Source organism: Gilliamella sp. B14384G10 (genome assembly GCF_016101685.1).
GTDB lineage: Bacteria > Pseudomonadota > Gammaproteobacteria > Enterobacterales > Orbaceae > Gilliamella > Gilliamella apis_A.
In genome coordinates this window covers 57,672-173,014 of record NZ_JACFQA010000001.1, presented here as the reverse complement: position 1 = coordinate 173,014, position 115,343 = coordinate 57,672, and the positions used below count along the sequence as shown (strand labels likewise).

Sequence of the window (115,343 nt, the reverse complement as noted above, 5' to 3'; positions counted from 1 at the left end):
AAGTCGATTTTGTTCGATAGCAAAATATTGAGTGAATTGATTTAATTGTGATAGTTCAATAATGTTATGTTTATCAGCATTAACTAATGAGATAGCAATTCTCTCTTTATTAATATTACCTGATTTATAGAAGCAGACTTTTTCCCAAATTAGTTTCTTCTTAATGTTATTTAAATAATCTTTTTGATAATTTGGTTGTGGTGTTTTTTCTAAAATATCTGAATATTTAATAATATTGTCAAAGTAGTTTTTTGGCGTGTTTTTTTTATAAATAAAGCCAACAAAAGAGAGTATAAAAATAAGAAATAAATTAAACCAATTATCTTGTAATAGTTGCGTAAGATCCATTCAGATTAACCAATGTTGATAACAATTGGGCAATTGTAACTGATATTGTATAAAACAGGTATTAATTCTATACAATATTTTCTAATAACCGCATTATTAGTGCTGTTTTTAGGCAGTTATAAGTCTATTTTTACATATTATGTTGACTTCTTAAATTTAAAAGCGTATAAAGTGCTCGCCTTTGAGCTTTTCTTACTTTTTTAACTATAAGGTGGTTAAAAATGATGGTTAAGAAAAGTTGAAATACAAAGTGATGAGTTCAATTTACAGGAGAAATATGGACACTCAATCGGGTCACCCCAAAATGTGGGGAGATAAATTCAAACACATCATTATCGGTTAATGAACCTGTCTAAATAGTAATTTTTTCAGTTCACGAGCCGAAATTGATAAAAACGGTAACGGTGAACGATATGCAATTTTCTACACGCTATCACACAAACTCAAAACATCATTGTGCTCATAAAGTACTTTTACGAGTATTGTATCTTACTGATAAACATTTAGAGCCACCTAGTTGTATCTAATTCTTAATTAAATTTATTTTTCAATAATTTTATTTCGTGCCAAGCATTAGCTTTATTGGCTACTTATTGCTTTGCATTTAAATTTTGGTCAATTAAAACTTATTAATGCCTTGTTATGTTTAACTAAGGAATAGGTTTCTTTTGTCTAAAAAATATAGATAGGTACCAACTATGATTAAAAACAAATTTAAAGTAAAGACAGAAAATACTTTAACTATAAAAGCACTTGAGGAAGCTCAAAACAGTCTAGATAACATTTTATCTAAATTTCAATCAAGTCTTTCTGGTTTAACCCAAGAAAATGCAAAATCAAGATTGGAACAATATGGTAAAAATGAAGTAGCTCGGGAAAAAGTTCCTTCGGCTTTTGTTCAGTTGTTACTAGCATTCAAAAATCCATTTATTTTTGTCTTGTTGACATTAGCTATAGTTAGTTTTGTGACTGACTATTGGTTACCACTACAAAGTGGTGAAGAGACTGATCTAACAGGAATTATTATCATTTTAACCATGGTAACATTAAGTGGCTTACTCCGTTTTTGGCAGGAGTTTCGCTCAAATAGAGCTGCCGAGGCACTCAAATCGATGATTCGAACCACAGCTACAGTTCTACGTCGGCCAAATAAAAATATGCCAGCTGAACATATCGAAGTGCCTCTAAGTGATATTGTCCCGGGTGATATTGTATTGTTATCTGCCGGCGATATGATTCCAGCGGATATTCGTTTAATCGAATCAAGAGATCTATTTGTCAGCCAAGCAGTATTAACCGGTGAATCAATTCCAGTTGAAAAATACGATACCTTAGGTGCGGTATCACAAAAAACTTCAGAAGAGGTGAATCCATCTGAAATTAATAAAGATAATGTTCTTGATGTCAATAATATCTGTTTTATGGGTACCAATGTAGTCAGTGGCACTGCAAAAGCGATTGTTGTGGCAACTGGTGCAGATACGCATTTTGGTTCGTTAGCAAAATCCATTGTGGGCTCCAGAGCTGAAACTTCCTTCGATCGGGGCGTAAATAGCGTGAGTTGGTTATTGATTCGCTTCATGTTAGTAATGGTTCCGATTGTATTATTGATAAATGGTTTTACTAAAGGTGATTGGGGAGAAGCTGTATTATTTGCCTTAGCAGTGGCGGTTGGTTTAACGCCTGAAATGTTACCGATGATTGTTAGCGCCAACCTAGCCAAAGGTGCGGTAGGAATGGCAAAACGCAAAGTGGTGGTTAAACGGTTAAACGCAATACAAAATTTTGGTGCGATGGATATTTTATGTACTGATAAAACCGGTACCTTAACCCAAGATAAAATCATTTTAGAACATCACTTAGACATTAACGGTCAAGTTGATCCATCTGTGTTACAACTTGCATGGCTCAATAGTTACTATCAAAGCGGAATGAAAAACTTGATGGATAAAGCAATCATCCGTTTTGCAGAAGAAAAAACCAGTGTTAAAAAAGTCGGCGTTGGTCTTTATCGTAAGATAGATGAATTACCGTTTGATTTTGTTCGTCGTCGTTTATCTGTAGTTGTGCAAGGCAATGATGATAATCACTTAATGATCTGTAAAGGTGCAGTTGAAGAAATGTTATCTATTTCGGATTTCGTTTATGAAAATGGTGAATATTTACCACTAGATGAAAAACGAAAACAAGCATTAATTGAATTGGCTCATAATTATAATAAAGACGGTTTTAGAGTATTAGCTGTTGGCGTCAAAGAGATTTCAGCAGAACAAACTAAAACGCAATACAATGTCCAAGATGAGAAAGCATTGGCTATTCGTGGTTTCTTAACCTTCTTAGATCCACCAAAAGAGAGTGCTTATGAGGCTATTTCAGCATTAAATGAACATGGTGTTGCGGTTAAAGTTTTAACTGGTGACAATGAAATTATCACTATTAAAGTGTGTCGTGAAGTTGGCTTAGAGCCCGGTATTCCTTTATTAGGTACTGAAATTGAAACAATGGATGATGCAGAGCTAAAAGTAGAAATTGAACAACGTACTATTTTTGCTAAGTTAACTCCGTTACAAAAATCTCGCATAATTCGATTATTACAAGATAACGGTCATACAGTTGGTTTTTTAGGCGATGGTATTAATGATGCTCCAGCGTTACGCGATGCCGATGTTGGTATTTCGGTGGATACTGCAACGGATATTGCTAAAGAATCAGCCGATATTATTTTGCTGGAAAAAAGCTTAATGGTATTAGAAGAGGGGGTAATATGTGGTCGTGAAACCTTCGGTAATATCATGAAATACCTTAATATGACGGCAAGTTCTAATTTTGGTAATATTTTCTCGGTATTAGTTGCGAGTGCATTTTTACCATTCTTACCAATGTTGGCGATTCATTTACTTATCCAGAACCTGTTATATGATATTTCACAATTATCATTACCATGGGATAAGATGGATGAAGAGTTTTTACAAAAACCACGTAAATGGGATGCACCAAATATTGGACGCTTTATGATCTGGATCGGCCCAACATCTTCCATTTTTGATATTACAACTTATGCATTAATGTGGTTTGTCTTTGGTGCTAATAGTGTAGCAGCTGAATCGCTGTTCCATTCAGGTTGGTTTATCGAAGGATTGTTATCCCAAACCTTAGTAGTACATATGCTAAGAACACAAAAAATTCCATTTATTCAAAGCACAGCAGCATTCCCAGTGATTGTTATGACTATGCTAATTATGGCGGTGGGTATTTATATTCCATTTTCACCAATTGGCAGCTTAATTGGTCTTCAACCATTACCATGGTCCTATTTCCCATGGTTGGTTGCAACATTATTGAGTTACTGTGTTGTTGCCCAAATAATGAAAAAGATTTACATCAAACGCTTTGGACAATGGTTCTAAAATAATATCCTTGATGTAAGTTATGCTTACATCATTAACTAAAAAATGTATAAATATCGAACTATTATGTTATAGTAATGACATCATTGAAAAAGCGATTAAACATTATTATTAATAAACTAATATTTATACATTTAATCAGCATCTTTAAAATATTTTAAGGAGCATTTATTTAACAATAACAACAAGAGGAGTAAAAAAATGAAAACCCCACACAAAAATTTAATTACACTAATTAAAAACCGTAAATTGAAAAAAGCACAAGAACAAGTCAATAAACAATAAACGGTAGATTAGTGGCAAAAGATAAATTGAGATAAACCCCATAATTTGGGGTTTTTTTATAACGTTAAGTAGAATTAATCAAGCTTATTGTTTTGAAATATTAAGCAGCGGCTTTTTTCAAAACTTCATAGATTTGGTCTTTTAATTTTAATTTCTGTTTTTTCAAACTTTCAATCGTTTCAGAAGTATCAACGGTAATACCCGTTTCAATATTCTTAATTTTTTGGTCGAGTTGATTGTGTTCTTCAAATAGTTTTTGAAAATGTAAATCAGTGTTTTTTAACTTAGAGATTAAATCACGATATTCTGGAAACATACTGCCCCCTTACAAGATGAGTTAAAATAATAACAATAGCAGTTATTACTATTTCAGCTTACAATATTCTTGATTGTTTTAATAGCAATTTTTGAACGGGAGATGTTTATGAGTGAAAAGATCGTTATTGCAAAAAGTGAAGGTAATGATTTATACATCCTTGCATCGTTGGCAAATCGCCATGGTTTAATAACTGGTGCGACAGGTACCGGTAAAACTGTAACCCTACAAAAGATAGCAGAAAATTTTTCGCAAATTGGTGTACCGGTTTTTCTTGCTGATGTTAAAGGTGACTTGACTGGCTTAGGAGAAAAAGGGGTACTATCTGACAAATTACAATCACGATTGGCAAATATAGGCGTAACTGATTGGCGCCCTGATTCATCACCTTTAGCGTTATGGGATGTATTTGCTGAAAAAGGGATCCCAGTTCGTAGTACGGTTTCCGATATTGGTCCTATTTTATTGGCTAGATTATTAAATTTGAATGATGTTCAATCAGGCGTTTTACAACTTGTATTTAAAATAGCGGATGATAATGGTCTGTTATTGCTTGATTTTAAAGATTTACGCACCTTAATACAGTTTATTGGTGATAATGCCAAAAAATTTACCACGCAATATGGCAATATTAGTGCTTCATCAATCGGTGCAATACAACGAGGATTATTATCTCTTGAACAGCAAGGTGCCGAATTCTTCTTAGGCGAACCTATGTTAGATATTAATGATTTACTACAAGTTAATGAACAAGGTCGTGGCATTATCAATATTTTATCAGCAGATAAACTCTATAATTCGCCCAAACTATATTCAGTATTTTTATTATGGTTGTTATCTGAATTGTTTGAGCATTTACCAGAAGTTGGCGATCTTGATAAGCCGAAACTGGTATTCTTTTTTGATGAAGCTCATTTATTATTTAATGATATTTCTCAAGCTTTATTAGAAAAAATCGAACAAGTTGTTCGTCTTATTCGCTCTAAAGGTGTTGGTATTTATTTTGCTACACAAAGTCCAACCGATATTCCAGAAACTATTCTTGGCCAACTAGGTAATCGCGTTCAACATGCATTACGAGCTTTTACACCTAAAGATCAAAAAGCGGTTAAAGTAGCAGCGCAAACCATGCGATCCAATCCAAACTTTGATACAGAAAAAGCGATAATGGAACTTGGAGTTGGTGAGGCATTAATATCATTTTTAGATGAAAAAGGGCGTCCTAATGTAGTACAAAGGGGAATGGTAATTGCTCCAGAATCGAAAATGGGAACCATGACTTTAGAAGATCAATTAGCAATAATCCATCAATCCCACTTTTATTCTAAATATTCAAACACTATAGATCGTGAATCAGCTTATGAAAAACTTAAACAAGGTTTCACGATCAATAGCGAAAATAATCAACATCCTGCAGAGATAAATTCAGAGCAGAATCAATTAAATAACGACCAACATGGTGGAGTAATGGATTTTCTAGGATCACTTATTTTTGGTTGGAAAGGCGCTAAGGGCGGGCAACATGATGGTGTCGTGCAAAGCGTAGCTAAAAGTGCCACTAGGCAAGTCGCTAATCAAATAGGCAGGCAAATTACTCGAGGGATATTGGGTGGTTTTAAAAAGTAAGTTTAATTAACAACAAATAGACTAATAAAACAACAAGAAGGAGTTATAGATGTTAAAATTGTTTATTGAATGGTATAAAAAACGCTTTAGCGATCCTCATGTGGTATCGTTACTGATTGTTATCATTGTGTTATTTTTTATCATCTATTTCTTCAACAAAATTTTACTACCTATCTTAATTGCGATTGTTTTATCTTATCTACTCGATAGGCCGGTTAATTATTTGCAACGCAAAAAGGTTCCTCATACATTAGCCGTCGTGATCGTGCTGCTACTATTTATGTTTGTCGGATTAACCGGCATTATGATTTTGTTACCGCTAATTTGGCAACAAAGTGTTAGCTTAATCACTAATATTCCCAATATGTTGAATTTTGCAAATAAATTTATTACATCTTTACCAGAACACTATCCTGAATTAATTGATGTTGGTCTATTCGATTCAATAATTCAGAGTATAACCAGTAGAGTTGTGCAAACAGGCAATTCACTATTACAGTTTTCAATTAGTTCTTTATTTAGCTTAGTTTCAGTGGCCATTAATGCAGTTTTAGTACCAATTATTATGTTTTTCTTATTGAAAGATAAAGCGAAAATATGGGGTTACTGTTCTAAGGCATTGCCTAAGAATCGTACCATATTAAATAAAGTCGCCTCTGAAATGGATATGCAAATTTCCAACTATATAGTCGGCAATGTTTTACACATTGTTATATTAACTATCTGTGTTTATATCCCATTTTGGTATTTTGGTTTAGATTATGGCTTATTATTAGCTGTTTTAGTTGGCCTTTCCGTACTGATCCCTTATATTGGTATTATTATCTCTAGTATTCCGGTGGTATTAATCGCACTCTTTCAATGGGGCTTCACGGCACAATTTGGTTATTTAATTTTCTTCTATATTCTAATTCAAGCTCTTGATGGTAATTTATTGGTTCCCTATCTGTTTTCTGAAAAACTCAATCTTCATCCATTGGTTATTATTGTTGCTGTTATTATATTTGGCGGCTTATGGGGATTTTGGGGTGTATTTTTTGCCATACCGCTTGCGACATTAGTTAAAGCCATTATTAATGCATGGCCAAATCTTGAAGAGATAAATAATATAAAAAGCGAAAAAAAAGCCGATTAATTAAATAATCGGCTTTAGTTGAAAAATTAATAATGGTTTGGTTGGCTTTGATTTAGACTAATTAGAGGATCTCTTTTTATTGCCTCTTATATATTGAAATTATTTAATAAGAATACTGTTTTTTACTTTCTAGATTATTCAAAAAGCTGTATTGTTAGTTTTTGAATATTTTACAGATGTATAAACTCTTTGAAAATAAAAGGTTTTGCGAAAGTTAGTTTTTTTAAAAAAAATAATTTTTAAAATGTTATTGCTAAATATTACTATAAGAAAACTTTAATTCTTTTACATAGGTTGCCAGTTAGTCGAAATTAATTCCAATAATCCAGGAAACTCTTTTTCAATTTCCTCGCGTCTTAAAGTTGCTAGAGAACAATTTCCCCTGTCTACCTGTGATATCAGTCCTGCCTCTCTTAAGATTTTGAAATGATGTGAGCGAGTCGCCCTTGTTAATTGCAATCCAAATGATGTGCAATGTCGCTCAGCTCCAGGTTCATCTTCTATTAGACTTTTAATGATCAATAAGCGATTAGGATCGCTTAATGCTTTAAATATTTGAATTAAATTCATTTTATTCTTATAACTTCATTTTCTTATTTAATTAAAATTATACTTTCGTCAAAAAATAATCATTAATATCAAAAAAATTGACATGAGCAAAAAGCAGATTAATAATATTAACGTTCGATAGTTATCGAACCTATCATATTAATGGAACGTTATCTGCCGATAGTATTATAAGGTCATTAAAACAGAATTAAAATTTTAAGTATATTGCTTGAAATAGTAAAGGAATAAAGACTATGTTGAATAAAACTAGGTAAAAGTTTTAAATTGCAAAGTGTAATAATCAAGGAAATAGTCATTTTTAACGAATACAAAACCTAAAGTCCTAATTATTATCTATTGCTATGTTATTTTGGCAAGTCTACATTCCTAATGCATATGCTTTTTTGTATTAAAGAATCGTTTTTTGATGCTCTCTAATAGATTACCCATTCAGATTTAATTTTTAACCAGTTATAAAATATTTCTAGAGAATTGACATATGAACTCAAGGATTGAAAACTTTAAAACAACCATTGTTTTAACCTCCATATTACTAGCTGTATTTGTAGTGCCAACCTCCATTTCAGGAACGGCAATTGCTTTGCCTTTTATTGGTGCAAATCTTTCTGCTAACTCAACCTCACTACAATGGATTGTTAATAGTTTTAATTTAACTTTCGCTTGTTTTACTTTATTGTGGGGAGCATTTGCTGATAATTTTGGTCATAAAAGAGTCTTTATAATTGGCGCCATGGTTTACACAATTGCTTCTTTATTATCCTCTATCTCTATCAACCCTCTAATGCTGGATATAGCTAGAGGCTTCGCAGGTGTTGGTGGTGCAGCTATATTTTCATGTGGAAGTGCTATACTCATCAAAACATTTAGTGGTGAGAAGAGAACTAAAGCTTTTGCATTTTTTGGCACCACGGCAGGTTTAGGGATTACATTTGGACCAACAATTTCTGGGTTTTTATTGGATATATTTAGCTGGCGTGCTATTTTTATATTACATACTGTTGTCTTGACAATAGTTATATCTATGACGCCAGCTATTACTAAAGATAGTTTAAATAAATATAAAACTCCATTTGATAAAATTGGTTCAATAATTTTCACTATAGCTTTGTTTTTGTTGATGCTTCTTATTAGCAACAGCACTGAACAAGGTGGGGTAAATTTAAAAACCTTACTAATAATAGCTATGACGATTCTTTTGGTCTTTACCTTTGTAATTTATGAAAAATCTATTACCAATCCAGTCTTGAATCTCAATTTATTAAAAAATAAAAAATACATGGGGTTGATTCTTGTGCCTGTTGTTGCAAGTTTTAGCTTTGTTACTTTGCTTACCTATTACCCAAGCTATTTAACGGGGGTGATGCAATTTAGTCCCACTTATGCTGGTATAATTATGATCACATTGACGGTCCCTGTGTTATTTTGTCCTTTGCTTGCTGGAAAAATTGTTTCATGTGGTATATCTGCAATATCTATTATTATTGTTAGTTTAGCTTTAATGATTTTGGGCGCAATTTTATTATTTTTTTGTGGTGGTGTTGATGGGTTAATATATCTGATCTGTTTGGCCTTATTTATGATTGGAACAGGTATGGGGCTAACTGCAGGACTTGTTGATGGTCTAGCGTTAAGCTGTGTTAATCCTGACCAGACCGGTATGGCTGCTGGCTTATTAAACACCTTCCGATTAGGTAGTGAAGCTATCGCTGTTGCACTTTATGGCTCATTATTATCTGTTAGGCTTAATGATGTATTACCAAATCTATTAATAAAATATAGTTCATCAGTCGATGAAATCAATGACTGGATAACTTCTGTGGCTAGTGGGAATCTTGCCTTACCACTATCTAATATTCCGACAGATATGCAGTCAATTATGCTTAGTGATATTATTGGTAGTTATCATAAAGCCTTTAATGGTACTTTAATTATATTAAACATTATCAGTGTAATAATTAGTTTATTTTGTTTACTGCTTTTGAAAATAAAAGAGAATTTAGATTAAATAATGTATAATTTTTAGAATAAATATTGATAATGACAATGGCGATTTGTCGTTATGAGCTGATTATTGATGGTTGATCAAATTTTGCAAAGATAAATAATATGAAAAGCGAAAGAAAGCCGATTAATTAAATAATCGGCTTTAGTTGAAAAATTAACAATGGTTTTTAAGATAATCTAAAACCACGGTATGATGATTGGCGGTTTTGAAGTCATCGAAAACTTTTTCGATCTTACCATCTTTACCAATCAAGAAACTTATGCGATGAATACCATCATAAGTTTTTCCCATAAATTCTTTTTCACCCCAAACGCCAAAAGCGTCACAAGTTTTATGATCTTCATCTGAAAGTAGGGTAAAATTTAATAATTCTTTATCAACAAAACGTGATAATTTTTCTGGTTTATCTGTACTAATACCAATAACAACTACATTATATTTTTTAAAATCGTCAGCACTATCACGTAAATTACACGCTTGTACTGTACAACCTGGTGTCATCGCTTTTGGGTAAAAATAGAGCAAAATTCGCTGACCTTCAAAATCATTGGAACTTACTAGTTCACCATCTTGGTCAGGTAGAGAAAATTGAGGTGCTTCTTCACCTTCTTTTATCGGATTAACCATAAATTTATTACCTATGTTTTAGTTTAAAATTTTAATCGCTATGGGTATAAATTACTTTATTTTATCAATTTAACTTAAATTTTTAAAAAAATGACTAGCTACATCAATCGTATGATTGATTTCTTTATCTGTGTGCCTAAGTGACATGAAACCTGCTTCGAAAGCTGATGGTGCAAAATAAACACCTTCAGCGAGCATATGATGATAGAATTTTTTGAATAATTCAATATCACAATTCATAACATCTTTATAACTGCTCACTTCTACAGCATTTGTAAAGAAAAAACCAAACATAGCTCCGGCATGATTAACAATAAAAGGAACATTGAAACGTTTTGCAGCAGATAACAGGCCATTAACTAAGTAAGAAGTTTTCTCTTCTAATTCCTGATAAATACCAACATCCATCAATTTTTTCAAAGTAGTATAACCGGCCGCCATTGCAACTGGATTACCGGAAAGCGTTCCCGCTTGATAAATTGGGCCAGTTGGTGCTAATTTTTGCATTATTTCCGAACGACCACCAAAAGCACCGACCGGCATTCCGCCACCAATGATTTTACCTAAACAAGTTAAATCAGGAACAACGCCATAGTATTCTTGAGCACCACCTAAAGCAACTCTGAAACCTGTCATTACTTCATCAATAATAAGTAATGCACCATAATTGTCGCATAAGCTTCTTAATCCTTGTAAAAACGCTTTTTTAGCTGGTACACAATTCATATTACCAGCAACTGGTTCAATAATTATTGCAGCTATTTCGTTGGGATACCGCTCAAATTGTTTTTTGACGGATTCTAAATCGTTATAATCGCAAACTAAAGTGTTTTTAACAAAATCTTCAGGAACACCGGGTGAAGTAGGGTGACCAAAAGTTAGTGCTCCGGAGCCAGCCTTAACTAATAAATAATCCGCATGACCATGATAACACCCCTCAAATTTAATAATTTTGTCACGACCGGTATAACCCCGAGCAAGGCGAATAGCACTCATAGTCGCTTCAGTACCTGAATTTACCATACGCAGCATCTCAATAGATGGCATCAGCTCAGTGACTAGATTAGCCATTTTAGTTTCAATCTCAGTTGGCGCACCATAGCTTAATCCATTGCGTACCGCATTAATAACAGCATCGGCAACATCAGGATCATTATGTCCTAAAATCATCGGCCCCCACGATAAAACATAATCAACATAAGCTTTTTGATCAACATCATAAATATAAGCACCATCAGCCCTTTCGATAAATAATGGCGTACCACCAACGCCATTAAAGGCTCGTACAGGTGAGTTAACGCCACCAGGCATAAAAGCTAATGCTTCACGGTAAAGTTTTTCAGATTTAAATGTATGCATAATCGTGATTATCTCTATAGTTAAGGTTGTGGTATTTATTCACAAAATTAAGCTAAATTCAAGCTAGCTAACGCAAATTTATCTAATCGACGTTTTCGTTTTGTATTTTCTTTTTTCAAGGGTATATAATATAACAGTAATAAAAGTAGGAGAATAAAATGAGCGATGCGTTACCAATTAACTTTACTGATGCGGCAGCAAATAAAGTTAAATCTCTAGTAACAGAAGAAGAAAATCCGAATCTAAAATTGAGAGTCTATATAACTGGTGGTGGTTGTAGTGGCTTTCAGTATGGTTTCACATTTGACGAAAAAGTAAATGAAGACGATCTCGCTATCGAAAAAAATGGTGTGTCTTTGGTTATCGATCCGATGAGTCTGCAATATTTAGTTGGTGGCACCATAGATTATGTTGAAGGTTTACAAGGTTCACGATTTGTCGTCGATAACCCGAATGCAACTACTACTTGTGGTTGTGGTTCTTCATTTAGCGTTTAATTTAAGTCAGATTATTAATCAAATTTTTGATTCTTAATCCTAGGAAAACTGAATTTTAAGGGAATTGATTAAAAATTCCCTTAAATGTGACAAACATTGAGCAATTAGACAATTATTTTAAATTTTCTATTGACGTAAAAATTAAGATCGGTAAAATGCACAGCATCCAAAACGCAGTTACCTTTCGGAACTAAGTTTTGAGCCCGGGTGGTGAAATCGGTAGACACAAGGGATTTAAAATCCCTCGGCCTTTTTGGCCGTGCGAGTTCAAGTCTCGCCCCGGGCACCATTTAAAACACTTCTAATGCGGGAATAGCTCAGTTGGTAGAGCGCAACCTTGCCAAGGTTGAGGTCGCGAGTTCGAACCTCGTTTCCCGCTCCAATTTCAAATATCAAAAGATTCAATAATAAAGAAATGCTTCAGTTATTTTATCTAATATTTTCCTCTAAAAGATTATCGAAATATTGTTAATTCTATAATATTGGAATGAATAGCTTCGATTCTACAATTATATAGGACTAGTAATTCTCAATTTTTGCTTATATTTGAACATAAAAAGTTCTCTAACAAGGCGATTCTATTATTTTAATATTGTCTATGAACGTCAGTTATTCTGTCATTATTCTGCAATTAATCTTCTCTTAGTTGTAGATGATCGATCAATATCAAGCACAATCCAGACAAATTTAAATGACTTTATGTTTTGTCTGTAACAATAAAATTCTTAATCAGAATCTCCGGTTATCTGTTTTTTATTTTTAAGAGTCACATTTTGTTTTTTATTTGTTTTTTCTCAACAAAAAGTAATCCCAATAATCATTGTCTAATATCAAGGCCTTCGTATAATCAAATTGAAATGGATTTTGCAAAAGGAGAAAACCTTTGTTAACTAAACTTATCAAAGCTTCTTATATTCAACTTGATATTGAAGCTAGTAGCTTTGAGGAAGCAATAGAATTATCAATGTCACCATTAGTTATTGATGAAGCTGTTACGACAAATTATGTCGATAAAGTTATCGCTATATTAAGAGAAATTGGTCCTTATATTGTCATTACCAAAAATATTGCCATTCCTCATGCGCCATCGGATTCTGGCGCTAAAAAACTTGCTATAGGATTTACAAGACTGAAGAACGCTATCGTTTCAGGAAATTCAGCCAATGATCCAGTCAAGTTTTTGTTCTGCTTAAGTTCACCGACCGGAGACGATCATTTATCTGCATTGTCAGAATTAGCATCTTTATTTAGTGATGAGAAATTTTTAGCTTTTATACAAGATGTGAAAAAACCGCACGATTTTATAGATTTTTTAGAAAACTTTGAAAGGAGTATAGAAAATGATTAAAGCATTAGTTGCCTGCCGTGCAGGAGTTGGGTCAAGTTTAATGTTAAAAATTAAATTGAATGAAGTCATCAAAGAAAATGCCTTTCCAATTGCCCTTGAGCACTCTTCATTAGATGGTGTTTCTGGATTTAATGGTAAATATATCATTACGTTACCTGATGTTGCCGAAGATTTAGAAAAGAAAAATCTTCCACAACGTATTATCGGAATCAAAAATATTATGGATAAAAATGAAATAAAAGAAAAATTAGAGCTTGCTCTTAAAGAAGATGGATTAATTTAATTGATAAGAGGTCTAAAATGGATTTTATAATTAGTTTTCTTAGCACTCCAGCTGTTTTACTCGGCGTAGTTGCCTTTGTTGGCTTGTTAGCCCAAAAGAAACAGTTGGTAGAAGTTTTTACTGGCACATTTAAAACAACCATTGGTTTTTTAATTTTTAGTGCTGGTGGAGCTCTTATGACAGGTGCTCTACAAAATTTTAATAAATTATTTCAAGAAGGTTTTCATATTGTTGGTATCGTTGCATCACCAGAAGCAGCTGCTGGTATGGCGCAAACAGAATATGCTTTAGTGACTTCTGTGACGCTAATATTAGGTTTTGCAATGAATTTAGTTTTTGCCAGAATCACACCATTTAAAAATATCTTCTTTACCACTGGCCATAGTCTATTCTTTGCTTGTGTATTATCACTAATCCTAAAATCTTATGGTTTATCTAATACCGCAGCCATTTTAATCGGTGGAACGATTTTAGGTTTCGCGTCAAGTGCATTGCCACAATTATGTCAACCATTTATGCGAAGAATTACTGGTAGTGATGTTCAAGCAATCGGTCATTTTAATATGTTTGGATATGCACTTTCTGGTTTATTAGGTAAGATATTTAGCAAATATAGCGACAAAACAACTGAAGATATTCATTTCCCTAAATGGTTATCTTTTTTCCGCGATTTTTTAATGGGCGTTGCAGTTGTTATGCTCGTCTTGTTCTATATTTCGGCTTTTAAAGCTGGTGAGACCTTTACTCAAGGATTAGCTGGTAAAGTGCATTGGTTAGTATTTCCTTTCATTCAAGCATTTACTTTTACTGCAGGAATGTCAATTTTAATGACTGGTGTAAGAATGTTCTTAGCAGAAATCACCTCTGCATTCGTCTCTATTTCTGAAAAATTCATTCCAAATTCACGTCCTGCGTTGGATGTTCCAACTGTATTTCCTTTTGCGCCAACGGCTGTAATTATCGGTTTCCTTTGTTCTTATGCTGCTGGTTTAGTTGGTGTAACCATAATGGTTGCATTGGATTTTCCTGTTGTCATTATTCCTGCTGCTCATATCTGTTTCTTCTCTGGTGGTACCGCAGGTGTATTTGGTAATTCAACAGGTGGCTGGCGTGGCGCTATGTTAGGTTCTTTTGTGGTTGGACTCTTGTTAGCCTTTTTACCTACCGTTTTATATCCGATATTTGGCAATATGGGAATAGAAGGCTCAACCTTCCCAAATATTGACTACAACGTTGTTGGTATTTTGTTGGAAAAAATACTTCATTTCACCATGTAATGTATGAGGGTTTGATTAAAGATGATTTGAAAAGTAATCATCTTTTTCAAATCATTGAGTAAGTAGAGGAATTGTATGTTAGAAAAATATATTGATTGTATCAAATCGGAATTGTCAGAATATATTAAATATATTGGTGAAGAAAATTTAAATAAAGCAAAGGATTTAATTATCAGCAAAAAAAATGAAGGTAGTCGGGTACATGTCACAGGAATCGGTAAACCTTCTTATGTTGCTCATTATATTGCTTCGTTATTCTCATCAATAGGAATACCTGCTTATTTTTTAGATGGAACTGAAACTATTCATGGTTCGGCAGGGCAAGTTTTACCTGGTGATATCGTGATTGCGATTTCTAATAGTGGTGAAACTGAAGAGTTAAAAAAAGCAATTTGTACTTTGCAAAAACTAGGTACAAAAATTATTGGTGTTGCGGGAAATAACAATTCTTGGTTAGCTCAACACTGTGACATATTTTTATTTGCTGGAGTAAAACAAGAAGGGGACAACTTAAATAAACCTCCGCGAATATCAATACTTGCTGAAGTCATTATTTTACAGTGTTTATCAATAAAACTTCAAGAATCCGTAGGTTTAACCGAAAATATGTATTATCAGTGGCATCCAGGTGGCAGTTTAGGTGCTTCTATAAGAGGAGAGAAAGTATGTTAAATGGAATTATAACTGCAATGGTTACACCATTCGAATCCTCTGGAAATATTGATATTAAAACAACAGAAATTTTAATTGAAAAATTAATTGCAAATGGTGTTCAAGGTATTTTTGTATTAGGAACCAATGGCGAATTTCATGTTATAGAAAATGATATGAAAATTAAATTTGCTAAAATAGTTGTAGAAATAGTGGCTAAAAGAGTTCCGGTTTATGCTGGCGCTGGTGGTAACTCCACTGACGAAGTCATTAAACTGGGTAAGCATATGATAGCTGTCGGGGTGGATGCGTTATCGGTAATTACGCCGTACTTTGTTTTATTGAAAGAAAATGAATTATATAATCATTATAAAATGATTGCCGAAAACCTTGCTATTCCAATAGTACTTTATAATATACCTAAAAATACCGGAATTAATTTATCCTTTGAGCTAGTTTCTAAACTGTCTAAAATCAGTAATATCATTGGTATAAAAGATAGTAGTGGTGATATTAATAATATTGCTGGCTATATAGATAACACATCTCGAGATGAGTTTTCAGTTCTTTCTGGTTCTGACTCCCTCATCCTAAAAGCATTGAAAATAGGTGCTACTGGTGCTATTTCAGCTACATCTAATTTACTAACCACCAACAATGTTGAAATATATAAGCAATTTATTGCCGGTAATTTAGATAAAGCTGAACAATGGCAACAATCTCTTGAAGAATTTCGCCGGATTTTAAAATATGCTTCCATTCCTTCTGTTCTTAAACAAAGTTTATCTTTATCTGGTATTGAAGTTGGCGTACCTCGATTACCTGTCTTACCTGTCACGAATCCAAATGATAACCAAGACATAGTCAATACGATAAAAAACTATTATCACTTATAAATAGAGTGGGGAATTATCATGTTTAAAACCAATATACTTACTCGGTTAGAACAAAGTAAATTTTTAGTGATAGCTAGAGTTGAAACATTCAAAAGAGCTCAAGAAATCATTGAGGGTATTTTAGCCGGTGGTATTGATTGTGTAGAAATTAGTTACACAAACAATAACGCTGGGCAAATAATTCAGCAACTTAACCAAGAATATGGTGACAAAATTTTAGTCGGTGCAGGGACAGTACTGGATAGTGAAACCGCCCGATTAGCAATTCTTGCTGGCGCCAAATTTATCATAGCACCTAATTATAGTGAAGCAGTATGCAAAATATGCAATCGTTATCAAATACCCTATATGCCTGGTTGTACCACCATGACAGAAATTGTCACGGCTTTAGAGAATGGTGCTGCTATGATCAAAGCTTTTCCTATTTCAAATTATTATGGCAAATCTTTAGTTAATATCATTAAAACACCGATGCCTTATGTGCCTATTATGTCTTCGGGTGGCGTTACGTTAGAAAATGTTGATGATTGGCTAAATACGGATATTGAATGTATTGGTATTGGTTCCTTATTAACTAAAGGATCGGTTGAGGAAATAAGTAAAAATGCAATTAGCCTTGCAAATGCATTAAAAAAATATAAGGAAAAACATCCGTGATATTACTAATAAATTATGTAATTCATTGATATTTTTAGTAAGGAAGAAGGTATGATTGACTTAAATTCAAAGAAAATTATCCTAACTTTGATTGAAAAATCTTGTGATCAGGAGTATTTATTGAATTTATTGAATATAACTAAACGACAATTACATTATTCAATTTTAAAAATTAATGCATACCTCTCTTCAAATGAACAAAGTGTGGTTGTTCAAAATGCCCTGTATTACTCTTTGCCTGATAAAAGTAAAGCGTTTCTAATTAAGAATTTAATTAACGGAAAAATTGGCAAAAATTATATTTTTTCAACAGAGGAAAGACAAAAATATATTTTTTTAATGTTGCTCTATCACGTAAATACTTATCTTTCTTCATTACATTTTTTATCAGCATTAAATATTAGTAAAACAACTTTAAACAATGATATCAAACAGCTAGAACTTTTATTAAGTTCCGAAGATATTTTAATCACTTATACTAGAGAAAAAGGTTATTCGTTAGTTGGAGATGAATTATCGATCCGTAATTTTTTTCTAAAAAATTTACTCAAAGATTTATCCAATAATTTAGATGATACATTCCTATATGATCTTTTCTTAAACCAAGAGAAGGTTGACTACCTTGATATCAAAAACGATATCAATGAAATTATGCTAAAAAATGAAATTTTATTAGGTGAAAAGAGGAAAAAAGAATTTATCTATACAGTGATATTCTTATTGCCAAGAATGACTAAAAAACTGGAATATATTCCTGTTATCTCAATGCCAAATAAAATCATAATAAAGTTGAAAGAGTATCATATATCATCAGAATTGCTGAAATTATATAAAATAGATGATAACACTTATGAAGTGCAATACTTAACTTCTTTGCTACTGGGCAATTCGGTTGGGAATCGTGATATAAAGACAGTTGATCAGGAGTTAATTTTAAATATTGTGCAAATTATTCTATCGAGATTTGAGCAGCTTTTAGGCATAAAGTTTGATAACAATGATGATATTTCGAAAAAACTCTATAGCCATTTTAGACCCGCGTATTACCGAATACTTTTCCGTTTGCCAATCATTAATCCAATTTTAGATAAAGTAAAAGAAGAGTTTAATAAACTCTTTTTGATTGTAAAAGAAACCTTAAAAGTTATCTATCCGATCATTAATAATGATATTCCAGACGATGAAATATCCTTTTTAACCATTTATTTTGCGGCGATTCTAGATGAAAATAAAATATCAACCAATCAGCAAATTGTTGCCGTAATTATTTGTCAAAATGGTATTGGCAGTTCTTCAATTGTCTATAATAGATTGAAGTTTCTTTTCCCTGATTTTCTATTTTTAGGGCCAATGGAAACTGCAGAAGCTTTAGAGTTAACCAATTTTTTCGATATAATCTTTAGTACTGTAAATAATTTGGTTTTTTATAACCAAAATAAACCGTTTTTTATCGTATCGCCAATCATGTCCGATGAAGAAGAGTATTTATTGCTGGAGCGCGTTTATTCGCAAATTAACTCTTATTTGACCTATCCGAAGATAACTGACTTGATCGATATTTTTAAAAAATACGGTACAATTTCCAATGAAAATGGTATTAAAAAAGAGCTTTATCAGTATTTTTATAAAACAGATAAAAATACAACGATAGAAAATCAAAGTTTAGGCATTCGCCATTTGATCCAAGAAGATTTGATTCAAATAAATGTCTCTGCTAACGATTGGCAAAGTGCCTTATTTACAGCTGCATTGCCATTATTACAAAAGAACTATATCAACCGAAGTTACATAGAGAAAATTATTGAAAATGTTAATTCAAATAGAACCAGTTTTTTGATAACCAAAAATGTCTCTCTTGCTCATGCTAAACCAGAAGATGGTGTTAACTCTCTGTCGTTAAGTATAACGGTATTGAAAAAACCAATTATTTTTAAGAATGATAAAATTCCCACGCAATATATTTTTACTTTAGCAGCAGTTAATAAAACCAGCCATATTAACGCAATGTCAGAGCTGGTTGCTTTGCTTGAGATGCCCGATTTTTATGAAATATTAAACACTGCAACTCAAGCAAACGATATTCTGACATTTATAAGATCTCGATTTCCTTAAGTAATTCGATAAAAGTATACTCCTCAACATTTTTTATAACTATTTAAGGGCGCTTTACTCTACAATAACTAAAAATATGCCCTAAATCATTTTTATATAGTGGGTAATATTGGATCAATGAACGATCGATATTTGTATTTAAAAGTTTAAAGTTAAGTTATTAAAGGATTCCGTTGCTATTCAAATTCTGTATTTTTTCTACGCCTCTCTCTGTTATGTAATTATCAAAATTCTATTAGCAATTATATGATTAATTTAGAGTATGCTATAAAAGTAGTTAAATAAGGACACATCAAGATGATATTGGATAATTAGGATTTATTTATGAGAATATTAGGTTATAGTTTTTCTCTTTTAGCAACAGTAATATTATTATCTGGTTGTATTTATGGTGATATAGATAAGAGCATTCGATATTTTGTAACTACTGGGGCGACGAGATATTGTGAAGCTAATCATTATCCATATTGTGAAATTTATGCACAATGTTATAGAGATTTTTTAGAGCAAATGCCAGCAATGACAGATTCTTTATCAGCGTTTTGGGGTATGTCTAAAGATTATCTTGATGATAAAGAAGATCCCCCAAAAGCAATGGATAATATTTACGCTCAAATAAAAGATAATGAAAAAAAGGTAGAGAAGATTTAAGTTTAGATTATAGTTATCTATTATTTCCGCATAATAGATGTTCATCGATTATTAATGCTAAACAGTATGATATTAGCAATTATCAAGAAGGGATCGATAAATGGATAAAAAGCTATAAACTCTATAATGAATAAAATGTTTTAGGATTCTCTCAATACTGCTTTGAAAATAATAGATATAAATTAAATTGTAAAATTTTGCATATTTGTTGGCTAATAAAAATTAGGGAAATAACTGTTTTCATCCTTTGAATAAGATTCGTTTTCTTTAATCAATAATTATTCGATATTATTTAGCTCAATTATTGATAATATTTTCAGTAGATTCTAATTTATTATTCACATTCATCATTACTTGAATAGCTATAAAATTGAGTATGTTTACCTATTAGTTACAAAGAAGATTGGTAATTAAAGCAAAACTATCATTAATCATCGCATCATAAAGTGTTTTATCATCTTTGTAGACAATACTAATATTAAGTAATCCTTCTAGTATTACCATTCGATAACTAGAGTCCTGTGGATGTAATTAAATTTAAGGTCTGATTAGTGAGCACGGCCAAAATATTGGACATTGCTCACCTCTATAATATTATTATTTAATTAATACAGTTTTTATTCTTCTGCATCAGATAAATTGTTTAATTTGGCCGGTTTTGAAAAAAGAATGATGATCAACTGAATTAAAAAACCGATTAAAACTGCAGAAATACAAGCATTAACACCTAAATTTGCACTTATGTACACACCTAAAGCAGCTCCCAAAGGCCGAGCTCCAAATGTAACTGTCATGATCACCGATGATACTTTAGCTATCATATTACTAGGTGTGACTAGTTGTCTTAGTGATACTGTTGATATAGTCCATATAATAGGCCCAAACCCGAAAAGGAAAAAAGCAATAAAAACTAGTGATTTGGAATGATATATAATGGTTAAGAACATCAAAATGGAGGCAATAAAAGCAGATATAGGTCCTAAAGTCAGTTGAAAACCAAAATTTATTTTTTTCGATATAATTTTGTATAAAAATGAGCCTATTAACATTCCTAAACCGATTAGACTTAATGAAGCTCCAACTTCAAAAGAAGTAAAGGATAGATTATTGATAACATAATAAGCAAAAATTGATAATAACAAGTATTGCGATAAATTAAATACAAAAGCCGTGATAGTTATTGGCATAAGATATTTATTTTTAACTAAAAAAATCAAACCATCACAAAGTTCTTGAAGTATATTTCTTCCAGATTTTTTTAAAAGTGGTTCCTTAGGTAAACATATCAGAAAAATAGCACTTACTATAGAGAGTAAAAAAGCTAAGATGAATGCTAACCCGCCAGATAAATAACTAGCAAGAATACCACCTAAAGCTGGCCCGGCAGTAAAAGCCACGCTTTTGGCAATTTCTATTGATCTATTGGCATTAATCAGTTGTTCTTTTATGATGAAAGATGCCACTAAAGCCGGACTTGCCACACTGTAAATAACTGTACCCATGGCTATAAAAAAACCGAATAATGCAATTTTATTGATTGATAGACTTCCAGAGAACGTCAAATAAAATAATAGAAATATAGCCGTTGCTCGAACTATTTCTATTAGGATCATTAGTTTTTTTCTTGATACTCTATCTGCAATTACTCCCATAGGAATAGAGAGTAATAGAAAAGGCAAAGTATTTATCATTTGTATAAAAGCTGTTTCAGCTGCTGAAGCATTCATAGATAACACAGCTATAATCGGCAGTACTGCTATTATTATTTGTTCGGAGAACTGCGCACATAAATTTGAATAAGAAATCTTATGAATTAGTAATTTATTCATCTTCTCTTCCCATTATTTTTTTATTTTTAACATTTTCCATTTGTCCTATTCCTTATTTGTACTCTATTGTTTATTTTTAGGTTATTGTAAAATTTGTTCAGCCTAAAAAATTTTATTTTCAGTTTTCATGTGCATTTCTGAATTGCAGTTTAGCTTTTCGTAGATATTTTATTTTTAATAACAATCAAACTTTATTGGTTCTGTCTTAATTCTTTTTGTTACTTTTGTATGAAGCTCACTTTGATTTTTACTTAGCTTATAGATGTTGAACCATCTGTTTTAGCTCCTTCCCAACCAATCATTGCGGCTTTGCGATCACATCCCCAATGATATTGTCCTAGTAATCCTGTTGATTTTATAACTCTATGGCAGGGAATTAAGAATGCTACCGGATTATCACCAATAGCCGAGCCAACCGCACGGCTAGCCTTTGGATTATTTATTTTGTCTGCTATGTTGCTATAGGTTGAGAGTTTTCCCATAGGGATAGTCAATAAAGCTTGCCATACCTTCAGTTGAAAATCGGTACCTTTGATATGTAACTTAATTTTATCTAGTCTTGACCAATCTTGTGTAAATACAAGGATTGCATTTTGTTGAATCTGATCTCTATGTTTTTGGAATTGAGCATTGGGATATTGGTCTTTTAATAATTTAAGTGATGACACTTCATCATTAACAAAAGCAATATAACAAATCCCCTTTGTTGTTGATGCAACGATGGTTTTTCCAAAAGGGCTTTCAACAAAACTATAGTTAATTGCTAAGTTTTCACCGCCATTTTTATACTCTCCTGGAGTCATACCTTCAATATCAATAAACAAATCATGTAACCGGCTTGTACTCGACAATCCCAACTCATAGGTGGTATCCAATAATGAGGCTTTTTCTTCTATTAGAAGTTTTTTAGCGTGAGTTATACTGATGTATCTTAGGAATTGTTTAGGACTAACACCTGCCCAGCTAGAAAACATGCGTTGAAAATGATAAGGACTTAAATGTACATGCTCTGCGGCTTGTTCAAGTGTTGGTTGAGATTTATAGTTTTCATTCAAATATCCGATAGCTTTTCTTATTCGAGCAAAATCGATTTGTTCTTGTTTTTGCATCATGAATACTCCATTTCACCGAACTAAGGTTGCTACATAGAAAGTTATTATTTATTTGAATATTGACCAACTTGTTCTTACTCACGGAATAACAAACTTTATTCACAAAAAAACATGTGCGTCAATAGCTCAATTCGTAGTAGCTCCAAATTTTCTTATTAAGTTTTTTCAATGTAAGTTACTTGAATTTCTTTATTAACATTTGACTTTTAACACTACTATCAACCAGTCTTAAATAAACACTTTTAGATAACTTTTTCATGCTTTCTTTATTTTAATTAATGATACATCTCATAATATTTAAAGTTTCAAAAATTAAAAATCCGAATCTTGCTATTAAAATAATTCATTTTGTAAAGAAAATAACGATCGCATTGGCTTATCTTTGATTATGTCTGTTTCAAGTAGATCCCCCACTAATTTCGGTGAACATTGATTATATAGACGCTTATTAGCTTGTACTTTTCTCTTTGAAGTGGTTGCATAACAATATAAACATCCAAAAGAACAGGTATCATATGTTCCAATATCAATACTTTCTAAACATTGGCAGTTGTTTCGCTGATTTTTATCTTTCTTAGCCAATAATAAGCGGCCGGTTATCTTTTCAATACGTGTTTTATCGATACAAGCACCATGAGAAATATTGCAATTTAACAACTCAATTTCCTCAGCACATGTTTGTAAAGTTAGTTGATTATCACTAGCAATTTCAGATAATGAACTGCAAAGATTTAATATGTCAACTACCTGTAATCGATTGATATCTTCTTTGATTAGTGATTGTTGTATGTGCGGATAATCATCAATAAAACTAATGATACAACTATCCGTGTAGCCGCGAAGAGAAGAAGCAATTTGATTAAAAAAATCGATGTGATAATCAATGGTATAATGTTTATTAATTAATATAGGATCATATCGCCAAATAACACGATCTTGTCCAACTTGCTCAGCTAATTGCTTGAATATAGCTATTCGTTTTTGCAAAGCAGGAAGATGTTTTTCAATGTCTGCTTCATAAGCTGTTAATGTAAACTGAAAATAAAAAGGATACTCAGAAAGCTTTACCAGTTTATGTAACATAGAAGATGGGTTTTTAGTCCAAAATACAATACAATCAACTATATCGGGTGATAGAAAAATGCGACTTAACTGCTTTGAATTCCTCGGATTAGGAACCAGTACAAAACCATCTTTTAGACGGTTAAAAAACCACGAAGAGTAAAAAGCAGGAATATCTGTTCGGCGGCTAGCACTAATAATCATAATTTATTTTTCTTTCTTTTCATGGTTCGAATGATGATTTTTGTATTAAAATCCACTTTCAAAGATTCAGTTATTTTTTGTAATGCTTTATTATAAGTCCAATCATCTAGTTGATTTTTCTGTAAGTATGCCATCGTTAACTTAGGTAACTCTCGGAAGTAGATAGAAATAGCCCATGCAACAGCCATCTTAACATAGTAATCATCGTTTTTGATTTGGTTGAACAAAGTAAATACTTTCTGCAAATATTCATCATTCACAAAATGAAAAAGCAACATGACGACAGCAAAGCGAATATCATATGGGGCATCTGATGCAAAATAGGGTTGTAGAAACTGCCATACAATCTCTTTTTCTGAGGCTTCAAACTTCAATCCACAACAAAAACTATCACAGATTGACCAATTATTAATTTTAGAAATAAATTGTTTCACATAACGAGAACGTTCATTCCATGGTAATTTTATTTCACCTATAATCATACCTTGTAACATCACTTCCTCGAAGTATAAGGGATCATCCATCGCAAGGTAGTATTCATAGTCGAGCTGTGCTATTTTTTTTGCTATTTTACGGAGTCTAGGTAATCTCACACCTAATAAATTATCAACATTGGGAATCAGCTTTGTAGCAAAGATTCGATAATTTTCTTCTGCTATTTTTTCAAGCTCTATGCGTATTTTTTCTCTCATAATAGGATTTTATAAATTCTATTATGTATTACAATCTGAATCTTGCTATTTGATAATTATATTCTTTATATTGTAAAAAATGTCTGCGTTTCGCTCAAAACTGACTAGCCGTGGGGATTGCAATTGTCGCAATGCAATATTTTCGTTCTGTGCATCCGCCTGCAGGTGCTAATCCATTAGTTATTTTACTAACTGCAGATAAAATAGATTATGATTTTACTTTTCTTTTATTTCCGGTGTTGTCTGGTGCAGTAATATTAGTTGCTATTGCTTATATAATTAATAATCTTTTCAATAAAAAACATTGGCCTATTTACTGGTTGGCACTATTTAATAATAACAAGGAATCATAGTTTATTGATATAACTGCTATTAGCAAAAAAACAGCATACTATTCAATTTTAAACAATTTGGTTTGTTGATCTAAATAGGTAAGTAAATCTGGCATGCGATGTTTGCCTGCCATAGATTTAATATGATCTGCAGTTTTAGTTAACTCTATTCCTAATGTCGTGATGTATAAAGGTTTATTACTTTTGCTGCGTGTCACTTCTATCACATATTGGCTATTATCAGCAAAGAACTTTTTAGCAACACCAATAATAGGTATCTTTTATCAAGAGTTTGATATAGATGACCACCTAAGCCAAGTTCACCTTCATTTAAATGGGCATAACCATCCACAATAATCGTCTCAATCGCAATGAAATCGACTTGATAAAATAGCGCTAATAACATGGTAAATCAAGTTGATAAAATTGGCCTGATTGATATGGGGCAACATTTGATTGGTAATCAGTGATAACGGATTTTATCTCTTTAATACTATCAGTAAATTGCTCAAACAAAATACCGACCGTTTTCGCTTTATCATCTAAATAGTAAACATCTATTGCAAGTATCATTTTTTTAAATTCCTTTTTAGAGTAGAATAGCACTGCTCTCATATATATCTCTCTATTAAAAAACAATTTGTCGTTTGTTTCAAATAAATAAAAATTTAGTTCCTGATACATCTTGTTAACTGTTATTGATCCAATTACGCCAAAAACATTGGTCGTTTAAATTAGATCGACACTAGGAGGTTAGTAATGTATTTACTCGAAATGGCACCAAAATTCTTAGTTGCACTTATTATTTTACTGATCTACGTTAAATTATCAGGTAAAAGCCAAATAGCGCCGATGTCGCAATTAGATCAAGTTGGTAGCATGGTTATTGGTGCGTTGGTAGGGGGAACGTTACTCAATGCTAATGTTTCAGCGTGGGAATCAGCTGGAGCAGTAGCGATTTGGGCGGGACTGCTTATTTTAGTTAGATTCATCAAATCTAAAAACTCAAAATTACGCGATGCCATCGACGGTGAACCGATACAATTAGTTAAAAATGGTCATCTGCTATCTGACAATTTTATTAAAGCAAATTTACCAGTTAGAGATTTCGAAACGTTAATTAATATTCAAGGTATTTGCGCATTTAGTGAATTAAAACAAGTTTGGTACGAATTAAATGGCTCTTTAACTATTATCAAAAAAGGCGATAAAGATATAGCGGTATTGGTGATTGAAAATGGGGCGATTAGTCAGGATAATCTTGAACAATTACATAAAAATGAAACTTGGCTTAAGCATGAAATTAAAAAACAAGGATATAAAGATATCAAAGATATTTTTTGTGCTGAATGGTTTGATGATAAATTATTAGTTTATCCCTATGATGAAGTGCGTAAAGCTGAACATGATAATAAAAAATAATTAATAACAGTAAACAATAATAAAGGGAGGGACCATTCTCTCCCTCCCATCAACAGATAGATTATCGAAGTTGACTATCTTTACTTCCACGACGGTTATATAAGATTGCCGACTTAGCCAATTGCTTATCCATTTCTTGTTGGCAATTAACACAGTATTGTACGCCAGGCAAAGCAAGTTGTCTTGCTTTAGCAATTGCATCACCACATTCAACACAAAAATCAGCACTTGGTTTATCGTGTTTTAGTTGGCGTCTGGCAAGTTCAATAGCATCAATAATTGTGCTTTCAATTTGTTGGTTAACAGCATCATCAGATGCCCAGCCACTAGCCATTATTTCACCTCCTAAACAATTACATTAGATTAATAATATGGTGATTATTTGACCAGTTTCAAGTAATATAACCGCAAAGCTATCAAGCAAAAGTAAGTGTTGTGTTTTAAAATAAAGATCATTTCTATTAATATCATTTAATTGGAGGTTTTTATGCAACAATATGAACAAGCAACATTTGCCGGTGGTTGTTTTTGGTGTATGGTAAAACCTTTCGACAAATATGAAGGTGTGATTAGTGTGATTTCTGGGTATACGGGAGGCCACACAGTAAATCCAACTTATCAACAAGTTTGCCAAGGTAATACTGGTCATACTGAAGCTGTACAGATAACGTTTGACCCAACTGTGATCAGCTATAAAAAATTACTGGAAATTTTTTGGCAACAAATTGATCCAACTGATTCACAAGGACAATTTGCTGATCGGGGAGATTCTTATCGACCGGTGATTTTTTATCATAATAAATTTCAACAGCAGCAAGCAATCGCATCTAAACAAACATTAGAAGAAAGTAAACGATTTAATCATCCCATTAATGTTGCTATAGAGCCAGCAACAACATTTTATCCGGCAGAAGATTATCATCAAGATTACTATAAAAAACAACCAGAACATTATAACCGTTATTATCGCTTATCTGGACGAGCCAATTTTATTGCTGACAATTGGCAAGATAAGCCATCCACAAAGAGTGAGTAATTTATGCAAGACTTCCCGAAATACAGCAGTAAACAAAGATGGATTCATTGGTCATCGATGATATTGGTGATAACAGTAATTATGCTACTGGTATTAAAAGTGACAATGGCGTATGTGATTGGGGGGATGACAATGGTGTATTTATTGCATAAATCTTTAGGTATCATGGTTTTTATATTTACGATTTGGCGAATTATAGTGATCTATCGTCAAGTCGCACCAGATGTTTTATCTAAAGATGAAAAACTAGCACGAATTTTGGCAAAATCTACTCAAGGATTTATCTATATTTTACTACTCGTTGCACCGCTATCTGGTTATTTGATGAGTGGCCGAGATCTAAATGTCTTTGGTCTAATATCTGTTCCGGCCATTGCTATGCCAAATTCGACACATCAAATGTTTCATTCAATGCATCTAATCAGTGCTTACATTTTAGCTATATTGGTTATTATTCATATATTAGGTGCGTTGTATCATTATTTTTGGCTTAAAGATAAAGTATTGCAATCGATGTTGAGCTGTAACGACTAATATCAACTTAAAATTGGTAATATTAATAGCATCTATAACGTAACGTGAGGCAGATAAATCATGAATAAATCAGTGAAAGATAAGGCTATAGCAGCATTAACACCTATGCAATATCATGTTACTCAACAAAATGGCACTGAGCCCCCATTTGACAACCAATACAATGCCAACTATCGGGAAGGTATCTATGTCGATATCGTCTCAGGGGAACCACTATTTACGTCATTAGATAAATTTGATTCTGGCTGTGGTTGGCCCAGTTTCTCCAAACCGATTAATCAGCAACAAATTATAGAAAAAGAAGATAACAGCCACGGTATGAACCGGATAGAAGTGCGTTCATCAGAGGCTGACTCCCATCTTGGTCATGTATTCACTGATGGCCCTGCAGCGTTAGGTGGATTACGTTATTGTATTAATTCTGCTGCGTTGAAATTTATTCCAAAAGAAGAACTTGAAACGCAAGGTTATGGTGAATATTTAAGGCTATTTAAATAAATTAATTTAATGGATCTTTTATCAAATTAATAGATGCTGAAAAATAAAATTACCTGAATGAATTTCTACTCCTAATAAACAAATATATAAGTAAATCTGCTTATATTTGCTGTGAACATTTTGCTTGTTTGATATGAAAGATAATATTGGCATATATCAGAGCATTGTATATGCCAATACCATTTTTAATGAGTAATGATAATTCTCATAAATATGCTAATTTTTGCGCTTAAATAAAATATAACTAATTAATAAAAACACTAAGCTGGTTAGCATTGAACCTACAATAGGATAAATTCCCATTACAATACTGACTTGAGCAAAAAGATTATCGGCAATATAGAAAATAAATCCAAAACTAATACCAATAATCACTCTAACCCCCATCGAAACACTACGTAACGGGCCAAAAATGAAAGATAAAGCCAATAGTAACATCACCGCTACTGACACAGGTTTAATCAGTTTTTTCCAAAACAATAGATCATAATATTTGGTATCTTGCCCAGAATCCTTCAAATATTGTGAATATTGATATAAACCAGATGCGGATAAAGATTCTGGCTCAAAGGCGACAATACTTAATTTATCAGGAGTAATATTGGTTTTCCATTGCATCGTCAACATATTGATACTAGTTACTTGGTTGGAATTGCTTAAATCGTTTTTTTCAATTTCTGACAAAGTCCAAACACCATTCTCAAATGCACCTCTGTTAGCATGGGTGATCGAAAGAAGTTTATTTTTATCTACGCTATAAATATCAATATTCGATATTGCACTGTCATTATCAACATGGCCAATATAGACATAGTCATTACCATCTTTAGCCCACAAACTCCCTTGCTGCGCTAATAAGGAATCACCATAAAGTTTTTCTGAACGCATATTGCGAGCGGTTTGCTCACTAATTGGCGCAACCCATTCGCCAATAGCCATAGTTAAAATTACTAAAGGTAAGGCTGTTTTCATTACAGCTAAAGCAATTTTAAATCGGCTAAATCCTGATGTTTCCATGACAATGAGTTCACTACGTGAGGCTAATATACCTAAACCGATTAAGCCGCCCAACAGAGCTGCCATAGGAAAAAATACTTCTAAATCTTTTGGTACCATGAGTAATGAATAAAAACCAACAGAAACCGCATCATAATCCACTTTTATTCTTCTAAGTTGATCAATAAAACGAATAATTCCTGATAGACTAATTAATAAAAATAAACAAATCCCAATGGTATTTAAAATAGTTTTACCTATATAACGATCTAAAATCGAAAACATCGTTCACCCCTTATAATGCACTATATTTTAAACGAAGTTTACGCATAAATAAGTTATCCCAACAATTTAGAATTAAAGCTAAAATAAAATAACCTATATTAATGAGATAAAACCATAAAGCAGGATCTAATCGGCCTTTGCCGGCATTAGCTTTAACTGAGCTGGAAATTAAAAAATAGACTAGATAAAGTAATAGTGCCGGTAAAATCTGTGCCAATCTACCTTGCCGTGGGTTTGAAACACTTAATGGTATGACTAAAAAAGCCATCAAAGGAACTGAAATAATTAGCGTTAAGCGCCAATACAATTCAGCTTGGGCTTTTGCGGTAGAATTCTGGTGTAGTTCAAGTAACCCTAATTGTTGCACATCAGCTTTATCATCATCAACATTTGTATCTAACTCTTTAGGTTTTATGATTCCCAAATAGTTATGAAAATTCGATATACGAAAATCTTTTAGCTGGGCAGTGCCTTCATAACGATTCGCATCTTCAAGGGTGATGATTTGATTACCATCGGCGTCTTCTTCAGTTTTTCCTTTATTGGCAATAATGATAGACGGGCGCTGATTATTTCTAGGATTGATCTGGGCAATAAATACGTTGTCTAACTTATTGTTATCGACATTGCCAATATAAATAACTGAATTGCCATCCGGTGTTTGTTGAAATTGTCCTGCAAGTAGGCCTGCTAAACTTGGATTAATTTTTGCGTTCTCAACTAATTGATCCTGTTTTACGCTAGACCAAGGACCAAACCAAAGACTATTAAGAGCTGTCAGTGTACATGTCATTACACAAAGTAAAAATACGACTTGATAGTTAAGTCTCTTTTTTACACCACAAGCATGCATCGCGACCATTTCACTATCAGAATAAAGTCGACCAAAGGTAACAAGCACACCTAAAAAAAGGCTTAACGGCAAGATAAGATCAGCCATATTTGAAACACCTAACACCAATAATGGCATAATCAAATCTCGAGGAATGCTGCCATCGATTGCGCTGGATAAAATTCTGATTAATTTTTGAGAAAAGAAAATCAGCAATAATATAAATAATATTGCCCCTTGAGTTTTCATTGTCTCTTTAATTAAATATCGGCGAATTATCACATTATTACCTATCTATTCGTCTTATAAAATCTAACTATTATAATCCGATTTGTACTATTTCGTTATCTTTTTGTTGCTATCGTTTAATGAACCGATAAAATGTTATTATTCATATTCGATACTTTTTAAGAGAAACCTATGCAATACGCAATCAAAAACAACCTTGCTATAACTAAACAAAAAGAAGAATGTTTAGTTATTACTGTCCAATTAGGTAAATCACAATCTAATTTAATCAAAGAGATAGATGAAGAAAATAATGGTTTGATTAGTCAATTGATAAAATCAGGTGATATTAATTGTCAGTTAGGTAAAACTACATTTTTATATACATTGGCAAATTCAACCAAACAAAAAATATTAGTAGTGGGGTGTGGTGACGTAAAAAGTTTTGATTTAAATGCCGCCAAAAAAGTGATTCAAGCTACAATTAAAGAGCTTGCTAGCAAAAAAATTAACCACATATGTTGGGATATTTTGACCTTAAACTCAGCAATAAGTGGTGAAATTGCTAAGCAACTACCGCAAATTGTTAGCGAATTAACTTATTGTTTTGATGAGTTCAAATCAACAAAATCAGAACAACCGTGCTTACAAAAATTGACACTGCTTTATGGCGACAAAAAGACTGTCAACCAAGTTGAAGGCCAATTATCGCAAGGGCAAATTATTGCAAAAGCTATTAGTAGCACGAAAAATATAGCTAACATGCCATCGAATGTCTGTAATGCTAAATACTTAGCTGAACAAGGTAAAAGTTTAGGTCAACAACATACTAATTTAAAAGTCACCTGTTTTGGCGAAAAAGAATTAGCAAAACTCAACATGAATGCTTATTTAGCTGTAGGACGAGGATCTGCTAATGAATCAATTATGACGGTGATTGAATACCATGGCGCTAAAGACAAAAAAGCCCAACCTTATGTATTAGTCGGTAAAGGATTAACTTTCGATTCAGGCGGTATATCTATTAAACCTTCTGCTGGTATGGACGAAATGAAGTATGATATGTGTGGTGCGGCAACCGTGTTTGGCGTAATGCAAGCAGTAGCCGAGCTGAAATTACCAATCAATGTCGTCGGTGTAATGGCTGGCTGCGAAAATATGCCTGATGGAAACGCTTATCGCCCGGGTGATATTTTAACGACCATGTCAGGTATTACTGTTGAAGTAATTAATACCGATGCTGAAGGCCGTTTAGTCTTATGTGATACCTTGACCTATGTAGAACGCTTTAACCCCAAAACAGTCATTGATATTGCGACATTAACCGGTGCTTGTATTGTGGCTCTCGGTCACCATTACACTGGTGTAATGGGTAACAATCCACAATTGGTGGAACAACTTGTTACCTCATCAAATAAAGCTGGTGATAAGGCATGGTCTTTACCGATTGATAGTGATTTCCAAGATCAAATCAAATCGACTTGCGCTGATATTGTCAACGCTGGTGGCCGAGATGGCGGTACAATTACTGCTGCTTGTTTCTTATCGCGCTTTACTGAAAAATATCAATGGGCACATCTTGATATCGCTGGCACAGCTTGGAGATCAGGTGCCAACAAAGGTGCAACTGGCCGACCAGTTGCTATGTTAATTCAATACTTACTTGATCAAAATAAGTAGATAAACATCATGAAAAAAGTGATTTTCTATTTACTAGAAAACCCAACCCCAGCTAATGATGCTGGGGTATTCTTTCAAGAAAAATTAGCCTGCGAAAAAATTGTCGAAGCATGGCATAGTAAACAACGAGTGCTCGTTGCTTGCCAAGATCAAGCGCAAGCTGAGCGAATTGATGAATATTTATGGCAACTTAATACCGATGATTTTGTTCCTCATAACTTAGCTGGTGAAGGCTTAAAAGGCGGATCGCCAGTTGAAATCTGCTGGCCACAAAAGCGCAGTAGTGGTGCACGACATTTATTAATAAACCTACAACAACAATTTCCAGAATTTGCCGGTGTTTATCGTGATATTATCGATTTTGTTCCTATTGATGACCAACAAAAATCATTAGCTAGAGAAAGATATAAAGCTTATAAAGAAGCAGGTTTTAATCTCAAAACTATTCCAATTACATGTCGATGATCAAAAGTATTAAAAATTGACTTTAACCAAACTAGTTTACAGAAATATGATAAATAAAATATAAAAAAACCAATGAAATACTTTTTATTTACTCCGATATAATCACCATATAGAACTAATCATCAAACAAAAAAAAACGTCCGAAAAGCAAAGAACCAAAAAATTCGAGGAACGGGTTTTTTAACGATATTAATTGATGCTTTAAAAGTTTAACGTATTAATAATATTTACAAAATTTAACAATTTAGCCTCAAAAAGTGGTTGCGAGGTTTTTTTTATGTCTTTATAATTTTAAACAATTTTAAGTAGGCTTATCGATCTTTATTTAGTTAATCAAACTAACAATGGAAGATAAAATATCAAATTAAACATAAAGTTAATTGACAGGATGTCGAATATGCATTATAATTTTAAACACCAAACACCAAACACCAAACCTGCTCAACCTATAATTTAATTTCAGCTAATTACCTCAATTCAAGTTTACTTTTTCACGATAGTTTATCTTTTCACAGAAAATCCAAGTTAATATCTAGTCTTAGTCCATATCAATTTAGCCAAAGAACAAAAAAAACAAAACGCCGTTTAGTTCAGCTTTCCCCTTGTAGAGATTTCATAGCAAATACAATGCGTTGTATTTTTGCTTTAACAAATTTTTCATTATTATCCGTTTGTTTATCTCTGGTTAAACCGTTTATTTATATTTTATTTATTTTATGCTTTTTAGGTTTCAGTCAAAAAAGCCTAGCACTTACAGCACATAGTATAAATGTCATTATTGGTAATAAACCGAAAGTTGTCGATATTGAAGGTGCATCGAAAAAACATGGTTTTACTGTTAATGGTGTTTTATATAGTTCAAATACCAATAACCTAAGTGACACACAAATCAATCAGTTTGATGGTAATTTAACAATTAAAGACTTTATTATTAAAGATTATGCAATGAATGATTTAGATGTGATGGCTAATTATGATGATACCGATGGTGATGGCATTCGCAATAATACTCCGTTCACCGTAGAAGAAACAAATTATAGCTGGTTTGATAATAAAGGGATAAAAATCGAAAATAATGAAAAAATAATTGGTTGTGGTAGTGGTATTTCCATGCCGTTAACTTTAACTATTACAACTAAAGTAAAAACCTATTCCGAATATGGTATTCCTAATGAAAGCGAGTATGTTGATATCACTCAAAAATACAAAATTATGGCTAAACCTGAAATCTGTTATGCTAAACCTTATGGAATGATACTGTATCCACAATATGTTTGGGGAAGTGTTAGACCAGTACCATATCAAGGAAGTCTTGATTGTCTTTTATCTGGTTATGCTGAGCATGAATTTGAATCATCGCTTTTTGATGACAGTAAACACTGGGTTAATGGTTGGAATTATGATAATAGCCGAGAAAGGGATAGCTATTGCGGTGGTGGTTATAATGCGAATGTTTTTGATCCAGTTAATGGTTTTAAAGTGTCAGCTTCTCCTCATTTCCCTACCACTGGCTTTCCAGGAGCAAAATTTCAATTAATTATGACTGGTCATCAAGATGATTTTGAATATACGTTTTCGGCAACGCCAAATGATGGTATTACGGTTGATAAACAAGGTTATGTTATGTTGATTAAAAAGCCGATAGGTCCTGTTACAATAACTGCAAAATTTAAACATGATCGACAAGTTCCTGAACAAAACTATACTTTCAATTTAACCGGTATATGGGCGGTACCATATGGAAATGACTATTATACCTATCAGCAAACCGTTAATTTGTGTGGTGGAGAGTCGAATATTCCCTCAAGGACTGAAATGTCAAATTCTCCAAATGCACCAATGTCATGGACAGAATGGCCACTTGAATGGGATGCCTTTACTCGTACTATAGGACAAGGACTTTTGAGCGAATGGGGTATGACAATTAAGAATACTTACCCTGATTCAAATTGGTTTAGTGGATTTTTGTGGTTTTATTCTCGAGATCAATATATTGATCCTGTGAGTGATTCAGACTATTTTATGGATAGATTTGCTATTGATGCTTGGATTGGGCAGATTAAAGTTTACAAAAAATCAAACGATTTACATGCAGTTTGTAAACAATAAAAAGTTTATTGAAAAATATTATTAATTAAATGAAAACATGCAAGTACTCTACCATTTACTCTTCTTTATTTTTGAATTTGAGAATAAAGAAGAGGATTATTAAGTTGCTAAATGCACAACAAAAATGTTTTACGCAAGCGTAAGCTTTATTCAGAAAAAGCTAACATCTAAATAAACCCCAAATACAACAAACGCTTTTTATAAAAAACTGAAAAATTTTGTGTAAAGGGTATATTTTTCTTAAAAAAAATGGCATTATTTAAACCGACATAGCTTGATTTATCAATCAAGTTTTAGAACTACCAAGCTACTCGTATTATTTATGTGAAAATAAGTAATAAACCGATCCACAAATATTAATGCAATTCTTAATTTCAAAGTACTATAAGAGCGTTTAATTCGTCATAAAGATATCAATAGTTGTATTGTCAAACATAAAATAAGTTTTTGGTTATTCTGTATTTGTCTGCTTAATTAATATTTATTATTGGTATTGTTATATCTTGATTACTGAATTTTTTAACAATTTAAAATTTCTGTTCGTGCTTTATTTTTTATAAAAACATAAGGTGGAGCCTTACAAATGTTAAAATACAGTCGGTTAATGACATATCTATACGCTACTAGAAAATTAGCGACTAATTTCGGGATTAAATCTGCAAGATATACCACAAGATTTCATATTCGATATTACTCATTATTTCATTTACTTAATCAATATTCCAAAAGGCTACTATTAACGCAAAGATTATATGATTTTAGTCGTTTAATCTTTATTGTTAATATTATTCTGGCGACTAATGCTTATGGTTTAAATGTAATTAATATAACGACATCCAACGCCATTCAGGGCCATGAACCCCATTTTACTATTGATAATGGTGTCAGCAAACTAGATAAGTTTGATGATTTTTTTTGGATCAATTTATCAGACGGTACCACTATCCAAGCTTCACAAGATACTTCTAGCTTCAATAACCCAATAGAATTACCATTAGACATGGAAACCTTTGCTAGTATCAAAACTTTTGTTCCTTTACCTAGCGCCGGTAATGCGAATTACCCAAAATTAGATATGATGGAGTTATTAAAACCACCTTATAGTTATTTTGGCGATGATGATGGTGACGGTTACGATACTACTGGACAATTTACCGCCACAGCAACAGGTAATCTCAGTTTAAAGTGGGAATCACCGTATCCTGGACAATCGACTTTTTATGACATTACGCCAATAGTTCAACAAAATATTAATGCATTAATGAATAACTGTAATGGCCCGTATAAACTAACCATTACTGCCACTGATACCACACTAATCACACCTTATGGTGATCCCCAACAAAACACTATTCCCTCTAGCAGCCATTCTTATTACATTAAACCGAATAAATTATTAGCAACGACTTGTTATGCTCAACCTAGTTTGGTTTATCATAATCAAATTCTTCCATCAGGAGGTTATGACGTATCAGGTGCATTATGGGATGAAGGTTATTTATCAAATGATGGAGGAGTAACACGCATACCAGGCCGAGGATATAAAGTTATAAATGCCTCGAATAGTGGTGATTATGATGGGGTAAATCAGGTGATGAAGAACAACTTTCCCAGCACTGGCTCTCATGGGTTTTATTTTTACTTAATATTTGGTGGAGTTGAACCACAAACTGTCTTAAATGCTAATGGTCCAACAGTAAATGCCGAAGAAGGGGGAAATGTGACCTTATCCCTTAGTGCTGGCTCGACTGAAAAATGGGAATATTTCGGTGGTTCCTTTGGAATAATCGAACCTGCTTTAAAAGTAACGCTAAACGGTCCTCGTTACAATTCAAATGATAAACTATTTAGACCATCCACTTTTAAGATATATCTTGATAGGGCTAAAACTAAATTACTGTATGAATTTAGATTAATGCGATGGTACATTCCTCAACCAGTTGTCAATTATGCCAAGAGTACATCGTCTTTGTCTGAAGTTATTGCTGCTCAAAATAAGGCTAAAGAATATTGTAGTAATTTTGGTTTTGGTTATCGTTTGGCTGAAGTCAACGATTATGTTAATACATTGAGTCCAAAAAATGGATGGAATATTGGTATCCCCAATCGAAATGGTACATGGTATTCTCGTCAGTTAAGTTATCGAGATAATGGACAATGGATAGGTGGAATTAATAGCGAATGGGGGTGCATGGTTAATGATTGGTATGCGACAACGCAATATTCACTTCAATGCTCAGGCTATCCGGGCAGTGATTGGGATTCCTATTATTACTTAACCGCTAGTCAAGCAAGCAATGCAACCGTATCAATCAATAATGGCAAACCAATCATTAATCATTTGAATTTTGGTATACCGCTTTTGTATGACTTTAATCAATATGGAGATATATACCGTATTGCTTGTGTTACACCTTAGTCTTAAATTTAAAAAAATTAAGCATATTCTATTTGTTAGTTTGCTATTTTTTTAATTGTAAATAGAACATTCATAGCCGTGGAAAAATTGACAATTATTAAATTTATTTTTAAATGAATTTCAATTTCAATGACATTATAAATATGGAAGTTATACAAAGTGTTATGAAATGTAATAATTATTTAGTCTATCAAAGTTGTTTAGTAATGCTTAATTAGTCTATATACCGGACATTGAAATGGTTTTTTGATTTTGTTACTTTGTTGCGCTTTTAAACATGAATAGGAAATAACATATGAAGAAAGCATTAGTAACACTCTCAATAGTTACGTTGTTAACTGGCTGTAAAGTCGAGCTAGCCCCAATTGTAAATCTAAGTGACATTAACAGTGAATCGGCTAAAACAATACAATCAAAATTAATTGTTGAAGTTATGTCATGTAAAAGTTATGAAGATTCAAGACAAGAGTCTTCAGATGTAAAGGATGCTAAAGAAGCCATTGCTAAAGTGTTTAATAATGCTAAATATATTGAATGTTATACTGAAAAAATGGATTCAAAAGCGTTATTTGAAATTCCGATTACGGTGGGTGGTAAAAATTCAGTTGATGGTATTCAAATTACCAATACGGATATTGGCGGTGGAATGGTAATTAAAATGTCAGATAATTTAAAACATAATTTTGAACGTCAAAAAAAAGCATCATTTATTGATATAAATCCACTAATAAAAATAACCATAAATAATGACATCAATAAAGATCAAGATATTGTTGTTCATGGTATTTTGGCAAATAATAAAACTTACCTTCCTTATTCATGGTATAATATAAAAGCAAATGAAAATCAAATATTTAATCTATCTGATGTTTCGGTATCTTCGTTGATTCAAAATGGGGAAACGCTGGTATATGAAGATTTTGATAAACGTGTTGAGATAACAAAACCAGAATAATAAATAGTCAAAAACCCTCATCAGAGGGTTTTATATTATCTTAACTGAATCAGTTTTGACGATCTTTTAGCTCAATTATTAAAATAACCATATGAAAAATATTTAATTATAATTATTTTTGCATGGTAATTAAAATAATTACTGTAACAAGTGAATATTAATAATAGAAAATTTTTTTATTTTTTAGCAAAAGCTTTTGATAAAACTTAAATAATCATAGGTAGTTAACTATTTTTCATAAAATCATGAGCGCCAGCCGGAAATAATAACCACAGTTCCCAATAAAATAATACCCGCGCCAATTAAGTCAAAACTAGACAATTTAACATTATCAACCAATCTAAGCCAAATCATTGATACGATAATATAGATACCGCCATAGGTAGCATAAATACGGCCACTTGCTTCTGGATGTAATGATAGTAACCAAGCAAATAACATTAAACTTAGTATAGCTAATCCCAAAAAACAATGAGATGCTGTTTTTTTGAACCAAATATAGACACAATAGCAGCCAAAGATTTCAGCTAAAGCAGTTAAAAAGAAAAGACTAATAATTTTCAGCATAATGTAATCCTAAAAGAATCAATATAACTATTTTATCATAATGTATTGTATTACTGGTTGGCGATTTACAGGCATGCATTTAGCATTGAAAAGCAATATGCTAAAGATTATTTATTATCGATTGGGGCAATACCGACCCATGAGAAGAAAAAATTCCTATGTATATTAATGTTACAAGAATGGGATAAGAAAACTAAACAATACCAAAAAGTTTTATTTATTCTTTATGCAGGTAAATAATTATTTAAAATTAATTACCTAGTGATAAATAAACTGACAACAAATTAAACTCTTCTTTTTAAAAAATCCTTAAAGCAAATTACACCCCAAAAATTGAGAAGAGGGGGTTTTTAATCACATCTAATCCAATATTGCTTGATCTTTCTGGTTAAAAATTGAATCTATATCAAATTAGGCTATAATGCCGCATCGTTTAATTTTTGTTATTAAAGATGAATATTGGTTTTATTGGCGCAGGTAAAGTGGGTTGTACTTTGGCTAAATATTTTAGTCTTTGTGGTCTGAAAATTACTGGTTTTTATAGTCGTGATTATCAACAAACACAAGCGGCAAGTGAATTTATTGGTAGTGAAGCATATTTAACTTTATCTACCTTAATAGCAAATTGTGATTGTCTATTTTTGACTGTGCCGGATAGTCAAATTAGTTCTGTATGGCAAGAGGTTAGTCGATTACCGATTGAGAATAAATTGGTTGGTCATTGCAGTGGTTTGCTGACATCGCAGCTATTTACTATCGATCAGATTGTTCATCCTTTAGCTTTTTCGTTACACCCTTTATCGGCAATTTATGATCGTTTTATCTGCTACAAGGACATGGCTAAGGTATCTTTCACTTTAGAAACCAATAATCCCTTAGCATTAGCTAAATTACAACAGATGTTGTCACCTTTGGTTAATGCGATAGCAATATTATCGGCAGAACATAAAGCGCTTTATCATGCTGCTTGCGTTATGCTAAGTAATCATGTCATTGCCTTAGCTCAAGTTGGCAGTGATATGTTGGCATGGTGTGGTTTAGATCCCCACTTTTGCCAACAAGCATGGCATGATCTATTTTTAGCGAATGCCAAAAATATTTGTAATGTTGGTACTATAAATGCATTAACAGGTCCGGTTGAACGCAATGATGCAAATACTATAAAACAACATTTACTCAACTTACCTGCTGATATAAAACCTTTATACCAACAATTATCGACAGTATTACTTAATCTTAGTCGGCAAAAACATCCTAATAGGGACTATCATCAATTAGAACTGGAGCTGTTACCTTGAAAAATACAATTCTAACTTTACAACAACGTAAACAAAATCAACAAAAGATCACCATGTTAACTGCTTATGACTACACAACAGCAAAACTGATGGACGATAGCGGTGTAGATTGTTTATTAGTTGGTGATTCATTAGGAATGGTGATGCTAGGCTATGAAAGTACGGTTTCTGTCACCATGGAAGATATGATTCATCACTCTAAAGCAGTGGTAAAAGGAGCTAAAAACGCATTGGTTGTGACGGATTTACCGTTTATGTCTTACCATGCTTCTGTCTATGATGCTGTATATAATGCTGGTCGCTTGATTCAAGAGGGCAATGCACATGCTGTAAAACTAGAAGGGGGGCGAGCATTTTGTGAACATATTAAGATGATTGCTCAAGCATCGATTCCCGTTATTGCCCATATTGGTTTGATGCCACAATCAGTATTAGCATTAGGCGGTTACAAAGTACAAGGTAGAGATTACCAAGCGGCTAAAGATATAATTTTGGATGCATTAGCAGTTGAACAAGCCGGTGCTACAGCTATTTTACTCGAATGTGTACCTGCCGATTTGGCTAAATTTATTACTGAACTTGTTAGCATACCAACGATCGGTATTGGTGCTGGTCATGGTTGTGATGGTCAAGTGTTAGTTTATCAAGATATGTTGTCAATGTATGACGGTGTATCATCTAAATTTGTTAAATCTTTTGCGCCAATTGGTGATCAAATGAAGAAAGCATTTGCCGATTATTGCCAAGAGGTAAAACAGCAACAATACCCAGCATCAATACATGAGTTTGCCATTGACGGTGATATTATGACTCAACTCAAATCTGAATTTTCTAAATAGCCAGAAAGGATAATAATTGTGAAAGTTGTAACAACTATTGATGAAGTTCGTCAGCAAGTTAAATCATGGCGTAAAAACGGTGAAACCATTGGTTTAGTGCCAACCATGGGGTATCTGCATGAAGGTCATCAGAGCTTAATGGCTGCGGCTAAACAAGATAATCAAAAAGTGATTGTCACCATTTTTGTCAATCCAATGCAGTTTGGCCCGAAAGAAGACTTAGCCAGTTATCCTCGTGACTTAGAACGTGACAAAAACGCCTGTCAACAAATGGGGGTTGATTTGATTTTTTGTCCATCAGCCAGTGAAATGTATGATGCCAATTTTAATAGCTATGTGAATGTTAATGGCCTAACTGATGCTCTTTGCGGCAAAAAGCGACCAGGCCATTTTAAAGGTGTTTGTACTGTGGTTACTAAGTTATTTAATATCACGCAACCTGATCGAGCCTATTTTGGTCAAAAAGATGCTCAACAACTAGCGGTTATTCAGCGTATGGTAAGTGATCTTAATATTGACATCGAAATTATCGGTTGCCCAATTGTGCGTGAAAGTGATGGACTAGCTAAAAGTTCTCGCAATAGCTATTTATCGCAACATGAACGTTTAGCCGCTATCTGTTTGTATCAATCAATCGAGTGTGCCCAGCAAATGATTCAAACCGGTGAAAAATCAGTACAAACCATCTTAACCGCGATGAAGAATATTATAAATGCACAGCCGTTAGCTAAAATTGATTATATTGAATTTGTTGATTATGCAACATTAACCGCGGTTGATCGTTTAAATCAAGATAGTTTATGTGCTTTGGCAGTTTATATTGGTAAAACCAGATTGATTGATAACTTTATCTATCATCATTAGTATTTACCATTCTAATCGTTCATAACGTTAAGACCACTTGCCAACAAGTGGTTTTTTTATACTAATTTCATTGTTATCTGATTTAAATTTGATTTAATCAAACACTTTATTCGTCTAGTAATTTATTGTTAAATCATTTTACGGTAGAATGATTACATTTTTATGCCTTGAATTAGGATTGATAGCTTTATTATGAAAAACACGACTTATAATCCACAAGAAATCGAACAACCTATTTATCAACATTGGGAAGAAAGTGGTTACTTTAAGCCTAATGGTGACAAATCTCAACCAAGTTATTGTATTGCTATTCCACCACCAAATGTAACTGGTAGTTTGCATATGGGACATGCTTTCCAACAAACCATTATGGATGCGCTAATACGCTATCATCGTATGCAAGGCAATAATACATTATGGCAATCAGGCAGTGATCATGCCGGCATTGCAACGCAAATGGTGGTAGAACGTAAAATTGCTGCTGAAGAAAACAAAACTCGTCATGACTATGGTCGTGAAGCGTTTATCGAAAAAATTTGGCAATGGAAAGCTGAATCAGGTGGTAGCATCACTAAACAGATGCGACGTTTAGGCGATTCGGTTGATTGGGATCGTGAACGCTTTACTATGGATGAAGGGCTTTCAAATGCGGTTAAAGAAGTTTTTGTAAGACTCTACCAAGAAGATCTGATTTATCGTGGTAAACGCTTAGTTAACTGGGATCCAAAATTACGTACCGCAATTTCTGATCTTGAAGTTGAAAATCGTGAAGTAAAAGGTTCAATGTGGCATTTACGCTATCCATTAGCAGATGGTGTTAAAACTGCAGAAGGCAAAGATTATCTAGTTGTCGCTACAACTCGCCCTGAAACATTATTTGGTGATACTGGTGTTGCCGTTAATCCAGAAGATCCTCGTTATAAAGATTTGATTGGTAAATTTGTCATATTACCATTTGTTAATCGCCGAATTCCGATTGTTGGCGATGAACATGCGGATATGACAAAAGGTACTGGCTGTGTAAAGATTACTCCTGCGCATGACTTTAATGACTATGAAGTTGGGCGTCGTCATCAATTACCAATGATTAACATCTTAACTTTTGATGGTGACATTCGTGCTCAAGCTGAAGTGTTTGATACTAATGGTGAGCCAAGTACTGCACACGCAACCGATATTCCGGCACAGTTTCAAAATTTAGAACGCTTTGCTGCGCGTAAATTAGTTGTTGCGCAGTGTGAAGCTCTAGGTATTTTAGAAAAAATTGAACCGCATGACTTAACTATCCCTTATGGCGATCGTGGTGGTGTGGTAATCGAACCTATGTTAACCGACCAATGGTATGTGAGAGCAAAAGTATTAGCGGAACCAGCTATTGCGGCGGTAAAAAATGGTGATATCCAATTCGTGCCTAAACAATATGAAAATATGTATTTTTCATGGATGAATGATATTCAAGATTGGTGTATTTCACGACAATTATGGTGGGGACACCGAATTCCAGCTTGGTATGATAATCAAGGCAACGTCTATGTTGGTCGTGATGAGGCTGAAGTTCGCCGTGAAAATAATCTTGCAGCAGATATCGAATTATTTCAAGATGACGATGTTCTTGATACATGGTTTTCTTCAGCATTATGGACATTTTCAACTTTAGGTTGGCCAGAAAAGACAGATGATTTAGCTACTTTCCATCCAACTAATGTGCTAGTGACAGGTTTTGATATTATTTTCTTCTGGGTTGCTAGAATGATTATGATGACCATGCATTTCATTAAAGATGAACATGGTAAACCACAAGTACCGTTTAAAACGGTATATGTGACAGGACTAATTCGAGATGAAGAAGGGCAAAAAATGTCTAAATCTAAAGGTAATGTTATCGATCCTTTAGATATGATTGATGGTATTTCACTTGCTGATTTATTAGAAAAACGTACTGGTAATATGATGCAGCCACAATTAGCGGAAAAAATTGCTAAACGTACAGAAAAACAGTTCCCGAATGGTATTGAAGCGCATGGTACTGATGCCTTACGTTTTACCTTAGCCGCGCTTGCATCTACTGGTCGTGATATTAATTGGGATTTAAAACGTTTAGAGGGTTATCGTAACTTCTGTAATAAACTATGGAATGCCAGCCGTTATGTACTGATGAATACCCAAGACCATGATTGTGGTTTTAACGGTGGAGAGTTAGATTATTCATTAGCGGATAAATGGATCTTGGCGGAATTTAACCAAACCGTGAAAACCTATCGAGAAGCATTCGATACTTACCGTTTTGATTTAGCTGCTAATATCCTATATGAATTCACTTGGAATCAGTTCTGTGACTGGTATTTAGAGTTAACTAAATCAGTATTGGCAAATGGTGAAAAGAATCAGCAACGAGCTGCTCGTCATACCTTAGTAACGGTACTTGAAGCCTTATTACGTTTGGCGCATCCAATCATTCCATTTATTACTGAAGCTATTTGGCAAAGTGTCAAACCATTAATAGCAATCAAAGCTGATACCATTATGTTACAACCAATGCCAGCATTTGATAGCAAATTAGTTGATGATAAAGCGGTTGCCGATATCAATTGGATTAAAGACGCTGTCATTGCGGTTCGTAATATTCGTGCTGAAATGAATATAGCACCAAGCAAACCATTACAGCTATTGATTAGAAAAGCATCACCAGCTGTACATCGCATAATTAGTGACAACGTCACGTTTATCGAGTCATTAGCAAGATTATCAGAAATTGTCTTGTTAGATGAAGGTGAAGTAGGGCCATTATCAGTCACTAAATTGGTTGATGGTGCCGAACTCCTCATTCCAATGGCTGGGCTTATTAATAAAGAAGATGAGCTAGCTCGTCTTGAAAAAGAGATCGCTCGTATTGATGGTGAAATTGCGCGTATTGATAATAAATTATCTAATGCTAGCTTTGTAGATAAAGCGCCCGCCGCAGTCGTTGCGAAAGAGAAAGAAAAACAACAAGGCTATATTGCTGATAAAGCCAAATTGCAAGAGCAGCATGCAGCCATAAAAAGTCTTTAACAACTTGAATAAAAAACCTCTCATATGAGAGGTTTTTTTATCTAATTAAACCGTTAACTAATCTTGAAGTAATCAAAATGGCAATGGCCAATAGTATTATCTGCTTCTGTTGCGGCAAAAATTCCTACTTTAGCTCCCACCCATTTACCTTTTCCTGCAGCGAAGCTAGGTTCAATTGAAATCCAGTTTGTCTCATGATCTTTATAGTAAAATTGACAGATACCATTCAATCCCACTTCTACTTTAAGTTGACAATTCTCAGAAGATAATTGAGTGATAATTTGTTGATATTCGTCAACTTGACCTGAATCTTTCATCCAGCCATATCGATAATAAAGCTTATACTGTCCATTATCATAACCGATCATAATTGCTGCATAACGTTCACCATAAACGATTAAACCACCCAAATCACCTGTTTGCTTAGCATTCATTCTAAGTTGAGTTTGCGCCGTAAATTGCCATGCTGAAAATTTTTGCAGTAATAAGTTTGCTGCAAAATAGAGTGTTTGCTGTTGATGACGAGTAGGTAATGGATAACAACTTAAGGTTAATCCTTGATCACTTGCTATTAGCCAATCTGAGTTAGGATTAGCCTGCCATTGCCACTGTAAACCAAATTTACCATGCTGGAAATCGTCACTGGTTTGGATTTTATACTCTTCTGAATGATGGAGCACAGTTGGTTTTTTATATGATAATACCGGTTGTCCTGTAAAGTCATTATAGATACTCTCACCAATGCGAGGCCAATCATCATCACCCCAATACATTGGCTGTAAATGAACAATACGACCATATAAATGGGCATCTTGGAAATGTACAAACCAGCACTCATTGTTGGCCAATTCGATCCATCCACCTTGATGAGGGCCATTGATTGTCGTATTGCCTTGAAATAGCACATTGCGTGCAGTCCAAGGACCCGTTAAATTACGACTACGTAACACCGATTGCCAACCATTTTCAACACCGCCAGCAGGTGCAAAAATGTAATACCAACCATTGCGCTTATAAAGTTTTGGTCCTTCAAGTGTCGGTAAATCGGCAGTGCCATCGTAAATAATTTGACCTTCGCCGATTAATTTTGACCCATCGTTGGCCATTTCAAACAGCTGCAACTTATGTTTTACACCACAACGACTTTGTGCAAAGGCATGCACTAACCATGCTCGACCATCATCATCCCAAAATGGACAAGGATCAATCCAACCTAGTGCTGGTTGTAAGCAGTGTGGTTTGCTCCATTCGCCCCATGGATCAGTGGTATAAGACATAAAAATACCTTCATCAGGGGTACTAAAAAACACCCAAAGTTTTTCATCATGATAGCGAATCGATGGCGCCCAAACTCCTTTACCTGGTTGGACTGCATCATAACCGGGTAAGTCAAGTGCATCAAAAACATGATTGATAATTTGCCAATTTACCAAGTCTTTTGAGTGTAGGATCGGTAATGCTGGCATATGGTTAAAGCTAGATGAAACCATAAAGAAATCATCATTTACTTTGACAATATCGGGATCTGAATAATCACCGCAGATAATAGGATTTTGGTAATAATCTAAACTCATATAATTAACCTTTAATTGTAACTATTACTTATCGACATTCTATCTTAGTCATCACTATCTTTATTTTGTTGTCTAGCAAGTAAATCACTTTGAATTTTTTCCATCATTTTGTCATCTAATTTATAAAAACGCATTAACCACCAAAGTAATAAATATGAAAATGCTGGTCCAATAGTTAAAAGACCAATAATGCCCATTGTGGCTAATGGTGTTTGTTCATTTACACCAGCTTGATAACCTAATAAACCTAAACTAATTCCGACTAAAGCCCCCGCGATTGCCATGCCAAGTTTTAAGGCAAATAAATTACCTGAGAAAGATAGACCAGTTGCTCGGCGTCCAAATTTCCATTCACCGTAATCAGCAGCATTGGCCATCATATTCCATTTGAATGGTTGATACATGGAATGGAAAAAGCCAATTAAAAAATAGAGTGGGAAAATAACCGCTAACCACACAGGTGGAACAAAAAACATCACCACACCAATAACAAACAACGTTAAATTAATATTTTTAAATAATTGAATAGCAGTAAAACGTTTAGCAAAATAACCAGCAGCCATCGCGCCTAATATAGTACCAACCACGGATGTTGACACAAAGGCTGATTTCATCGCAGTACCCGCTGCTGAGCTAACGCCACCCATCATCAAGTAAGTTGCATAGTAAAGCGTTGCTGAACTACGCATAACGCCAGCCATACTTGAAAAGAAGGTAATAAGAGCCACAATACACCACTGATCATTGCCTAATAAGCATTTTAAATCTTTTTTAACACTGACATTTTTATCTTCAATTGGTACCACTCTTTCTTTAGTGGTTGCAAAACAGAATACTAACATACCAATTGCAATAACGCCCATTATCGCCATGGTTAACTGAAATCCGAGTTGCTTATTTTCTTTTCCTAACCAATCGACTAAGAATAATGTACCGATTGATACCATAAGCCCTGATGCCGATGAAATAGTAAACCGATAGGATTGAGCAGATAAACGATCTTTCTCATCACGAGCAATAACACCACCTAGAGCACAATAAGGGATATTAATAAATGTATAACAAAGCATTAATAATGCATAGGTAATGTATGCATATAAAAGTTTACCTGAATAACCAAAATCTGGTGTTGTATAAGTCATAACAGCTAGTACAGCATAAGGAATAGCAAACCAAATTAACCATGGTCTAAATCGTCCCCATCTTGTTTTAGTACGATCAGCGACCATACCTGTAATCGGATCGATAATAGCATCGAAAATTCGTGTAGCGAGGAACATTATGCCAACCGCAGCAGCAGAAAGGCCATAAATATCAGTATAAAAATAGGTCAAAAACATCGTCACCGAGGAATAGACAATACCACAGGCTGCATCCCCCATCCCAAAGCCGATTTTTTCCATGACTGATAATTTTTTATTATTATCCATCATAAACTCCTTTTAGTTATCAAAATATGATTTGCATAAAACTGTCATTATTTAATTATCGGTTGCGTTAACAACTTATTGAAAAAATAACAATAAATAGAGTTTATAAAATTCATTTTCAAAACAGTATTATGATTTTGCATACCTTAATTACGTTATATGGTTAATGTGATAGATATCACAAATTTATAACGCCATTTTGGACACAAATAATGTAGGAGGTATCGATATTTGACGAGCTTTAATGGCAAGAAGAACTGAATTCTCGAGGCTTATTTTGATAGTATAGATTAATTGAGTTAAGGCATTAAATAATGTATTAAAAAAACCTCTCATGGAGAGGTTTTTTATTAATTACATTAAAATTTATAACCAACACCAAGCATCATCACCCAAGGATCAAGTTTATACTTTGCAGTTACTTTAGTATTACCCAGATGAGTAGTGGCTTTAGTTTCAATATCAATATAACGGACTTGAGCATTGACTAGCCAATTATCGTTAAAAGTATAATCGGCACCGACTTGAGCGGCCCAACCCCAAGAGCTATCCAAATCTAGGCCATGAAAACCTGCTTTTTTGGCTTCGCCACTAAGTTTTTCATCAAAAAAGAAAGTGTAATTGACACCAAGTCCTACATAAGGTTGGAGTTCATAATTACTATCAAGTGGATACCAAACTGCGCTTAATGTCGGTGGTAAATGTTTAATTTTACCTAATTTTGCACCAGCCAATCCGGTAGAATTACCTCCACCCAGTTTAACTTGATGACTAAATGGTGTAGCGCCTAATAATTCGATACCGAAATTATCAGTAACCATATATTGAAAGTTTAGCCCAAGTTGCGTGTCATTATTAGCTTTGGCTTTAAGATCGCTTTTTGCTCCACCAACTTTAACATGATCACTTTTATCTTGTGGATGAACATAGACTGGACCGCCACGAATAATGATTTGATCAGCACTATGAGCGAAAGCAGCTGAACTGGCTAATCCAAATGTGACTAGCATAGCTATTGACGTTACCTTCATTTATTATCTCCTTATGTTACTTATATCTACTGACAATTTAACCAGAAATACGAGTTTAATTATCAGACCTTGCTGAAGTAAAAATCTTAATCAATTGAAGAAATATAGCTAAAAGTAATTAGTGATATGTTATCACTATAATTAGTGTATTGATATGCTGTTGAAATAATTTTCATCTAAATAATTGTTTATTAATTGCATAATTGATTCAGAGTCAATTGGTCGATATTGAATTTGTTTAAAATCATTTTTTGTAAACGAATTTAGGGCTTTCTAGGATGGATTTTAGCCTTTTAAAACCCCGTTCCTCAAATTTTTTGCTTGGTTGAGTTTTGGACGTTTTGTTATTTGATGGCTATTTATATATGTTGTTTCCGTTTGAATAAAGAGTGTTTAAGTGAATGCTCTTTACCAACTTCCACGGCGACCACGCAAGTGGTCACGATGTGACAGCCTACCGCCTGCGTTCGCTTTTAATGCGTCTATGTTTGTCATGCTAACTTCACTCAGTTGTCAGCACATTGTTGATATCGTTAAATTAAATACTCCAAACTTATTTGTAAGAAATAGATTTTCAGTATTGGTACTAGCTGATTTTTTGATGACGCCATAGCCATTTACCACTAATAAGTCGATAATAAAAGAAAATACTTCTAATAATCCAATCTAAAAACATACCGAACCAAACACCAATAACTCCAAATCCAAAATAGACGCCAAAAATATAACCCACAACAATCCGACACATCCACATACTAGCAATAGCGACCCACATGGTATAACTTGCATCTTTCGCACCTTTAAAACCATATGGTAAAACAAAGGATGAAGCCCAAAAAGGGGTAAATAAGGCATTAAACCAAAGTAAATGTTTGGAGATTTCTATAACTTCTTTATCATTAGTGTAAAGCGAGCTTAATAATCCTGCGAATGGGATCGATAAAAAGGCTAAAAAACAGAGTAATAAACTGGTTAGATGAAAAATAAATTTAAGTTGCCGTGTTGGTTGATAAATTTGTCCCATACCAATACGTTTACCTACAATAATTGTTGATGTTGCACCAAGTGTTCCACCTGGTAAATTAAGCAATCCGGCAATTGAAAACGCAATAAAATTAGCAGCTATAGTTGAGGTGCCCATACCTGCGACAAAGGTTTGCGTAAGCAATTTTCCGATATTAAACATTACCGATTCCACACTAGCAGGAATTCCAATACTTAAAATATCAATTAAAATTTTGCCATTAAATGAATGAAAATAACTACGGAGGGGAATAAATAACGCCCGACTTGGTTTTATGGTTAAGACTAATAAAATAAAGAACATGCCACAATAGCGTGAAATTGTTAAGCCGATACCTGCGCCAATAAAGCCTAATCCTTGCCAACCAAAAGCGCCGTAGATTAGCATATAACTGATCGTTAAGTTTAAAATGTTCATGATAATGTTTAAGTACATTGGTAATTTGGTATTGCCAGCACCACGTAATGCACCACAACCAACTAAAATAAAGGCAAGAGCGGGGTAGCCTAAAACGGTTAATCTTAGAAAAGTAAGCGTTAATTCCTTCACTTCAGGATCGGCTTTACCTGCAATAATTTCGACAATCCAATAACCAGAGAACTCGACAAACAAAAACAGTAAAATCGAAATTATTACTAATAACGTAATGGATTGCCTTGCTGCGACCACGGCTTTTTTACGATTGTGTCGGCCTAAGCTAAACGCCACCACCACAGAAGTACCGAGTGCAACTGCCATAAAGAAGGACATGATAATCATATTAAAGCTTTCTGCAAGTCCGACGGCAGCCATCTCGGCCTTACCAATCCAACTCACTAAAAATGTACTAAAAATCCCCATCAAAATGACTGACAAATTCTCAATCAAAATTGGCATAGCTAAAGGATAAATTTCGCGCCAGAAAAGCACATTATTTGAACGTCGTTTTTTATAAAGTTGAAGATTCTTTAATCGACTAACAAGTTGAAAATCCAATTTCAGGCCTAAAATTTTATTTAGAAAATTGAGTATATTATAACGCCTTTATTTGCTAAAAATGAAATTAAGTTTTATAAAAAACTCAAAATTAATAATTATCATTATCAATAGAGGATATCTCTATTTCAAGGCTTATAATTTATAAATAAATTGAGGAATGGAGTTTTTAAAGTCTAAAAATCTTACAAATCTTTTGTTTTCCGAAAGATCTATTATCAACAACCAGATCTTCTTATCGCCTCTAATACATTTGTTAACAAATCATGATTATTTTCATTTGGTTATTTATATATCTTAACAAAATCAGCAAAAACAAAAATTGCTAAAATGAATGAGTTTATTTATTACTTGTGCAGTAATAAAACGTATTTTTATTGAAATAAAACAATCAGAAATAGTAACAATGGATTGAAAATTCTAAAACACAATTGCCTAGAGGCCAGTCTCCAGCAAGCCATAATTTAGGATTATTTAACTGACGAAAGTTAGGTTATTTATTTTAGAATCAAACGTTATTTCTCTTATTTATAGATTATTTATATTTTTTTAATTTTATTCAACGAATTCAAATTTAGTTGATGCAACGCGAGATAATTACGCTGTAGATCAATTGATAATTCGTTGCATCGCTTATTTCTATATATGAAAACAAATTACATTACGGCTTTTCTGGGAAAATTACATTTATATCTGATGCGTCAATGCGATTTAGCAGAATTCTATATTTTTTCCATAATTTTAATTTTTCATCATCTCCTTTTTCTGACATGCCGAGATCGATTGCGTCTTGAAGCATTGATATATTTTGATTCGCATCATTTAGTAACGAATTTTTAAATATTTTGTTCTGTTTTATTTTAAATGCGGTTTTCTCATTTTCATCTAAAACCCATTTGTCTTCGTCCCATTTGCTAAATTGAAATGGTTTTAACAAGGTAAACCCTGTTCTAATTGGGCCTAAATAATCAACCTTAACGGATTCTTTAGTTTTTATATTGTAAACTATTTTATCGCGATAATCCTCAACCAAATACCATCCACCATCTTTTTCGCATGGATGGAAACTTTCTTTAAATTCAGGGGAAATCCGCAATGCATTATCTGGAGCTAACGTGCCATCATTAGCTTCCAGCTTGTGCGTGTAAGGTCTCATTTCATGTGTATTGTCAAAATAATAATTAATCATATTAAACTCCGAGATAAATTGTGGGTGTCATGCCAATATTTAAAGGTCTATTTTCATGGGCTGTAAGAACAACATTTGATGCATTGAATGTGATCGGGCGTTCGGGAAAATCTGAATCAGATGATTTTACAGTTGCATTGTTATATCGATTATTTAAACCAGAACCCTCGTTGCTTGGTTCTTCAACATTAAATACTCCCACTCCCGATGTCCCTCTCCATTGCATGACATTATACAATTGCCCGAAAATGTTACGAATAGCATCGTTTTCAACATTACCAGTCTGACGAGTAGTTCCATCTACGGGGCGTTCAAAAAAACCACGCCCGTCAGAGGAAAATGCTGTCGGTACATTAATATATTGCTTACCATCAATTACTTTTATTGTGATTTTAAAGTCTTCTTTATAATTTGCAGACAAGCTGTCTAACGCTCGCCCTTGTGGCGAATCTAGTAAATAATTATCACCGTTCCTAAAATACCATCCGGGTGGTAATTCAGATGCACGAAATGGCATTAATTTTTGTTCACCAATCACGTAGGTTTTTTCCGCTCCGGCGACCATTAGATCCCACGCATCACGATCAGCTGTGCTAATGCCTTTATTTATTTTTTTTGCTATGTAGCTTGAACCATTACAACCCACAACATCATCGGGGTAATATGTTGTAGCATCACTATATTCACCGCACCAATTAAATCTTATATTCCCAAGATTTATAATTGCCATTTTTATCTCCTTTATTTATATAATCATTAATAGATCTTTATCTTTAATTTTAAATTCACATCCGCCTGGTGCAATTATCCACTCAAGAAATTCAGAAATATGTAATGTTTTGTTATCTATATTTCCTGCTGTTTCTAAAATCAATTTTGCACCATCTCTTTTAAAACCATAGAATTGTGTAGCTACGCTTTGTGCTATTTGTTTTATACTCTCAATTTTTGGTATAAATTCGTTCGAGTTTTCAATGACCAACCATGGTTGTCCATTTGCTATTTCATCAACAACATTTGTATGTTGTAAAACAACATGTGGAAGATTTCCTGCCCACGCATAATACTTTTTTGTAACTTCATCATAGACAATTTCATTACGGGTATTTAAAGTGCATCCAGCCTTAAAGTTGCCTACATTTTCGTAACCGATCTGTGCTTCTTTCAGTTCATTTACTTGTTTTTGTATTTTTTCATTATTTAAATCAACATAATCTTTAGTGGCTGAATCATTTTTGTTAACTGGATGATTTAGATTTTCAATACGATTATTTTGTGCATTAAAATTGGGATTATTATTAGATGCGGATAATGTTAGTGTTAATGCCTCAGTATTTTCATCTACAGCTTTTTTTAGATATTGTGTTCGATTTGCCAGTGCCATGTGTGGCTTATTTGCAATGCCTCTAACGCCACCGCCTACACGATCTTTACGTTGAATTAAATAAACCGCATCATCCCAGCTCGCCACTTCATTTAAATTCTCCATTACATTTACCTCTAATTTAATTTGAAAAGTTGTATTGTTCATCATATGCAATTTCATCGTCGTATAAGATATCGATAAAATCTGTAAATTTGATCATTCGGCCGAACATCCCAAAATCTGATCTTGGATTTTTTGTTAGATCTGGTAATAGTTGTAATGTTGTTTCAATATTTGAAAATTCTGATTTGTCATCAATTAAATTAATGAATTCGACTGGATCTAGTGATAATCTAAAAAGTTCAATATTTACCGATTTATTATCAATAATGTTGTGTCCAACATAACGAAGGGCAAGCTCTATCGGTTCATTATTTAAAATACTGATACCGTCAAGTCCAGAATGGTCATATTCAATTAGTACTGGCGAGTGCGGTTTTGTGATAAATAAAATAGAACCTTGGTTATAATCGATAATATAATCGGTATTTTCTTTTAGATTTTCTATGAATACATCCCGTACATTTTGATGCTGTAGATAAATTGTCATGCCAGCTTTTATATTATTAAATTCATCTTCAGCCCCACTTTGTTGATGTGATATAGACTTTCCGCGCAATAATAATTCTAGATTTTCAACAGAACGATCAAACCATGTAGCAGTGACATTTCCCCCAATAAACGTGATATAACGTTTACTATTAACTAATTTGCCTCCAATGCTGCGTTTGCTATATTGTTCTTCAAATTCAAAATTAATTTTTAGTGATGAAACATCGCCGATCCAACGCCATTGCCCATTATCACTATTTAGTTGAGATAGAAATACTTTACCTTGACCGTAATAGTATTCATTTTGATTAGACATATTCACCTCCAACTAAATGGCCTTCCGGTAATTCAGCTGTAAATTTGTATAACGATTCGTAACCGTCCCGCATGCTATACAATGTGAGTATGTGGCGATCATCATAGATATGATCTTGATTTGAGACATATGGCAATGCAATTAACGTGTCAGTTGCATTAAAACTCCATAATATTTCTTTTGTATAATAATCAGCAATTTCAACTATATATTCAGTACCGGGCTCTGGACCTATATTATCTGATAAACAATCAATCAAACGGTCAGCTTGTAATAAACGGTCACGATAAGTAAAACTCACAATATATGAGTCCGCTGGCTCAATTATATCTGGATATAGTGAGTTATTAACTTTAATGTTGCACGGTAAATAAGGGCGGATTTGACGATTAGATATAACAATTTTTTCGACGGGAGCAATATCTTCATCTAGTCTGCCAGCATTAGTTTGCGTAAGTAGTTTAACTCCGACTGTTTCACCACTAATATATTCAATATGATCTGTTTCCAGAACACTCATATAGAAACGTATTGTCGAGCCAGCATGATGAAATGTTGGTAGCGTATCAATGCAACCGCGACCAACAGTTAACGTATTTGTTTCAACGTCAAATTCATCAATACGCATGAATTCGTCATCAATTATAATGCCGTCACCAATTGACAGTTGATAATCAGAATCAATGCTAATTTCGAATTTTGTTTCTAACTTTTCAATATCATTAATTAATGTTGCACTAGCAGTCCAATCACATTGACTTTCATTGATTGATTCAGCACCCGCTGCTTGCGATTGTAATACATAATTAATTGACATTGATGTTGGCGCTGATGCCATAACACCTATGTATCCTGACGATGGTTTTACATAATCTAGATCCGCTGCGCTCAGTGTTGATACAAGAACCGCATAAGGTAATTCAATAAGTTGTACATCATTAACCGCTCGAATTGAATTATCTGGTGACGTCCATTCGTTGGTTTGTTGTCCGCTGCTAAATGATGTTGATGACAAACTAAAAACATCTTGGACTCCAGTAATCAATAACGAACCATCATTTTGTTCTTCTATTTTTCCTACACGAAGAATCATATTTTCGATATCACGGTCGGGTAGTGATACTCTAAAACAAGATGCTGGCTCTAATATGCCTCCACGCCTGTCAAATTTAATGATTAAACGTGTAATGCCCGCAGCATTCATTTCAAGATCACGTTCTGCAAGACGGGCTGCCAACTCTTGTGTAGGTACAGCTTTATATTCAACAGAATTACTAATCAATCCGACTTGTTGTATTGATGCCAAGTTCTGCGCACGTACAACTCCATCTTCATGTGTTACGGGGTTGTGATATGTAACAACTATTTCATTATATGATGCATCACTACTTGCACTATCGTCGTCTTGCACTGATAAAATACCATTATCATATGTAAACAGTGGTAACATATCTGGATTATAATCATTGCGAATTAACTTTAATTTTAATTTTCCGGTTGAGAGATCAGCATATTGCGCAGCCCCGATATGATCCAAAATTTGTTGTATAAACGTTTGTAGCTGATCCTGTCGATTGTATCGAAAACAAAGACCAAATTTTTCAGCAAATAGTATATCCGCAGCTTTTTTAAAGCTATCAACATCAATATCGTTCCATGACAACCCACGGCCCCAGTCACGGTTGGTGGCGCATTCAAACAGAATATGCGCTGGATTCATTGCATGTATGTTGCGAATGTTATAGTTAAGTTTTTTGCGTAACGCTGCAATTTTTCGTTGCCGTTTTTCTTCTTTTAGTTTTTCTTGTTCGCGTTTTTTTCTTTCTTCTTCCAATTGTTCTGGAGTTTTATTTTTGTCATTGTTTTTAATTTTATCTATAAACTTATTTTTATTTTTTACGGGCGTGATTTTTCCGTATCGACTTTCAATTTCAATTTCAATTTCAATTCCAGTTATTTCAGACAAATCATCACGCAATAAGATCAAACATTTTTCTGGATACCAAACATTATTTTTATCCCACCCCTTAGTTGTTCGACGAACTCGATATGACCACGGTTTTGGTGATGCACTGTAACAGCTGATTAGACCTGAATAAAATGTTGTGACCAAACCACGAAATCCCGGAATCAATCCTTTTAAAATGTTTTTTAAACTATTTGATGGAATTTGGTTTGGTTCACCCATCATTATTTCCAAGTTTCCCTGTATACCGCCTTCGCCACCGGTGTCTTCTCCGCCAAATAAATTGGGTTTGTTAATACTTATAGAACATGATGATGTGGCTTCATTTTCAGTGCAAAGTAGCACGACTTTTTTATCAGCTGTAATCGCAACAATAGAATCAATTGGACCACGGCCTAGCCCACAAAACAAATCCCAATAATAACGGTAACCGACAGTCACTTTTTTTGATGAACTACCGCCCATTTTCTTGCTCCTTTGCAATATTGACTATACGAACAGCTAGCGCATCGCCGGTTTTTAATACTTTTTCTGAATCAATATATCCATCACGAATAAACGCATTTAAATCCAAGTTATAGCGTTTAAAAAACTCACGTAATCCTTTGGCACAGCCACCGCCTGCACGAATATGTTCCATTGTTATTTTCATAATGAATGCTCCAAAATTATTTGCGAATAGCACTATAACGATAGTTACCGTAACCCAGAACAAACCAATCCGCCGTCCAACAGTCACCAAAAAAAACACACTGTGGTGTACCTTCATCTGGGACAGGCATATTCCAATCATCCTCTGTTGCAGCAGTAGGCCTATTACTTTTTGGTTGTTTCGCGGTAACACGCGCAATAACATAACTAGCAACAATAACAGCGACAAATTTAGCAACAGCCCACCACATAGCTTTCTCCTAAAATAATTTAACAATAGTAAACGGCGACACACCAGGTATGTGCGGTTGACCACCATAGTTAAGATGATTTCCAAATTTTTCATTACACGTTTTGATTGTTTTGTCACAACCGGGGTATAAATTAATTCTCATTCCTTTACTTAAGCCTTGTGTACCGCCAAGAATCCCAATTGTGTTATTTTCATGTACTTTTAACCCTCTCAGCTCTTGAATGCCATCGATGTAATATTCCATATATCCACCAGAAAAATAACCCGAATTAAATCCTGATAAATTTACGGTGATATTTGCGCCATCAAGCGCCAATATTTCAATATTGGTAAATTTATATTTTTCTTTATTGATACAACAATTGTGGTCATATAATGCATAAGGGCATGAACGCCCGTAAGTTAACCTCAGACCATTTCGTTCAAATGAACTTGCAACACTTGCAGTAATGAGTTTTGCTTTTTCTATTGATTCACGCTTAACTTCTTGAATTTTTCCGATCCAGATGACCTTAAAATCATTCGAACTTTCATGTAGCTGATACATACGGATAACAATTGGCTTTGTTGGTGGTACTCCACGAAATAGTCGCACTACATCATTATTAGATGGCAGAGTAATTTCTAAATTATTACCTGAACCAATACTTAAACCTGTGTTGCTTATAGCCTCACTGAACCAAATCGCATTATTAAATTCAACATTACGGTCAGCATTTGTATAGCGATAATATTTTTGTTCATTATGAATAAATTCATATAGTGTTAACGGCTTACCGTTATTTGTTGAATATTCAAATTGATTCCAGCTCATCGCGTACTCCTCTAAAACTGCATGTGATATTTGCTAAACCATCAGCATCAGTTACATGTTCCCAGCTGACAGAATCGTTATCTAAACGGCACAATGTTAAAAACGAAACTGACAAAATATCTTCAGCATTTACACTGATTGAATCGTTGAGCAGCAGTCGTTCAATTTCATCAGATATAGCTGCAACTTTTTCAATTCGACGATACAACACTTCGCCATTACATAAATTTATAGTGATATCTTTTCGGCCTGGCATTAGCCCAATTTCATTAAAGCCAACGTTCTCGACTTCAAGAACTCGACCATCAACTGAAACAACATTAAAGTCGTTTGCTTGACTTGATACCCACACACATTTTTGACAACCATTTAAATAGTAAAACAGTTTGCGTAACTCAACTTGCTCATTACGTTCAGTTACAAACCATCTGAATTCCTGTACAAAAAATGGTAACCGTGCAGTATCTAATCGGGATGGAGCGCTAGAACCATTATCGAGCTCAATTAAAAATCGCTCATATCGACCTTTTAACGATTCAGACCAATCTGGGAACATGGTTAAAACAGGAAAATTACGATAAATGGGTAAATGTGAAATATCATTACTAAATGCATTGTGTTCACTAATTCGAAATCGAATTTGAGCACTTAATAAATCATCATTGTAACGAGTTAGTTCTGGTACATCTGTTAGTACAGCCAGTCTAACGGGATAAATACATGCGCCAGCATTAAACCGAGTTTTAATCGGATTAACTAATGTAATTGAATAATCATTTACAGCTGCGACTTCGAGCAATGCAGATTGATTACAATTATTGATTTCACTTTTAATCAGTACTTTATTACCAACCACAAAATCACGACCTAGGGTACTGCATGGCAAAACTGTAGCATTTAAATCAACATCTTTTTCCAAATAGGTCACATCAGTAAAAATTGGGAAATACCACGAATTACCCCCCACAAATGCTAGCCTATTTTCGAAACGTGCCCGTTCATTACCACCGATAAGAATTGAAAACTCAAAAGTGCGCCGTGGTGATAAACGACGTGCTATTCGCTGTTCTGCGCCACTGTATGATTGTAGTATGTCGGTTTTCCATTCTAAAGTTTCGGTAACTCCATTTGTCCAATCAGGATCTGCCTGCCATACGAATTTTTTCATTATGACAACTCCTGCTTTAATGTTTGAGAATTAGCTCTTACCCACGTCATAATTGCCCGTGAACCTGCCACTGAATTAATACCTGATTGCAGCATTTCACCACTATCTAAAACTAACGTTTGTTGAATAACTGGTGCTGATTGCGATTGATTAGCAGTGCGTGATGTTGAATTTTCATCATAAACATTCGGAGCTCTAGGAGTACTAACATTAGAAACTAAACCGCCAGACGCATAACGATGTGCACGCCCAGTATTGATTGCGTGTAAGTAGTCAACACCATATTTTTTGACTGAAGCTGCATTAACAACATATTCACCATTAGACAATTTAGCGGGAATAGAGTCTGATGTGCTAGTACCTGGCCCTGAAATATACCCCCCTGTAGCTGCTGCAACTGCTGCTGCACCAACTGCCGAACTACCCGCATTTGCACCCGCAGCAGCAATCATAGATGCACTAATAATTTCACCCGCTGCTGTACCTGCTGTCACCATCGATGCTGAAATTGTTTCAGCTCCAATTCCAGCCGACATGGAAATTGACTCACCCATTAATCCTGCCCCAGTAGCAGTACTTGTAGCAATAGCTGTTTCCATTAGACCAGCTTGGGCTGCTGCATTTGCACTATCAACAGCAGCATCTGTTGCTGTACCAAACAATGAATTACCTAAATTTGATAACCCACTCATCGCCATGTCGGCAAGACTTTTACTAGCAACTTGCGCCATTGATGACAAAATGCTTTGCGCTAAGTTTAATAATGCATCTTTTAGTTCGAATGTTCCTTTGGCTAAACTATCCAAACTACTTTGAATACCTGTTTGTAGTCCGTTTTGAAATGCACTAGTGAGTGCATCCGTGGTTTTATTTAATTCAGCAATTTGTAACTGAAGTGTTGCAAGTGATTTTTGGGCATTTTCTCCTGCTTGTCCCGGCAAATCAGTCATTGCTTGCAATATGGGTAAATAATTTTCAAGCTCTTGCGCTGTTTGCCGATGCAGTTCGACTAACTGACTTTGAGCTTCAACTTGTGTAATTAATCCGCTTGTCACTTGAGCTTGTATGCTTTGTTCTTTTGTTGATTGACGTGATTGCGCTTGCTGAATTTTAGCAGTGATTTCATTCAGATTAGCTTCAGCTTTTTTAAGTGGCAATATTTGGTCGATTAAATCGATACCTTCTTTATTTCCAGATTTTTTAAATTGAGTTAGTAAATTGTTATACCATTGTTCAACTGTCTGATCGTTAGCTTTGGTTCCCAAGAGCAATTCATTTAATTGTTGTTGTAATGCAAGATTATTTTTGTCATTTTTTAATGAAAAATCGGATTTTTTATTTTTAGCTGCATTTTTAGCGTCAATCTGTTTAGCGAGTTCAATGGCTCTATCTTTTTCTGCTTGCGATGCATTTTTATATTGGCCTTCATTGATCTCATACGTTACGCGTTGTAGTTCGGTGGTTAGTTTAAGTGATTTCTCAAGGCTCTGGTTATATCCCTGAATACCTTTGTCCGTAATGTTTTTTACATCTTTATCGTACTGACCACCAGAAAATGATTTACCGTCATCTGATGTAACACCGTGCTCTTGTAGATCTTTGCGTCCTTTTTCATCTGCCCATAATGCCTGGTAGTTTTTATTTAATTGTTCGACAGCTTGAGATTGACGTTCTGCATCAGTTGTATTTTTTTTATGAAGTTCATCAAGTTGTTTTTGAGCGGAAATGGATTTTTCGGCGGCAATTGCTTGTTCCCGATTTTTAGCTGCTTCATTTTGCAATTTATCACGTTCATTTCGCTTATTTTGCAAATCTTCCTCTGATGACTCAGACCATTGTATTGAACCGCCATTAAACATAAAAAAACCACGTCTTTTGGCTTGTTCTAACTTTTCAATCTCTTCATCTAAAGTTGCCAGCCCAAAGCTAAATTTTAAATCTTTTTTTATAGAATTACCTAAGTCACTAATGCCATTTTTAAAACTAATCCAAGCAGATTCCAGCCAGTTTAGCTGGGTTTTCATTTCTTCAGCGCGTGCTTTGAGTACATCTGCATATTTACCAGTGGCAACAGCAATTGCTTGTTCAGTGTCCCCTTGAGCTTCCAGTGCAGCGATTCGCTGATATGTTGCTAGATCCATCCAGTGATATTGCTGGTTTGAAACTGATGCCCATTCAGTTACAGATTTTTGTATATCCTTAAAACTTGATATTGCCTCTTTACTACTTTGTCCAGTTAGTACTGACATATAAGCAGCTGCTGTACCTATGTTTTCTATCGCTTTCGATGATAGTTGCCCTTGTTGAGTTAACTCTGCGATGCTGTCGCTTGTTTCACTATAATTATGGCCAATGCTTCCAATTTTTTGAGACATGGCTTCAAGACTTGACGCTGTTGTACCCGCATAATTTCCTGTTGAAATAATTGATTTTTTAAAGGCTTCTTGCTCAGATGAAATACGAGATAAAATTTTTATTATGCTATAGGCAGCTCCGATAAAACCGACAACAGACAATGTCGCAGCACTGAACAGCGGCGGTAATTTACCTGTTTGATTTGCAATTGAAAATAACGAATTTCCAGCACTTCTTAGATTGCCACTCGCGAGTTGTTTTATCATGCTGGCGATACTACGACGAGCTGAACGAGTGTTTAAATCTATTTTACTAGTTCCATTGGACAGCGATTCAACAGTTGATAATGCGGCTCTTTGATTATTTATTTTGCTTAAATAACTATCAAATGTTTCATTATCAATTACTCCTGCTTTTTTGGATTTTCTTAATTTACTCTCTAATTCATCTAACCGACTCAAACCTTTAGTTGCTGGGTCAATGCTCGCAAGTAGTTTATCTAATCCTTGTCGTAACTTTTCGACCTCTTTGTTATGCTCTTTGGCTGCTTTTGCAGCCGCTTCTTGCGCACGTTCTTCAGCTTTTTCTTGCTGAATTAATTCCATAATAGCTCGCTGACCACGATTCATAGCGTCAGTTTGTTTTTCATAAACGCTTTTTAATTCATCGCCGATTTCATGAATATTTTTTTTAGCACGATTCACGTCAGCAGTGAATCGCATTGCAATATTCATATCGTTATTAGCCATTATTACTCTCCGCGTAATCGTTTTACAAAGTTTGTAATTTGTTTACCGCCAAACCCAAGACTGATATCTTCAATATGGTTAGCGCGTTCTCGATTTTGTAACTTAATTATTTCGTCGTAATACATCAGTAGTTGTCGTTGTGTGTAATTTGGTAACTGCTGTGCATCGTGTCCATTTTTTATTAGTAATGTAAAAACTTCACTCCAGCTTACTGGTTTGCCTGATTTACTTGTTTTGCTGCGTTTTGCCGAATGATTTTGCGTGTCACCGCGTTCATAAAAAAACCAGAATTAACGACCCACCACCAATCTAATACTTGCAATCCATCCTCATATGACAGCGCTTCAATCCAAGTAATAGATTTTTGAATCGATGTACTGATTAATGAATAAACAAGTTTCAGGTTATTCATGATAATTGCGTCGGCTTGCTCAATAGTGATTTTGTTTGTACCATTCATTTCATTCACAATTAATGCAACAAACTGGTCAATGTCATTACCGATTGTTAGCGCGTCTTTAAATGAATATTCGCGTACTGTAATTGTTTCGCCAGCTAACGTTATTTCACGGTCAGGCATTAACACTGATAAATCATTGGATTCTTCTTTTGTTGCTGTCACTTTTTCTGCCATTTTATTAACCTTAAGTTGATAAAGTAAAAGCGGTGTGTTTTCACCGCAATTCGTAGTTAGTTAATTAATTATTTTGCTTTTTGAATATATGAACCAAAATAACCAAGCGAACCATCTTTGGATTGACTCATATCTGCAAGAACTGTTCCAGTCAGTTGTAACTCACCATATCCTTCATTGTGCAGCAACGACAAATTGGATACAGGGTTAAATTTGACACGGAATAATTCAACAATAACGTGTTCATCATCGCGATCTGTATTAATGCCATCTAACATGAACCAGCGTTCTGGGGGGTGACGAGTAAAAATACCTAGACTGTCAGTTTTAGCATATGAATAATCAACCGTTGCAGTTAATGCTGCTGTAGTTAATAGTTTGATTAATCCGGCGTGTGATGATTCAAGCTCATAATCGGTACCTAATACTAATGTCGTTCCATCAATAGCTTTTAATTCAACATCAGACACAAATGGATGCGCTAATTTGATGCGGTCGTCAACAACTAATCCATCTGGCAATTTTTCATCAGTTGTTATACCTGAATTCACCGTGATTTTTTCACCATAGAGCGCGAGGGCAATATTTTCGATTGACCAATCTTTTAATGTGAGGTTCAGAGTGCCACTTTTGCCTAGTGTTAATTCTCCAACCTGTAAACGCTGCCCGGTGTACGATTCATTTTGTGTCACAGTTTCGACACTTAGTTCCATTTCACAAGAATCCGCCGTACCCACATGACGAAATGCACCTGGGCGGGCTGGTGAACTTGCGGTATTACGCGTAGCAAGGTTTATGGTACCTTGTAAACTCATCAATAAATCTGACATATATTTCTCCTAAAACTATTTAGCGACTACCAATAAAATGCTGAGTCTGATACGAATCAATCCACACTAATACGCCGTTTTGAAAACCTAGAGTTTGTCCACCAACCCAACTAATAGGGCGTACTCCATCAATAAACTGAACTGTTTTACCAATTAACAAATCACGCACAGCACCTATGACGGGGTTTGCTAATTGTTTTACATTTTGAATATTCGTTGCTTGGCTTGATATGTCACGAGCAACAATTACAACTCCAAAATTGACTGTTACTGATTGCCGTGTTCCCGCTGGTTTATCATTTGGTGTTTCTTTACCTAATAGAGCATACGCCGCGGGGGTTGGAGCTGAAGTTAAATCAGTCAATTTACTGTATTCAGCGCTTGTTCCAACAAAAACTAGAGTTTTATTTGCTGTTAGCTCTTTTAATTTTTCAGCTATTACTGATACATCAAAAGGTTGACTGCTCATCGCCCATAATCCCTAAGTGTATCCATATCAAATACCCGAATAGGGCCAGTTTGTTTCGGTACACCACCAGCAACAGGTAATGAATCGTCAATACCAAGCGAATATTTGCCGTCGGCAACTAATTTCAAAAAAGCTAAAACTTGCTTATAGTCACGTACAATTGGATCGCTTTTTTCATCGGAAACACGATTGCGATGCAATTTGTAACGAACAATAATTCGAGCCCAATCACTCAACAATCGTGGTACCTTGATTAATGGTAATTTGTGCCCGCGTTGCATTAAAAATCCATTAATTTCAGCTTCAGCATCATCAATTGATTCATTAATGCGTGAGATTGCACGATTTGCATTAGTAATTTCATCAGATGTCCAACTTGAAATGTCATTACTATTAATGATGGCATCTAACAACTTAGCATCTGCGGGGATTTCACCATCTTGTGCAACCAATTGCGTTAGCTCAATTAATCCTGGGCGTTCTAATAAATTTAGCAATGTAATGTATGGAATATTCATAATTTTGACTCAAACCAACGATAGATTACCGTTGGTTACTATTCACATTATTAACTGTTTGGCGAAATAACATTTTCAAACAAATAGCCAGCATCTTTTGCTACAACTATTTCTTTGACTGATTCACCAACACGCACACGCCGACCACCACGCAACCCAATATCGGGATCAGCAATTGAACCTGAAACGCGATCTTTAAATTGAGCTGTATAACCGAACGTGATACCACCTTTAGTGTTTGCTAATTTATTACGTACAGTGAATGATGCTTTATTGCCCCACGCTCGAAGTAACACAGGGGATTTACCAGGCTTAGCACTATTTAAAAATGCGTCACCAACGTAAATGGCTTCTAGTTCTAACAAGTCAGCTAAAAATCCGAGAGGTACCATCCCATTTTCTCCAGCATTTCCATGATATGCCGCTACAATTTTAGGATGTCGACGTAATATTGTTGCAACACGACGGCCTAGGGTGCCAATATTTGGACGCTGAACCATTGAATCAAATGCATCTGTTATTAATTCCACTGGATCACTATCCGAAGAATTCCATTGTTGTGCTGAAGTTAATGTTTGTTTATTGTTATAATTTGCACCATTAAAAAGTAAATTTGCGGCACGAACTTCGCGATCTAACAAAATTAGATCTGTCGTTGCTTCGACTGCATGGCCAAGCGGATTGTATCCCGTGATTGCAGTGTCAATATCATCTTGAGGGACAGGGCTATCAAGTCCACAATTTTCAACAGAGCTTTCTTTTTCTTTAGCACTAAACTCAACTTGGTTGGGTTTTGACGTCCGACCAACTTTTGTATTAGGCAAAGTAAATCGCTCTGAAAAATCAAACTCCAGCCATTTAAATGATGTGTTTGATACAGGCACGCGTGGCAAGACTTCGTCTGCAATCAGTTTAGTATTACGATATGCGATTGTTATAGCAGTAAGTTGAGGATCAACTGGAAAAGGGTATTGCATAGTTATATTCTCCTAAAAAACTTGTTTATTAATGTTCATAGACCATTAGTTAAATAAAATGGGTTAAGCTTGTTTACCTGGAGCAATCCATACAGAACCTAGTTCATCGGTATCACCCGCAACTTCGGCATAGCCAATAATAAAATCGCCACTAATAGCTTTTTTTGCTCGACCATCGGTATTTGCGGTAATTGGGTCGCCAATTGCTATTTGTTCACTATAAAAAACAGGAGCTAAACCACTGCGGATTACGTCAAATACTTCACCATCTCCACCGCCAGCAATTGTTGATAAGCCAATTAATAACACGGCGCCATCAATAGCTTGTTTTGCATTTCCATCTTCACTGCCGTGTATAACAATTACCCGAGGTTTGACTTCGCCTTCCGCTTTCTTTGCTACTATTAATCCTGGAATATTCATATTTTCTGAACCTTTATTTATCTTGTTTAATTAAATAGAGTTATTGATAAAGCAATCTATTGTTTTTTCTCTTTAGTTACATGCGCTACAGCCTGACTAATAGAAATACTATTACCTTTATCCGACTGTTCTTTTTGATAAGCAGCAGCGGCCTCAGCTATAGCTTTCGGGTCTTGTGTATCAACTTTGTTTTCGTCATCTTCAGCAGATTTTTCAGAAAAATCCATAAACGTAGGACGTTCTGAAAGCACTTTTTTGATTAAATCAATAGGTGACGAGTTAACAGTTTTATCGCCTTCCGCAAATGAGATAGGCTCATTACCAAGTGACATAAATACTTCAACGACGGTTGTTTTATGGACGGGCATTAATTTTCCATCTTTAACTAATCCATCAGCAAATGATATGAATTCATCACGTTTTTGCTTCTGTTCTTTTTCAAGCAATGCTTGCTCTCGTGCTGCTAAATCTGCATTTTTAGCATCAATTGCAGCCTGTTGTTCGGCAAAGCTTGCGTCTAAATTAGGTTGTGGCATTTCTTTCTCCTTTTGTTTTCGGTCGGATATTGCGCGCAATGATTCAATGCGCCATTGCGGTAAAAATAGGTCAGCACTAGCAATACCGTCTTTTTCAATCAATAAGTCACGTAAATTTGATAAAATTGAAATCAGATTTTCGTCAAATTCTTCATCGGCCATAGAGAACTCAGCAGCACCTTGTTCTCCATCAGACTCAGAAAAACTTACATCAGGTAGTCCTTTTATGGCTGGAGCAGCAGCACCCAAGAAACCAATATGCCGGGCATAATAATGACCTGGTTTTGGGTTGCCTGGTGAATCTGGTAGGTAAATTGAAAGTGAACGTTTTTTATAACTGCCAGCGTTATATGCTTCAGCAAATTCTGGGTTAATCTGATCTAACTTGGCATAAACCAAACCATCTTTTACTTCGAAAGATTTTGCCCATGCATAAGCTGGTGCTGTTAATTTAGGATGACCAATCACTGCTGGTGCTTCAGATAAAGACGGGTCATAGCTTTCAGCTAGATCAATACAGTTCTCTAAAGTGAAGGTGATTCTTCGACCATCAACAGCTGTGTGCGTGCCAGGTTTAAAAACGGGAATAAGTACCATAAAATGCTCCAATAAATTGATATAGAGCATCATGATCTATTTTGGGGAAAGGGTAATCTGAACGCGGGCAGATAATTTTTTAATGATTGGAGAATAGATTGGCAAAATAATAAAAGAAATATAAGCTAAAAACTTATTATAAAGCATTTACAACACGATTAAAGCGATTCGTAAATAAACTGACTAGGATTTTAGAATAAAATCGCTTAAAACGCGTTATATTACGTTTTAAGCAAACCCCAAGTGCTCACGCACAACATCGACCAATAGCAATTTATCTTGTGTACTAACACCCAGCCAAGGGCGAGCAGGAATTACAACTTGTTTTACAGGATGTCCACCAACATTTAATGCATTGCCCCTAACTGGTTTGATTGTACCGCCAAATTGATGGATAGCGCCATAGATTAAGTTGGTACCAAATAATAGCGTATTACCCTCAATCTGCCATCGCAGTGTACTGCGTAAAGTTCCATCCAGGGTCAATATTTTATCTTTTTGTTTTGGCTTGGATTCTTTATACCAAGGTGATAACTCTTGCCAAGGTATGCCATCTGGTGATTCTTGCGCATTAAAGCGCTCAGCGTGTATATCAAGTAATACCTCGCCAATATGATTGAATAATTCTGTTGTATTATCAAGAGAAGACTCAATTGCAATTACTGCATCTAATGCATCTTGTATATTAAATTCAATGTTTACGCCAGTCATTTTTTCACCTATACTAGTTTTATCGTATGTACGGGCAGCTTCCGCCAAAGCCTCGAATCCCACGTACAGCGACCCAATCGTGGCGGTGATTGGGTTTTATTTTCGCTTAAAAACTCTAATACCAACCCGTAATTGCTCTAGGTAATCAGGATTATCCGGTGCAAATGTTGTAACTCCGAGCCAACCATCGTCACCGACTTCAAATACTGCAAGCATGGGCTTAACCTCGCCATCAATCATAAAACGTGAGATATAGCGCCGACGCACTACCGATTTTTGCAGATGATCAAAGTATTCCATTCTTGTCCAAATCTCATCCGGCAACTTTAACGAATCAGCTAGTAACAATAAAAATTGCTCACGCCCGCGTTTAGTCACTTTTAACTCACCTGTTTTACTGACAGTAAAAAGCTGTTTACCGATAACTAATGCCTCATCAGTTACATCATTAAAAATAGCGGAATTGGTTAACGTTGCACCAAATTCATTTAAGAATATATTGGCGTAATCTTCTTCAGTTAAGCCTTTTTCTAATAACCTTTTTTTACTAACTTCACGTATAGACGGCCATTCATCAGCAGCTCTAACGGATGGCACACCACGTTTTAATGTTGGATCACTATCTAAAGGATTGGGTACAAATGTATCAAGTCGTGATTGTCCGGGGATATGCTCAAAACTTGGATCAATTCCTTCTGGCACTCTTACAGTACGCGGATTACCACTATTTTCACCAATCACTCTATCAACCCAATTAATTGATGGGGCGGTGTCTGGCCCATCTTTACCCATTCTTTTTAAATCACCTTTAGTTCGCCCACGAACACGACATTGGCAACCATATCCATTTGGAGGGAAATGAGTATTCCACCATGGATCATTAAAATTTAATACCAGATGATCCCAACTTTGATGAAGTTCACGAGGGTGTTCAACATAATCACTATGTAAGTATTCTAGATATGGAAATTTTGCATCACGTAGTTGTTGATAGCGACCCGCTTGGTAAGAACTGTTTAAATTCGTTTCATAGATGATACGAGTACGCCAACTAAAACTACCGTTATAGCTCCAGCCATGTTTTTCGACAATTTCGGCAAAATCCTTTCTAAATTCTTCAAGTGTAGTACCTTGGCTAATTGCTTTATCAATAGCTGCACGAAAATCATTTAGTAATGCATTACGATTAGCACCCGCCACAACAAAAGCATAATCATGCTCATTATTGTAGATATCTACATAGCTGTTTGTGGGCACATTTGCTTTACGCCGGAAAAACTCAATTTGCTCTTTAAATGGCAACGAGCCATATGCCACATTAACCATTTTTGCTATCCTCAAGTAGTTCTGTGCGACCCGCTAAATTAGCTGCTGTTAATGCGTCAGCCATGACCTTTGCATATTCATCTAATTGCATATCGGGAATTAGCTCAAATAACTTATCACGCAATTCTTCTAACGATTGAATATTATCAACTAGTTCTTTGATTTGATTAATCCATTTATCTGTAACTGGTTGTATTTCCGAATTTAAACGATTTGATTGTAAAACTGGAGCAAAATTATTTTGCTGTTGTTCTGCAAATTCAACATTTTTTTCTATTTGTGTAGTCCCGACTACCTGTGTTTGAGGCTTTTCTTCCCACTCACCACCATATTTATCTTGAATTACTGCAAGTGTTGGACGATAACCAGTTGATTCAATAATGTTCTTATCCCGTTCGGATAATGATTTTAGATCTTCAGGCTCATCAAAAATACGCGAAATCTGAGGAACAGCAGCGCCAGGGAAGTTCATCTGTGTAAACCATGTTCCTGGTCCGCGGTTCCATGATTCACACATAACATCAGAATCTGATTTTGCTATTGATGCCAGCACTGCTGCCTGTAATGATTCATCACCACCAATTGAGTTTGAAGCACCACCAGACGAGGTAATTTGTCCCACGGTAACACGACGAATAGCTTCATTCATTGAGTCATAAAACGCTTTATAGTCACCCGCTCCAGAGCGTGCTATTTGCAGTAAATCTAAATTCATAGTTTCGGGTATGATGATCCCGCTATCAGTTTGAATGGCTCGTGTTAAAGCAAGTAAGTCGCGTTTTTGTTCAGTGGTTGCTCCTGTACCATATTTACCAACAGCAGTTGGCATACCAAATTTTTCAAGAAATATTAACCAAAATTTTATGTCATTACGTTTAAAAAATGACGGCCAATATAGCCAGTGAGCCAAGCCTAGACCATACGGTTCATCATCATGATCTGCACCCGTTGCATAGTGCCAAAAATACGGTGCTTGGCATTCTATCCCTTCGTGCATGTTATTTTGAGTTAGTAAACGTAGTTCACCTGCTGGAGAAAAACGGAACCTACGACGATCACGAACCTTGATATCATCAATCCAATATAGATTATCCTTGATGCCATAGATAAGTTCAGCCACTGCATAACCATAAAACACTCCGAAATGCATTAATTTAGTCACTCGGTCAAAACCTACAGATTTTAGCAATTCACTCATTGCGTCAGCAGCTTCAATGTCAATTGGTTTATCGCCTCCTGGTTCAACTTTCCATTCACGTGAAATAACTGCATCTTGGCGTTGGGTAAATGCCGACTTGACTTCGTCATCATTTAGTACTTCCTTATAAATATCTAGACGGCCTCCGCCTCTCTTTCGTAAAACGCTGTCATCAGGTAAAGCAAGTGGACCAAGATAAGGCCGCGTAATGTCATTGCCTTCGCCAGTTCCGGCTAATTCTCTTCCTGTCTCAACATGTGGCTTTTTGCCTTTAAACCATAGCATTAAATAAATCCTCCAAAATCATTCCCACCACGAACGGTACCAAAGCCAGTATTAGTGAATTGTTCGAATGATGAATCATTCACATAGCCATATAGCTGATGATAAATATCTCGCTCACCAGTTGATTGTCCCTCAATTTGTGCCGTTTTATTTAATGTTGCATACCATGCTAAACAACCAGCGATTGCAGAGTCACCATGTCGTACCAGATCTGGATCTTTTAAATCTTTTCTTTCGAGTTTTGGCACCATGGGAATACCGTCAACAGAGCGTACTGCCCGCAAATCCTGTTCAATATTTAAATCCCGTGGGATATCAATTACACCATCCTCAAAAGCATTAATAAATTTGGGCATCCAAAGGCCATACCATTGACGGTTTAAATTGATTTCAGCAATAAATGGCCTACCAAATTTATCTGCCGTATATTCGGCCAGTACCATGCCAGGACCTGTTGCATCCATTGCACCCCCCATTAAGCGAGGCAATTTGCTAATAATAAAAAATAGAATTTGCTGTTGCTGAGCTGAAGGGACATTATTCAACTCAACCGAAAAAGGAACTTTTCGAACTAAATTTGGTTCAATGGACATAGGCCAAATAACAGAAAAATGACGATGACGAGCAAAATCCATACCAAATACATGTTCATCCTCATGACTTAACAATGTAATTAATGGCTCAATATCTTGTTGTATCCAGCTGTCGCACCAGGCAATACGATCTAACTCATCTTTAGCTGCAAAATCATCACCACAAATTAAGCGCACAACAGGTCGTTCTTCTCGCATCGCTCTATCAATCCAAACCCCCGGAATACATACGCCAGCACCATCACGAGGTATTGCGTCTAGTTCTTCACGCATAGCTGCTTTGTTTGGTCCATATGAATTACGGATAGTTGTGTACCACTTTTTTTTACCTTCAGAGGATGGGGTTTCGTTTTTCATATAACAAACACGCTCATATAAACCATTTGTTACAGCATCATCAAACGTAACTAGATATGTTTTTGCTGTATCACCATATAACCCATTTTCAATATCAATACAAAATTGGTTAAATGGATTGGATTTACCATTGTGTGATGAAATAACAATAATCCTGCCACCCCAAATTAATAGCGCTGTTGCAGCATCTAGCACACCTTGCACATCTTGATGAAATGCAGCTTCATCGATAATAACTAACCCTTGCAAACCGCGGATATTTGCAGGGCGAGAAGATAATGCTGTTATCTGAAAACCAGAGGAATAACGAACACGATAAGCAGTAATATTGCGAGTGTTACCATATTCATCCTGATCTTCAAATAAAAACTCTTCAATATTGGAAACTAGTGATGATTGCTGTTCAGCTATTACTTTTGAGAACTTTGAGCAATAGCCAATAAACTCAAGGCCTTTCTCTTTTGTATCACCGATATAGAAAACATTCATTCCACCAGCTGATTTACGAGCAGCGGCTGTCAAAACAGCTTCAAAACCAAATGAGAAAGTAATACCAGTTCGTCGGCCTTTAGGTATTGCTAGAATTGAAGCTTTAATTTTCAAACAATCAATTTGATGTTGCATTAAAACGCCATTAGCTAGTGGATTAAATCCATCCGGAATATCCCTTGCCCTTGGCGGTAACTCATCCCATTCAACCTCTCTAACTGTTGTCGCCAATTTTTTCATTATTTAATTCCCAGTACTTTTTCTTTCCAGAATAAGATTGACTGCTCATCAAGCCCTTGAGCTTTTGCGACACTGTTTAAATTAGATTCTTGCTCACGCAATAACTTTTCACGCGCTGCTTTTTCGATTTCTTGTCTTTCTTTAAAACTAAGTTGTCGGGCCTGCATTGCTTCTTTCGCGGCTTTAGCTAAAAAACTGATCTCTTTGATAGTGATATCTTCCGATTCATGCGCTTTGAATGCTGCTCTTGTAGCCAATGTTGTAACCGCCTGAGCAAGTAGAGCCCCAGATTTATCGTCAACACTGTCACCAAGCTCATCAACTAAAATACGTGATGCTGTTTCAATTTCACGTAATGATGATGTCATCTCGTTAAATCCCTTTTGATAGCGGTGAAGACTAGAACGGCTTGGCGTATCAGTACTTGGAAACTTTTGTTGCAGTTCTGCAATCATCTCATCCAGTGTTAACTGATCTGCTCGTAATAGTTTCTCAATATAACTACGTACCTCAGGCTCTAGTTTATGAATTGTTGATTTTCGTCCCATGCTCATGCTCCCGCACTTGGTCGCTTTACTCCCGGAACTGTAACTTTTCCTTGCGCAACATCGGCACCAAAATCAGTTAAACGAGCAACAATTACACTACCTATTGTTTCACTTTTAACTAAATTTTGTTGAGAAAGCCAGCTCAAATGAGTTTTAACTTGATCACGACTAATAGCGTGACCATAGTGATCTAACGCACTATAGATAATGCTAGAATTACTGCTATAGCTCGGCATTTCATATAAGATACGCAAAATAACCAAACGTTGATCTTCTTTTATAAATTCAGCGTAGCTCATAATTCCTATCCCTCACTTTGTTTTCAATAAAAATTGGTTAATATTATTAAGCTGATGTGACAAACCAGATAAACGATCTGATAACTGTGTCAAAGTGGCTTCATTGCTGCTTAATTTTTCAATTAATTTTGTTACGTGTTGCTGGGTCGGTAGTGATTTAACCGTTTCCTCAAGCTGAGTTATTCTGATGCGTAAATCCAATAGTTCTTTTTGGCTAGCAGATTGACGCCCAATTAACCACGAGTAAACACCAACTACCGCCATTACAGCCCATTGCAGAAACTGCCAATTGAAAGTGAGTTCATTAAAATTCATCGTTTATTCCTTTTTTCTTCTATCGAAGCACATTCAATACATAAATCAGTCACTAATACTTTTCGACGTTCTTCAGCTATCGGCTCTTCACAGATTCGACAATACAAACTTGATACTCCCGTTTTTGTTTGATGTTTCGCCAGCGCACGGTCTAGTGCTTCCATTTCAGCTGTTGTTGCTAAATCAGCGTTGTCCACTTATTTACCTCATTAATATATTTTAGTAATTCAATAAAACGACCAGAGCATTGTCCATATTGGTCGTATAATTCTTTTAGTACTTCAGCTAAACCATCAGCGGTATTATTTCGTCGTTTTACGGGTAATTCGCATGGTACCGTCAGTTGTGCTGGTAAAACCATGGGTTGTTGCTTCAGCTGCACGGGTGCGTGCTGAGTCGATAAATTGCAAGACACGATCATCAAACACACAATTACTGCGGTTAGTAGCAGTGGAATTAAGTGCATCACGTAGCGCATTTGTTGATTTTTCATCATATAGTTTCCTTTCTGCCATTTGTTGTGATAATGCTGAGCTGGCGTCAACAGCATTTTTAGTTAGCTGTTCAGTACTATTAATCAATTGATTTAATGCATTAATTGTTTGTGTAGCTTGTGTTATTGCCTGTTTTTGTTTTCCATTACTGACACCGAAACCATAGGCTGTTATGACGGATGTAATTACTAACGCAATTACTAAAAAACAGTTTTTATTGCTCACAAAAAAGTTTTTGATTAATTTATATATATTTTTAATCATCACAAACTCCTAAACCCCAATTTTCAGCAATATAAACAGGCTGCCAGCGGTAGATTATCCGAATAGGATAATCACGGTTTTCTTTGAAATTTATACTTTTGCGACCACCATTAATATTTTCAACAACACCCCAATAGTGTGTAGCATCTTGATATTCTCGTTTTGCTCGTTGACGATCACGATTCACCCAACCTAGTCCACCGTTATATGCTGAGAGCGTGAATCCCCAGCGGTCACAATCACTCGCCGTTGCATTAATACGCTGATATAACCAATAATCATATTGAACAAGTGCACGCAGTGCCCAAGATGGGTTATACGGCTCATTGCTTCCTAATGATTTAGGGTAAGCCCCTGCAATCCAATCAGCCGTAGTTGGCATAAACTGAGCCAAACCTTGAGCACCCACATGTGATTTTGCGTTTACTTTCCATCTTGATTCTTGATGAATTTGAGCGGCAAACAGTGATACAGGTGCATCAAGACCAAAGATTGCACGTGCATTACGTGTCAGTTCCCGTTGATGTTGCTTAGCATCATTTGGTACACCAGCTATAGCCGGCGCTAAATGACAACTAAACAGCATAAATACAATAAGCAAGGTTAAGTAACGCATGTCTATAATCCAAGTGTTACGCCAAGAATCACAGCGGAAACAATCAACGCCCGACGAATCAGAACAACCGCAAAAATGATCTGATAATTATTAATTACTGGATATGCAACGTCATAATTTTCACCTTTGTTAACTTCTCCATAGCCTCTTTTGTAAGGGCCTTCTTTCCAATTAAAAAGGAGATAACTTCCGGGAGATGCATAAGGAAAAAGAGCACGGTCTAGATGGTAGCCAATAACGGCTGAAAGCAAGACTAAAGAGAGTTTATATATAACAACCGGTAATTGTTGTGGTGAAAATAAAGCAATAATTGAAAATAAGATGATAGCAAGAACGTACCATTTCAATAGGCGGATATTTGATAATTTTTTGACTGGATGTTTCATAAAAAAACCTCATAGTTATTAATATGAGGTTATTATGATCTTGATTAGTTAATCAGTAATTTGAACTGGGGCAGATTAATTGTTATTCATCACTATTCGGAAGTCCTTTTGAGCAAATATCTATAGATGAGTTATTTTTATGCAAAAATCATTAAAAAAGAATCACACTCAAAATAAAACCCACGGCAAAATTTAATCATTTTTTTTACAATTAGCTTTCCATTTTTCCTCAAACCATTCTTTATTAATCAATGGTTCAATAGTAAAGTTCGATGTTACAGTATCGGTCACTGATCCATTTTTTGTAATATCAACTTTAACAAAAAAACGAAGAGGGAAACCATAATAATTACCATACATGTCTTTAAAATCAGCATAGCCACATACATAACTACGGAATGCATTATCAGAACTATTATTTTCTTCTACAAAGTATACTCGGCTAAATTTGGGGTCTTTTAAGTGTTTTTCAGCCCTCTCTTTTCCTAAGTCAACCGCCAACTCTCTTGGGTTATAACAACTCACTAATAAAATCGAAATACAAAATAACCATAATTTTTTCATCTTTAATCCTTAAAAAATAATCGCCCCCAAAATAAAGCCCACAGTAAATATCGCTAACGTGGGTTTTGTTTGAGTTTTAAATAATGTTATCGTTTGATTATAAAAATTTTTATTATTTAAATTTTCTAAATTAGAAAGTTCCTCAATATAATTTAGTACATTTTGTAGCTGCACTTTATTAAGCTGTTTTAAATCTGAAGTGCAGAATTGTCTTTTACTATAATGATTCATCTTATCTTTTAATCCTTTCCTGTCATTAATTTCACTAAGAATCAAATGGATAAGCATTTTGCAAGATGCTTTTTCTTTAGTTGCTTCAAATTCATCAATTAAAAATTTATTAGCAATAGGAAATTGTGATACTGTTATTTCACTAATACTACAAACACCAAGAATAGCGTGTAGTTTGAGCCATAGTTCCCGTGCTGTTACTCCACCATAGCTTTCAATATCAGAAATTAAATTATGAAGTGATTTTCGTTGTGCGGGAACCAACGGGCGAGTATCTAAATCATCTTCATTGTTTGACGTAATATTATAAATATCCCTACCTGCTATTTGTTCAGCTGTATTATCTTGAATTCCAAACGTCACTTTGTTTTCCGTCTCCTACTTGTATAAATATTTCCACCAGCAATTTGACCTTCACCACGGATCGTATTATTCGAAATATTAACCCCTGCCTGTTGAGCCGTTCCCGCCGTTAGTGCACCTAACGCCGCGGCTTTAATAGTAAGTGGTGCAGTTCTAAATAAAACTAATAATTCTTGCTCGTCAGATGATAATTCTGGCGCAAGACCTTCCCCTGTTAATAACCAATTAGGGTCAGTATTAAATTTAGCCATTAGATTAAAAATAAAATTAGCATCAATAACTCTGTCTCCGGATTCATATCTAGCAATACTTTGCCTATCAACACCCAACGCCTTTGCGAAAGCTGTTTGAGATAAATTACCTCTAATTTTTTTTAATCTCTCTCCAACCAATGAAATATCTAATTCATTTAAATGCATCTAAAAACACCTTGACATTGTATCTAAATGGATACAGAATGTATCACATAAATTATAAATTAGTTATTAATAACTTATATCAAAGGAGATAAAAATGCCAAAAGTTCTCACTCCCGAACAAGTTAAGCAACAATTTCAACAAAAGGGTAAAACTATTAAATCATGGGCAATAGAAAATGGTTATCACCCCGTCGTTGTTTATAACGTTCTGAATGGTCTAAGCCGTGCTCATCGCGGTAAAACACACGATATAGCGGTAAAACTCGGCTTAAAACAAGCCAGTTAACGTTGATTGTAACAGTTTTTCATATACAGCAAAAGGTAGAAAAACATGCATAAATCACAAATTTCAACATCAGGAAGCCGGGCATTAAGAGTGTTGAAAGCACTTAAGGGGTATACATTAACTGGAATATCAAATGGTGATATTGCAAAAATGATAAATGAATCACCAGTGAATGTTACTCGCGCATTGAAAACACTGATAGAAGAAGGTTTCGTTATTAAACTGGATAATGGATTATTTGCTCATAGCATACAAATGTTACAAATCGCACAAGCACACGCTATTCACATTACGAAAATGCAAGACCAAATAACAGAAATCAATCAGCGTATTACAGCTGGTTCAAGAGGATAACAAAATGGCAAGAACCGCAAACAAAACAAAAGAAAAGATTGAACTACCTGTAATTGATGAGCAAGGGATTAATGACGTAATGAATACTATGACTACGATTCAAAGTGAATATAGCGAGGATCGTGATCTAGTTAATCAACTTTTAGGTCAGGCTCAAATGGCTGATGCTTTTGCTAAATTTTCCGTGACTGTCACGACTTCTAAATTAAAATTTGTTAAAGAAAACAAGCTTTATCGAGCATTAAAAGGTAAAAAAAGTCGTGACGGTCACGAGTTTTTAACTGGTACATGGCAAGAATTTTGCTCTCTATTAGGGCGTTCTGTTGAACAAATAGATGAAGATATTCGTAATCTAAATATGTTAGGCGAGGAAGCGCTTGAATCTATGTCTCGCATGGGTATCGGATACCGTGAATTACGCCAATACCGTAAATTACCGGAAGACCAAAAAACGGCACTGATTGAAGTAGCGAAAGCTGGTGATAAAGAAACGCTAGTTGAACTAGCAGAAGAGTTTATTGCTAAAAATGCTAAAGAAAAAGAGCAGCTCAAAACAGAAAATAGTAATTTGCAAGCCGACTACAAAGCATTAAGCAAACGTAATGCTGATGTAGCTAAAGAAAAAGAAGTGCTAGCGATAAAATTAGCTCAATTTGAAATGAAAACCGTGCCACTTGATGAGCGTTTAAGTCCACTAAAAGAGCAGATTGCAAAAACTCAATCGCATATCGATGAGCTATTAGAACAACAACGACAATATTTGCAAATTGTAGACAATTTACAAAGAGAAATTATCGACAATGATCAAAATTACGACCCAGAGAAACACTATCAACTACCCGAATCGTTAGTTGTAACACTTACGATATTGTATCAATCATTAAAATTAACATCATCACAAAGTAAACGCATATATTTCGATTTTTGGAATAATTTTAGTGATGATATTGAAATAGACCCCAATGAAACTGCAATGAATTATTAATTTAAGGTGATAAGTATGATAACGCCATCGATTCGTGATTACTTAAATAATGTTGCAAAAAAACTGGATAGCGTTGGTCATGGTCAACGAGGACCAATATTAGATGAAGCACAGGAGTTTTTAGGCTTTTCAAGACAAACGATTTACAGACAGTTAAAGCAGGTTTGCGGTTGGTCTAGTGAACGAAAAGCAAGGGCAGATAAAGGTAGAATGACAGTTTCAAGTGAATCATTGTTAGCACTTGCAGCAATGAATCGTGAATCGATTAGAGATAATGGCAAGCAGACAATGTTTACAACAACTGCTAGAGGGATATTAGAGCAAAACGGACATGAGATTAACGTCAGTAATGCAACTCTAAATCGACTAATGCGCCAACGTAAATTGAACGTAAACGCACAAAAAGTCGCTAATCCAGTTCAATCACTACGTGCATTGCATCCAAATCATGTTCATGAAATCGATCCGTCATTATGTTTAATTTATTACATGAAAAATAAACAACATATCATGCGTGATCGCGATTTTTATAAAAACAAGTTAGAAAACTACGCAAAAGTTAAATACAAAGTCTGGCGTTATACTTTATATGACCGTGCATCTGGCATGATTATACCATGGTACGTTGAAGCTGCAGGCGAAAACCAACACTCATTATTCCAATTTTTAATGTTTGCTTGGGGTAAACAAGATGGGCGTTTATTTCATGGTGTGCCAAAGTTATTGTATTGGGATAAAGGTTCAGCAAATACATCATCAGCAATCAAGAACTTGCTAGACCATTTAGAAGTTAAATATCTAGAACACGAAGCCGGAAATGCAAGAGCTAAAGGTGGTGTTGAAAATGCCAATAATATCATCGAAACACAATTTGAAAGCCGTTTAAAGTTTCAACCTATCAGCAGTATTGAAGAGTTAAATCATGCTGCAATGAACTGGGCGGAAGCATATAACGCCAATCGTTTACCTGGGCAAGATACTCGTTTGCGGCGGATTGGGTTATCAGAACCAGTATCACGCCAAACATTATGGCAACATATTACCGCCGAGCAGTTAAGAATATTGCCAGCTGTAGATGTCTGTAAAGCGTTGATGGCAAGCCGAGAGCAAGAACGTCAAGTTAAGGCTGATTTAACCATTAGCTTTAAACATCCACAAGCTGATAGTTCGCTGATTTATAGCTTGAAAGGTTTAGATGGTATTGCTGTTAAAGATAAAGTCAGCGTGCGCTCATTGGTTTACGGTGATTGTGCTATTCAAATTGAAGTACCTCGTTATGACGGTGAAGCACTGATTTATCGTGTTGAGCCAGATCGTAATTTTGATAAATTTGGACAACGTTTAGATGCACCTGCGATTGGCGAAGAATATAAATCTAAAGGTGATACCGAAATTGAGCAAGCAGCGAAAGCGATGGATCAAGTTGCATACCCTGACATGACCGAAGATGAAATCAAAAAAGCAAAACAAAAACAAGTTGCGCCGTTCGGTGGCAAACTCAATACACTCAGTTATCTAGAAGATATTAATCATCCAGCTTATTTCGAACAAAAAGGAAGTGAAATTGACACACCGGAACATTTAAAGCCAGCTACCACAACATTAACATTAACCGCAGCTTTAATGAGAATTACTAGTGAAATCGGTCGCAAATTAACAACTGATGAAAATAAATGGTTATCAGCACGTTATAACGATGGAGTGCCAGAAGATTCATTGGATTCATTAATTCATACATTCAAAACACCTATTGCTGTAGGTGATGGTACAACAGGAATATTCAGGAGTGTTAAATAATGTTGAAATTAAAAAATGTAATGAAGCAATTCAATATTAAGCAAGCACAGTTAGCTAAGTGCATTGAATACAGGGGTAATTGCATAAGTCAGGCCGTTATTAATTTAATTGTGAATCGCAACATCTGGCCACGCTCTATTAAACGTGAAGAACTAGAGCAGAAGATTGAAAAGGCATTAATCAAATTAGGTTTAAGCAATGATTATTTGCTCAATATTTTTGAAGAAGAAACTGACACAGCCGAAATCTTGGCGGACGACGCTGTGTCAGTTGACTCAAATGAGAAATTAACAAAGGAGTCAGCATATATGTTACTACGAAAACAAACAATAAATCGAGATGCACGTGCTCATTTTCGCATTCCGCGTGACCCATTCACTGATGAAATGACACAAGATGCGGATGTTTATCTTTCTGACGATATTCGCTACGTCCGTGCAGCGATGCGTCAAACCGCTCAGCACGGCGGTATGTTAGCGGTTATTGGTGAAAGTGGTAGTGGTAAATCAACATTACGTCACGATTTGATTGATTTTATCAATATCAATCATGAACCCATCACAGTTATTGAACCATACGTACTAGGTTTAGAGGACAATGAAGTTAAAGGCAAGTCGCTCAAAAGCATGGATATTAGCAGTGCGATTATTAGCTCAATTAACCCGCAATCAAAACCACGTCGAAGCGCAGAAGCGCGTGCTCGCCAAATGCACGAACTACTTAAGAACAGTGCATTATCAGGTCGTAAACATCTGCTGATAATTGAAGAGGCGCACGGATTGCCAATTCCAACATTGAAACATCTAAAAAGATTTTATGAACTCCAAGAGGGTTTTAAAAAATTACTGTCAATTATCCTAATTGGACAAACGGAGTTACAAACCAAACTATCAGAGTATAACCCTGAAGTTCGTGAAGTTGTGCAACGTTGTGAAGTGGTAAATATTAAACCGTTAGATTTCAAAGTCGAAGAGTATATCAAGCATAAATTTGCACGTGTTGATATGGACTATACAGCATTATTTGACGCATCAGCATTTAATGAAATCATCAAACGCCTACGAGTGGCATCAAATCGCAGAGGCGAAAAGCAAGTGCGTTCATTATGTTATCCGTTGGCAGTTAATAATTTAGTTTCAAATGCATTAAATCTAGCCGCGCGTATCGGAGCTGAAAAGGTAACAGGCGAAATAATTGTTGAGTGCATTAAGGATCGTGGAGATATGTTATGAAAATGGTAAATAATCAAGTAATCAATAATGCAATAAATGCTGTCAATAAAGCAATCAACACACTAGCCAATGAGGAATTAACTGTTGTTGGTTTTTATCATGACTCGCTATCAAAACCAACAATTGAAATCGAACACCATCCAAAATGCAATAAGTTTATAGCCACTGGTACAGCAATATATTACCGACATGAAGGCTATTACAGGTTCGGGCAATTTGAACTAAACGGTTGCCGGATAGTATGGAAAGAGCGTGATATAAGTCGCTTGCATTAATCTAATAGGAGCTATAGAAATGATAAAAACTAAAAAACGTATTAAAGCTACCGCATCAATTTATGTTGTGCAATCAAAAGATCAAACAACAGAGGCTATTAAATATCTAGGTGATATTCAACGTGAATTAGTTCGTTTAGAAACTGAAATGAACGATAAAATCGCTGAAATTACTGCAAGTTATTCATCAAATATTGAAGTATTAAAAAAGAAGTCAGCAGAAATACAAAAAGGTATCCAAATTTGGTGCGAAGCAAACCGTGATGAATTAACCAACAATGGTAAAGTTAAATCAGCTAATCTTGTTACAGGTGAAATACAGTGGCGCAATCGTCCACCATCGTGTGTTATTCGTGGTTTAGAAACGGTTATAGAAACACTGAAAAAGCTAAAACTGGAACGATTTATTCGTACAAAAGAAGAAGTTAATAAAGAAGCTATTTTAAACGAACCAAATGTAGTAGCACATGTTCCTGGCATCACTATCAAAAAAGATGTAGAGGATTTTGCGATAGTGCCATTTGAACAGGAGGTTATCTAATCATGCAAACACAAGATTATTATATTTTGCATCAATTTATATTAAGCCAGACTGCTAATTTTATAGTTCACTGTAAAGAGTGTGGTTTATCTGAATTTGAAGCTGATCGCATCATTGACGAGTTAGAAGAACTCATAAATGACTAATCAGGATGGTAAATCTATATGGGAATAAACAAATTTTCAAATCCCATCCGATATACACCTGACCATCATGTTTCGATAAGCCATGAACATTCGTTTATGCGTAAAACCGATGGTCAAGGTTATGTCGATGGAAAATTATATGACGAGCTCTACGCTGAATATATAAAGTTAAAATCAAAAAAATCATTTGGTTTTGAGGATATTTATATGAAATTAATTACAAAATCTAAAATTTCATCAACAACTTTTAAAAAGAGAATAGATGTATTAGCAAAAATAATTGATGATGCTGGGCTTACATATGCTCGATATGTTTCATCGTTGATTTCAGAAAAAGAACTTGAAACAAAGAGAAAACAAATTGCAATTGAGGCATATAACTTATTGTTTAAGGATAAAATCTATGAAGCATAAATATATAAGATTAATTCACATTGCAAAGTCCCAGTTAAATATAGATGACGATACATATCGCCATCTATTACAAACTTTAACCAAAAAAAACAGTACTAAAATTATGACAATCCGGGAATTAAAAAAAGTAGTAGATAATCTAAAAGCAAAAGGTTTTAAAGTTAAATCATCAAAAAAAGCAGGAAGGATAACTGCTACAGAACCTGTTCACCAGAAAATACGTTCTCTTTGGATAGAACTTGCAAATGCTGGTACCGTAAAAAATAGATCAGAAAAAGCCATCAATGCATATGTAAAAAGGATAACAGGTATTGAAGTAATGGACTGGCTTAATACAAAACAAGCAATGATTGTTATAGAAAGCCTCAAGCAATGGCAAGCCCGCATATAAAAGAAGGAAAACCGAAAGATGAACTTAACCCGCTGTCCAATTTGTCATCATGACATCAGTTTAGAAGCTTTGTTATCAGATGAAGCAGGACGTGAACTATTAACCATAATCACAAAATTAGGTTATGGTTGTGCCAGACCATTAACGGCATATTTAGGTTTATTTCGTACTCCAAAATCAAATTTGAGTAATGCTAGAGCAGTAAAATTAATTAATGAAATATTGGCACTCTATCAACCAAGTCGTCATTTAGCATATGCGTTAGACCAAACAGTACATAGCATACACATTAAACGTTCAAAAGGAGAAGATAAACCTCTTAAAAGTCATGCATACCTGAAGTCAGTTTACGAGTCAACTAAACCATTATTTGCGTTTGTAGAACACAAAGAAGTAGATAAGCCAGCACGTAGTAGTGATGATGAGTATTTTGAACAAATGTATTCTATGAAAGCTGATTTCACTAAGTTAGAAAAAACAATTCCAGGAGCCTTAGCATGGTATAAGAAGAAAACAGGAGTGAATTATGTCTAAATCAGCGATGTCAATTAAACGTCATGAACTGTTAACTCATGTATCATTATCTGTTGCAAATGAAGCACTAGATTATGGATTACCTGAAGACATTGCCAATCAATTAGGGGATAGCATAGCAAATACTATTTCAGAATTATTTGGTGGTCAAAATTTCACATTTCCACGTGATTATATCTTCAAACTTAACCAACGTGATCTACAAATCTATGATGCATTTAAAGGTAACAACTATGCAGAACTAAGCCAAAAATATAATATGACTGAACGTGGTATCAGAAAAGTAATTGACCGAGTTCATAAACGAATGATAAAAGAAAAACAACCAACCTTATTTGATTTCAACGATGCCTAATCAATTTTTAGAGCAAAATTTTTTAGGCAATTTTTTATTTCATATTTTGTAACACTCTTTCAAAAAACAATTTCATTATTTCCCCTTTTATTTTGTTATATCCCATTTATCTCATCATTCTGTTATTATTTATCATGTTCTATTTCATTTAGTGCACGATTTTTGAGTTTAAAATCGATATTACATATATAGAGGCTAAGCAGACTATTAAGTATTTCTATAAATTCAGCCTATGCATTAAATGCAGGCAGGCCAATGAAATTCATGCTTGTCATAATCCATCACGTATAACCATCAGTGCAAGTAATAGTGAGATAAAGACTGCGTATGATCAACCTAATGAGAGAGATTTTATTGGTGGTAGCCATAGTTTTCAAAGCGAATCGAGAGTCGTCAGTGGCGTGTTATGCTCAGCCAAATTTATATTTTGATAAAGCTTCACAAATGTCTGCGCCAATAGGAGAGATTCGATGCGTAAGGTATCATGGTCGCTTTTGGGATTCAGGGATGTCATAAAATAAATATCGAGGATCTCCATGTATAGGCTCACATGGTATATATTTTTACCTATTGCTAGAAGGAATTAATCCAGATGTAGTCGTAACAGCTAACGGTAAGACGGTAAGATCAATAGAAGGTGGTTATGTAAGCTTATCTTTAAGTGCTGGTCATACGGGTGAATGGCAACATAGTGCAGGTAAAGGTCCTAATCCAAATGGAAAATAGAACCGGCATTAAAGATAACATTTAATAGTCCAGATTATAATTCAGTGGTGAAAAGTTTTTATTATATGAATATAAATTCATGCATCGGTATATTGTACAAACAGAAAAATTATTTTCATAGAAGTGATGCAGATAACTATTGTAGAAGTTTAGCTGATGGTTATCGTTTGGCGGATAAAAGGTTTTTTTCTAATTTCTCATATAGTGGAAACCGATTGGAGATTTCAATTAATTGGAGAGTTTTATTTAAGTGATTATTTACAGTGTCGTGAAAACATATTGTTTAATTGCATATTTAAATAAAATATTTTAAGAAGGGGCGATTCAAAATGTTATGTTGGTTTCGTCTTTTTTTATTAAAAATAAAATACTTAAAAACCAAACTATTATATGATCTTCTCAAAAAGGGGGCATAATAAAATTATACTTTGCCTTTTTACCAACAACATTTATAGCATATTGTGGTCTAGTGCACTGCAGTATAGATAGTTTAAAGAACAAACAATAACATCGATAGGTTTATTTAAGATTAGGCGCTTGTTGCTATTCCAAAAGATAAAGCGCTTGCAAATAATGAACGGTACATAATGTCAATGACAAAAACAATCATAGGCAGGTCACAAAAATGATAAAGGTGTCGAAGGAACAACGCATTGTAATCCGCAAATCGCATTGATTTGCTTATCCTAGTTGAACCGAAACTATCCAAAGTATAATGGTGACAATAAATTCAAATCTATTGAGTACAATAGGGATTTATACGCTACTTATTGGCATAGTAAATAAATTTGCGTGGAAGAAGAATTTGAAAAACAATGATTTTTTTGATATTTTGTTTCCGTTTGTTTTGAATGGAAATGAAACATGAAAAAAATAATTGTTGTCTCTATATTGACTTTACTTAGTTTTAATTCATTTGCTAATGATAATGCAAAAAGACTCACAGAACAGATTTTAAAAGGTGATATTTCCATTTTTAGAAATGAAGGAAATTCAAATATTCGTCATGCGATACCTACTGTAAATGCTTTACAATTAATTAGCGAGTATAACAACAACCAATATAAATATGAAAAGACATATAATAATCAAATTGTTAATATTAAAACTTCAGCTTCAGGCTTAAAAACTGATTTAAGTGGTGAACCCTTCGTCGTGGCAAATGGTAAAAATCAATTTGAATATGTATTGCTAGAGTTGAAAAATAAAGATGATGCGAAAGAAATTAGTGAAGGTAACAAATTAGATTTAATCTGCGTCGCTACTAAAGATAATCTCAGTTTTCCGATATTAAAAAATTGTGTTAAGTCTGACGATTATTTTCAAAAATATTTTGAAGTAACAATGTCAAAAATCAATAAATTAGAAAAAGACGATAAACCGTCATCACCGATAGAGACCTTTTATTTAGCATTATGGAAATTCGATATTCAAAAACCTAATACATTAGACAAATATAAAACATTTAGTGAACTTATGCAGAATAAATCAGATTTCGATGAAGTAACAGCATTAGTTAAAGCGAATATTACAGAAGAAAACCGCACTACTACAATGCCAACACCATGATTTTAGTTAACTACAGATTAGGTCGTTAAAAAATTTACTCAAACCGCCAATAGTGCGGTTTCTTATTGCTCAAATTATTATAAATAACATGCCGTTACAAAAAATTAATTTAATATTTTAGTATAAATGGTATGAAAAGAAAGTGTTAAAGACAGTGAATATTCAAGGAACAAATTCAAAAATCGATAGCTACCAACTTATCAATTTGTTTCATTATATTAAATATAAAGCCAAGTATAGATTTAACGCAAGTATAAATACATATTATTTTGATGCTTTTTTATCGAAAATAAAAGTTTTTTAAATCTGTTTTTTACAAAATAATCATGATCAAATCATGCTCGCAATTTTTTATTTGATGATGATTGATATGACTTATCGTGGTTATATGGATATTAGAAAGAATGCATTCTCAAATAGAATTAATAAAGCCTGCATTATGAGCACTAGATTCGAGTTTTAAAGACTCTTTTTTACTCAATGTCGAACTAGCGCAAAATCAATTATTGAGCGAGAAACAGCGCATATTAAAGCAAAAAATATAATTGATAAATGGAATAATGTTTTGTCTGTAATTAGACAACATTAGTAAAACAACCCTTTTTTTACCGACACTTATAATTCATTTAAAATCAAACAATTATAAATTGGTGTGAAAAAAGGGTTTTTAGTTATAAATTGGTTATTATTCTTTTTCTGAACAAAGTTTATTGTGTATAATGTTCTTGTTCACTGCCGAGTAGGTAGTTTAGAAATAACGCCTCACAAATAGTTGTAGTGGGCGTAGGTTCACTGCCGAGTAGGTAGTTTAGAAATTTTGGTATTTACTTAATTATGACCTTTTGGTGTTCACTGCCGAGTAGGTAGTTTAGAAATGAATTAGCCCAAACGCTCAGCGTTGCCCAATGTTCACTGCCGAGTAGGTAGTTTAGAAAAAAAAGATGGTCAGCTTTTTACGCCGTGTTAGTTCACCGCCGCATAGTTAGTCAAAAAATTCTGTTGAAACACTTTATTAAAAATGTCTAACTCATGATTTAGGCATTTGTCACTTTTTGACTGCTGCAAAATGATGAAATTGGCATTTAAAAATTTGAGGAAAAGGGTTTTTAATAACCGCAAATTTAGCGAAAAAATTAAATGTTAATTCCGAAAAACAAAATTGTAACTTAAACTTGAACGCTTAAGCAGATCACTATATTATACGCGCCTTAAAATTCATCAATCAGCCAGATACTTGAAAGAGTCCTAATGTTAATTAATGCCAAAGATATTCTTGAAAAATTAAATCCACATAATAAAGTAAACTACGATTCAGTTTTGAAAGAGGTGATTGCTGATTGGCAGTTAGCATCAGCACGACCAAAGTTACTAATTCATAGTTGCTGTGCACCATGTAGTACTTATGTACTGGAGTATTTGGCTCAGTATGCAGATATTACTATTTATTTTGCTAATTCGAATATTCATCCGCGAGTAGAATATGAATATCGTAGTGTTGTACAACAAAAATTTATTGCTGATTTTAATCAAAAAACCGGCAACAATGTTCAGTTTTTAGAAGCTCCGTATCAACCAGCAGAATTTATTAAAAAGGTTGAGCATCTACGTGATGCACCAGAAGGTGGTGAGCGTTGTCATCTTTGTTATAAGATGCGATTAGATTTAGCGGCGATTAAAGCACAAGAGTTGGGCTTTGATTATTTCGCTAGTGCTTTAACGCTAAGCCCGAAAAAGAATAGTCAGAAAATTAATCAAATTGGTTTTGAAATTCAAGAACTTTTTTCGGTAAATTATCTGCCTTCTGATTTCAAAAAGAATAATGGTTATAAAAGATCTATCGAACTTTGTAAGGAGTATGATGTTTATCGTCAGTGTTATTGTGGTTGCATTTTTGCTGCAAAAGCACAAGGGGTTGATTTAAAGAATGTTATTGCCACAGCTAAGCAAGGTTTGGCAAATGCATAACGTTAATTTAGCGGATTTTGTATTTGAAACTCCGTTGAATTTTTATTAGTCAAAAAATATCCAAAAATATCCAAAAATGTCATTTTTATAAACAAATAGATTAAAAATTAGAAAGATTTCGCTATAATAATTCCATAATAAAAATATAGTTATTTAGTAATATTTGTGACCCTTTTATAGGTTAAGTCTGATTTTGCAAATGTGAGTTTGTTTATGCCAAAAATGTATAGACTTGGATTGGATGTCGGATCTACTACAGCAAAATGTGTCGTACTTGATAAGCAAGATAATTTTGTTTATACCAATTATGTTCGCCATAATACCCATATTGTTCCAACAGTTTTATCACTATTAGATGAAATTAAACAACAATTGGGTGAAGATATTGTATTATCGGTCAAGGTGACTGGTTCTGCTGGGATGGGTATTTCAGAAAAAGCCGATATCGCCTTTATTCAAGAGGTGGTTGCCGCATCGGAAGTGGTACAGCGCAAATATCCAGAGGTTAGAACGTTAATCGATATTGGTGGTGAAGATAGTAAAATGATCTTCTTTTTTCCTGACCGCCCGCCTGATATTCGAATGAATGGTAGTTGTGCTGGAGGTACTGGGGCATTTATCGATCAGATGGCGACCTTGCTCAATACTCCAGTACAAGAATTTGATCTTCTAGCAACTCAACATGATAAAGTCTTTCCTATTGCATCACGTTGTGGTGTATTTGCTAAGACTGATGTGCAAAATTTAATTAGCCGTAATGTATCAAAAGAGAATATTGCCTATTCAGTTTTACATGCTGTCTGTATTCAATTGGTCAATACGTTAGCTCGTGGTTATGATATCGTACCCAAAGTAATGTTGATTGGTGGACCGTTTTCGTTTATTCCAACGTTAGGCAAGGCCGCGTTAGAGACACTAAAGTTAAATGAAGACCAGATAGTTACCACCGAGCATCCTACTTTGTTGTCCGCTTGGGGCGCAGCGATTCATGCAATTGAACGTAGTCAACTTACACTTACTGAATTTATTGATAGATTAAATGCCTCAACCAAGATTCAAGTCAATCAATCTTTTAGGTTAAAACCACTTTTTAATCAAGCCTTGTCTTTTGATGATTGGCAACAAAAACGCAACTATATTCAAATCCCCCGTCTAGCTTTAACAGCTTACCAAAAGCAGAAAGCGTATTTGGGAATTGATAGCGGTTCAACTACCACTAAAATTACCTTAATTAGTGAGGATGACGAGCTACTTTTTACTTATTATGCGCCTAATAATGGCCACTCAATCACCGCATTAATTAAAGGGTTAACGGTATTAAAGGATGAGATTGCTGCATCAGGTAAAGAGATTATTATTGCTCGCACAGGTGTCACTGGTTATGGTGAGGAACTACTAAAAGCCGCTTTTGCGATTGATGATGGTCTAGTCGAAACAATGGCGCATTTTGCTGCTGCTAAACATATTGAGCCTAAGGTCAGTTTTATCATGGATATTGGTGGTCAAGATATGAAAGCCATCTTTATTGCCAATGGTGTCGTAAATCATATTGAGTTAAATGAAGCATGTTCTTCTGGCTGTGGTTCATTTATTGAAACCTTCGCAAAATCACTCAATTCAAATACTATTGATTTTGCTGACGCAGCATGTAAGTCCAATAATCCCTGTGATCTGGGTACCCGTTGCACAGTTTTTATGAACTCAAAAGTGAAACAGGCACTGCGTGAAAACGCAACAATGGGCGATATTTCTGCAGGGTTGGCTTTTTCGGTGATTAAAAATGCCATTCATAAAGTACTGAAATTACATGATATGCGCAAATTAGGTGATCATATTGTGGTGCAAGGAGGGACGTTTAAAAATCCTGCGGTGTTTCGTGCCTTAGAGCAGTTAACTGGGGCTCAAATTGCTAGTTCAAATATTCCTGAACTCATGGGGGCTTATGGTGCAGCATTAGTGGCAAAAAACCATTATGCGCAACAACAAACACCTTCGCAATTTATTGGATTAGATAATCTACATAAAGCTGAAGATAATAAAGCGAAACCATCACGCTGTAAGGGGTGTGAAAATAAATGTGATATTATGATTTATCGTTTTGCCAATGGTCAGCGTTATTATTCTGGTAATAAATGCGAACGCTTTTTGAGTAATAATCAATATCAAGATAAAAATGCATTTAATATGTTTGATTATAAAAATGCGTTATTATTTGAGCGAACCATTATCCATAATACTGAATCTAAGCTCAATGTTGGTATTCCTCGTGTTTTAGGACAATACGAAAATTTTCCATTTTGGCACACGTTGTTAACCAATAGTGGTATTAATGTAACGTTATCACCATACTCGACGCATGAGATTTATGAAAAGGGCGCAGGTACAGTAATGTCGGATAGTATCTGTTTTCCTGCCAAATTGGTTCATGGGCATATTATGGAGCTGGTTGAGCAAAAGGTTGATCGTATTTTTATGCCGATGGTGGTGTTTGAATCTGATCAGTTTACTAATGCAGTTAACAGCTATAACTGTCCAATTGTCAGTAGCTATGCTGAGGTGGTAAATAGTGCTATCAATCCTAACCAAAAATATAACGTGCCACTGGATTATCCAGTGATCAATTTCAGTAATCAAAAATTATTGAAAAAGGGCTGTATTAATTATTTAACTTCGCTTGGTATTGCAGAAAAGATAGCTAATCAAGCATTTTCTGATGCATTAGCTGCTCAAGCGGAATATAAAAAATCGCTGTATAGCAAAGCGGTTGAAGTACTGAATAATGCTAAACAAACGGGGCGTTATGTATTTATTTTGGCAGGTCGTCCTTATCATAGTGATAGCTTAATTAATCATAAAACGCCAGAGATCTTAAATGCGCTTGGTTGCGATGTAATAACCGAAGATTCAGTGTTAGGTGCGATCAGCCAATTATCGCCTGAACTGCAAATTTGCTCGCAATGGAGTTATCCAAATCGCTTATATGCAGCAGCTAGTTTTGTTGCTGAACAACCGAAAAATATTCAGTTTGTTCAACTTAATTCGTTTGGTTGTGGCCCTGATGCGATTGTCACCGATGAATGTAAAGCAATTTTAGAGTCTAAAGGTAAAACGTGCACCATCATTCGTATTGATGAGATCACGGCAACAGGTTCGGTGCGATTGCGATTACGTTCGATTATTGAGTCAATCCGTATGAATCACCAACAACCGTTAAAAGTTGTTGAGCGTAAAAAGACGGCTATTTTTGCTAAACAAGATAAACAGAGACGGACTATTTTAGCACCTTATATCTCCGATTTTTATTCACCATTATTACCGCCGATTTTTGCGTTGTCAGGTTATAAACTTGAAACCTTGCCAAAACCAGATAAAAGTTCGGTTGATTGGGGACTTAAATATTGCAATAACGAGATATGCTATCCAGCGACCATTATTGTTGGTGATATTATTAAAGCACTTAATTCAGGTAAATATCAACGTGATGAAGTGGCTATCGGCATTACTCAAACGGGTGGACAGTGTCGAGCGAGTAGTTATCTTTCTTTAATTAAGAAAGCAATGATTAGTAATGGTTTCGAAGATATTCCTATCGTGTCACTCAGTACCGGTAATATTAATGAAATTGAGCAACCAGGTTTTAGAATTAATTGGCTAAAAACTTTACCAACGACGTTTTTTGCGATGTTATTTACTGATTCGATTTCGAAGATGTTCTACTCGATTGCGCCTAGAGCCAAATTTAAACAACAAGCTAATCAATTGAAAGAGCTTTATATTAGAAAATTACAACAACTTATCAATCAACATAAAGGCAAAAAGGCGATCTTTGCGTTGTTAAAAGAGGCGGTAGAGCATTTCAATCAAATCGAGACATTAAATAAAGATTGCCCACAAATTGGTATTGTTGGTGAAATTTATGTTAAATATAACAGTTTTGGTAATCAACATAGTGTTGATTGGCTAGTTGATCAGGGTATTGAACCTGTTATTCCGCCAATGATTGAGTTTTTTGCACAATGTTTTGTTAACTATGATAGTAATGTTGACAATTATATTGTTAACAAGAGTTTCGTCGCTTATTTTGTTCACTTTTTTGAAAAGGTAGCGCAAAAGTATATTGATCAAACTAATCAGATTTTATCTGATTTTAAACACTATCAACCATTTCATAATATTCGTGATATGGCGAAAAAGGCAGAAGAAATTTTAAATTTAGCCAATCAATATGGTGAGGGTTGGTTAATTCCTGCAGGAATTATGACCTTTGCTGAGCATGGCATCAATAATGTTATTAGTTTGCAACCATTTGGCTGCATTGCTAATCATGTTGTTTCTAAAGGGGTTGAGAAACGTATGCGTGATCTTAATCCAAAATTGAATCTACTCTATTTGGATTTTGATGATGGCGCAGGTGAAGTCAATGTACTCAATCGTTTGCATTTTATGGTAAGTTCATTAAAGTATGCTCAATTACAAAGAATTGTATAATTATATATTAAGGATCGATCTGTGTTTTCTATTTATCAATTAAAATCTCGCTTTCAAACATTGCTTCGTCCTTATGTTAATTCGCTTTATTATTCACGAATAACCGCCAATCAAGTCACGTTAGCTGCTTGTGCTGGATCGATATTGATTGCTTTATTAGTTGGCTTTTTTGCCGATCATCAATGGCTGTTTTTGTTAATACCCGTATGGATGTTTATCCGGATGGCTCTTAATGCTATTGATGGTATGTTAGCCAGAGAATATCGTCAGAAATCCAATTTAGGAGCCTATTTAAATGAGATTTGTGATGTGATTTCCGATTGTGCTCTGCTGTTAATCTTTACTCAAATAAATCAAGTTAATACCAATTTAATGATATTAGTAATCTTGTTATCATTTCTAACCGAATACGCAGGCGTACTAGGTGTGATGATTGGTAGCTCTCGACGTTATGATGGACCTATGGGGAAAAGCGATCGAGCTTTAGCTTTCAGCCTAATTAGTTTAGGAATTGCAACCTATTTATTGCCTCTTGAATGGCTAAATGTTCTATTGTGGTTTATCACCTTTTTGTTATTAATTACTGTGATTAATAGAGTGAAAAAAGGATTGCAAGAAGCGAAAAATAATAAGGAATAAGGAATGCGTGAACAGCAGCAAAACACATTTATTAGTCATGATGACTGTCAATTATTTTATCGTTATTGGCCTGCAGTCGATAGTGATACTAAAACGCCTTCAAAAGCAATTGTACTTTTTCATCGTGGGCATGAACATTCTGGACGAATTGCTCATTTAGCTGAAGAGCTGGAATTACCTGATTTCCATATTTTTGCTTGGGATGCGCGAGGAAATGGCCAATCTGATGGTCAACGTGGTGATGCGGTAAATTTTGCCACTCTGATAAAAGATGCCAACTGTTTTATACAGCATATCATTAAAGAATATGCGATTGAAATGCAAGATATTGCTATTATTGCACAAAGTGTTGGTGCAGTAATTGCTGCTGGTTGGGTGCATGATTATGTACCGAATATTCGCGCTTTAGTTTTAGGTGCTCCAGCTTTTAGCGTTAAATTATATGTGCCATTAGCGGTACCTGGACTTAAGTTATTATATAACTTGAAAGGCAATTTCTTTGTAAATAGTTATGTCAAACCGAATTTACTAACTCATGATGATAGTCGAGCAGATTCTTTTAATAAAGATCCTTTAATTACTAAACCCATTTCGGTTAGATTACTGCTTGATTTGTATGCGGTAGCGGATCGAATTGTTAAGGATGCCAACGCGATCACTGTTCCTACACAGTTATTAGTTTCTGGTTGTGATTTTGTGGTGCGACGAAAACCACAACAGGCGTTTTATGATAATTTAGGAACCAATCAAAAAGAGTTTCATATCCTACCAAAATTTTATCATGATACCTTTGGTGAAAAAGATCGTTATATGGCAATTGATAGAGCAAGGCGATTTATTCAAGGTTGTTTTGCTAATCAACCCAATGCTCCAAAGTTAACTAATGCCGATCGGGTAGGTTATACTCGATCCGAAACCGATAAGTTAGCTTTACCACCTTCGGGTTGGCTTAAACCATGGTATTGGAAGTTAGTCAAAGCGACCTTGAAATATGCTAGTAATATGTCGGATGGAATTAAACTAGGATTTGAAACAGGTTTTGATTCCGGTAGTACACTTGATTATGTTTATCGAAATGAACCATCCGGCACTTCAAAATTGGGGCAATTTTTTGATTATCTCTATTTACAATCTATTGGTTGGCGAGGGATTCGACAACGAAAAATTCATCTTGAACTGCTCTTAAAGCAAGCTATTGAACTGTTACAACAACAATCTACTGAAGTAAATATTGTTGATATAGCCGCAGGGCATGGTCGATATATTTTAGAAACCATTAATCAAATCGCTAATAAACCTAATTCGGTTTTGTTGCGCGATTATAGTGATATCAATATCCGTGATGGACAAGCACTAATTGAGCAACAAGGTTTAAGCGACATCGTTCGTTTTGAAAAAGGCGATGCATTTAACCGTGAGCAACTCGCACAATTATCTCCGCAGCCTAATTTAGCTGTGGTATCAGGATTGTATGAATTATTTGGTGATAATCAACTGTTACAGCAATCTTTATCTGGCTTGGCTGATGCAATTCCACAAGGTGGGTATTTACTTTATACCAATCAACCTTGGCATCCTCAATTAGAGTTTATTGCTAGAGCGTTAACTTCACATCGAGAAGGGCAACCATGGATCATGCGACGCCGAACACAGATCGAGATGGATCAGTTAGTTGCCGAAGCAGGTTTTAGTAAAGTGACCATGTTAGTAGACCAGTGGGGGATTTTTACCGTATCACTGGCACAACGAACTTCGCATTGATTATGTTAAAACTCTTTAGCCTACTTAATGTCTATAAATGTGTATGGTTAGCCGGTTTATCAGTATTCTTTTTTGCTAGCTATAATTTTGCCAACTGGCTATCATCTCAACGTGAGGATGTAACAAGTCTATTTTTTAGTTGGGAATATTCTATTCCACTTTGGTCATGGACGATAATTCCTTATTGGTCTATCGATCTGATGTATGGTTTAGCTATTCTTTTAACATCTTCTTGGCAATCACTTAAAAATCTTGGTTTAAGGCTGTTAACGGCACAAGTGATTTGTATCACCTGTTTTCTAATTTTCCCGCTTAAGTTCTATTTTGAACGCCCAGCTTTGGATGGATTTTTGGGCTTGATGTTTGATATTTTAATGGGATTCGATAAACCGTTTAATCAAGCTCCTTCATTACACATCACATTATTAGTTATTTTATGGCAATTTTTTGCTCAATATTTTCGGGGGATTGGACGTTATATATTACATGCTTGGTGTTTTTTAATTGCACTTTCGGTTTTAACGACTTGGCAACATCATTTTTTCGATATTCCAACTGGATTATGGGTAGGGTGTTTTTCTATTTGGTTATGGCCCGATAATATGACGACGCCATTAAAACATCGACCATTAACTAAAAACTATATTTGGGCGATGATCTATTTTTGTTTATTCCTACTGTCACTCACTATAGCTATTTACTTTTCTGGCTGGGCACTCTGGTTGTTATGGTTGGCTGGTGCCTGGTTATTGATTGCAACTAATTATTTGTTGTTTGGCACCTCCGGTTTGCAAAAACAGCAAAATGGTCATTTTAAGTTAGCCGTTTATCTGCTCTATTTGCCATTTTTTGCTATTATGTGGCTCAATTCAAGGTTATGGACAATTAAACATCCAACTGATGATTTGATTATTGATGAAGTTTATTTAGGTCGCATTCCATCCTCAAAAACGCTAAATCAAAATCATTTTATATCGGTTGTCGATCTTTGTGCCGAGTTGCCAATTGGATTTTTTAACGGTAACTATAAGCTTATTCCTGTTTTAGATATGACCCCCTTATCACAACAAGAGTGTCAGCAGGCTGCACAAGCTATCGAATATTATCGACAGCAGGGTAAACTATTAGTCTGTTGTGCTTTAGGTTATTCGAGAAGTGCAACTGCAGTTATTGCATGGTTATTGTGGACTAAAAGAGCTAATACTCTGCAACAGGCGATAGGAATAGTAAAAGAACAGCGGAATTCAATTGTAATTTCTAGCCAGCAACAACTGATTTTATCCAATTGGTTGGTTAACTTTAAAGATGAGATAGCGATATGTTGAGTAGTAATAATAGGTCGCAAAATAGTGTAACTAAAATAGATATAGTAACGTTTTGTTGTTTTTTATCGATAAGTAAACATATTGATCTTTTTTCGATACTATTAACCATATTAGCTGCTATTGTCGCTTTGATTCATATTTCTCTAACATCATTAACTATCAGTTGTCTAATCATTTTTATTCTAGGTTTAATGAGTAAGTATTATGCAATAAGGATAGATTTTGATAGAAAATTGTTTGAATATTTATCTGAGCATGTTGATCATTTACCTGAAGAGCTGCTAGCTATGGACATAGCATTAGCCAATTTGCAACTAATCAAACCTCATCAATCATCAAGAACGCTGTCTGAACGGCAAAAAGGGATTTTATCACTGTTTAAAAGGCAGGTAGTACTATTTTTATTACAAAATTGTTTAATCGTTTTTATAATGATTAATGCTATTATCACAAGTTAATAGATTACCACCACAGCAATATAAGGAGCGCTGAAATGTCCCATTTCCAATATGATACACTATTATTATTTTTGGGCATCGGCTTGTTTTTATTAGTGGCAACAATTATTGGTCAATTGTTAAAATATCGTCTTACATCGCCTAATAGTGTTATCGATAATTTAAATACTCGCATCAATGCGTGGTGGGTAATGGTTGCCATTATTGGTTTAGCATTTTGGTTTGGACAACTGGCAGTAATTTTTTTGTTTTTTGTTATTTCAGCTTTAGCATTGCGAGAGTTTCTTATTTTAACGCCTATCAACCACTCTGATTATTTTGCCCTAATATTTGCTTTTGCAGTTGCTTTACCCATGCAATATATTTTGGTCGCCTTAGCATGGTATGGTTTATTTAGTATCTTTATTCCTGTTTATGCTTTCTTGTTTCTGGCGATATTTGCCACAATAACTGGTTCAACCGCTAATTTTTTGGCGAGAATAGCCGATGTACAATGGGGATTAATGATTACGGTATATAGTATCTCGTGTGTGCCAGCATTATTAGTATTAGATATCGAAAATTACCAAGGCCGTAATCTATTACTCATTGCTTATTTAGTATTAATCGTTCAGTTATCTGATGTGTTGCAGTACGTATTTGGCAAATTGTTTGGTAAACATAAAATTAGCCCAAACGTATCACCATCAAAGACGATTGAAGGCTTTATTGGTGGTGTTTTATCTGCTAGTTTTATTGGTGCCTGTATGTGTTGGATCACTCCGTTTACTTTTATACAATCAGGACTTATTTCTTTAATGATCACTTTGTTAGGATTTATGGGTGGTCTGGTTATGTCTGCTATTAAACGCGATCGTGGCGTAAAAGATTGGGGTAAACTAATAGGTGGTCACGGTGGAATACTTGATCGTTTTGATTCTATTTGCTTTGCTGCGCCGATATTTTTTCATATCGTAAGATATTTTTGGGTAGTATAGCTTTTAATGTGATGAAAAATATTAGCAAAACTATCAGATAATCAAATAATTTCAAAAATTGATGCTAAAAAAGAGCAAAAAAAGTTAATTTATGATATAAATACATGCATTGTATTAACGTTAGATATATGTAAGGACTATAATATGTTAAAAGAGCAAATGGTAGTAAAAAATTCAACTGGTTTACATGCACGCCCAGTAACAACGCTTGTTAAATTAGCTGGCCGTTATAAATCATCAATTGAACTTGTTTATAACGACAAAGCCATTAAATTAAAAAGCATGATGGGTTTACTTGGTGCTGGCGTTAAAGGTGGTTCAACTGTTGAAATCATCTGTGATGGTGAAGATGAACAAGCAGCAATGGATGAAATCCGTGAATTATTTGCTACAGGTTTTGGTGAATAATTTTAAGCGATTTTAACTTAGTTTATTTTATTTACTGAGAAATGAAAATTCCGTCGACCTTGGTCGACGGAATTGTTTTAAAAGGGCATCAACTAAATACTTTTAAGTAGACCTAATAGATTACTAATCTTTGATGATTGAATCCAATTCTGTATGATCAATAGAAGGCAATGATTTGGTAAAACATCGAGTTAAATAAAGCAAATAACAAAATCCAATTACTAACCAAATTAAACCTACCGTCATCGCTGTCGTTTCAAGACTGGTCCATAGCCATAACGAAAGTGATACGCCAATTGCTGGCATTAATCCATATTTTAAAAGCATTGGTACTGTTTTTTCCGTACCACTTAGGTAGCTTTTGATTACGCATAGGTTAACGAAGGTAAAGGCTACTAAGGCGCCAAAACTGATCATTGAAACGACTAAACTTAAATCAAGTACCAAAGAGAGTAGTGAAAAACAGGAAACAAAAATAATTGATAAATAAGGTGTTCGAAAACGAGGATGAATTTTATAGAAGATCTGTTTTGGTAACACACCTTCACGCCCCATTGCATAAAAGATTCGTGACACACTAGTTTGTGCGGTCATTGTAGAGGCAAATACACCTGTCAAATAAGCGGTTTGGAAGAAATTATACATAAAATCATTACCGTATTTGCCAAGTATACTGGTTAGATGACTTATGCTATCAACTTTACGCATTACATCTAAACTGGCAGTATCTTTATTATCAACAAAATCTGTCCATTGTGGGTAAGCTAAATGTGCACAATATGAGACAACTAAAAATATACAACCTGCAATCAATACGGTGCCGATAATCGCTCTTGGTAAGGTTTTTTTCGCATCATTGGATTCTTCTGCTAGTGTTGCTATAGCATCAAAACCTAAGAAGGCAAGACATAATATGGCAGCTCCAGAAAATAAACCACTAAAATCATCGGTTGTGACGGATATTGGTTTTAACATTGTTTCAGGTGTCAAATGAACATTTGTCAATGTCAAAATAATAAACAATACGATGAATAATGCTTGAAAGAAATTCAAAGTAATATTGGCCCAATTAATTAACTTGATTCCAAGGTAATTTAATACACTTACACCTACAATTGATGCCAATACATATACATAAGCTGGAATACTATCATATAGTTCATGTAGATAGATCCCTAAAACCAAGTAATTTAATATTGGTAAAAATAGGTAATCAAGAATTTGTGCCCAACCAACTAAGAAACCTGCTTTTCCACCAAAAGTTCGTTGTACATAGGTATAAGCCGAACCAGCAATAGGTAGTTTATTTGCCATTCGGCAATAACTTAATGCTGTGAAAAAGATCATGGCAAGGGTGATGATATAGGCTACAGGTAAGTGTCCATTACTGACAACGGTAACTTCCCCATAAGTGGTAAAGATCCCTAAAGGAACCATATAAGCTAAACCAAATGCAATCAATGCAGGTGTGGTTAAAACTCGTTTCATTTTTATTGCGGACATGATTTAATTTGCTCCTCTGTCCCAAAAAACAATAAAAAACTACTAAGTATAGTTTTGCCTTTTTACCCGCTTAAAGCGGCAGGGAATTCTCCCACATTATTATAATTATGCAAGCTAATTTTTAGTAAAGATCATAAGTCCGCGTAATTTGTGAGCTTTTTTTGATAAAAAAAATAAGTCAGCTTGTTAATTGTGTTCAATAAATACTAAAGTTGAATAATTTAATTGGCTATTTGATGGCTTTATTGTTGTTTGAAAAATGTATTTTCCAATCGATTGTTGCACAGGTTTGATGTTGATTAGTTATAAAAAAACACCCTGACAATGGCAGGGTGTTATATTTTTTTAAAACAATAGGTTAGTTCAATTATGCTTGTTGGTAAACTGTTTTGCCGCCTACAATTGTGGTTAATACTTTGACGTTTTGTATATCTGTTGCCGGAATGGTAAATGGATTACGATCTAAAATAATTACATCAGCAAACTTACCTTTCTCAATAGATCCGATATAGTCTTCTTGTTTTAAAACATAAGCAGCACTGATGGTCGCACAGCGTAGTACTTCAAGTGCTGTTAAATTGCGATCACTGTTTAAACGTGGATGTTCAGCATCAATCTGTCTAGTCATAGCTATTTGGAAATCATACCATTCATTAAGCGGATCAATTGGCCAATCACTACCAAAAGCACAAGTTACCCCAGCATCAATATATTGACCGTGTGCTTCTAAACCATTATAACGTTCAGCACCAAATAATGTTTTATACTGTTCAATCATTGCAGAACTACAGCCGGCCCACTGGAATGAAAAAACAACATTTGCATTTAATTGTTTATAACGGTCAAATTGATGCATCGCACTAAGTTCATTATGAGCTGTGCTTGGTCTAATATCTGCATTGGGTAGTGCTTTACGCATTTTTTCAATCGCATTAAGCACCACTTCAATGGCTCCTTCGCCAACGGTGTGCATGTGTGGATGAAAGCCTGCCCGTGATGATTCTAAAATTAATGCATCAAGCATTTCTATCGAATAATAGAGGTCACCATAGCGATCTTTTTCATTTTCTAATTGATAAGGTTGTAATAAACGAGCTGTCATTAATGGAGCTTGCATTACACCATCGACAAATAATTTGGTATGAGATACTTTAATTCCTGGTTTTGGTTGCCAGTTTTTGTCATTATAATGCTCAGCAAATTGTTTAACGCGATCAATAACTGCCGGAATATCTTCTATACTACCAACATCATCAGGTGGTAATTCTCGGGCTCCAAATAATCGGATCGACAGTTGGTCTTGTTGTTGTAATTTTAGAAATGCATCAGCTTGGGTTTCTGTTATCCGCGCATCCATTACCGCTGTTACACCTTGCTTATTTAATTCTTCTTGTGATAATTTAGCAATGTTTACTGCTTGTTCGTCGGTAAGTTTGGAAATACTGTCAAATGCACGCATTGCAGGAGCATCTTCTAATATACCGTTTAAATCACCATCCTGAGTACGCCCAATTTTGCCATCAGATGGTTCAGGTGTATTACGATCAAGGCCAAATTTTTCTAATGCAATGCTGTTGGCAACTAGCGTATGACAGTCATTTGAAAATAGAATGATAGGACGCTGAGTATTAAGTTTATCTAAATCGAATCGAGTAATATCTGTACCAATTGGTAAAACTTCTTGGCGCAACCAACCTCGAACTTGTAACCAACTACTACTATTGTGAACGGAATCATTGTCTAAATATTGTTGAATAATGGCTAAAGTATCATCTACAGTTAAACTCTGGTAATTTAGATTACATGAGGATAATTGCATGCCGCCCCAAAAGGTATGTAAATGGGCATCAATAATCCCTGGCATCATAGTTTTACCTTGTAGGTCATAGATTATCGTGGAATTATCAACATATTGACTGTTATTTATCTCTTGCGTGTAGCCGATTGCAATAATATAGCCATTTTGAATTGCAATCGCTTCACAAACCGTATCGTGTTGGTCAGCAGTATAGATGTAACCATTAATATAAATAACATCGGCTTTTGCCATTATTTTTGATTCCTTAAAAAAGATCTGAAATTAAGGGTGAACGATAGCAGATTTATAAAAAATTTGTCAAATGCAATAATTTTCTTTATTGTGTGTCAAGATTATGTTACAACTAACATATTTAGTTACAGCGTCACAAGGTGAACCGATGAAATACCAGCAGTTAGAAAACCTTGAATGCGGTTGGAAGTGGCACTATTTAGTAAAAAGGCATTTGGAAGGGGAGCTTATCACTCGTTATATTGAAAAGAGTGCTGCTCAACAAGCCGTAAATGAATTATTGTTATTGGAACACAGACCGACTGCGGTTATTGATTGGATTAAGCAGCATCTAAATCCAGATTTAGATAATCGTATGAAGCAAACCATTCGAGCACGACGAAAACGACATTTTAATGCCGAACAGCAAAATACACGTAAAAAGTCTATTGATTTGGAATTTCTAGTCTGGCAACGATTGGCTAATTTAGCTAAGCGCCGAGGATGTACGCTGTCACAAACAATTACACAATTAATTGAAGATGCAGAGCAAAAAGAGCAATATGCTAGTAAAGTATCGACAATTAAAGATGATTTACTGTCATTACTTGATGTCAATATAGACGGTAAATAACTTAAACTACAGGATAAATAGGTTTAATTATGGGAAAATCCCTTGTTATTGTGGAATCACCAGCCAAAGCAAAAACGATTAATAAATATCTTGGCAAAGATTTCGTAGTTAAATCAAGTGTCGGACATATTCGCGATCTTCCAGTGAGTGGTAGTAGTCAACGCACTGAAAAAACAAGTAAAGATAAAGCCGAGAAAAAAGTTAAACGATCGGAAAAACAAGTGTTAGTCGATCGTATGAGCGTTGATCCTTACAATGGCTGGCAAGCGCATTATGAAATTTTACCTGGCAAAGAACGAGTGGTTGCCGAACTTAAAAAGTTAGCCAAAGATGCCGATATGATTTATCTCGCAACCGACTTGGATAGAGAAGGGGAAGCTATCGCTTGGCATCTAAAAGACGTTATTGGTGGTGATGATAATAAGTATCGTCGAGTCGTATTTAACGAGATAACCAAAACGGCGATTAAAAATGCTTTTAATCATCCAGCCATGTTGGATATGGATCGGGTTAACGCTCAACAAGCAAGACGATTTATGGATCGTGTGGTTGGCTTTATGCTATCACCACTACTTTGGAAAAAAGTCGCTCGTGGCTTATCAGCAGGTCGTGTTCAATCAGTTGCGGTACGCTTAGTGGTTGAACGTGAGCGAGAAATTCATGCATTTATTCCTGAAGAGTATTGGGATCTTTATGCTGATTTAAAAACTGCTCATCAAGAACAATTAACAATGCAAGTAACGCATTATAAAAATGATGCGTTTGAACCTAAAGATCGCGTTGCTATTGATATTGCTTTGGATGAATTAAATAAAAGCCAATATCAAGTCACTAATATTGAAGAAAAACCGACTAAAAGTAATCCAACAGCGCCGTTTATTACTTCAACTTTGCAACAAGCGGCAAGTACCCGTTTAGGTTTTGGTGTTAAAAAGACGATGATGTTAGCACAACGCCTATATGAAGCTGGTTATATTACTTATATGCGTACCGACTCTACTAATTTGAGTCAGGATGCGTTAACCATGGTTCGGGACTACATTGGACAAAACTTCGGTGAGAAGTATTTGCCTAAATCAGCTAACGTTTATAGCAGTAAGAAAAATTCGCAAGAGGCGCATGAGGCAATTCGTCCATCAGACGTGAATATTCTAGCGGATAGTCTTGGCGATGTTGAGGCTGATGCAGCTAAATTATATCAATTAATTTGGCGTCAATTTGTGGCTTGCCAAATGACATCAGCCGAATACAACTCAACAACTATTACAGTTAAAGCGGGTGATTTTACCTTAAAAGCTAAAGGTCGAACCTTGCGTTTCGATGGTTGGACAAAAGTGCAACCACAATTAACTAAAAATAATGAAGATAAGATGTTGCCAGCAGTATCTATGCAAGATATGTTGGAATTAATAGGCTTAGATCCTAATCAACACTTTACTAAGCCTCCCGCTCGTTACAACGAAGCTTCATTAGTTAAGGAACTTGAAAAACGAGAGATTGGTCGTCCTTCTACTTATGCAACGATTATATCAACTATTCAAGATCGTGGTTATGTACGATTAGATAATCGTCGTTTTTATGCGGAAAAAATTGGCGAAATTGTTACAGATCGCTTAAGTGAAAATTTCAATGACTTAATGAGTTACGATTTTACAGCTCGCATGGAGCATGCACTTGATGAAATTGCCAATAAAAAGCAAGAATGGCGTGAAGTTTTAGATCAATTTTTTGATGATTTCAGCCAACACTTAACCATTGCAGAACAAGATCCTGATCGTGGAGGTATGCAACTTAATCCACTAGTTTTAACACCAGAAATTAAATGCCCTAATTGTGGTCGTGAAATGGGCATTAAAACTGCGGGTACCGGTGTATTTTTAGCGTGTTCTGGTTATGCGTTACCTCCTAAAGAGCGTTGTAAGCAAACAATTAATTTAATTCCCGAATATGAAACATTAAATATTTTGGAAGAGGCAGAGACAGCCGAAACTGACGCACTAAGAGCACTTAAACGTTGTCCTAAGTGCCATACGGCTATGGACAGTTATTTGCTCGATAATGAGCGTAAATTACATATTTGTGGTAATAATCCAATCTGTGATGGTTCGTTGGTTGAAAAAGGCACATTTAAGGTAAAAAGCTATGAAGGTCCAATTATTGAATGTGAAAAATGTGGATCAGAAATGCATCTTAAATCAGGACGTTTTGGACTTTATATGGGATGTACCAATCAAGATTGTAAAAATACTCGTAAAATCTTAAAAAATGGTGATGTAGCGCCACCTAAAGAAGATCCTGTTGATCTGCCTGAGTTAAAATGTACTAAGTCAGATGCACATTTTGTATTACGAGATGGTGCTTCAGGTATCTTTTTAGCTGCACATAATTTCCCAAAATCAAGAGAAACTCGTGCACCACTAATTGAAGAACTACAACGTTTTAAAGATCGTCTACCCGAAAAATTTATTTATTTAACGCAAGCGCCGAGTCAAGATCCAGAAGGTAATCCAGCTATTGTGCGATTTAGTCGTAAAAGTAAACAGCAGTACGTTACTTCGGAAGTCAATGGCAAATCGACTGGCTGGGTAATGCAATACGTTGATGGTAAATGGGTTAATAGTAAAAAATAGGTAAGAACACCTGATGATTTATGTAAAATCGCTCAGGTTAAGGAATCGTTTTAGTATAAAAAGCTGTTTTTTGTTTGTGCTAAAGTGTGAAAGGAATTACCTTACGATTTCCCTCTTTTTGACTTTTTATATAGTTTTAAAAAGAGGGAAAGGTATACAGTTAAAGGAGCCTTTGTCATGAAGTTGCAACAACTGCGTTATATTGTTGAAGTCGTTAATAACGATCTAAATGTGTCACTTACCTCTGAAAAACTGTATACCTCTCAGCCAGGCATCAGTAAACAGATCAAATTGTTGGAAGATGAACTTAATGTGCAAATTTTTACTCGTGTCGGTAAACATCTTTCCGAAGTTACCCCCGTTGGTGAGAAGATTATTGCGTTAGCTAGAGAGATTTTAACTAAATCGCAAGATATTAAAATTATTGCTAAAGAATTTAGTCAGCCTAATCAAGGCTCATTAACCATTACTACAACTTATACTCAAGCTCGTTATACTTTACCAATTGTTATTCAGCAATTCATGCAACAGTATCCAAGTATAACACTCCATATGGAGCAAGGATCATCTCCGCAATGTCTTTTACAAGCGCAAACAGGCCAAGCTGATTTTGCTATCATAACTGATTTATCTGAACTTAGCGATGATATGATTGCCATACCTTGTTATCATTGGAACCAAGCTGTGATTGTAATGAAAGATCATCCATTAGCTAAAAGTAGTTTAATTACTATCGATGAATTGTCTAAATATCCTTTAGTCAGTTATGATTTTTCTAATGATGGGTCTGATTTGAATCAAGCTTTTATCAAAGCTAATCAAATTCCTAATATTGTTTTTAGTACTACTGATGCGGAACTGATCAAAACTTATGTTAAGTTAGGGGTTGGCGTTGGCATTGTCGCTAAAATGGCGGTTAATGAAAGCTCTGATAGTGATTTTGTGGTACTTAATGCTGGACATATATTTCCATATAGTACCACTTATATTGCCTTTGCTCGTTCGCTATTTTTACGCAATTATATGTATGATTTTATTAATCAGTTTTCGGCACATTTAAATAGGCAAACAGTTGATAGACTTATCTTATGTGAAAATAATGTAGCAGTACAGGCTATGTTTAATGGGATTAAATTACCTGTTAGGTAGTAGGAAAATCTTTTGCTTATAAATTTTAAAGACCAAGCACAACAGATTGTGCTTGGTGACTAATGTTATTTATGTCTAGCTTTTAAAATAGCAATGACATCTTGCATTGAGAGATTTTGATCTTGTAGTAAGACCAATAAGTGATAAATTAAATCGGCTGATTCATTTTTTAACTCTTCTTTGTCGTGTACTGTAGCTGCAAGTGCAGTTTCAACACCTTCTTCTCCCACTTTTTGGGCAATACGCTTCGTACCATCATGGTAGAGTTTTGCCGTATAAGATGATTTAGGGTCAGCATTTTTACGAGCACCAAGTAATTGTTCTAAATCGTATAAAAATCCCCATTCAGTTTGGTTATTGTTAAAACAGCTATTTGTTCCTGTGTGACAAGTAGGACCAATTGGATTAACTAAAATAAGTAGGGTATCATTATCACAATCGGTCGAGATACTTACCACATTTAAAAAATTACCTGATGTTTCACCTTTGGTCCATAAGCGTTGTTTGGTACGAGAGTAGAAGGTTACTTTGCCACTAGTTTGTGTCTGAGTTAATGCTTCTTGATTCATATAGCCAAGCATAAGCACTTCACCAGAAACATAGTGTTGTATGATAACCGGCATTAAATTATCAACTTTTTGCCAATCAAGTTGTTTAGTGTCTATTTGTATTTGGGAATGTTGAGTTAACATAATCGGATTTCTACTCCATGTTGAGCTAAATATTGTTTAAGTTCGCCAATATTAATTATTTGTTTGTGAAAGACGGAAGCGGCTAATGCACCATCAACATTGGCTTCTTGAAAAGCTTGCAAAAAGTGCTCCATAGTTCCAGCGCCACCAGATGCAATCAGAGGTACATGACAAACTTCTCGAATTGTTTTTAGTTGTTTTAGATCATAACCATTACGGACACCATCTTGATTCATCATGTTTAGCACTATTTCACCTGCCCCTCGTTTTTGTACTTCTTGCACCCAATCAAGTGTATTCCATTTGGTTGCCACAGTGCGCTTTTCATCGCCGGTAAATTGATAAACATGATAACTATCGGAATCTTTATCATACCAAGTATCAATCCCTACCACGATACATTGTACTCCATAACAATCAGCTAACTCAGTAATTAAACTCGGATTAGCTAACGCAGGAGAGTTGATTGAAATTTTATCAGCACCAAAAGTTAAAATTTGTCCTGCATCTTCAACCGTTTTTATACCGCCAGCGACACAAAAGGGGATATCTATTACTTCAGCGACTTTTGCCACCCAACTTTTGTCAACTACTCGACCGTCGGATGAGGCTGTAATATCATAGAATACCAATTCGTCGGCCCCTTCTTCGGCATAGCGTTTGGCTAATGGTACAATATCACCAATGATTTCATGATTACGAAATTGTACTCCTTTTACAACTTGCCCATCACGGACATCCAAACAAGGTATTATCCTTTTTGCCAACATGAAATCGCCTCCTGAACTGTAAATTTACCTTCTAATAATGCTCTACCGACAATAACACCGGCAACACCACTATCTTTTAATGCTTTAACATCATCTATTTGACCAATACCACCAGAAGCTTGAAACGCAATTTGTGGATATTTTTGGCTGATCTCTTGATAGAGTTTTACATTAGAGCCACTTAGCGTTCCATCTTTAGAAATATCTGTACATAGTACATGTTTCAAGCCATAGGGTAGATAATCATCAATAACTTGTTCCAATGTCTGTTTAGAATCCTCTTGCCAACCATGGATAGCGACGTTTTTGTTACCTTGTTGGTCAATACGAACATCTAAGGCTAATACCAACGATTCAGGGCCATAAGTATCAAACCATTTTTTTACTAAATCAGGTTGTTTAATAGCTGTTGAACCAATAACTACTCGAGTTGCACCTGCGGATAATAATGCTTTAACATCTTCTTCTGTCCGAATTCCACCACCAATTTGTACTGGAACTTGTACACCATTAATCAGGGATTTTATCAATGAGATTTGTCGAGCTTGCGGATCTTTAGCGCCAGTTAAATCAACCAGATGTAATAGTTTCGCACCTTGCTTTTGATAATCTTGTAGACGAGCTAAGGGGTCATTACCATAATCTCGTTTTTGATCATAATCACCTTGATGTAACCGCACAACAGTACCATCAATTAAATCAAGCGCGGGAATAATAATAGGATAAACTGCCATAGTTACATCTCCAAAAAGTTTTTGAGCAATTTTGCACCGGCTAAGCCAGAACGCTCTGGATGAAATTGCACACCGTAAAAGTTGTCTTTTTGTACGGCAGCAGTAAAGCTTTCGCCGTAATTGGTTTCTGCGATAGTTGATGAGCATAATGGTAAGGCGTATCCATGTACAAAGTAAAAGTAAGCACCATCAGGAATATCTCTAAATAGATGATGTCCGGCTTTGGGATTGACTTGATTCCAGCCCATATGTGGTAGTGGTAATCCACAATCAGGAATTTGTACTACTTTTTCGTGAATAATACCTAAGGTATCGACATGACCTTCATTACTATAATCAGCTAAAAGTTGCATACCGAGGCAGATACCTAATACTGGTTGAGTACAGACTTTGATAAGATCAATTAAATTACGTTCTTCTAATTTTTGCATTGCAGCAGAAGCTGAACCGACACCTGGTAAAAACAGTTTGTCTGATTCGAGTACTGTATCAGGATCAAGGCTGATAATTGGATTATAGCCTAATCTCTGTATTGCATATTTGACTGAGGAAAGATTAGCACAGCCAGTATCTAGAATGACAATTTTCATCTATAACACTCCTTTCGAGCTAGGTAATCTATCACTTTCAATTTTAATCGCCTGTTTGAGTGTTCTGGCAAAGGCTTTAAATAAGCTTTCGATACGATGGTGGTCATTATCACCGGTCGTTTCAATGTGCAAGGTAATTGCCATAGTATAACTTAGAGAATAGAAGAAATGTTCAACCATTTGTGTACTCATATCGCCAACTTTCGGATCACTGAATTGTGCTGAAAACTTGAGGTAAGGCCGACCTGAAATATCCATTGCACATTTTGCTAAACACTCATCCATTGGAATAACAGAAGCATAACGAGTGATACCTCGTTTATCGCCAAGTGCTTTTTTTAGTGCTTCGCCTAAGGCAAGACCTGTATCTTCAATAGTGTGGTGATCATCAATATGTAAATCGCCTTCTACTTGAATGTTTAATTTGATACCGCCATGAGTGGCGATTTGGTCAAGCATATGATCAAAAAAACCAATGCCAGTATTAATTTGACTGCCACCTTGTCTATCTAACCAAACTTCAACTAAAATTTTGGTTTCTTTGGTATTTCGTTCGACTTTTGCATAACGATCTGCAGTGGTTAAACGTTGGGCTATTTCATTCCAATTAAGTGATTTTGGATTATAGTGTAATCCTTTTATTTGCATATTTTCAGCAAGTTGCATATCTGTGACCCTGTCACCGATTACGTAACTATTTTGTTTATCTAACTTACCACTGGTTAAATAAGGTAGAACTAAAGTGATTTTCGGCTTACGACATTCACAATTATCTTGAGGAAAATGAGGGCAGATCAGTACATCTTCAAAGTTAACACCTTGTGATTCGAATATTTGCATCATTAAATTATGCGGTCCATCAAAATCAGCTTGTGGATAACTACTGGTTCCTAATCCATCTTGATTGGTAACCATAACCAATTTGTAACCAGCAGCTTGTAGTTTTAGTAGTGCTGGGATCACATTAGGTTCAAATGCAAGTTTTTCAAAACTATCAACTTGATAATCAATAGGGGGTTCAACTATTAATGTTCCATCACGGTCGATAAATAAATATTTTTGTAACATACTTGCTCCTATTATATCGCTTTGAGTGCTGTTATTACTGCTTCACATTCTGCTTGTGTACCAATCGAGATTCGAATAAAACCATCTTGGCCAATTGATTTGCTTTGATCACGCAAAATAATGCCTTCATTCCATAATTTGCTAAATACCTCTTTATTGCTTTGGAATTTAACACATAAATAATTAGCTTCGCTAAGATAAACTTTTTCAACGATTTCTAAAGCCGAAAGTTGATTCGCTAATTTCTCTTTTTGATTATTGAGATTGATAACATGTAACTTCATGGTATTTATACCATCTTTACTTAATGCTTGGGTTGCTATATCAGCAACCGGTGTTGCTAAAGGATAAGGTGCAATGACTTTCTGTAAAGCATCTATTACTGGTTTATTTGCTAAAGTAAAGCCGCAACGTAGTCCTGCTAGTGCAAAAGCCTTCGATAAAGTTCGTAAAATAACTAAGTGAGGATAATTTGCAAGCCAGCTCACAACGGTTGAATTTGGAGAAAACTCAATATAAGCTTCATCAATAATCACTAAAGCGCGATTTTCAGCTAGTTTAAGTAAAGTTTTAATATCATCTTGGTCTATCAAATTACCCGTTGGATTATTAGGTGAACATACATAGATCAATTTAACATTGTCTAGATTTTGTTTAATTCCGTCTAAATCTAGTTGCCAATTAGATTTAGTTGGTACGGTTTTGGTTTTTATACCTAGTGTTTCGGCACTGACTTGATACATACCATAAGTTGGAGGGCAGTAAAGCACTGTATCGGTTTCAGGTTCACAAAAAGCTCGCATTAATAATTCTATTGCTTCATCGGCCCCCCGACTAACAATCACTTGCTCTGGAGTGACACCCGCATATTGCGCATAACGATTAATCACTTGTTCGGGTTGTGCTTCAGGATAGCGGTTTAAGTTTTGCTCAGTTAACTGAAAATTGGGTGCAACAGGGTATTCATTGGCATTTAGCCATACATCACCATTACCACCTATACGCCTAGCTGATTGATAAGGAGTCAACTTTTGTACGTTCTTTCTGACTAATTGATTAATGTCCATTTTATTCACCTATTTTTCAGAATCTGAGTTAAGTTTAGCTAAACGAATAGTTACGGCATTTTTATGGGCGGTAAGTTGCTCAGCTTGAGCCATTAGCTCAACAGCATTACCGATTGCTTGCAAACCTTCAGCAGTCAATTTTTGTACTGTCATACGTTTTTGAAAATCAGCTAAACCAAGGCTTGAATAAGTAGCTGTATAACCATAAGTAGGTAAAACATGATTAGTACCCGATGCATAGTCACCTGCTGATTCCGGTGACCAATAACCTAAAAATATCGAGCCAGCGCTATTAATTTTATCAACTAATTCATCAGCATTTTGCGTTTGAATAATTAAATGTTCCGGTCCATAGCGATTACTAATACTCACACATTCTTCTAAATCTTTAGTAACAATAAGTCGGCTTTCTTGTAAAGCTTTTTCTGCGATCTCTTGGCGTGACAGTTGTGCTAGTTGTTTATCTACTTCAATTGAAACTGCTTGAGCAATTTTTTCATCGGGTGTTAGTAGTACTACTTGAGAGTCTGGACCATGTTCAGCTTGAGAAAGTAGATCAGCGGCAATAAATGCTGGATTAGCAAAACTGTCAGCAATCACCAATACTTCTGAAGGTCCAGCTGGCATATCTATAGCTGCACCATCTAGTCTTTGACTAACTTGACGCTTAGCTTCGGTCACATAGGCATTACCTGGGCCAAATATTTTATCAACTTTTGGTACTGATGCAGTACCTAATGCCATTGCAGCAATTGCTTGCGCACCACCTAGCTGATAAATTTCGCTCACTCCACATAGTTCTGCTGCATATAAAATTTCATCGGCAATAGGTGGTGGTGAACATAAAATTACTTTACGGCAACCGGCAATTTTAGCTGGTATTGCTAGCATCAATACGGTAGACAATAAAGGTGCCGAACCTCCTGGTATATACAGTCCTACCGAATCAATTGGTCTGGTTACTGACTGACATTTGATGCCCGGCATCGTTTCCACTGTTATAGTTTGTCTAACTTGTGCTTGGTGGAATTTTTCGATGTTACTTACGGCTAATTGCATCGCCTGTTTTAATTCTGGTTTAACACGGCTAGTCGCAGTTTTTATTTCATCTTCTGTTAATTTGATTTGCTTAATTTGTACTTTATCAAATTTATTACTTAATTCTTTTAGGGCTTCATCACCATTTTGTTTTACTTGCGTTAAAATATCTTTAACCGCGTGACTAATAGAATCAGAAGCAGCTATAGCAGGACGAGTCAGTAATTCTGCTTGTTTTTCTTTAGAACATTGTTGCCAATATGATAGTTTCATTTAATTACTCCATCATTTTTTCAATTGGTAATACAAGGATTGAGCTTGCGCCTAAATCTTTCAATTTTTCCATGGTTTCCCAGAATAATGATTCAGTACTCACCATATGTAGAGCTACCCGATTTTGTTCACCCGTTAATGGTAAAATGGTTGGGTTTTCTGCGCCAGGTAATAATGATACAACTTGATCTAAAACGGCTGTTGGAGCGTGTAACATAATGTATTTGGATTCACGAGCTTGAATTACCCCTTGAATACGCGTCATCACTTTGTCGATTAATGCTTGTTTCGTTGGTGACATTTCACCTTCTCGTTGAATTAAACAAGCCTTCGATTTATAAATAACTTCAATTTCTTGTAGACCATTAGCTTCAAGTGTGGCCCCACTAGATACTAAATCACAAATTACATCAGCAAGCCCTGCTCGTGGTGCAACTTCAACAGAGCCATTAAGTAAACAGGTTTTGAAATTCACATTATATTGTGAAAGATAACGGCGGAGTAGGTGAGGATATGTGGTTGCAATACGTAAATTATTTAAACATTCTGGGCCACTATAAACAAAATCACGAGGAGCAGCAATTGATAAGCGGCAGCCACCAAAATCAAGGCGACGCAAGGTTTTATATTGTGGATTTTCACCTTCGGCTTGTCTATCAAGAACTTCTTCTTCTAACACATTCTCACCGACAATACCAATATCGACAACACCATCAATAACTAGTCCAGGAATATCGTCATCTCGAACGCGTAAAATATCAATTGGCATATTTTCAGCAAAAGCAATTAAGCGTTGTTCTTGCAAATTGATTTTTATGCCACATTGCGCCAATAATTTTTTCGACTCATCGCTTAAACGTCCCGATTTTTGCATTGCTATACGTAAACGTGAATTATCCAACATATTATTCTCCAACTTGTTTAAATAAATTTATAAACCACAAATAAAAAACCCTCGGAAGACTGATCTTCCGAGGGTTTTCTAAATGCTTTTGCGATATCACCGGAAGACCTTTTGTCTTCCAGCACCAATCGCCCGAAGACTATTCAGGAATGATGGTGATGATGATGTTTAGTAACGAAAACACAAAAACAATTCATAAAATAAAACCTTTAAATTTAACTGTTGTACAACATATAACACAAATGACTATCTAGCAACTTATTTTTGTCGATTTATAAAAAAAATATAAAAATTGAAATTTTTTAATTATCTGTTTTGTTCATTTTTGTCATGTTTGAATAGTAAAAATAGGTAAATTTATAAAATTTGTTTTAATTGATGGCAGACCTTATATCGGCCAAAAATCGAGATTTTTGTTAAGAAAGCATCCAATGCATCATTTTCAAAACAGCTAACAATCATATAACAACCGTCACCAGTAATTTTATAAAACTCAGAAATTTCATTAACAGATTTTACTAATTTTTCAAAAGATTCAAATTGATTTGAGTTCATGTATATAGTGATAAATTGTAATTGATGTTTTGGTTCTTTAATTGTGAACTGTTCTATAATATGATTATTTAGCAACTCTTGTACACGTTGCCCCACAGCTTGACTTGATAAGAATACCTTCTCGCCGATCTCGCGCCAGGATTGACGACTGTTTTGTCTTAATTCATTTAAGATAGCGTGATCTTTTTTATCCATATTTTCAATTTGAAAGCTGACTGAGGTTTATTACTTCAATTTGCTATGTCATTTAGAGGTTGATTATTTCAAAATAATAACACAAAACATTACAAAGGAGAGCAAAATGACTCAAGCATTGATGATTATTGATGTACAAAATGATTATTTTCCCAATGGAAAATACCCATTAAACAATACCGAACAGACATTGCAATGTACCTTAAAGCTACAAAATTATTTCCGCCAAAAGCAATTACCGATTATTTATATCCAGCACGTTAACCAAGATGCTAATTCTGTTTTCTTCGTTAAAAATAGTTATGGTTGTCAGTTACATCCTAAATTGATTCCTATTCAAGAATATAATGAATTTGTGATTGAAAAGGCTTA

At 34.9% G+C, this 115,343-nt stretch carries 116 protein-coding genes, 2 tRNA genes, 1 pseudogene, 1 CRISPR repeat array and 1 other annotated feature (2 of these 121 cut by a window edge); of the genes and pseudogenes, 56 read left to right on the top strand and 63 right to left on the bottom strand.

Annotated features, from left to right (window positions below):
- On the bottom strand, positions 1–348 hold the 5' portion of the coding sequence (locus H3T54_RS00885) for a hypothetical protein (RefSeq protein WP_198220425.1). The gene continues 339 nt to the left of window position 1, outside the view; 348 of the gene's 687 nt are visible here — the first part of the coding sequence; the start codon lies at positions 346–348; its stop codon lies off the left edge, out of view.
- A gap of 698 nt (positions 349–1,046) precedes the next feature.
- On the opposite strand from H3T54_RS00885, the gene mgtA reads away from it, so the two are divergent.
- On the top strand, positions 1,047–3,755 hold the full coding sequence (gene mgtA, locus H3T54_RS00880) for a magnesium-translocating P-type ATPase (RefSeq protein WP_110447710.1): 2,709 nt from the start codon (positions 1,047–1,049) through the stop codon (positions 3,753–3,755).
- 385 nt (positions 3,756–4,140) lie between these two features.
- On the opposite strand, the gene H3T54_RS00875 is transcribed toward mgtA, so the two are convergent.
- The gene (locus tag H3T54_RS00875; protein WP_198220424.1) at positions 4,141–4,356 is read right to left on the bottom strand and encodes a YdcH family protein; all 216 of its coding nucleotides are present in this window, start codon (positions 4,354–4,356) and stop codon (positions 4,141–4,143) included.
- A 108-nt stretch (positions 4,357–4,464) separates the two neighbouring features.
- Between H3T54_RS00875 and H3T54_RS00870 the strand changes: the two genes are divergently transcribed.
- Both H3T54_RS00870 and H3T54_RS00865 read left to right on the top strand, forming a co-directional pair.
- Positions 4,465–5,982 (top strand): helicase HerA-like C-terminal domain-containing protein, encoded by a 1,518-nt coding sequence (locus tag H3T54_RS00870; RefSeq protein WP_198220423.1) that lies wholly within the window; start codon positions 4,465–4,467, stop codon positions 5,980–5,982.
- Positions 5,983–6,031: 49 nt separating this feature from the next.
- Positions 6,032–7,117 carry an AI-2E family transporter gene (locus H3T54_RS00865; protein ID WP_110447713.1) on the top strand — a complete coding sequence of 362 codons (1,086 nt, stop codon included), beginning with the start codon at positions 6,032–6,034 and terminating at the stop codon, positions 7,115–7,117.
- Positions 7,118–7,402: 285 nt separating this feature from the next.
- Here H3T54_RS00865 and H3T54_RS00860 read toward each other — a convergent pair whose 3' ends face one another.
- Positions 7,403–7,687 (bottom strand): helix-turn-helix transcriptional regulator, encoded by a 285-nt coding sequence (locus H3T54_RS00860; protein ID WP_110447714.1) that lies wholly within the window; start codon positions 7,685–7,687, stop codon positions 7,403–7,405.
- Positions 7,688–8,165: 478 nt separating this feature from the next.
- On the opposite strand from H3T54_RS00860, the gene H3T54_RS00855 reads away from it, so the two are divergent.
- Positions 8,166–9,692 carry an MFS transporter gene (locus H3T54_RS00855; RefSeq protein ID WP_198220422.1) on the top strand — a complete coding sequence of 509 codons (1,527 nt, stop codon included), beginning with the start codon at positions 8,166–8,168 and terminating at the stop codon, positions 9,690–9,692.
- 153 nt (positions 9,693–9,845) lie between these two features.
- Here the strand turns inward: H3T54_RS00855 and bcp are convergent, their stop codons facing one another.
- Positions 9,846–10,319, bottom strand: a complete 474-nt coding sequence (gene bcp / locus H3T54_RS00850; protein WP_065578054.1) for a thioredoxin-dependent thiol peroxidase — start codon at positions 10,317–10,319, stop codon at positions 9,846–9,848.
- A 69-nt stretch (positions 10,320–10,388) separates the two neighbouring features.
- The gene (gene hemL, locus H3T54_RS00845) at positions 10,389–11,678 is read right to left on the bottom strand and encodes a glutamate-1-semialdehyde 2,1-aminomutase (RefSeq protein ID WP_198220421.1); all 1,290 of its coding nucleotides are present in this window, start codon (positions 11,676–11,678) and stop codon (positions 10,389–10,391) included.
- A 158-nt stretch (positions 11,679–11,836) separates the two neighbouring features.
- On the opposite strand from hemL, the gene erpA reads away from it, so the two are divergent.
- From erpA to H3T54_RS00790, 11 genes are all read left to right on the top strand, one after another.
- On the top strand, positions 11,837–12,175 hold the full coding sequence (gene erpA / locus H3T54_RS00840; RefSeq protein WP_034914816.1) for an iron-sulfur cluster insertion protein ErpA: 339 nt from the start codon (positions 11,837–11,839) through the stop codon (positions 12,173–12,175).
- 201 nt (positions 12,176–12,376) lie between these two features.
- Positions 12,377–12,464, top strand: a tRNA-Leu gene (locus H3T54_RS00835).
- Between the two features lie 17 nt (positions 12,465–12,481).
- Positions 12,482–12,557 (top strand) — tRNA-Gly (locus H3T54_RS00830).
- Between the two features lie 501 nt (positions 12,558–13,058).
- Positions 13,059–13,523, top strand: coding sequence for a PTS sugar transporter subunit IIA (locus tag H3T54_RS00825; RefSeq protein ID WP_198220420.1), 465 nt, complete (start codon positions 13,059–13,061; stop codon positions 13,521–13,523).
- Positions 13,516–13,806: a PTS sugar transporter subunit IIB gene (locus H3T54_RS00820; RefSeq protein ID WP_198220419.1), complete on the top strand. Its 291-nt coding sequence runs from the start codon at positions 13,516–13,518 to the stop codon at positions 13,804–13,806. The genes H3T54_RS00825 and H3T54_RS00820 overlap by 8 nt, the downstream gene beginning before the upstream one ends.
- 17 nt (positions 13,807–13,823) lie before the next feature.
- Complete coding sequence (locus H3T54_RS00815; protein WP_086366104.1) at positions 13,824–15,083, top strand: PTS ascorbate transporter subunit IIC; 1,260 nt, start codon at positions 13,824–13,826, stop codon at positions 15,081–15,083.
- Positions 15,084–15,158: 75 nt separating this feature from the next.
- Positions 15,159–15,755: an SIS domain-containing protein gene (locus H3T54_RS00810; protein WP_198220418.1), complete on the top strand. Its 597-nt coding sequence runs from the start codon at positions 15,159–15,161 to the stop codon at positions 15,753–15,755.
- Positions 15,749–16,630, top strand: a complete 882-nt coding sequence (gene dapA / locus H3T54_RS00805) for a 4-hydroxy-tetrahydrodipicolinate synthase (protein WP_198220417.1) — start codon at positions 15,749–15,751, stop codon at positions 16,628–16,630. Before H3T54_RS00810 ends, dapA begins: the two co-directional genes overlap by 7 nt.
- Before the next feature lie 18 nt (positions 16,631–16,648).
- Positions 16,649–17,287, top strand: a complete 639-nt coding sequence (locus tag H3T54_RS00800; protein WP_065651934.1) for a ketohydroxyglutarate aldolase — start codon at positions 16,649–16,651, stop codon at positions 17,285–17,287.
- Between the two features lie 51 nt (positions 17,288–17,338).
- On the top strand, positions 17,339–19,399 hold the full coding sequence (locus tag H3T54_RS00795) for a BglG family transcription antiterminator (RefSeq protein WP_198220416.1): 2,061 nt from the start codon (positions 17,339–17,341) through the stop codon (positions 19,397–19,399).
- A gap of 324 nt (positions 19,400–19,723) precedes the next feature.
- The gene (locus H3T54_RS00790) at positions 19,724–20,050 is read left to right on the top strand and encodes a hypothetical protein (RefSeq protein WP_198220415.1); all 327 of its coding nucleotides are present in this window, start codon (positions 19,724–19,726) and stop codon (positions 20,048–20,050) included.
- 617 nt (positions 20,051–20,667) lie between these two features.
- Here the strand turns inward: H3T54_RS00790 and H3T54_RS00785 are convergent.
- The 4 genes from H3T54_RS00785 to H3T54_RS00770 form a co-directional block, all read right to left on the bottom strand.
- Complete coding sequence (locus H3T54_RS00785; protein WP_198220414.1) at positions 20,668–21,879, bottom strand: MFS transporter; 1,212 nt, start codon at positions 21,877–21,879, stop codon at positions 20,668–20,670.
- Positions 21,880–22,130: 251 nt separating this feature from the next.
- Positions 22,131–22,988 (bottom strand): methylated-DNA--[protein]-cysteine S-methyltransferase, encoded by an 858-nt coding sequence (locus tag H3T54_RS12005; RefSeq protein WP_367274794.1) that lies wholly within the window; start codon positions 22,986–22,988, stop codon positions 22,131–22,133.
- Between the two features lie 336 nt (positions 22,989–23,324).
- On the bottom strand, positions 23,325–24,257 hold the full coding sequence (locus H3T54_RS00775; protein ID WP_198220413.1) for a DUF1848 domain-containing protein: 933 nt from the start codon (positions 24,255–24,257) through the stop codon (positions 23,325–23,327).
- Positions 24,254–24,949: a DNA alkylation repair protein gene (locus H3T54_RS00770; protein WP_198220412.1), complete on the bottom strand. Its 696-nt coding sequence runs from the start codon at positions 24,947–24,949 to the stop codon at positions 24,254–24,256. The genes H3T54_RS00775 and H3T54_RS00770 overlap by 4 nt, the downstream gene beginning before the upstream one ends.
- Positions 24,950–25,053: 104 nt before the next feature.
- On the opposite strand from H3T54_RS00770, the pseudogene H3T54_RS00765 reads away from it, so the two are divergent.
- Positions 25,054–25,302: pseudogene (locus tag H3T54_RS00765) on the top strand (HPP family protein); the annotation flags it as partial.
- Positions 25,303–25,340: 38 nt separating this feature from the next.
- Here the strand turns inward: H3T54_RS00765 and H3T54_RS00760 are convergent.
- Genes H3T54_RS00760 through H3T54_RS00750 form a run of 3 tightly spaced genes read right to left on the bottom strand, consistent with a single transcriptional unit; the run spans position 25,341 to position 25,854 of the window.
- Positions 25,341–25,499: a hypothetical protein gene (locus tag H3T54_RS00760; protein WP_158092547.1), complete on the bottom strand. Its 159-nt coding sequence runs from the start codon at positions 25,497–25,499 to the stop codon at positions 25,341–25,343.
- Positions 25,500–25,504: 5 nt separating this feature from the next.
- The gene (locus H3T54_RS00755; protein ID WP_198220410.1) at positions 25,505–25,687 is read right to left on the bottom strand and encodes a hypothetical protein; all 183 of its coding nucleotides are present in this window, start codon (positions 25,685–25,687) and stop codon (positions 25,505–25,507) included.
- The gene (locus H3T54_RS00750) at positions 25,678–25,854 is read right to left on the bottom strand and encodes a hypothetical protein (protein ID WP_198220409.1); all 177 of its coding nucleotides are present in this window, start codon (positions 25,852–25,854) and stop codon (positions 25,678–25,680) included. The genes H3T54_RS00755 and H3T54_RS00750 overlap by 10 nt, the downstream gene beginning before the upstream one ends.
- 186 nt (positions 25,855–26,040) lie before the next feature.
- Between H3T54_RS00750 and H3T54_RS00745 the strand changes: the two genes are divergently transcribed.
- Positions 26,041–26,703: a DUF421 domain-containing protein gene (locus H3T54_RS00745; RefSeq protein ID WP_144188008.1), complete on the top strand. Its 663-nt coding sequence runs from the start codon at positions 26,041–26,043 to the stop codon at positions 26,701–26,703.
- A 61-nt stretch (positions 26,704–26,764) separates the two neighbouring features.
- Here the strand turns inward: H3T54_RS00745 and H3T54_RS00740 are convergent, their stop codons facing one another.
- On the bottom strand, positions 26,765–27,037 hold the full coding sequence (locus H3T54_RS00740; RefSeq protein WP_086319983.1) for a DksA/TraR family C4-type zinc finger protein: 273 nt from the start codon (positions 27,035–27,037) through the stop codon (positions 26,765–26,767).
- Positions 27,038–27,190: 153 nt separating this feature from the next.
- Between H3T54_RS00740 and msrA the strand changes: the two genes are divergently transcribed.
- The 3 genes from msrA to msrB are packed head-to-tail and all read left to right on the top strand — an operon-like array spanning position 27,191 to position 28,771.
- Complete coding sequence (gene msrA, locus H3T54_RS00735; RefSeq protein WP_198220408.1) at positions 27,191–27,739, top strand: peptide-methionine (S)-S-oxide reductase MsrA; 549 nt, start codon at positions 27,191–27,193, stop codon at positions 27,737–27,739.
- 3 nt (positions 27,740–27,742) lie between these two features.
- On the top strand, positions 27,743–28,273 hold the full coding sequence (locus H3T54_RS00730) for a cytochrome b/b6 domain-containing protein (protein WP_198220407.1): 531 nt from the start codon (positions 27,743–27,745) through the stop codon (positions 28,271–28,273).
- A 60-nt stretch (positions 28,274–28,333) separates the two neighbouring features.
- A complete protein-coding gene (msrB, locus tag H3T54_RS00725; protein WP_198220406.1) occupies positions 28,334–28,771 on the top strand; it encodes a peptide-methionine (R)-S-oxide reductase MsrB in 438 nt (145 codons plus the stop codon).
- A gap of 216 nt (positions 28,772–28,987) precedes the next feature.
- On the opposite strand, the gene lptG is transcribed toward msrB, so the two are convergent.
- Both lptG and lptF read right to left on the bottom strand, forming a co-directional pair.
- Positions 28,988–30,052 (bottom strand): LPS export ABC transporter permease LptG, encoded by a 1,065-nt coding sequence (gene lptG / locus H3T54_RS00720; RefSeq protein ID WP_198220405.1) that lies wholly within the window; start codon positions 30,050–30,052, stop codon positions 28,988–28,990.
- Between the two features lie 10 nt (positions 30,053–30,062).
- Positions 30,063–31,166: an LPS export ABC transporter permease LptF gene (lptF, locus tag H3T54_RS00715; RefSeq protein WP_198220404.1), complete on the bottom strand. Its 1,104-nt coding sequence runs from the start codon at positions 31,164–31,166 to the stop codon at positions 30,063–30,065.
- Between the two features lie 138 nt (positions 31,167–31,304).
- On the opposite strand from lptF, the gene H3T54_RS00710 reads away from it, so the two are divergent.
- The 5 genes from H3T54_RS00710 to H3T54_RS00690 all read left to right on the top strand — a co-directional run bounded on the left by H3T54_RS00710 (position 31,305) and on the right by H3T54_RS00690 (position 38,740).
- Complete coding sequence (locus H3T54_RS00710; RefSeq protein ID WP_198220403.1) at positions 31,305–32,792, top strand: leucyl aminopeptidase; 1,488 nt, start codon at positions 31,305–31,307, stop codon at positions 32,790–32,792.
- A 9-nt stretch (positions 32,793–32,801) separates the two neighbouring features.
- Positions 32,802–33,257, top strand: coding sequence for a DNA polymerase III subunit chi (locus H3T54_RS00705; protein ID WP_198220402.1), 456 nt, complete (start codon positions 32,802–32,804; stop codon positions 33,255–33,257).
- A gap of 627 nt (positions 33,258–33,884) precedes the next feature.
- Positions 33,885–35,366, top strand: a complete 1,482-nt coding sequence (locus tag H3T54_RS00700) for a hypothetical protein (protein ID WP_198220401.1) — start codon at positions 33,885–33,887, stop codon at positions 35,364–35,366.
- Positions 35,367–35,949: 583 nt separating this feature from the next.
- Entirely contained in the window at positions 35,950–37,785 is a 1,836-nt protein-coding gene (locus H3T54_RS00695; RefSeq protein WP_198220400.1) for a hypothetical protein, read from the top strand.
- Positions 37,786–38,080: 295 nt separating this feature from the next.
- Positions 38,081–38,740 carry a hypothetical protein gene (locus H3T54_RS00690; RefSeq protein WP_198220399.1) on the top strand — a complete coding sequence of 220 codons (660 nt, stop codon included), beginning with the start codon at positions 38,081–38,083 and terminating at the stop codon, positions 38,738–38,740.
- 243 nt (positions 38,741–38,983) lie between these two features.
- Here H3T54_RS00690 and H3T54_RS00685 read toward each other — a convergent pair whose 3' ends face one another.
- Positions 38,984–39,307: a YnfA family protein gene (locus H3T54_RS00685; RefSeq protein ID WP_086364555.1), complete on the bottom strand. Its 324-nt coding sequence runs from the start codon at positions 39,305–39,307 to the stop codon at positions 38,984–38,986.
- Positions 39,308–39,364: 57 nt separating this feature from the next.
- Between H3T54_RS00685 and H3T54_RS00680 the strand changes: the two genes are divergently transcribed.
- The 5 genes from H3T54_RS00680 to H3T54_RS00660 all read left to right on the top strand — a co-directional run bounded on the left by H3T54_RS00680 (position 39,365) and on the right by H3T54_RS00660 (position 45,359).
- Positions 39,365–39,547, top strand: a complete 183-nt coding sequence (locus H3T54_RS00680; protein ID WP_198220398.1) for a hypothetical protein — start codon at positions 39,365–39,367, stop codon at positions 39,545–39,547.
- 212 nt (positions 39,548–39,759) lie between these two features.
- The gene (locus H3T54_RS00675; protein ID WP_198220397.1) at positions 39,760–40,605 is read left to right on the top strand and encodes a Rossmann-like and DUF2520 domain-containing protein; all 846 of its coding nucleotides are present in this window, start codon (positions 39,760–39,762) and stop codon (positions 40,603–40,605) included.
- The gene (gene panB, locus H3T54_RS00670) at positions 40,602–41,444 is read left to right on the top strand and encodes a 3-methyl-2-oxobutanoate hydroxymethyltransferase (RefSeq protein ID WP_198220396.1); all 843 of its coding nucleotides are present in this window, start codon (positions 40,602–40,604) and stop codon (positions 41,442–41,444) included. The genes H3T54_RS00675 and panB overlap by 4 nt, the downstream gene beginning before the upstream one ends.
- Positions 41,445–41,462: 18 nt before the next feature.
- Positions 41,463–42,308 carry a pantoate--beta-alanine ligase gene (panC, locus tag H3T54_RS00665; RefSeq protein ID WP_198220395.1) on the top strand — a complete coding sequence of 282 codons (846 nt, stop codon included), beginning with the start codon at positions 41,463–41,465 and terminating at the stop codon, positions 42,306–42,308.
- 192 nt (positions 42,309–42,500) lie between these two features.
- Positions 42,501–45,359, top strand: coding sequence for a valine--tRNA ligase (locus tag H3T54_RS00660; RefSeq protein WP_198220394.1), 2,859 nt, complete (start codon positions 42,501–42,503; stop codon positions 45,357–45,359).
- 53 nt (positions 45,360–45,412) lie between these two features.
- Here the strand turns inward: H3T54_RS00660 and H3T54_RS00655 are convergent, their stop codons facing one another.
- From H3T54_RS00655 to H3T54_RS00485, 36 genes are all read right to left on the bottom strand, one after another.
- Positions 45,413–46,933, bottom strand: a complete 1,521-nt coding sequence (locus H3T54_RS00655) for a glycoside hydrolase 43 family protein (protein ID WP_198220393.1) — start codon at positions 46,931–46,933, stop codon at positions 45,413–45,415.
- Between the two features lie 44 nt (positions 46,934–46,977).
- Positions 46,978–48,363, bottom strand: a complete 1,386-nt coding sequence (locus tag H3T54_RS00650) for a glycoside-pentoside-hexuronide (GPH):cation symporter (protein ID WP_110447744.1) — start codon at positions 48,361–48,363, stop codon at positions 46,978–46,980.
- Positions 48,364–48,722: 359 nt separating this feature from the next.
- Positions 48,723–49,394 (bottom strand): OmpW family protein, encoded by a 672-nt coding sequence (locus H3T54_RS00645; protein WP_198200059.1) that lies wholly within the window; start codon positions 49,392–49,394, stop codon positions 48,723–48,725.
- A gap of 586 nt (positions 49,395–49,980) precedes the next feature.
- Positions 49,981–51,393 carry an EmmdR/YeeO family multidrug/toxin efflux MATE transporter gene (locus H3T54_RS00640; RefSeq protein ID WP_232351478.1) on the bottom strand — a complete coding sequence of 471 codons (1,413 nt, stop codon included), beginning with the start codon at positions 51,391–51,393 and terminating at the stop codon, positions 49,981–49,983.
- Positions 51,394–52,054: 661 nt separating this feature from the next.
- A complete protein-coding gene (locus H3T54_RS00635; protein WP_198220392.1) occupies positions 52,055–52,582 on the bottom strand; it encodes a tail fiber assembly protein in 528 nt (175 codons plus the stop codon).
- Position 52,583: 1 nt separating this feature from the next.
- Positions 52,584–53,228, bottom strand: a complete 645-nt coding sequence (locus H3T54_RS00630; RefSeq protein ID WP_198220391.1) for a hypothetical protein — start codon at positions 53,226–53,228, stop codon at positions 52,584–52,586.
- A 99-nt stretch (positions 53,229–53,327) separates the two neighbouring features.
- Positions 53,328–54,071 (bottom strand): hypothetical protein, encoded by a 744-nt coding sequence (locus tag H3T54_RS00625; protein ID WP_198220390.1) that lies wholly within the window; start codon positions 54,069–54,071, stop codon positions 53,328–53,330.
- 16 nt (positions 54,072–54,087) lie between these two features.
- The gene (locus H3T54_RS00620) at positions 54,088–54,876 is read right to left on the bottom strand and encodes a hypothetical protein (protein WP_198220389.1); all 789 of its coding nucleotides are present in this window, start codon (positions 54,874–54,876) and stop codon (positions 54,088–54,090) included.
- Complete coding sequence (locus tag H3T54_RS00615; RefSeq protein ID WP_198220388.1) at positions 54,869–57,307, bottom strand: phage tail protein; 2,439 nt, start codon at positions 57,305–57,307, stop codon at positions 54,869–54,871. Before H3T54_RS00615 ends, H3T54_RS00620 begins: the two co-directional genes overlap by 8 nt.
- Positions 57,297–57,494: a hypothetical protein gene (locus tag H3T54_RS00610; RefSeq protein WP_198220387.1), complete on the bottom strand. Its 198-nt coding sequence runs from the start codon at positions 57,492–57,494 to the stop codon at positions 57,297–57,299. Before H3T54_RS00610 ends, H3T54_RS00615 begins: the two co-directional genes overlap by 11 nt.
- Before the next feature lie 16 nt (positions 57,495–57,510).
- Positions 57,511–57,744: a hypothetical protein gene (locus tag H3T54_RS00605; RefSeq protein WP_198220386.1), complete on the bottom strand. Its 234-nt coding sequence runs from the start codon at positions 57,742–57,744 to the stop codon at positions 57,511–57,513.
- Positions 57,745–57,753: 9 nt separating this feature from the next.
- A complete protein-coding gene (locus H3T54_RS00600; protein WP_198220385.1) occupies positions 57,754–58,560 on the bottom strand; it encodes a phage BR0599 family protein in 807 nt (268 codons plus the stop codon).
- A complete protein-coding gene (locus H3T54_RS00595) occupies positions 58,541–59,728 on the bottom strand; it encodes a hypothetical protein (RefSeq protein WP_198220384.1) in 1,188 nt (395 codons plus the stop codon). The genes H3T54_RS00600 and H3T54_RS00595 overlap by 20 nt, the downstream gene beginning before the upstream one ends.
- Positions 59,728–62,832, bottom strand: a complete 3,105-nt coding sequence (locus H3T54_RS00590; RefSeq protein ID WP_198220383.1) for a phage tail length tape measure family protein — start codon at positions 62,830–62,832, stop codon at positions 59,728–59,730. The genes H3T54_RS00595 and H3T54_RS00590 overlap by 1 nt, the downstream gene beginning before the upstream one ends.
- A gap of 2 nt (positions 62,833–62,834) precedes the next feature.
- Positions 62,835–62,957, bottom strand: coding sequence for a hypothetical protein (locus H3T54_RS11910; RefSeq protein ID WP_255553172.1), 123 nt, complete (start codon positions 62,955–62,957; stop codon positions 62,835–62,837).
- An 83-nt stretch (positions 62,958–63,040) separates the two neighbouring features.
- Positions 63,041–63,454: a DUF6631 family protein gene (locus H3T54_RS00585; RefSeq protein WP_198220382.1), complete on the bottom strand. Its 414-nt coding sequence runs from the start codon at positions 63,452–63,454 to the stop codon at positions 63,041–63,043.
- Positions 63,455–63,534: 80 nt separating this feature from the next.
- Positions 63,535–64,296: a hypothetical protein gene (locus H3T54_RS00580; protein ID WP_198220381.1), complete on the bottom strand. Its 762-nt coding sequence runs from the start codon at positions 64,294–64,296 to the stop codon at positions 63,535–63,537.
- Positions 64,297–64,315: 19 nt separating this feature from the next.
- Positions 64,316–64,765 (bottom strand): hypothetical protein, encoded by a 450-nt coding sequence (locus tag H3T54_RS00575; RefSeq protein WP_198220380.1) that lies wholly within the window; start codon positions 64,763–64,765, stop codon positions 64,316–64,318.
- Positions 64,762–65,283, bottom strand: a complete 522-nt coding sequence (locus H3T54_RS00570; RefSeq protein WP_198220379.1) for a gp436 family protein — start codon at positions 65,281–65,283, stop codon at positions 64,762–64,764. Before H3T54_RS00570 ends, H3T54_RS00575 begins: the two co-directional genes overlap by 4 nt.
- Positions 65,284–65,333: 50 nt before the next feature.
- Positions 65,334–66,260 (bottom strand): hypothetical protein, encoded by a 927-nt coding sequence (locus H3T54_RS00565; RefSeq protein ID WP_198220378.1) that lies wholly within the window; start codon positions 66,258–66,260, stop codon positions 65,334–65,336.
- Between the two features lie 63 nt (positions 66,261–66,323).
- Entirely contained in the window at positions 66,324–66,683 is a 360-nt protein-coding gene (locus H3T54_RS00560; RefSeq protein ID WP_198220377.1) for a hypothetical protein, read from the bottom strand.
- 56 nt (positions 66,684–66,739) lie between these two features.
- Positions 66,740–67,816 (bottom strand): hypothetical protein, encoded by a 1,077-nt coding sequence (locus H3T54_RS00555; protein WP_198220376.1) that lies wholly within the window; start codon positions 67,814–67,816, stop codon positions 66,740–66,742.
- A gap of 228 nt (positions 67,817–68,044) precedes the next feature.
- Positions 68,045–68,590 carry a phage virion morphogenesis protein gene (locus tag H3T54_RS00550; RefSeq protein WP_198220375.1) on the bottom strand — a complete coding sequence of 182 codons (546 nt, stop codon included), beginning with the start codon at positions 68,588–68,590 and terminating at the stop codon, positions 68,045–68,047.
- A gap of 33 nt (positions 68,591–68,623) precedes the next feature.
- Positions 68,624–69,853: a PBECR2 nuclease fold domain-containing protein gene (locus H3T54_RS00545; RefSeq protein ID WP_198220374.1), complete on the bottom strand. Its 1,230-nt coding sequence runs from the start codon at positions 69,851–69,853 to the stop codon at positions 68,624–68,626.
- Positions 69,846–71,336, bottom strand: a complete 1,491-nt coding sequence (locus tag H3T54_RS00540) for a DUF935 domain-containing protein (protein WP_198220373.1) — start codon at positions 71,334–71,336, stop codon at positions 69,846–69,848. The genes H3T54_RS00545 and H3T54_RS00540 overlap by 8 nt, the downstream gene beginning before the upstream one ends.
- Entirely contained in the window at positions 71,336–73,015 is a 1,680-nt protein-coding gene (locus H3T54_RS00535; RefSeq protein WP_198220372.1) for a hypothetical protein, read from the bottom strand. The genes H3T54_RS00540 and H3T54_RS00535 overlap by 1 nt, the downstream gene beginning before the upstream one ends.
- Complete coding sequence (locus H3T54_RS00530) at positions 73,015–73,563, bottom strand: phage protein Gp27 family protein (protein ID WP_198220371.1); 549 nt, start codon at positions 73,561–73,563, stop codon at positions 73,015–73,017. The genes H3T54_RS00535 and H3T54_RS00530 overlap by 1 nt, the downstream gene beginning before the upstream one ends.
- Before the next feature lie 2 nt (positions 73,564–73,565).
- Complete coding sequence (locus tag H3T54_RS00525) at positions 73,566–73,862, bottom strand: ArsR family transcriptional regulator (protein ID WP_198220370.1); 297 nt, start codon at positions 73,860–73,862, stop codon at positions 73,566–73,568.
- A gap of 12 nt (positions 73,863–73,874) precedes the next feature.
- A complete protein-coding gene (locus H3T54_RS00520) occupies positions 73,875–74,177 on the bottom strand; it encodes a DUF2730 family protein (RefSeq protein ID WP_198220369.1) in 303 nt (100 codons plus the stop codon).
- Positions 74,174–74,374, bottom strand: coding sequence for a TraR/DksA C4-type zinc finger protein (locus H3T54_RS00515; RefSeq protein ID WP_198220368.1), 201 nt, complete (start codon positions 74,372–74,374; stop codon positions 74,174–74,176). Before H3T54_RS00515 ends, H3T54_RS00520 begins: the two co-directional genes overlap by 4 nt.
- Positions 74,375–74,479: 105 nt before the next feature.
- Positions 74,480–74,935 carry a hypothetical protein gene (locus H3T54_RS00510; protein WP_198220367.1) on the bottom strand — a complete coding sequence of 152 codons (456 nt, stop codon included), beginning with the start codon at positions 74,933–74,935 and terminating at the stop codon, positions 74,480–74,482.
- Complete coding sequence (locus H3T54_RS00505) at positions 74,928–75,551, bottom strand: transglycosylase SLT domain-containing protein (protein ID WP_198220366.1); 624 nt, start codon at positions 75,549–75,551, stop codon at positions 74,928–74,930. Before H3T54_RS00505 ends, H3T54_RS00510 begins: the two co-directional genes overlap by 8 nt.
- A 2-nt stretch (positions 75,552–75,553) precedes the next feature.
- Positions 75,554–75,937: a putative holin gene (locus H3T54_RS00500; protein ID WP_198220365.1), complete on the bottom strand. Its 384-nt coding sequence runs from the start codon at positions 75,935–75,937 to the stop codon at positions 75,554–75,556.
- A 192-nt stretch (positions 75,938–76,129) separates the two neighbouring features.
- The gene (locus H3T54_RS00495) at positions 76,130–76,501 is read right to left on the bottom strand and encodes a hypothetical protein (protein WP_198220364.1); all 372 of its coding nucleotides are present in this window, start codon (positions 76,499–76,501) and stop codon (positions 76,130–76,132) included.
- Positions 76,502–76,510: 9 nt separating this feature from the next.
- Positions 76,511–77,095 (bottom strand): hypothetical protein, encoded by a 585-nt coding sequence (locus tag H3T54_RS00490; protein ID WP_198220363.1) that lies wholly within the window; start codon positions 77,093–77,095, stop codon positions 76,511–76,513.
- Positions 77,092–77,514 (bottom strand): helix-turn-helix domain-containing protein, encoded by a 423-nt coding sequence (locus tag H3T54_RS00485; RefSeq protein WP_198220362.1) that lies wholly within the window; start codon positions 77,512–77,514, stop codon positions 77,092–77,094. Before H3T54_RS00485 ends, H3T54_RS00490 begins: the two co-directional genes overlap by 4 nt.
- A 94-nt stretch (positions 77,515–77,608) precedes the next feature.
- On the opposite strand from H3T54_RS00485, the gene H3T54_RS00480 reads away from it, so the two are divergent.
- From H3T54_RS00480 to H3T54_RS00375, 22 genes are all read left to right on the top strand, one after another.
- The gene (locus H3T54_RS00480; RefSeq protein ID WP_198220361.1) at positions 77,609–77,800 is read left to right on the top strand and encodes a DNA-binding protein; all 192 of its coding nucleotides are present in this window, start codon (positions 77,609–77,611) and stop codon (positions 77,798–77,800) included.
- Positions 77,801–77,845: 45 nt separating this feature from the next.
- Positions 77,846–78,154 (top strand): helix-turn-helix domain-containing protein, encoded by a 309-nt coding sequence (locus H3T54_RS00475; RefSeq protein ID WP_198220360.1) that lies wholly within the window; start codon positions 77,846–77,848, stop codon positions 78,152–78,154.
- Positions 78,155–78,158: 4 nt separating this feature from the next.
- Complete coding sequence (locus tag H3T54_RS00470; protein ID WP_198220359.1) at positions 78,159–79,139, top strand: hypothetical protein; 981 nt, start codon at positions 78,159–78,161, stop codon at positions 79,137–79,139.
- Between the two features lie 15 nt (positions 79,140–79,154).
- Positions 79,155–80,936 carry a DDE-type integrase/transposase/recombinase gene (locus tag H3T54_RS00465; protein ID WP_198220358.1) on the top strand — a complete coding sequence of 594 codons (1,782 nt, stop codon included), beginning with the start codon at positions 79,155–79,157 and terminating at the stop codon, positions 80,934–80,936.
- Positions 80,937–81,046: 110 nt separating this feature from the next.
- A complete protein-coding gene (locus H3T54_RS11820; protein WP_370527325.1) occupies positions 81,047–82,168 on the top strand; it encodes an ExeA family protein in 1,122 nt (373 codons plus the stop codon).
- Positions 82,165–82,443: a hypothetical protein gene (locus tag H3T54_RS00455; RefSeq protein WP_198220356.1), complete on the top strand. Its 279-nt coding sequence runs from the start codon at positions 82,165–82,167 to the stop codon at positions 82,441–82,443. The genes H3T54_RS11820 and H3T54_RS00455 overlap by 4 nt, the downstream gene beginning before the upstream one ends.
- 19 nt (positions 82,444–82,462) lie before the next feature.
- Positions 82,463–82,984: a host-nuclease inhibitor Gam family protein gene (locus H3T54_RS00450; protein WP_198220355.1), complete on the top strand. Its 522-nt coding sequence runs from the start codon at positions 82,463–82,465 to the stop codon at positions 82,982–82,984.
- Between the two features lie 2 nt (positions 82,985–82,986).
- Positions 82,987–83,130, top strand: coding sequence for a hypothetical protein (locus H3T54_RS00445; RefSeq protein ID WP_198220354.1), 144 nt, complete (start codon positions 82,987–82,989; stop codon positions 83,128–83,130).
- Positions 83,131–83,226: 96 nt separating this feature from the next.
- Positions 83,227–83,544 carry a hypothetical protein gene (locus H3T54_RS00440; RefSeq protein ID WP_198220353.1) on the top strand — a complete coding sequence of 106 codons (318 nt, stop codon included), beginning with the start codon at positions 83,227–83,229 and terminating at the stop codon, positions 83,542–83,544.
- The gene (locus H3T54_RS00435) at positions 83,534–83,935 is read left to right on the top strand and encodes a gp16 family protein (protein WP_198220352.1); all 402 of its coding nucleotides are present in this window, start codon (positions 83,534–83,536) and stop codon (positions 83,933–83,935) included. Before H3T54_RS00440 ends, H3T54_RS00435 begins: the two co-directional genes overlap by 11 nt.
- Positions 83,936–83,953: 18 nt before the next feature.
- The gene (locus H3T54_RS00430) at positions 83,954–84,469 is read left to right on the top strand and encodes a hypothetical protein (RefSeq protein ID WP_198220351.1); all 516 of its coding nucleotides are present in this window, start codon (positions 83,954–83,956) and stop codon (positions 84,467–84,469) included.
- Positions 84,462–84,824 (top strand): Mor transcription activator family protein, encoded by a 363-nt coding sequence (locus H3T54_RS00425; protein ID WP_198220350.1) that lies wholly within the window; start codon positions 84,462–84,464, stop codon positions 84,822–84,824. Before H3T54_RS00430 ends, H3T54_RS00425 begins: the two co-directional genes overlap by 8 nt.
- A 570-nt stretch (positions 84,825–85,394) precedes the next feature.
- Entirely contained in the window at positions 85,395–85,550 is a 156-nt protein-coding gene (locus tag H3T54_RS00420; protein ID WP_198220349.1) for a hypothetical protein, read from the top strand.
- An 864-nt stretch (positions 85,551–86,414) separates the two neighbouring features.
- Entirely contained in the window at positions 86,415–87,119 is a 705-nt protein-coding gene (locus H3T54_RS00415; protein WP_198220348.1) for a hypothetical protein, read from the top strand.
- Positions 87,120–87,845: 726 nt separating this feature from the next.
- Positions 87,846–88,114: direct repeats of the CRISPR family, unit length 29 nt; unit sequence GTTCACTGCCGAGTAGGTAGTTTAGAAAT.
- Between the two features lie 253 nt (positions 88,115–88,367).
- The gene (locus H3T54_RS00410) at positions 88,368–89,084 is read left to right on the top strand and encodes an epoxyqueuosine reductase QueH (RefSeq protein ID WP_110447749.1); all 717 of its coding nucleotides are present in this window, start codon (positions 88,368–88,370) and stop codon (positions 89,082–89,084) included.
- A 213-nt stretch (positions 89,085–89,297) separates the two neighbouring features.
- Positions 89,298–93,572: an acyl-CoA dehydratase activase-related protein gene (locus tag H3T54_RS00405; protein ID WP_198220347.1), complete on the top strand. Its 4,275-nt coding sequence runs from the start codon at positions 89,298–89,300 to the stop codon at positions 93,570–93,572.
- Positions 93,573–93,593: 21 nt separating this feature from the next.
- Complete coding sequence (locus H3T54_RS00400; RefSeq protein ID WP_198200052.1) at positions 93,594–94,211, top strand: CDP-alcohol phosphatidyltransferase family protein; 618 nt, start codon at positions 93,594–93,596, stop codon at positions 94,209–94,211.
- A 3-nt stretch (positions 94,212–94,214) separates the two neighbouring features.
- The gene (locus H3T54_RS00395; protein WP_198220346.1) at positions 94,215–95,972 is read left to right on the top strand and encodes a bifunctional alpha/beta hydrolase/class I SAM-dependent methyltransferase; all 1,758 of its coding nucleotides are present in this window, start codon (positions 94,215–94,217) and stop codon (positions 95,970–95,972) included.
- Positions 95,973–95,974: 2 nt separating this feature from the next.
- Positions 95,975–97,297: a phosphatase PAP2/dual specificity phosphatase family protein gene (locus H3T54_RS00390; RefSeq protein WP_198220345.1), complete on the top strand. Its 1,323-nt coding sequence runs from the start codon at positions 95,975–95,977 to the stop codon at positions 97,295–97,297.
- Positions 97,291–97,755: a hypothetical protein gene (locus H3T54_RS00385; protein ID WP_110447754.1), complete on the top strand. Its 465-nt coding sequence runs from the start codon at positions 97,291–97,293 to the stop codon at positions 97,753–97,755. Before H3T54_RS00390 ends, H3T54_RS00385 begins: the two co-directional genes overlap by 7 nt.
- 35 nt (positions 97,756–97,790) lie before the next feature.
- A complete protein-coding gene (locus tag H3T54_RS00380) occupies positions 97,791–98,732 on the top strand; it encodes a phosphatidate cytidylyltransferase (RefSeq protein ID WP_198220344.1) in 942 nt (313 codons plus the stop codon).
- Between the two features lie 144 nt (positions 98,733–98,876).
- A complete protein-coding gene (locus tag H3T54_RS00375) occupies positions 98,877–99,140 on the top strand; it encodes an HPr family phosphocarrier protein (RefSeq protein ID WP_034913021.1) in 264 nt (87 codons plus the stop codon).
- Between the two features lie 123 nt (positions 99,141–99,263).
- On the opposite strand, the gene H3T54_RS00370 is transcribed toward H3T54_RS00375, so the two are convergent.
- Both H3T54_RS00370 and H3T54_RS00365 read right to left on the bottom strand, forming a co-directional pair.
- Positions 99,264–100,643 carry an APC family permease gene (locus H3T54_RS00370; protein WP_198220343.1) on the bottom strand — a complete coding sequence of 460 codons (1,380 nt, stop codon included), beginning with the start codon at positions 100,641–100,643 and terminating at the stop codon, positions 99,264–99,266.
- Between the two features lie 367 nt (positions 100,644–101,010).
- Positions 101,011–102,693: an amidohydrolase gene (locus H3T54_RS00365; RefSeq protein WP_198220342.1), complete on the bottom strand. Its 1,683-nt coding sequence runs from the start codon at positions 102,691–102,693 to the stop codon at positions 101,011–101,013.
- Positions 102,694–102,841: 148 nt separating this feature from the next.
- Between H3T54_RS00365 and matP the strand changes: the two genes are divergently transcribed.
- The 3 genes from matP to cysB all read left to right on the top strand — a co-directional run bounded on the left by matP (position 102,842) and on the right by cysB (position 107,085).
- Positions 102,842–103,306: a macrodomain Ter protein MatP gene (gene matP, locus H3T54_RS00360; protein ID WP_110448052.1), complete on the top strand. Its 465-nt coding sequence runs from the start codon at positions 102,842–102,844 to the stop codon at positions 103,304–103,306.
- Positions 103,307–103,335: 29 nt separating this feature from the next.
- Positions 103,336–105,936: a type I DNA topoisomerase gene (gene topA, locus H3T54_RS00355; protein WP_198220341.1), complete on the top strand. Its 2,601-nt coding sequence runs from the start codon at positions 103,336–103,338 to the stop codon at positions 105,934–105,936.
- Positions 105,937–106,113: 177 nt separating this feature from the next.
- Complete coding sequence (gene cysB / locus H3T54_RS00350; protein ID WP_198220340.1) at positions 106,114–107,085, top strand: HTH-type transcriptional regulator CysB; 972 nt, start codon at positions 106,114–106,116, stop codon at positions 107,083–107,085.
- 65 nt (positions 107,086–107,150) lie between these two features.
- On the opposite strand, the gene hisIE is transcribed toward cysB, so the two are convergent.
- The 9 genes from hisIE to H3T54_RS00305 all read right to left on the bottom strand — a co-directional run bounded on the left by hisIE (position 107,151) and on the right by H3T54_RS00305 (position 114,971).
- Entirely contained in the window at positions 107,151–107,750 is a 600-nt protein-coding gene (hisIE, locus tag H3T54_RS00345; protein ID WP_086320729.1) for a bifunctional phosphoribosyl-AMP cyclohydrolase/phosphoribosyl-ATP diphosphatase HisIE, read from the bottom strand.
- A 20-nt stretch (positions 107,751–107,770) separates the two neighbouring features.
- A complete protein-coding gene (hisF, locus tag H3T54_RS00340) occupies positions 107,771–108,547 on the bottom strand; it encodes an imidazole glycerol phosphate synthase subunit HisF (protein ID WP_065613040.1) in 777 nt (258 codons plus the stop codon).
- On the bottom strand, positions 108,529–109,266 hold the full coding sequence (gene hisA, locus H3T54_RS00335; RefSeq protein ID WP_065613474.1) for a 1-(5-phosphoribosyl)-5-[(5-phosphoribosylamino)methylideneamino]imidazole-4-carboxamide isomerase: 738 nt from the start codon (positions 109,264–109,266) through the stop codon (positions 108,529–108,531). The genes hisF and hisA overlap by 19 nt, the downstream gene beginning before the upstream one ends.
- 17 nt (positions 109,267–109,283) lie before the next feature.
- On the bottom strand, positions 109,284–109,871 hold the full coding sequence (gene hisH / locus H3T54_RS00330; protein WP_198220339.1) for an imidazole glycerol phosphate synthase subunit HisH: 588 nt from the start codon (positions 109,869–109,871) through the stop codon (positions 109,284–109,286).
- Positions 109,872–110,939 carry a bifunctional histidinol-phosphatase/imidazoleglycerol-phosphate dehydratase HisB gene (gene hisB, locus H3T54_RS00325; protein WP_198220338.1) on the bottom strand — a complete coding sequence of 356 codons (1,068 nt, stop codon included), beginning with the start codon at positions 110,937–110,939 and terminating at the stop codon, positions 109,872–109,874. It abuts the gene before it with no gap.
- An 11-nt stretch (positions 110,940–110,950) separates the two neighbouring features.
- Complete coding sequence (gene hisC, locus H3T54_RS00320; protein ID WP_232351477.1) at positions 110,951–112,006, bottom strand: histidinol-phosphate transaminase; 1,056 nt, start codon at positions 112,004–112,006, stop codon at positions 110,951–110,953.
- Between the two features lie 9 nt (positions 112,007–112,015).
- Positions 112,016–113,317, bottom strand: coding sequence for a histidinol dehydrogenase (hisD, locus tag H3T54_RS00315; RefSeq protein ID WP_198220336.1), 1,302 nt, complete (start codon positions 113,315–113,317; stop codon positions 112,016–112,018).
- A gap of 4 nt (positions 113,318–113,321) precedes the next feature.
- Entirely contained in the window at positions 113,322–114,221 is a 900-nt protein-coding gene (gene hisG, locus H3T54_RS00310; RefSeq protein WP_198200029.1) for an ATP phosphoribosyltransferase, read from the bottom strand.
- 39 nt (positions 114,222–114,260) lie between these two features.
- Positions 114,261–114,386: a sequence feature (His leader region), on the bottom strand.
- Between the two features lie 192 nt (positions 114,387–114,578).
- Positions 114,579–114,971 carry an Lrp/AsnC family transcriptional regulator gene (locus H3T54_RS00305; protein WP_198220335.1) on the bottom strand — a complete coding sequence of 131 codons (393 nt, stop codon included), beginning with the start codon at positions 114,969–114,971 and terminating at the stop codon, positions 114,579–114,581.
- Positions 114,972–115,077: 106 nt separating this feature from the next.
- Between H3T54_RS00305 and H3T54_RS00300 the strand changes: the two genes are divergently transcribed.
- Positions 115,078–115,343, top strand: partial view of a cysteine hydrolase family protein gene (locus tag H3T54_RS00300; protein ID WP_198220334.1) — the 5' end (the start) only. The gene runs 286 nt beyond the window's last position; 266 of the gene's 552 nt are visible here — the first part of the coding sequence; its start codon is at positions 115,078–115,080; its stop codon lies beyond the right edge, outside the window.

Coding starts and splice junctions, on each gene's coding strand:
- H3T54_RS00755 (WP_198220410.1), bottom strand. CDS start 25,687: ATGTTATTAGCGCTATTTTATCAAGTCGATTTCATTGCGATTGAGACG.
- H3T54_RS00450 (WP_198220355.1), top strand. CDS start 82,463: ATGATAAAAACTAAAAAACGTATTAAAGCTACCGCATCAATTTATGTT.
- H3T54_RS00700 (WP_198220401.1), top strand. CDS start 33,885: ATGCGTTGTATTTTTGCTTTAACAAATTTTTCATTATTATCCGTTTGT.
- hisD (WP_198220336.1), bottom strand. CDS start 113,317: ATGAAACTATCATATTGGCAACAATGTTCTAAAGAAAAACAAGCAGAA.
- hisF (WP_065613040.1), bottom strand. CDS start 108,547: ATGTTGGCAAAAAGGATAATACCTTGTTTGGATGTCCGTGATGGGCAA.
- H3T54_RS00560 (WP_198220377.1), bottom strand. CDS start 66,683: ATGAATATTCCAGGATTAATAGTAGCAAAGAAAGCGGAAGGCGAAGTC.
- lptG (WP_198220405.1), bottom strand. CDS start 30,052: ATGTTTTCGATTTTAGATCGTTATATAGGTAAAACTATTTTAAATACC.
- H3T54_RS00445 (WP_198220354.1), top strand. CDS start 82,987: ATGCAAACACAAGATTATTATATTTTGCATCAATTTATATTAAGCCAG.
- msrB (WP_198220406.1), top strand. CDS start 28,334: ATGAATAAATCAGTGAAAGATAAGGCTATAGCAGCATTAACACCTATG.
- bcp (WP_065578054.1), bottom strand. CDS start 10,319: ATGGTTAATCCGATAAAAGAAGGTGAAGAAGCACCTCAATTTTCTCTA.
- H3T54_RS00395 (WP_198220346.1), top strand. CDS start 94,215: ATGCGTGAACAGCAGCAAAACACATTTATTAGTCATGATGACTGTCAA.
- H3T54_RS00430 (WP_198220351.1), top strand. CDS start 83,954: ATGAACTTAACCCGCTGTCCAATTTGTCATCATGACATCAGTTTAGAA.
- H3T54_RS00605 (WP_198220386.1), bottom strand. CDS start 57,744: ATGTGGTGGGCTGTTGCTAAATTTGTCGCTGTTATTGTTGCTAGTTAT.
- H3T54_RS00500 (WP_198220365.1), bottom strand. CDS start 75,937: ATGAAACATCCAGTCAAAAAATTATCAAATATCCGCCTATTGAAATGG.
- H3T54_RS00785 (WP_198220414.1), bottom strand. CDS start 21,879: ATGAATAAATTACTAATTCATAAGATTTCTTATTCAAATTTATGTGCG.
- H3T54_RS00600 (WP_198220385.1), bottom strand. CDS start 58,560: ATGAGCTGGAATCAATTTGAATATTCAACAAATAACGGTAAGCCGTTA.
- H3T54_RS00865 (WP_110447713.1), top strand. CDS start 6,032: ATGTTAAAATTGTTTATTGAATGGTATAAAAAACGCTTTAGCGATCCT.
- hisB (WP_198220338.1), bottom strand. CDS start 110,939: ATGTTACAAAAATATTTATTTATCGACCGTGATGGAACATTAATAGTT.
- H3T54_RS00740 (WP_086319983.1), bottom strand. CDS start 27,037: ATGGCTAGTGGCTGGGCATCTGATGATGCTGTTAACCAACAAATTGAA.
- H3T54_RS00365 (WP_198220342.1), bottom strand. CDS start 102,693: ATGGCAAAAGCCGATGTTATTTATATTAATGGTTACATCTATACTGCT.
- H3T54_RS00535 (WP_198220372.1), bottom strand. CDS start 73,015: ATGAAAAAATTGGCGACAACAGTTAGAGAGGTTGAATGGGATGAGTTA.
- H3T54_RS00385 (WP_110447754.1), top strand. CDS start 97,291: ATGTTGAGTAGTAATAATAGGTCGCAAAATAGTGTAACTAAAATAGAT.
- msrA (WP_198220408.1), top strand. CDS start 27,191: ATGCAACAATATGAACAAGCAACATTTGCCGGTGGTTGTTTTTGGTGT.
- H3T54_RS12005 (WP_367274794.1), bottom strand. CDS start 22,988: ATGCAAAAACAAGAACAAATCGATTTTGCTCGAATAAGAAAAGCTATC.
- H3T54_RS00580 (WP_198220381.1), bottom strand. CDS start 64,296: ATGTCAGATTTATTGATGAGTTTACAAGGTACCATAAACCTTGCTACG.
- matP (WP_110448052.1), top strand. CDS start 102,842: ATGAAATACCAGCAGTTAGAAAACCTTGAATGCGGTTGGAAGTGGCAC.
- H3T54_RS00545 (WP_198220374.1), bottom strand. CDS start 69,853: ATGGTTAATGTGGCATATGGCTCGTTGCCATTTAAAGAGCAAATTGAG.
- H3T54_RS00375 (WP_034913021.1), top strand. CDS start 98,877: ATGTTAAAAGAGCAAATGGTAGTAAAAAATTCAACTGGTTTACATGCA.
- H3T54_RS00465 (WP_198220358.1), top strand. CDS start 79,155: ATGATAACGCCATCGATTCGTGATTACTTAAATAATGTTGCAAAAAAA.
- H3T54_RS00645 (WP_198200059.1), bottom strand. CDS start 49,394: ATGAAGGTAACGTCAATAGCTATGCTAGTCACATTTGGATTAGCCAGT.
- topA (WP_198220341.1), top strand. CDS start 103,336: ATGGGAAAATCCCTTGTTATTGTGGAATCACCAGCCAAAGCAAAAACG.
- H3T54_RS00795 (WP_198220416.1), top strand. CDS start 17,339: ATGATTGACTTAAATTCAAAGAAAATTATCCTAACTTTGATTGAAAAA.
- H3T54_RS00770 (WP_198220412.1), bottom strand. CDS start 24,949: ATGAGAGAAAAAATACGCATAGAGCTTGAAAAAATAGCAGAAGAAAAT.
- hemL (WP_198220421.1), bottom strand. CDS start 11,678: ATGCATACATTTAAATCTGAAAAACTTTACCGTGAAGCATTAGCTTTT.
- H3T54_RS00510 (WP_198220367.1), bottom strand. CDS start 74,935: ATGATTAAAAATATATATAAATTAATCAAAAACTTTTTTGTGAGCAAT.
- H3T54_RS11910 (WP_255553172.1), bottom strand. CDS start 62,957: ATGTATTACGACGAAATAATTAAGTTACAAAATCGAGAACGCGCTAAC.
- H3T54_RS00730 (WP_198220407.1), top strand. CDS start 27,743: ATGCAAGACTTCCCGAAATACAGCAGTAAACAAAGATGGATTCATTGG.
- H3T54_RS00710 (WP_198220403.1), top strand. CDS start 31,305: ATGCAATACGCAATCAAAAACAACCTTGCTATAACTAAACAAAAAGAA.
- H3T54_RS00575 (WP_198220380.1), bottom strand. CDS start 64,765: ATGAGCAGTCAACCTTTTGATGTATCAGTAATAGCTGAAAAATTAAAA.
- H3T54_RS00440 (WP_198220353.1), top strand. CDS start 83,227: ATGCGTAAAACCGATGGTCAAGGTTATGTCGATGGAAAATTATATGAC.
- H3T54_RS00860 (WP_110447714.1), bottom strand. CDS start 7,687: ATGAATTTAATTCAAATATTTAAAGCATTAAGCGATCCTAATCGCTTA.
- erpA (WP_034914816.1), top strand. CDS start 11,837: ATGAGCGATGCGTTACCAATTAACTTTACTGATGCGGCAGCAAATAAA.
- H3T54_RS00660 (WP_198220394.1), top strand. CDS start 42,501: ATGAAAAACACGACTTATAATCCACAAGAAATCGAACAACCTATTTAT.
- H3T54_RS00875 (WP_198220424.1), bottom strand. CDS start 4,356: ATGTTTCCAGAATATCGTGATTTAATCTCTAAGTTAAAAAACACTGAT.
- hisG (WP_198200029.1), bottom strand. CDS start 114,221: ATGTTGGATAATTCACGTTTACGTATAGCAATGCAAAAATCGGGACGT.
- H3T54_RS00530 (WP_198220371.1), bottom strand. CDS start 73,563: ATGGGACGAAAATCAACAATTCATAAACTAGAGCCTGAGGTACGTAGT.
- H3T54_RS00565 (WP_198220378.1), bottom strand. CDS start 66,260: ATGCAATACCCTTTTCCAGTTGATCCTCAACTTACTGCTATAACAATC.
- H3T54_RS00475 (WP_198220360.1), top strand. CDS start 77,846: ATGCATAAATCACAAATTTCAACATCAGGAAGCCGGGCATTAAGAGTG.
- H3T54_RS00685 (WP_086364555.1), bottom strand. CDS start 39,307: ATGCTGAAAATTATTAGTCTTTTCTTTTTAACTGCTTTAGCTGAAATC.
- H3T54_RS00540 (WP_198220373.1), bottom strand. CDS start 71,336: ATGCTATGGTTTAAAGGCAAAAAGCCACATGTTGAGACAGGAAGAGAA.
- H3T54_RS00810 (WP_198220418.1), top strand. CDS start 15,159: ATGTTAGAAAAATATATTGATTGTATCAAATCGGAATTGTCAGAATAT.
- H3T54_RS00705 (WP_198220402.1), top strand. CDS start 32,802: ATGAAAAAAGTGATTTTCTATTTACTAGAAAACCCAACCCCAGCTAAT.
- H3T54_RS00615 (WP_198220388.1), bottom strand. CDS start 57,307: ATGGGCGGTAGTTCATCAAAAAAAGTGACTGTCGGTTACCGTTATTAT.
- H3T54_RS00570 (WP_198220379.1), bottom strand. CDS start 65,283: ATGAATATTCCATACATTACATTGCTAAATTTATTAGAACGCCCAGGA.
- H3T54_RS00855 (WP_198220422.1), top strand. CDS start 8,166: ATGAACTCAAGGATTGAAAACTTTAAAACAACCATTGTTTTAACCTCC.
- H3T54_RS00675 (WP_198220397.1), top strand. CDS start 39,760: ATGAATATTGGTTTTATTGGCGCAGGTAAAGTGGGTTGTACTTTGGCT.
- mgtA (WP_110447710.1), top strand. CDS start 1,047: ATGATTAAAAACAAATTTAAAGTAAAGACAGAAAATACTTTAACTATA.
- H3T54_RS00505 (WP_198220366.1), bottom strand. CDS start 75,551: ATGCGTTACTTAACCTTGCTTATTGTATTTATGCTGTTTAGTTGTCAT.
- hisH (WP_198220339.1), bottom strand. CDS start 109,871: ATGAAAATTGTCATTCTAGATACTGGCTGTGCTAATCTTTCCTCAGTC.
- H3T54_RS00485 (WP_198220362.1), bottom strand. CDS start 77,514: ATGCATTTAAATGAATTAGATATTTCATTGGTTGGAGAGAGATTAAAA.
- H3T54_RS00410 (WP_110447749.1), top strand. CDS start 88,368: ATGTTAATTAATGCCAAAGATATTCTTGAAAAATTAAATCCACATAAT.
- H3T54_RS00435 (WP_198220352.1), top strand. CDS start 83,534: ATGAAGCATAAATATATAAGATTAATTCACATTGCAAAGTCCCAGTTA.
- H3T54_RS00870 (WP_198220423.1), top strand. CDS start 4,465: ATGAGTGAAAAGATCGTTATTGCAAAAAGTGAAGGTAATGATTTATAC.
- H3T54_RS00625 (WP_198220390.1), bottom strand. CDS start 54,071: ATGGAGAATTTAAATGAAGTGGCGAGCTGGGATGATGCGGTTTATTTA.
- H3T54_RS00620 (WP_198220389.1), bottom strand. CDS start 54,876: ATGTCTAATCAAAATGAATACTATTACGGTCAAGGTAAAGTATTTCTA.
- H3T54_RS00595 (WP_198220384.1), bottom strand. CDS start 59,728: ATGAAAAAATTCGTATGGCAGGCAGATCCTGATTGGACAAATGGAGTT.
- H3T54_RS00455 (WP_198220356.1), top strand. CDS start 82,165: ATGAAAATGGTAAATAATCAAGTAATCAATAATGCAATAAATGCTGTC.
- H3T54_RS00380 (WP_198220344.1), top strand. CDS start 97,791: ATGTCCCATTTCCAATATGATACACTATTATTATTTTTGGGCATCGGC.
- H3T54_RS00480 (WP_198220361.1), top strand. CDS start 77,609: ATGCCAAAAGTTCTCACTCCCGAACAAGTTAAGCAACAATTTCAACAA.
- H3T54_RS00390 (WP_198220345.1), top strand. CDS start 95,975: ATGTTAAAACTCTTTAGCCTACTTAATGTCTATAAATGTGTATGGTTA.
- H3T54_RS00815 (WP_086366104.1), top strand. CDS start 13,824: ATGGATTTTATAATTAGTTTTCTTAGCACTCCAGCTGTTTTACTCGGC.
- H3T54_RS00690 (WP_198220399.1), top strand. CDS start 38,081: ATGAAGAAAGCATTAGTAACACTCTCAATAGTTACGTTGTTAACTGGC.
- H3T54_RS00525 (WP_198220370.1), bottom strand. CDS start 73,862: ATGAGCTACGCTGAATTTATAAAAGAAGATCAACGTTTGGTTATTTTG.
- H3T54_RS00750 (WP_198220409.1), bottom strand. CDS start 25,854: ATGATACTTGCAATAGATGTTTACTATTTAGATGATAAAGCGAAAACG.
- H3T54_RS00305 (WP_198220335.1), bottom strand. CDS start 114,971: ATGGATAAAAAAGATCACGCTATCTTAAATGAATTAAGACAAAACAGT.
- H3T54_RS00635 (WP_198220392.1), bottom strand. CDS start 52,582: ATGATTAATTATTATTTTGACAATACACATGAAATGAGACCTTACACG.
- H3T54_RS00650 (WP_110447744.1), bottom strand. CDS start 48,363: ATGGATAATAATAAAAAATTATCAGTCATGGAAAAAATCGGCTTTGGG.
- dapA (WP_198220417.1), top strand. CDS start 15,749: ATGTTAAATGGAATTATAACTGCAATGGTTACACCATTCGAATCCTCT.
- H3T54_RS00405 (WP_198220347.1), top strand. CDS start 89,298: ATGCCAAAAATGTATAGACTTGGATTGGATGTCGGATCTACTACAGCA.
- cysB (WP_198220340.1), top strand. CDS start 106,114: ATGAAGTTGCAACAACTGCGTTATATTGTTGAAGTCGTTAATAACGAT.
- H3T54_RS00790 (WP_198220415.1), top strand. CDS start 19,724: ATGAGAATATTAGGTTATAGTTTTTCTCTTTTAGCAACAGTAATATTA.
- H3T54_RS00800 (WP_065651934.1), top strand. CDS start 16,649: ATGTTTAAAACCAATATACTTACTCGGTTAGAACAAAGTAAATTTTTA.
- H3T54_RS00745 (WP_144188008.1), top strand. CDS start 26,041: ATGTATTTACTCGAAATGGCACCAAAATTCTTAGTTGCACTTATTATT.
- H3T54_RS00590 (WP_198220383.1), bottom strand. CDS start 62,832: ATGGCTAATAACGATATGAATATTGCAATGCGATTCACTGCTGACGTG.
- H3T54_RS00370 (WP_198220343.1), bottom strand. CDS start 100,643: ATGTCCGCAATAAAAATGAAACGAGTTTTAACCACACCTGCATTGATT.
- hisC (WP_232351477.1), bottom strand. CDS start 112,006: ATGGACATTAATCAATTAGTCAGAAAGAACGTACAAAAGTTGACTCCT.
- H3T54_RS00610 (WP_198220387.1), bottom strand. CDS start 57,494: ATGAAAATAACAATGGAACATATTCGTGCAGGCGGTGGCTGTGCCAAA.
- H3T54_RS00415 (WP_198220348.1), top strand. CDS start 86,415: ATGAAAAAAATAATTGTTGTCTCTATATTGACTTTACTTAGTTTTAAT.
- H3T54_RS00555 (WP_198220376.1), bottom strand. CDS start 67,816: ATGGTACTTATTCCCGTTTTTAAACCTGGCACGCACACAGCTGTTGAT.
- H3T54_RS00695 (WP_198220400.1), top strand. CDS start 35,950: ATGTTAAAATACAGTCGGTTAATGACATATCTATACGCTACTAGAAAA.
- H3T54_RS00425 (WP_198220350.1), top strand. CDS start 84,462: ATGTCTAAATCAGCGATGTCAATTAAACGTCATGAACTGTTAACTCAT.
- H3T54_RS00775 (WP_198220413.1), bottom strand. CDS start 24,257: ATGATTATTAGTGCTAGCCGCCGAACAGATATTCCTGCTTTTTACTCT.
- H3T54_RS00820 (WP_198220419.1), top strand. CDS start 13,516: ATGATTAAAGCATTAGTTGCCTGCCGTGCAGGAGTTGGGTCAAGTTTA.
- H3T54_RS00655 (WP_198220393.1), bottom strand. CDS start 46,933: ATGAGTTTAGATTATTACCAAAATCCTATTATCTGCGGTGATTATTCA.
- H3T54_RS00495 (WP_198220364.1), bottom strand. CDS start 76,501: ATGAAAAAATTATGGTTATTTTGTATTTCGATTTTATTAGTGAGTTGT.
- H3T54_RS00520 (WP_198220369.1), bottom strand. CDS start 74,177: ATGAATTTTAATGAACTCACTTTCAATTGGCAGTTTCTGCAATGGGCT.
- H3T54_RS00470 (WP_198220359.1), top strand. CDS start 78,159: ATGGCAAGAACCGCAAACAAAACAAAAGAAAAGATTGAACTACCTGTA.